Raw genomic sequence first — 84,215 nt, 5'->3', positions numbered from 1 at the left:
AAGCTTGCTGATGACGACGCGGGGCAGAGACTGATGGGCATTCCGGGGATCGGACCAATCACTGCGAGTGTGCTTGCCTCTGAGATCGGCGGCACACAGTTCAGATGCGGTGGAGACTTTGCAGCTTCGCTTGGTCTTGTGCCCCGTCAGTACAGTACCGGCGGAAAATCCAACCTTCTCGGGGTCAGTCGACGTGGCGATAGCCATATCCGAAGTCTTCTTGTGCAGTGCGCCCGGGCATACATGCGCTTTCTGGACAGGCGAACCGGGCCCCTCGCGGAATGGGCCCGCGTGCTGGCCAGCCGGCGTCATTCGAACGTCGTGGCGTGCGCGGTGGCCAACAAGCTGGCCCGAATCGCATGGGCGATAGTCGCCCGACACACGAGCTTTAACGCAGGACCTGTGGCCTTGCCGGCCTGAACCTTTCTAGGAGACCCATCAACACCTCGGCTTTTGCGACGCCTGACACTGATGACCGGAACGGCACACCGGCCTGCGGAAAAACCCGGGAAGTAATGAGGCTTAGAAAGCCGCACGACTTTATGGGAGCTGCAGGCGCGAACTTCATCATGGCGCGGGGCTCAGCCCTAACCAAGGACGCCGGATAGATTTGAGCAAGCCAACCTGTCCTCACGCACAAGGGGTTGCAAATCTGGGGCGGACCATAGATTTACTTCGAGGTGACGAATTTACTTCGCTCTACGTTGCCGCAGCCTGTGAATTCCGCATTGGCACGATCTTACGGTAGCGTGCGCGGCCAAAAAGACGTCATCAACAAGCTAAATTATGATTGAGGTCTTTCAGAGTCTTGCTATCAAACGGACAGACATCAATGAAAGAGAGGGCAACCGTTTTGTGTGTCCGAGACAACCGTATCCTGCTGGTTGCCAGGCTGAGATCGCGATGGGCACTTCCGGGCGGCCGAATCCATCGGGGAGAAGCGCCGCACGAAGCCGCACTGCGCGAACTGGAGGAGGAAACGACACTCACCGCGACCGGACTGACTTACCTTTTTCAGTTCAGCGGATTCAACACGCTGCACTATGTATTCTTCGCCGAGGTGGCGTATCAATCGATTGCACAGCCGAGCAACGAAATCGCCAGATGCAAATGGTTCGCGCCCGTCAAGATCGGGACGCTTTCCACGAGTGTACCGACCCGGGAAATCGTTGAGCTTTTCTTCCGGCACATGGCCATTGTCGAACACGACGGTTCGGGGCCGATGCCGAAGCAAGTCGTAGATGTGGCGCCATGAACTGCACATACCAATATCAGGGATTCGACATCGAAATCGCCGTTGAGGCAGACTTCGATTGGAGTCGCGGGTGCACCGCTACGGAAGGATTTGGATATGTAGCGGTGGTGAGGATCTGCAAGGCTGATGTCGCAGTAGCCGTTTTCTCCCCTCTGCGTTTTGGCGAATCACAAGGCAAGCCATTTCCCAGTGAAGCAGATGCGCTCATGGGCGGTCATAGCGCGGGGCGGCGGATCGTCGATGATCTGTTCCATTCATAGTCGGCCGATCAGCGGATAAAACCAAACAGAGCCTCGGGGGTTTGAATCAAAAGTTTCTTCAAAGTCGAATGGCTGTTGTGAGCCTATGACCTGCCATTTTGCTTCGCCTCGCGACTGTCGGTTCATGGGCCGGCCACTGCCTGTTGTCGATCGGTGGCGCCCGATTCGATCCGGCTACCATGCCGAGGATTGCAAGCTGAAAAATCGAAATGACCATGCCGGCGCGAGAACGACATGAAAAATCGCTTGCCACTTACCGTCTGTTTGCCGCTCGGGTCGTTCATTGCCGCCTGCCTGCTGCCCTTCCCACTTCCGTGGCTACTGTTGTCTGGATGACGATCAGCGTGATGGCGCCCGGACCCGCACCCTTGAGAGCTTCCCGTGAACCGGTATCCGCCCGGAGTGGATCCGGGCGTATCGCGCAGCGTTCGTGTGGTTCTACCACCTGGCGTGGTGGCGCTGGTACATGCGCTCGTGTCTATCCGGGACATTGCCGGTCAGATGGGAGCGGCGCTGCGGCGAGCGAAGAAATCGCGGGGTAAAGGGGCGGATAGCCCGTCTGACCTTCATTCGATGCTGTGCTGTGGGCACTGGGCGTGATTTCTTCGGCACGCGCCGGATTGACCCGATAATAACGGGGTACTGCATGTGACCGGTCGACTGGAATGTAAAGATTTTATTGTCCAGATAGCTTTTGCTGTCAACTGGACAGCGCCCATCGATTGATTCTTGTGTTCCTGCCGAGCCGTTTTTGCTCGCTACATGACGGTTGGTCGTCGTCCTATTTCTTCGCCGCGCTACCGCGCGACACGCTCTTGCGACGTGTCCGATTCGAAACGGGCGGCTTCAGTCCCGCCAGGTCATGAGCGCCCATCGCTACCTCCAACGCTTTCTGGTCGATCCCGAGTTGCATCCGCATCTGACGTAGAAACTGCCTGGCGTTCTCGGCCAGCGGCGTGCCGGGCCTGAACACGAGTACGCCTGTGAACACCGCTTCGACGTCGATCGGCTTGACGACCAGACCACGTTCGACAAAGTCCAGTGCAACGATCGGATGCGCGATGCCGATTCCCACACCAGCGAGCGCGAGTTCGCAGACCGTATGGGAGTACGGCGTCTCGACCAGCGGTTTTAGCGCAATGCCCAGGCTGGTCAGTTGCGTTTCCAGCCGCAAGCGCGTGCTGTCTTCGGGATTGAGCGCGATAAAAGGTGTATCCACCAACTCTGCCGCCTTGATAGAAGGGCGCCCCGCGAGCGGGTGTCGCGCACTCATCACCGCCACACCGGGCATTCTGACGAATGCGGAATGCTCGAGACCGGCCATGGACATCTCATCCGACATCAGACCGAAATCCACCTGCCCCGCCGAGACTTTCTCGTGAACCTCGCGCGAGCTCATCACCTGTAGCGAGATCTGCACGTCGCGCGCGGCGGCGTCGAACGCTGCAATGACTCGCGGCAAAAATCCCGTGCCCAACGCGGGTAACGAGGCGATCGCAAGCCGTCCCAAACCATACGAGCGAAGACTTCGAATGCGGTGCTCGATGACTTCAAAGCCAAGAAAATACCGGTCGACATCGCGCATCAACGCGACGGCTTCCTGGGTCGGCACAAGCCGGCTGCGCACACGCTCGAACAGTTTGAAGTCCGCCATTGTTTCCAGTCGCCGGATCGCCTGACTGACGGCTGGCTGCGAAATCTCGAGCAGACCCGCTGCCTTGCTCGTGCTGCCGGCCGTCATGACAGCCCGGAACACTTCGATATCGCGTATCCCCATATAACCCCTGCTTATCGACCTAATTATTTCTGATGTTGAGTCAAACCTGCAGGTAAGTAAACTTCATTTCATCAATTTCGCTTCCCAAGGACTTCAAGACAGCTATGAAAGACATCCACCAGAACCCGCCCGCTCATCAGCCGTTTCGCAGCCTCTCGCCCGCAGTCATGCGCGCCTCGACCGTCGTGTTCGATTCGCTGGCCGACTTCGCGCGCCGCAAGGAGCGGCAACCGGACGGTTTCAGTTACGGCATTACCGGTACGCCGACCGCGCGTGGACTGGAGCGGCGGATCGCGGCACTCGAGGGTGGCGCTCACTGCGTGGTCACGCCGTCGGGCCAGTCCGCGTTGATGACGACGGTGATGGGCTTCGTTCGAGGCGGCGACCATCTGCTCGTCTCAGCGGCCTGTTACGGTGCGCTGAAGACGTTCGCACAGAACTGGCTGGCCCGCTTCAGCGTCGACGTGGAACTCTATCCGCCGGCGATCGGCGCCGACATCGAAAAGTATCTCAAGCCGAACACGAAGTTGATCTGCATGGAGTCGCCCGGCACGGTCACGATGGAAATGCCGGACATTCCGGCAATCGTGGCAGTGGCGAGGCGTCATGGTGTGATGACGATGATGGACAACACCTGGGCCAGCCCGCTCGCTTTCCGGCCGCTCGATCATGGCGTCGACTTCAGTGTCGAGGCGGCTACCAAGCTGTTCGGAGGCCACTCCGATTTGTTGCTGGGTTCGATCAGCATGAACGACACGGGCTATTACGCGACGCTGCGCGAAACGCAAAGCATTCTGGGGCAGCAAACGAGCCCTGACGACTGTTTTCTGGTACTGCGCGGACTTGAGACGTTACAGGTGCGGTTTGCCGCGCAGAGTCGCACCGCCCTGGAGATCGCCGAAGCCTTGGAGCGGCAGCCGCTGGTCGACAAGGTGTTGTTTCCCGCGCTGGCGTCGGACACAGGCCACGACTTGTGGAAGCGGGACTTCAACGGCAATGGTTGTCTCTTTTCGCTGATTCTCAAGCCCGCACCGGAGCAAGCTTTCACCGCCTTTTTTGACGCATTGCAGCACTTCGCCATCGGTGCAAGCTGGGGCGGTGTGCACAGTCTCGCGGCTTTCTACCCGGCGCCGTTGCAGGCGGACCGACCGTTCCCGCTAACCGATCAGCCCATCATCCGGCTGTCGATCGGACTGGAACCTCCGGGGTTGCTGTTGCAGGACTTGCAGGCGGCGCTCGATGCGTTCAGGCGCGTGGCAGACGGAGCGGGCGCATGACCACCGAATATTCAAACCACACTTTGGAGGAGAGCAAGATGAACCGATTTACAAATTGGATGCGCCATACCCGATTCGCCGCCTGGCTCGTACTCGGCTTTCTGGCCGGTGCGGTTACCCAGGCTCAGGCGACCGATCTCCTCGCGAGCGCAAAATCAACCGGCGTGCTTCGCGTGGCGAATACGCAAAGCAGTCCGCCCTGGAGCCTGCTCGACAACAGTAACCAGCCTGCCGGATACGACGTCGAAATGGCCAAGGAGTTAGCGAAGCGGATCGGCGTGCCGAAGGTCGTCTTCGTCGCCGACTCGTTCAAGAATTTCGTCGAAGGGCTGAAGTCCGGCAAGTATGACATCGTGATGAACGACCTCACCCCGACACCCGAGCGCAGCAAGGAGGTTGACTTTGGTCTTCCGTACGGCGTCGAGGATTTCCGCATCTTCGTGCGGGTGGACAACACGGACATCAAGGGCCAGCCCGACCTGAAGGGTAAGCGCATCGGGGTCACCACCGGCTCGAGCAACGAGACCTGGGCGCGGACGCATCTCAAGGACTCGGATATCCGTAGCTACGACAATGGCGGCCTCGTGTTTAGCGATCTTGGTACGGGGAGAATCGACGCGGTGATCATTTCGCACTTCGGTGGCATGAAGTACGCGAACGTGAACCATCTGCCAGTGAAAGAAGTAGGCGAGCCGCTTATCTATCAGTTGTCCGCGCCGGCGCTCGCGAAAAACCAGCCCGCGCTTCTGGCGGCGGTGAATAAAGCTATCGATAACATGATGGCTGATGGAACGGTCGAGCGCCTGGCAAAAAAATGGGTCGGGCCGAACTACGACATGGTCGGCACGATCGCGAAAGCCAAAGAGCAGAAGGAGTAGTCGATGCTGGAACTGTTCGTTCGCTCGCTTCCTTTGCTCAAGAGCGCGGTGCTGATGACCGTTTTTCTGGGACTGAGCTCCTTTGTATTGGGGTCGACACTCGGTCTGCTTGTGGCATTGGCGCGCATCTCCCGTTTTGCCACGCTGCGCGCTCTGGCCTTTGCTTATGTTTCCGTATTCCGCGGCACGCCGCTGCTGGTACAGATTCTATTGCTGTACTTCGGCTTGCCGCGCTACGGGATCGTGCTTGACCCCGTGCCTGCCGCGCTGCTTGCCCTGACGCTGTTTTCGGCGGCCTATCTGAGCGAAAACTTCCGCTCCGGTATCAACGCGGTGGACCGCGGCCAATGGGAAGCGGCGATGTCGCTCGGCATGGGTTACTGGAAAGCGATGTCGCGGGTCATTCTGCCGCAAGGATTGCGCATCGCCATCCCGCCGGTCGGCAGCCGGATGATTGCGCTGATCAAGGACACGTCGCTCGCCTCGACGATCACTGTGGTCGAGTTGACGCGTGTGGCTGATCAGGTCGGTGCCTCGACGTTCCGCTACATGGAGATGTTCCTGATGGTCGGTTTCATCTATTGGCTTATCAACCAGATCCTGACGATTGTGCAAACGATCCTTGAGAACCGCGTGTCGAGGCGCTTCCAGTGAATAGAGATATCAATACGATTACCGTACGCGGGCTCGCCAAATCGTTCGGCACGAACAAGGTACTGCAAGGTGTGGATTTCAGCGTCAGGCAGGGCGAGGTAGTTGTCATCATGGGCCCTTCGGGTTCCGGCAAAACAACCCTCCTGCGGTCGCTGAATTTCCTGGAGATGCCGGACGTGGGGTCAATCACGGTGTGCGGCATTGAAGTCGTGCGTGACGGCACTCCGAAAATTTCGCGGGAGGATCAGAAGAAGATCAAGGCAATCCGCCAGCGTACCGCGATGGTTTTTCAATCCTTCAATCTGTTCCCGCATCGCACTGCGCTGGAAAACGTGACGGAAGGACTGGTCAGCGTCAAGCGCATGAAAAAAAGCGAAGCCGTCGAGCGTGGCATGCGCCTGCTCGACCGGGTGGGTCTCGCGGCGAAGGCGCACGAGTACCCAGCGCGTCTTTCCGGCGGGCAGAAGCAGCGCGTCGCGATTGCTCGGGGGCTGGCGATGGGGCCGGAAGTCATTCTCTTCGACGAACCGACCTCCGCACTCGATCCGGCGCTTCGCGAGGACGTGCTCGTGGTGATGCGCGAGCTCGCCAAAGAAGGGATGACGATGCTCGTCGTCACTCATGAAGTGCGCTTTGCGCAGGACGTCGCCGACCGGGTTGTGTTCATGGACGGCGGGGTGGTCGTCGAGGATACGACACCCGAAGCTTTCTTTGGCGGCTCGGGCAGTCCCCGGGTGCGCCAGTTCCTGAATCTCATCGAGATTTAGCGGCCACTTCCGCGGATGCGTCGTCGCGGCCCGAGCGGCTGACGGCGCGCGGGAAAAAACTGACTACTGGAGAACGACGCGCCGTCCGGCGCGGTGGTTCGTCACGCCCCGCGAAATCGAGTTCAAGCGGTACCTCGAGCAATAGCCCACGCAACACCATAAACAGCAATACGACTCCTGGAGAATCGAAGATGAAACGTACAGTCACATCGCTGATCGCGGTCGGCTCAATGTCGGCCGCGGCCACGGCCCATGCACAGAGCAGTGTCACCCTCTACGGGATCGTCGACGCCGGCATCGCCTACGTGCACAACGCAGCGGGAACGAGTGGCGCGAACCGGAGCACGTTGGTGAAATTCTCCAGCGGCACGATGTCGGGCGGGCGTTGGGGGCTGCGCGGGACCGAGGACCTGGGCAATAGTCTGCTCGCGCTGTTTCAGCTCGAAAACGGCTTCAATGCGGGGACCGGCGTGCTGAATCAGGGCGGACGTGAGTTCGGCCGCAAGGCGGTGGTCGGGCTGAGCGGCGCGAACTGGGGCACGGTTACGCTCGGCCGGCAATACGATCCGGTCGTGGATGTGGTTCAGCCTCTGACCGGCGATTCGTACTTCGGCGGCACCTTTGCGACGCCGGGCGACGCGGACAACTACGACAACAGCCTGCGTGTCAGTAACTCGGTCAAGTACGTCAGTCCGACTTATCGTGGTTTGAGTTTTGAGGCTTTGTACGCGTTCGGCGGAGCGGCTGGCAGCGTGGCAGAGGGGCAGACCTACAGCGCGGGCGCCAGCTATACGCAAGGACCGTTTGCGCTGGCGGCCGGCTATTTCTATGCGAATGGCGGCCGTACCGCGACCAACGGTGTGCGCACGTGGACCAGCTCGTCCGATTCGCTGTTCAGCACCGTGGTGAATCAGGGCTATTCATCGGCCAGGTCGATCCAGATTGCGCGAGTTGGTGCGCGATACGTGCTGGGCGCGCTGACCCTGGGCCTGTCATACAGCAATATGCAGTACGGTCGCGACAGCCTGTCGACGTTCGGCGAGACCGAAAAATTCAACTCGGGCGCAGTGCTGGCCGCGTACCAGTTCACGCCGGCTTCACGCGCGGCGTTCGGGTACAACTATACCAAATCGGATGGCGCTGCTTCGGCGAGTTATAACCAGTTCAATATCGGCTACGACTACGCATTGTCAAAACGCACCGAGCTGTATGCGTTAGCGGGCTACCAGAAGTCCAGCGGGACAACGCTGAATAGCGCAGGCCGTGTGATCGCGGCTAATGCATCGATCGGATCGTACGGCGTCAATTCCGGCTCGGATACGCAGGCACTGGCCGCGGTTGGGATCCGCCACAAGTTCTGACGGAAGTGTACTGACGAGGTTCGTGCTACGGCCGCGCCGTCCTTCGAGGGGCAAGGTCGTTCGAACTCGTCCCTCGCCTGGATCGTCAATTCGTCGTGTGGGACATCAGCTTTGCATTGTGCCTCTGGCACCACCGAAGTGTGCCGGTGACAAAAAGCAAAGGCAGCGCGAAGCCGGTCATGATCACGGGGATACGTCGCTCCAGCCAGTTCTTAACCGCTACGCAGCGGATTTAGCCCTCGAAGTATCCTGTCCGCGCCGGAGTCGTTCGCTATATCTTTTACGCCTGCAACGGCACCCAAATAGGGGTTGAGTTCTAGCGACCAGACGTGGTTCGCCTGGACCGCGGAGCGGTCCGGCCCGAGCAAGATTAAAAGCGGTAGTTCAGCAGTAACGCGAGCCGCCGGTCGTTAACCCTGGACGGTAGCGGTGACGCTGAACTCGACTAGCAGTTCTGGCAAGCCGAGTGTCGCCTGCACCGTACAACGCGCCGGTAGGTGATCGGGATCGACCCAGCGCTGCCATGCCGCATTCATGCGATCGAAGTCGCTCATGTCCTTCAGATAGATCGTCACAGACAGGAGATTTCGCTTGTCGCTGTTCGCCTGCTCCAGCAGCGCGTCGATCCGGCTGAACGCTTCCAGACACTGCTCCTCGATCGACTGTGCCTGCGCTTGCCCGGACGACGTTTGTCCGGCCAGGAACAGGAGGTTTCCAAAGCGCACCATTTTGCTCATGCGCGCATTGCCGGAACTTCTCAGTACAGGCGCATCACTCATTTCGGGACCCATTCGGTTGGTTTCGCTGCGTTTTCATCGGGGATATAGGAGACCGCCAGATCTCCCAGACTCACTGGCTTGATAGGAGGGCGGATGTTGTAGTAGCCCGTCTCGTCCATTCGCTGACCGTTATGCTCGGCGAGCAACTCCGATACGGTCAGACCACAGAGACGGCCCTGACATGGACCCATCCCGCAGCGGGAAAAGGATTTGGTCTGATTAGGGCCGACGCAGCCGAGGCGTGCCATCTCACGGATCTGACTGGCCGTCACCTCTTCGCAGCGGCAGACGATTGTCTGGTCCGATGGACGACGAAAAGGTGGGCTCGGGCGATACAACGTGTCGAGAAACGGGCGGACGCGGCTGTGTCGACCGCGTTGACGGCCCAGCGGCACCGCGTGTTCACTCAACGATTCAGTGCTCAACGCCCCAAGGCGATGCGCGATGGCGAGCGCGACCATCTCGCCGCTGATCCGTGCTCCGATCGCACCGCCGATACCGGCGCCATCTCCCGCCGTGAAGACGTTCGGCACGGATGTCTCGCCCCAGCTGTCAGTGCGCGGACGCCAGCAGAGTTGCGCTTCGTCCCAGTCGTGAGTGCAGCCGATCGAGCGCGTCAGTTGCACGTTTGGCACCACGCCCTGATGCAACAGGACGAGCTCCGCTGCGATCGTGGCCGATTGTCCTCCTGACCGATAGCTGATGCGCTCCACTCGCTCGGCGCCTTCGATAGCGAGTTCGCTGATATTGCGAATGTGGGCGACGCGCGCTCTCCTGATCGCGCGTAGCAGCTTCATGCCTTTCAGCAGATAGTCCGCACTGCGTAAAGCGGCGGGCAGATGCTTCAGCGCATGACGGTAATTGGCGGCTGGCGCGGTTTCCAGTATCGCGGCGGGCGGGCGGCCTGCCTGAATCAGTTGCCAGGCGAACAGGTAGAGCAGCGGCCCGCTGCCTGCCAGCACCGTCGGCCCGTTGGGCAACAGGCCGGCCGATTTGACGAGTGTCTGAGCCGCACCGACGCCCATGACGCCGGGCAGCGTCCACCCTGGCACTGGAAAGGGGCGCTCGTAGGCGCCATTGGCGATGACGAGTGCATTGGCGTGTATCTGGCCGCTTGCCGCCGTTTCGTTTCGACGTGTAAAGCTGATGTCCAGCGACCGGCCCACTTGCCATACCAGCGTGTCCGGCCAGTACGACACGGAGGAGGCTCTGAACTGCTTCACCAGCTCGGCGCCGTCTGTGTAATCCGCACCTAGTCGCGCCGGGTCGGGCAGCGGCGAACGGCTGACGTTGCGGTAGATCTGCCCGCCCGGCAACGCGTTTTCGTCCATCACCAGAACTTTCAGACCGAGGGAATTGGCTCGAAGCGCGCATGCCATGCCAGCGGGCCCAGCACCGATCACGACGAGGTCGACTGATTCGATCGTCATTGAATGTCCCTCGCGCCGTTCATGAAGCTCACACGCATACCTTCCATGACCTTGACCATGCAGGACTGCTGGTTGGGCAGATCGTCAATCTGCACGAGGCAGTCGAAGCACACGCCCATCATGCAGAACGGTGCTCGCGGCGCATTGCCGGCCGGCGTTCGCCGGAAGGTGTGAACGCCGGCATACAGCAGCGCGGCGGCCACTGTCAGCGAATCCGGTACGTCGACATGCCTGCCGTCGATCTCGATCCGGACCAGCTTCGGTATGCTCCCTTCTAGGAGGCTAAACATGGAATCGCTTTGCATGGAAATAATCGAGAATGGGGGGGCGTTGACCGCCCAATAGCCACGGCACCAGCAGTTCGCAGTGAGCCGCGGCGAGCGTGACGCCGCTGTGGCAGGTCGTGAGAAATGCACCGGGACACTCAAGTGATTCGTCGTAAATCGGCATGCTGTCCGGCGTCATTACGCGCAGTGCGCCCCACGCTCGCACCACGTTCACGCTCTGCAGCAAGGGGAACTGCCTGATGGCTTTACGGGCGATGTGCGCGACGATATCCGCGGTCACGCCAGCATCCATGCCCACATCCTCCGCGGATTCCCCGAGCAGCACCGAGCCTTCAGCAGTTTGCCTCACCGACAGGGTGGGGTAATGAAGGAACGGCTGGACGCGCTCGGTCACCAGGATCTGGCCGCGCAGCGGAACCACGGGGGCGTCGAGGCCGACCATCGGAGCGAGATCGCGATTCCCGAGCCCGGCGCACAACACGAGCTTTGCACTGCGAAACGTTCCCAATTCCGTGTCGATACGGAATCCGTCGCCGTGCCGTTCAATCGTGCTGACCGTCGCCTTCGGCATGTAGTCGCCGCCCGCTCTTTCGAATGCCGCGAACAGGGCACGTAGCGTGTAAAGCGGGCTGACATGGCCGTCGTTCTCCGAATAGACCGCACCGACGACATCGCCGGCGATGTCGGGTACCAACGCTTTCAGCATGCGATGATCTAGCACGTCGTAGGTGAGCCGGGCATCCTGGCGATACAGGTAATCGACGTTCTCGACGCTTGCCGCGAGCGATTGCTCGGTCAAGGCGATGTTCAATCCGCCCGGTCGTGAATAGCCGAGGCTCAGGCCCGACGCTTCTTCCAGTTCCCTGGCGAACGCAGGCCACAGCCGCGACGACTCGAGCGACCAGCGCCCATAATCGGGCTTCTTTCGGCCCTTGCCCGAGACCCAGACCAGCCCGAAGTTGCCGCGAGCGGCGCGAAAGCTCGCATCTTCGCCGTCCAGTACGACGACGGTCTGGCCGCGCTTCGCCAGACCATAAGCGATCGCCATACCGACCAGTCCGCCGCCGACCACGGCGAAATCATAGGTGTTCTTCATTCAGGGCTTCCATGGTTGCCTGGAGATTGCTGGCGGGAAACATTCGGTATCCAGAATGATGGTTCCGATCGCATCGGCCGACATGCCTCAGCGCGGCGTCAGATCAGTTTTCATGTACTGCAGGGAAAGCCGCGACAGCGTGCCGTCCGCCTTGACTGACGCGATCGCCTTGTCGAATGCGTCGCGCAACGCAGTGTCGGATTTTCGCAGCCCCATACCGACGCCTTCGCCCCAGATCTTCCCGCCAATGACCGGCCCAATCAGCGACAGATCGCTCCCTGTGTTATTGAGGAGATAGACGGTGTTCTCGACCGACGCATCGATCCGCCCGCTCTTCAGATCGAGATCGCGATCCTTTGAACTGCGGTATTCGCGGATTTCGCCGATATCGGCGAAGTTCGAGCGAACGAACGGCACGTAGGTGGTGGCTGCCTGCACGCCGATCACCTTGCCCTTGAGGGCGGTGCGCAGCGTGGCGAGCGCGGTTTTCGCGTCGGCCTCGGAATTGATCGTCACGAGTCCGCTCCCCAGCTTTCCGAAGTAAGCGGCACGGCCCTTGGCGGCGACGAAACTCGACGTAACGGTGGCGTAGGGAATGCTGAAATCGATCGCTTGCCTGCGTGCGTTCGTGATGGCCATGCCGTCCATGATTGCGTCGAATTTGCCGGTGTTCAGTGCCGGGATCATGCTGTCCCAGTCGGCGGCGATCTGCTTGCAGCTGAGATGGGCGCGCTCACACAGCACCTTGGCCAGCGCCGGCTCGAATCCGCCGAGCGTGCCGTCCGGGTTCGAGGAATTCCAGGGCGTATAGCTGCCCTCAAACGCGATCAGGACATCCTTCGCTTCAGCCAGCTGAACGGTGGCCAGCGCGCAGAGGCTGCCGATCAGACACACAGCGCGTTTCAATATCCTGTTGTTCATCATTTCCGGTTCCGTGGAGTCTCGACGTGGGTTGGCGGGCTGATGCCAGGCGCTGCCTCGTGCAGCGTTGAACCATTGTCGGATCGGCCGGGCGGTGGGCTCAATTGCCGCAAAATTTGTTGGTCATTCCAAAAAGGTATGAATTGGGAAGCTGTATCTGGCATTGGCGAGTGGACGGCGCTCACGTCCCGAGCCGGGCGCAGTCACGCAACGACAGATGCGGCGGAAACGCTAGAGCGGCGCCACGACCTGTGGGCTGGGGCCGGCGTCTTCTTTGCTTTATCTCGAAAGGTTATGATCGGATCGACCGACGTATGCGCCGGCAGGCGCCGACGACGGTGCCGGATTGGCGGGCATGAAAAACCGCGGACTTTGAGGAGTGTGATTTGAGCGATTTTACGTTGCGCGAGCTGGAGGTTTTCGCGGCAATCATGCAGCACGGCACGGTCACAAAAGCTGCGGATTTTCTCGATATCGCTCAGCCCGGCGTCAGCAAACTACTCGCGCGCCTGGAAGCCAAAGTGGGATATAGCCTGTTCAACCGGCAACGGCAGCGCCTGATTCCGACGGCCGAGGCGATGTCGCTCTATGCCGAGGTGGAGCGATCGTTCATCTCGGCGAGAGAAATCATGAGATTGGCGAGGGATCTGGGCGATCTGCGAGCCGGTCGCCTGAAAATCGGCATTCTTCCCGCGCTGGGAAGTGGCTTGATGCCTGCCATCATCCACAAGTTCCAGGCCGACCATCCCGGCGTCAGGATCACGGTCAATATCCGCTCCACCCAGACGCTCGTGGAGTGGGCAGGGCGCAATCAACTCGATCTCGCGATCGGCGTGACGACCAGCATCGAGCATCCAGCGGTCGTCCGGCGCACGCTTCCCGCAGTGCCAGTGGTGTGCGTGGTGCCGGAAGGCCATGCCCTGGCGGATGTCGACGTAGTCACGCTTGAGCATCTGGAAAACGCTACCCTGATCTCGTTGCTCGCGTCCGATCCGCTCGTGGCGCAGATCGAGCGGCACGCCGCGCTGGCGAATCTGAGAATCCCGAACGCGATCGAGACGAATCTTGCCGCAACGGCCATCGCGTTCTGTCAGGCCGGGGCAGGGGTAACCGTCGTGGATTATCTGTCCGCCAGCGCTACGGCGGCGAAAGGGGTGGTCATCAAGAAATTCGAACCGGCGCTGTCGATCAACTACAGCATATATCGGCAAAAAGGGAGCAAGGCATCCGCGCTGACGGATGCCTTGATCGAACGGGTCATCGACGAACTGACCCGGGAGATTGCAGGATTCGAGGCCGCAACGGGCGCGCGGCCGGCGTTCAGAACCGGTAGGACACGGTGAGCTGTGCCGTCAACGGTGGGCTTGGCATCAGCGTGTAATCGAAAGTCGCCGCCGAGCCGCCAGTGTAGTACTTGCGATTGAACAGGTTGTAGATATTCAACTGCGTTTTCCATGACCCTCGCTGGTACGAGGCCATCGCATCGGTGCGCAGATAACCACCGAGCTTGAACGTGTTGGGTAAGGTCGCTTCCCGCGAGCCTACGTAGTAAAGGCCGGCCCCGAGCTGCAGCTCCGGGATCGACTGCAACTGATAAACCGTCCACAGGCTTGCGCTGTGCCGTGGGACATTGCTCGGAAGGTCGCCTACGGGATACGTCGAATCGCTGGTGACCTTTGCGAGTGTGTAGGCATAGGTGAAGATAGCTTTCCACTGCGGCGTGATGTTGCCGGCGATGTCGAGCTCCACGCCTTGGCTGCGCTGCTTGCCCGTGAGCACTTCCAGTAAAGGGTTGGTTGGGTCGGTGGTCAGGATGTGATTGCGGTTCAGGCTGAACAGGGCAAGGTTGGCGCTGAGCCGGTTCCTGATCAGGTCCTGTTTGACGCCGATCTCCAACTGCTCGGCGACCTCCGCTGCGTAGGTCACGTTGCTGCCGCTATGACCGACGTTCGGCGAATAGCTGCGGCTCCAGTCGGCGAATAGCGACGTGCCGTCTGTCGGCTGCCAGACTACGCCGACGCGCGGCGAGAACGCCGTCTGCTGGCCTCGCCCCGTCTCTTCGCCGCTTTCGTTGGCGCGATTGATAAACCGGTCCACCCGCAATCCGGCCTGCACCTTGATCTGCTGCGTCAGCGCGATCATGTCCTGCAGATAGGCGCCGTAGTCTGCGCCGCTCGCTTGATGGCCTGGCAACGGATCGGCCGGGGTCAGCCCGGACAGGTAATTGGGGTTGAACAGATCCAGCGTCATGCTGGAAACGTTCGATCCGCCGCTGCTGACTTTGAGGTAGCCGTAGTCCACACCGGCGAGCAGCGAGTGCTTCAGGCTGCCGGTGAAAAAACCTCCGGCCACCTCGGCCCGGGCCGCGTACTGGCGCGATACCTCGTTCGCGCCGCTGTAGACGGAGTAATCGAGCAGATTGCCCGTGGCGGTCGTGCTGTCGGGAAATGACTGTGTCGAGAGCTGACGTGCATATGCGTACTGTCCGGACAGGCGCAGTTTCCAGTTGTCCGACAGCGCATGCTCGAGCAACAAGGTTTCGGACACCGTATCGTTCCTCCCGTAGTCGCCATCGACCCCGGGATACATGCCGTCGCGAAGACCGTAGTAACGCGTGCGGGACAAATCCTGATAATTGACGACCGCCGGCACCCCGAAGTCGAACCCGTCCCGGTTCAGGTGGTTGAACTCACTCAGCAGCGTCACAGACGTGCCGTGGTGATTATCCCAGCTGATGGCCGGTGCGATTGACCACGAACGGGAGCCGGCGTTGTCGCGGAACGTCGAGTCGGTCTCGGCAGTTGCGTTCAGCCGGACGCTCAGGTCTTCGTTTAGCGCGCGGTTCAGGTCCAGTGTGGTGCGGGCCAGACCGTCGGTTCCCGCGGTCACATCGACTTCGCCGAAGTTGTCGCGCTCGGGGCGCTTCGAGACGGTGTCGATATAGCCGCCCACGGCGCCGATGCCTCCATACAGCGCGCCTGCAGGGCCCTTGAACACCTCGACGCGGTCGATGTTCTGCACGTCGCGAAACGCGTAGTAGCCGTAGTTACGGAAGCCGTCGCGCAGGCCGTTGCTTTCGCTGAATCCGCGGATATTGAAGAAGGTAGCGCCGTTGCCGCCGTAACTCGCCTCGGCGTGTACGCCGCTCACGTTATCCGCTATCTGGTCGATGCGCGTCACGGCCCGATCCTGCAGCACCTCGGCGGGCACGACCTGAATCGATGCGGGGTAATCCTTGAGCGGCGTGTCGGTCCGCGTCGTGCTGACCGACGTTTCGGCACCATAGGTGAGGCCTGGCGCGGCGCTCACGGTGATGGCCGGTAAGGTCACTGACGACGCGGCTGCTCCGGAGGACGGCGTGTTCTGCACGCTGTCCGTTGTCGTGTCGGCGCGCGCATAGGGCGTCGCGGCGATTGCAAGGGCCGCGACGGCAGAGATCGCGCCGCGCAATGGAGCGCGGCCGGTGGGAATACGTGCCGTATCGTTCTGCCTTGCGTGGGCGGAATGTCGGAAGGTGGCAGCCGTCGCAGCGGCGATCTTGCTCTTTGTGTACATGTCGATCTGTGTAATTGTTGTTACGCTGTCATGCAGCCGGAGTGCCATGGGCCTGAGTCGCGGCGAGCGTTTCGGCCTGCCTGGTGAAGCCGGCCAGTAGTTCCTCCATCGCCTTCCTCACGGCCGGCGGGGCCGTCTTCAGCGAGCCGGCATTGAACGGCGGCTCGGGATCGTATTCGCTGACGAGCTGCGTGCATTCGGCATAGGTCCGGTCGCGCAACTCGGCGAGCATCATCAAACCGAAATCGAGCCCGGCCGTCACGCCGGCGCCGGTGACCCGGTTGCGATCGCGCACCACGCGCGCTTCGATCGGGATCGCGCCGTATTCGGCCAGGACGTGACGCACCGACCAGTGGGAGGTTGCCTTGTAGCCCGCCAGCAATCCCGCGGCGCCGAGGATCAGCGAGCCTGAGCAGACGCTGGTGACGTATTTCGCGCGCCCACCGCGGTCCCGCATGAACGCGAGCGTGGCCGGATCGCTGGCCGCCGCAAGTGTGCCGTCGGTGCCACCCGGCGTGAACAGCACCGTGAGATCGCGCGGGCAGGTGTCGAAGGTGGCAGTCGGCACAATGGTCACACCGGCATCGCTCGTGACCGGCTCGAGTGTCTTTGCGACAAGGTGAATTTTCGCGCCCATCAGCGCACCGAACATACTTTGCGGCCCGATCAGATCCATCACGGTCATGCCCGGGTACATCAGCATGGCGATCTGTTCGTTACCCTCCCAATGCACGTTGTTCATCTCGGGGCCCATGTCGGGCATGGTCATGGTGCTCGCGGGTTGCGGCGCCTGCGCGGCGGCGCTCATCGCGAACGGCGCGAGCAGCGCCAGCAGGACCGCGTTGCGACGGTTCATGTCGGTCATTCTGGATCTCCTAGATTGCAGCCTTCAGCGTCAGGTAGACGGAGCGCGGTTGAACCGGCATTACCACCGGGAAGGAAAGATACTGGTAGGGCGCATAGACATGGCGATTGGCCAGGTTCACGGCCGACAGACCGATCGTGTAACGGCCGAAGCTGTATTCGGCCTGCGCGTCGAACAGCGCGTAACCGGGTACCGCAACGGTGTTCGGCAGCGTAACCTCGCGTGCGCTGAATGCCGTCATGCCGGCGCCGAACGACAGGCCGTGGGCGGGGCCGTTCAGCACGCGATAACGCAGCGCGATGCGCCCGCTGTGTGTCGGCACGCGCGCGAGCGTGTCGCCGACCGGAATCGAGTTGTCCTCGGTCACCGTGGCGCGCGTATAGGCGTAGTTCATCAGCACGGAGAGCGCCGGCGTCGGCTCCCACACCAGATCGGTCTCGACTCCGCGTGCGCGCTGCTGGCCTGTCTGGATCGAATAGAGCGGGTTGTTCGGGTCGGGCGTAGCCACGTTGTCACGTGTCTGCTGGAATACGGCGAGGGTGCCGGACAGGCCGATGTCGGTCAGCGCCAGCTTCAGGCCCGCCTCGACGTTGCGCGAGGTCTCCGGCTTTGGCGATCCGAGGCCCACATAACCGAATGCGGCGCGAAAGGCGGTCGCGTACGCAGCGTATACGGCCACGCCCGGCATCAGGTCGAAACTGGCGCCCACCCGCGGCGAAACGTGATGATAGGTGGCGTCAGTGCCTTGCTCCGCCTCGCGGAAATTGAGCTGTGTGAATCGCAGCGAACCGCTCAGGTGCAGCCGCCCGTAGGTCGCCTGATCCTGCACGTAGGCGGCAATTGTCTGGTAGCGATCGGTCTGCGTGAGCGTCAGTGGTGCGAGCGAGCCGAACGCGAGATTGTAGGCAGGCTGCGCGAGGTCCTGTGTACCGACGGGCACGCCGGTAAACCCCATGCCGGAGAAGAAATCGGTGTGATCGTAGTCGATTCCGGCGAGCAACTCGTGATGGCCGCCCAACGCGTTGACCGTCGCCAGGATGTTAGCGTCGAAGGTGGCCTCGTTGGTGCTGGTCTGCATGTTAAGCGGCAAGATCGGATACGTGGTTGGCGTGGCCGGATCGGGCGGATAGAGGCCCGGGTAGACGAAGCTGCCGTACTCGGGAATGCTGCTGTGGTAGTAGCGCCCGCTGAGCGTCAGCCGAAGGTTGTCGTTGAAATCGTGCTGCAACTGGACCGTCGCGAGCTGACTGTCGAACGAGGTGCGCGGCTGGCCGACCGGCGCGCCCGGGAACGCATACCGGTCGAGCTGGCCGGCCAGCGCCTGGGCAGCGGGCAGCCCCGAGTATTCGAGCTGACTGCTGTGGTTGAACTGCCCCTGCACGAGCAGCGTAGTGCGGGGACCGAGCTTGAACGACACGCTCGGCTTCACTGACCATTTGTCGCTCCTGACCTGATCGATCCAGCTTCCGGCGTGCTCGTACTCGCCAGCGATGCGCGCGTTGATCGAAGAAGTCAGCGCGCCGGTCAGGTCAAAGTACGGGTTGACGGTGCCGTAACTGCCCGTGCGCATCGCTACGTAACCGCCCCGCCCGGCTTCTGGCAGCTCGGACTGGATATTGATCAGGCCACCGAGCGGCGCACCCAGGCCGCCGCCGTACAACGTCGAGGCCGGCCCCTTGAGCACGTCGATCTGCTCGATGCCGACGAGGCTCGCTGGACTGTTGGCCGCGCTCATGCCGTACATCGGCAAGCCGTCCGTGTAAATTTCGGCCGGGAAGCCGCGCACAATGTTGGCGACAAAACCGTTCTCCGCGGGCTGACTCGGCATCACGCCCGACACGTTGACCAGCGCATCGGCCAGCGTGCGCGCGTCCTGCTCCTCGATCAGCTTGCGCGGCACGACCTGGACCGACTGTGGCACTTCGATCAGGGGCGTGTCGGTACGTGTCGCCGACCGGCTGTCGAGCACAGTGTCGGTCGCGATGAAGCGGTAGCGATGGCCCGTGATACGGATGGCAGGCAGCGCGGTGTCCGCCGTTGTGCCGGTTTGCGTGTCGGCGCCGGGTATCGGTTGAGAGCCCGGGGCCGACGTGCCGGTCGCGACGGACTGCGCGTGACCGGCGAGCGAGAAGGCAGTCAGCAAGGCGGCCGCGGCCAGTTTCAGAGTAAGCATGAGGTGAAGTTGTGCGTGAGGCTAAGCGATCGCGCGTGCGGCGCCGGCAGTCGCAGCGAAGTCGATTGCCATGAACGCGCGAAGGTCTGGCGCTCGCTGGGCGGCGCCCGGTAATGAACGGAATATGGCGAGCAGACCCCATTCGCGCTCCGCCGTGGACGCAAAATCCTAGACACGGTCGAGCGAAGGCGCGGGCGAGACGCTACAGAACGTTCACGGTTCGAAGGATCCGACTAATAGAGCGTGGCTAGTGCACCTGACGCATGCAGCAGATCGGTCCGGTTCCCGAAGCGGGGATATCGATTTCGCCTGGACGTGTCATCCATGCAATCCAGGCTGCCCAAAGGGCGACCGCGAGGAAGGCACCGATATTCAGATGGGTCTTGTAGCGAAGGATGAGTTCCAGAATCGAACGACGTTCTCGTTTCATATGCGCTCTCGATCGAGTGCCGGTCCGGACCTGGGCGAATCACGCGTACGCGGCTCACCACGACGCCCGGCCGAGTTTCGGTGTCGGGCCCCGGGAGGGGACCCTTGCTCTCTTCGGTTGCTACTGTCGATTGCGCCTTGGCCACGTCACCAGAACAGCTGGACGAATGAAGTCCAGCACCGCTCTTACGAGAGCGAAACTTCAGGTGTCAAATGTCAGGAAGCAACCGGAATGTGCGGACGACAAGCGCGTTTTCGCACTGCCGGTGGCACATCGGTTCAGGCGAACAGTGGGGGAGCGCGAGCGCTGTGTGACGAGCGGAAAAGCCGCTGAATGAAGATGAACGTCTGCCGACGATACCGCGCAACGATCAGCGCGGCGAAATGGCAGAAGGCCAGGATGATGGCAATCGCAGTCAGCGCGAGCACGAAGGCGGCGCTGAAAGGACAGATTTCGTTGGATGCCGTGTTGCCAGTGTGGGCAGGATCGGGCGAGGCCGGGGTGCTGTGCGCACCGCTGGATAGCGAGGCCGCACGCTTGAAAGTGCTGGTCGCCTGGCTATCGGGTGTGAAGTCTGCGTTGCTGTCGACGAACGCGGCGGGCAGCACGAGCGGGCCGTGCCCACTGCAAATCACCAGGCCCGGGTTGTCACCCTCTGTGCTCGTGTCGAGCATCAGTCCTGTAGGTAGGAGCAGGCGCAACGCGAGCGCGAGCAGGACGAGATACGAAATCCAGCGTCCCACCGAGTGCTGCGCCTGCAGGTGGCGTAGTCGGGTCATGGCTCCGCATTTTAACCAGGTTTACGATTATTTCAGTGAATAGATGAGTGCTTCGAGCCGCACGCAGAGACGCTTGACGTGTCTGCGTACGGCTCACTCCTATCGGCTGATCTCCAGATCGTCGAATTTTTTCGCGCGATAGATCAGTACCGATGCGATCCAGCTCAACACAAAAATACCGATGATCAGATAACCAAGCGTGCCGAAGTTATCGTTTAGCGCGCCGATCGCATCCCACACCGGGCCTTGCAGTTTCAGCTTGTCCGAAATCAGGCCCAGCGCTTCGATGCTGCCAATCACGATGGCCACGACGACCGACACCAGCGTGATGGTCATGTTGTAGTAGATCTTGCGGATCGGCTTCAGATAGGCCCAGCCGTAGGCGCCCAGCATCAGGTGTCCATCGAGCGTGTCGATCAGCGACATACCGGCGCTGAACAGCACCGGAAACACCATGATTGCCCATGGCGACAGGCCTTGAGACGCCTGGGCGGCGGCGATGCCGAGCAGGGCGATTTCTGTGGCCGTGTCGAAACCCAGGCCGAAAAGAAAGCCGAGTGGGTACATGTGCCAGCTGCGCGTGATCATACGGAACAGCGGCCTGAATAGCCGCGCGAAGAAGCCCCGGTTGGCCAGCAGCAGATCGAAATCGTCGTCGACGTAACGGCCGCCGTTTTTTACGTTACGCCAGGCCCGATAGATCGACTTCAGGATGATCAGATTCATCAGCGCAATCGCGAACAGGAACAGTGAAGAGACCATCGTGCCGATCACACCGCCAATCTCCTTGTAGTGGTCGAAGCGCCCCTGCATGGCGGACGTGGTGACCGCGACTGCAAGTGAGGCCAGCACCACCACAGTCGAATGACCGAGTGAAAAGAAAAAGCCGACGGTCACCGGCCGCTTCTTCTCCTGCATCAGCTTGCGGGTGACATTGTCGATCGCTGCGATATGGTCCGCGTCGACTGCATGACGCAAGCCGAAGCCATACGCCAGCAGCGCCGTGCCGAGCAAGACAGGATGATGGCGAAACGCCACGAGCGCCCAGATCCAGGCGATTACGTTGGTGGCGATCAACACGCCGTAAATGCCGAAAAGCCGCGTCCGGACGCCGGAGTTCGAATCGCTGAAAATCTGTCCTAGCTGCGAAATCATTAACTGTTCCCTGGGATGACGCGTCCCGAAAGAGATTGAATGATGGCGAAGCGAGGTCTGACTTCCTGCCTGGACTCAAGTTGACGTTCAGACCGAATACAGTGGCGCGACCGCGCCGGATTCTCACCGGCTTCCCGCTTCACCTTGTGAGGCGATGCCTGAACAGCTTATACACGCGCGCATTCGCGTTGTCGATGTGTTCCAGAAGCCGTCGGAGCGGGAACCTTGGTGGGCGCTTCACTGCATTGGCGTGAGACTGGGTTCAGGGCTCGGCGCATCGTGCGCAAGACCTGTAAAAGCCGACGCCTCGACCCATGCTCGCCACTGCGCGGTGAAATCGAATCCGGCATCGACCGCAAATGCCGCGTCGAGCGCCGCATTGAGTGTGGCTCCGCGCTGCAACGCGCCGAACGCCGCTTGGGCGGCCACGCCTTGAACGCGTATCTGCGGTTGCCACATGGGACGCACAACTAGCGCATAGGTCGGCGAATCGAGATCGGCCGGAAAGCATCCGCCCGGCTGATGTGCGCACCACACCTCGGCAACCGCGTAGGGCGACGAGACGAGCGCGCATGCCGGGTGCACGGCAAGTTTCGCGTCGAGCAGATCCTCGGGGCGGATGGCGGCCCACTCGTCACGCGTCAGCGCTTCGACGTCCGCTGCAAAGTAGGCCAGATGCAACGACCATTCGAGGCGTGCGAGGTCCGCGAAATAGCGAAAACGTGGGTCCGGTTCGTAGGCTTCGATGAACGCAGGCAACGACGCGCCGAAGCGATTGAGGTCGCCGCTGCGCGACGGGTGCGCTCGAGCGTAATCCAGACACAGGTGATCGAAGTAGGTGTCGCCGACCAGCGCTAGCAGGGTCGGATAAGCGCTGGCCAACGCCTTTCGCCGATTCCCGCGAATGCTGCTCTGATAAAGATCGACGCGCTGGCTCAGTTTGTCTTCCAGGTCGGCACGGCTGTCGCGCATCACCTGTTTATCGGCTACCGTATCGCTGATCGAGCATGGTTGGGCATGATCGAATCCGCGCGGCGCGCCTTGCAATCGCATGAGGATAGATCGTTCTTCAGTCTCCAGCGACTCGGCAAATATTCGCTGCAATGACTCAAGCGGTGTAGACATCACCGACGCCACTGTTGATGAAGGGTGGGGCGCACCGGGCAAGTGGCGTGGACTGCGGCTTGAATCTCACGGGCGCGTCCGGCCTCGTCGAGCAGAACGTCCAGCGCGGGTATATCAGTATCCCACTCGATAAGTGTCGGCACCGTGCCGAATTGCTGGAGCGCGTATTTGTACAGCGCCCAGACCTCTCCGGCGACACGTGAGCCGTGGTCGTCGATGACGGCGACGTCAGTCACCCGGTGACCTGCAAGATGGACCTCGCCGACCGTGCCCGCAACCAGGGCATTCATCGCAGCAATGGCGTCCTCGCCATGGTTGCATTGGTTGACATAGAGGTTGTTTACGTCGAGGAGTACGCCGCAACCCGTACGCGACGCGAGCTCGGTCAGGAACGCAGTCTCGCCATACTGATCGTCGCGGAACCGAACGTAGGTGGAGACGTTTTCAAGGAGAACCGAGCGGCCCAATGCGTCCTGCAACTCGTTGATACGCGAAGAGAGCAGTGCGAGCGCCGCATCAGTCAGCGGAATTGGCAAAAGATCGTTTAGATGGCCATCGGACGTCGCGCCCCAGCACAGATGTTCGGAGACGACCGTCGGCTCAACTCGCGCAATCAGACGTTTCAGCTTGCCAACGCGAACGGGGTCCAGCGGGGTTGCCGAACCGAGGCCGAGGCCCACGCCATGCAAACTGACGGGCAGGTCGCGGCGCACAGTGTCGAGCACGTGCAGGTCGAAGCCGCCATCGCCGAAGTAGTTTTCACTGTGCACCTCAATCCAGTCGATCGCCGGTATGGCGTCGAGGAAGTCACGGTAATGTGCGTGGCGCAACCCTATACCGGCGCCTTGCAGGGGGCAGACAGATGAGACGGCAGGCTTCATGTGAGGCACAGTTTGAAAAGCAGCGCAGTGGCAGCTTAGGAATGCTGGTCGTCGATCGTGCCGCCCAGCTTCTTGCAGGTTCCTTTCGGGACCGTTTTAAAGTCGCCTTTATCGTTGTCGATTTTTGCTTCACCAGCGCAGCCGTGCACGCCAGTCCTGCTCGCACAGTCGTTCTGACCGGCTTTGGCGATGCCGAAACACTGAACCTTCTGTTCAGCTTGCGCCGAGTTGACGCCAGCCACTGCGAGGCCTGCTAGTGCGGCGGCGACCAGGGCGGCCCGGTTGACCTTCGGGTTCATGTTGCTTCTCCTGAATGAGCGACTTCCAGCTCAACGATGTGCGATAAGCTGAGCTTGCATTTTCCTGACGACTCAAGCACCACAACTATGCTTGAGATCCAGATTTTCGCACGCCGGACGGATTTAACGCATGGCATAATTCGCGGCTGACGCAGCGGCTTCCTTATTCCTTTTCATCGCATGATTCGCCTCCGCCTCCAGAAGATCGGCAGCTTATTAGGATTGCTGGCAATCCTGATGAGTACGCTTGCGCCGACCATATCGCAGGCAATGGCGGCTCACTACCGGCTTGGCGAGGCGCTCGCAACATTCTGCTCTGCGTATGCTGGGAACGGGACGCTCGCAAGCCATCACAAATCGACTGACTCTTCTGCGTTGCACGGGCAGGCATGCGGCTATTGCAGTCTGTTTGCCCACGCTCCTGTCGTTCCGACGACCGAGGCTACGCTTCCGCCGGCTTCCCGGGTATCGGACAGCAGAGAGGTAATTGCACCCGTGCACACCCGTGTGCAGCTTGCCTACACAGCTTCCCAGCCGCGCGCTCCTCCTCTTTTTTCCTGATTCGTTTCGTATGGACACCTACAACCGCGCTGAAACGGCAAGCGCGGCGGCTCGCCGTGTTCGGATACGGCGGGGCTCAACGACGATCGGAGAAGAAAGAACATGCGTACATTTTCACAGCGCCAGGTGGCGCCGGCACGCGCGGCTTTGCTGGTCGCCGCTGCCATGGTCAGTATGGCCAGTTCGTCAGCCGCATTTGCTCACGCAGTCGCGGGAGACCGCGTATTTCCCTCGACCATGGCTGTTGACGACCCGGGCGTTGGGGACGAAGCGAACCTTGAATACGGACATCAAAGGGTGCCGGGTGACAGCGGCGATCAAAGCATCAATAGTTTTGATTTTGAGTATGACAAACTGATCACGCCCAGGTTGGCCGCGTCAGTCGGTGGCACCTATGTCATGCAGAATAATCCAACGTCACGTGGTTTCGACAATTTCGGCGTGGGTCTGAAATATCTCCTGTATGTAAACGACGCGCACGAGTTCATGACGTCGGTCGGTGTCAATGCAGAACTCGGCGGGACCGGGAGCCGCGCGATCGCCTCGAACTTCTCGACGATCTCTCCGACGGTTTACGCAGGCAAGGGCATGGGTGACCTACCCGACTCGCTCGCCTATCTGCGGCCAATTGGGATCACGGGAGAAGCAGGACCGGCATTGACCACCGGCGCGGGGCAGCCGAATGCATTCAATTACGGCTTCACGTTCCAGTACAGCTTGCCCTATCTGCAGCAGCACGTGCACGATCTCGGCTTGCCGCAACCTTTGTCGAACCTGATCCCGCTGGTCGAAATCCCGCTGTCGAGAAGCCAGGGGCAGACGACGGGTACCGTCAATCCCGGCTTCATCTGGATCAACCGGTACGGGCAGTTCGGCGTCGAAGCCCAGGTTCCAATTAACCGGGCCAGCGGCTCGCATGTGGGCATTCTGGTTCAGGCCCACATATTCTTCGACGATGTTGCGCCGACGACGATCGGTAAGCCGCTGTTCCAGTAATCGATGGGATCAGAGACGCTCAGTGAATGTCGCGTCAGGCGGCATCTCGCTGAAGACTCTTTTTCCGTGGTGCGCAGAGCCTGCGGCTACCCTCTCGCTGCATGGCTCCACCACCCTATTGCTACATGAACCGTGTTATTTTTCCTGAGATCGCCTCAGGTAAGGTTGCAGTCAACCATGAAACATATTCTGAATGCCCGTTTATTGCGCGTCCTTTCGGCGGTCCTCGCGTTGGCGACGGCGCCACTGGCGTATGCGCACGCCTATCCAATTCGCCAGGCACCCTCTGCCGGTTCGACTGCCGCAGCGTCGCAAAAGGATGTGGCGATCGACTTTGATGATGAACTGGAGCCAGCGTTCAGTTCCATTTCCGTCACGGATGCGCAAGGTAAGTCGGTCGTACGCGACAAGGCTGTTGTGGACCCGACTAATGCGAAGCACATGTCAGTTGCACTGAACCCATTGTCGCCGGGCGTGTATGCCGTCTCCTGGGTGGCTGTGGCCGCTGATGGCCATCGCACTCAGGGCCACTACTCGTTCACCGTTAAATAATCACGGACCCGCTTGTCGCCGCACAGATCGCGGTCGCCGCCGTGCAGGATATCCTGTTTGCGATTGCTGTGGGAACGCTGGCGTGCGACTATTCAGGCGACCTGGCACCGGCATGCGTTAGGAACGCTAGACCGGCGGCGCCGTTTTTCCGACGCCTGAGGTTCCGCCTGCTGCTACGCCCGGTCCACCTCCGGCCCCATCGTTACAAGTACGCTGCAACTGACTCTGTCGAGCAGCAGACCGTCTGTCCTGCCGCCCCACCACCGAGCTAGTCCGGTCGTTCGATGATGCCCCACGACGATCAGATCGACGTTCAGGTCTTTAGCGAAGAATGGAATCTGATCCAGCGGATCACCGATCGCGAAGTGCCCGATCGCATTGACTCCCCGCGCTGCGAGTTTCTTCAAGCCTTCGTCGAGCACACTTTTCACAGAGTCGCTGACAAGGTCGGCCGGCACCGCGGACGTGATATCCGTCCCCTGCATCCAGGCGGAATTGTTGACGACGGAAAGCACATGTACTTGCGCCCGTAGTTCCTGCGCCAAACGGGCGCCGTCTGCGAGCGCGTGTTGTCCTTCGCGGGTTCCGTCATAACAGAGCAGAATGCGATTGAAGGCTGGCATGTCGCTCTCCCTGCGTTCGTTGCGCGTCTATACGGCAATTGCGATGGATACATCGCAATAGATCGAGCCGTCGCAAATCCAGTATATGTCACTTGTGATGCACGCCAGAGAGCCACTGCGGCTGCGGCTCGTGTCTGCTAAACGGCGAATTCCACATACATCACAACGTGATATACTCCATAAAAACGACCTTATCGGATACTCCGCCGGTTCCGATCGCTCTTTGCAGAGGAGGATCAAATGATCATTGGCAACGATTTTGAAATCGGCTTTCTGCTGGTCGCCTTTGCGCTGCTAGGCATCATTCTGATCGGCACTCTGCTGGATACGTTGCACCTGCAGAAGCTGCACCCGCGGCTTATAGGCGCAACGGTCGGAGCGCTTGTCGGCTTCGCGCTGATCGAAGCCGTGCCGCTGTTCACCTGAGCGGCGAAGACGGCGAGCAAATTGCGCGCGCAATGATTCTGGAGACGCGTCATGATGGATCTCCTCGTGCAGCTAGCAGTCGCCGGCGCGATACTCGTGCTGGTCGTGCTTTTCATGGTCACACAAGAGGGCCGCGACGATCTGCGCGAACGGCTTCGTCGCGCCGGGGCGCGCAGGCGTTGGTGGAATAAGCCCCGAAACGGGCATTGACTGCTTGCGCCTGCTACGACTGCGGCCAGAGAAAGAAAACGTGTGCACGGTCCGATTTTGGATGAACCGGCGTGATTGCCCCGCTGTGCCCTATGTGCCATCTGTGACTTCGCGAGCAGCAGCCGTTTGGCCACCTCACTAGCAATATCGGGCCCCCAGCGAGCATATCGAGCATGGTTCCGCCGTACACGCCGGTCACTGTCATTGGAATGTCGGCGAAGTACGGCGACGGCGCGGCTCGCGCATCGCTCATGCGATCTGCCCGTTGAATCGCAATGCCGGCGTCCGTAACGTAACGGTCATTCGCTTGCGCAATCGCGGGCCAAAACATCAACGCGGCGACACCTGTCGCGAGCATGGCCGCCAAGCACCGCCTCGACGCAAATCGTTCCATCGTCTCTACTTTCGTCGCACTGCAACCGGCGCAATGCAGCCGCAGTGACAGAGGCCTAAAGACCCCAGATGATGTCCGCACCGCGCTTGCTCGCTGCCCGCATCATGTCCAGAAACGGCCATGCGCGCTGCGAAAGCCCATTGCTTGATTTCCGCCGATTGCCCGGCGAACAATGCAACGCTTCTAGCGCGACTTCTGCCGTGGCGTCTTCCGTGATCGCGGATTCGAGCCGATTGATCGCGCCCTGCAGTTCGTCGTGCATGATGACGCCCCGCTCGCCCAGACGCTTGCCGATCAAACCCAGTAAGTAATGGGCAAGGTCCCGAAGCATCACGACATCTGGCGATGCGGTGGATTGAAAAGTGATCAGCATGATGGCTCCTTTTCGAATATGCAGCACGACTGCCGCTGCGCAACGATGACCGTCTCGCCTCGCCGTGCCGCTCCTTGTGGTCAATTATATCACAATGTGATTTAATTGACCACAAGGAGCAGTTGCGTGCTTTGCAGAGTGAGCCTTTCCACTCGCTTTTCGGCGGCCAGTCTTCTCGCATATTCCCTTGAGCGATGGCGCAGCCGGCGTTTTAGTACTCGCCTTACTAGGGCTTCCCGGCTGTGTCTCGTTGCCACTCACCGGACGAATCGTTGTTCAGGCAAAACAATCGCTCAGAAAGCAGCAGACGGATTCTGTGTGAGACCGGTGAACACCCAGATCCTGATTGCGGAAAGGCATCAGGGGCGCGGCATCCTGGGAGTGGTGGAGGGTTCCCGCCGGTTGGCGTGAAAAAGGAGGAAAACGTTCAATGGCGCAAAGATTTGTTGCGCGCCATCGTTACAAGGTTTACCGGGGCTGTATCCGCTCTGCAGGCATAAACGCCTTTTTGCATTCAGGTCACTTCTGATCGCCGCCGGAACCGCCGCCGCCAAGTGCTTCGAGCAATGGCCGCAGGGTATCAGTTCTGCTCCGAAGCCGCTCCAGTCTCCTGCCTTCAGTCGCTCGATGGCGCGGTCATAATGGGCTAGCGCCTCGCGTGCGCGCGCGTTCGCTGTGCCCCCCACTGGCGATGCCGCTTGGGAGGTGTTCTTGAAAAGCGCCGCCAGTGCTTCACCCAGCGTGTCCTCCATCACCACACGGTCACCATAGGCGGCAATCACCCAGGAAGCCGTTAAAAAGGCCGGGAGACGAGCGCACCGCGGGGTATCGTATCTCTATGACGAGGCCCAGGAGCCGCCATGCGATGCACGATCGTTCTTGAGTTTGATAACGGCGACGGGAGTGTGGTAAAGCGGGTTGAGGTCATGCGGTTGCACAGGCCCATCGACGACCAGACGCACGGAGACGTGGGGCTGTCACACGGTGAAGGCAAGTCTTTGCTCAATTGTGTGCAGCAGGAGTTCGTTGTCGAGCAAATCGAACGCTTTTGCGCCCCGCGTAGATCCTGTGTGGATTGCGGCGCCCAGCGTCGCCTGCATGATAATCATTGCTCGGAGCTGAAGACCGCGCTAGGAAAGGTTTATTGTTGCCGCGAACGATGGAAGGCCTGCGATTGCGGTGCTGACGGCTCAAGATATGTTTCTCCGCTCAAGGACTACCTGACAGAGGCAAGTACTGGTGAACTGAGATGGCTGCACGCGGAGTTGGGCGCCACCGTGCCCTATCGGCAGGCCAAGGCAGTCATGGACCTTCTGCTACCTACCTCAGGTCGCGACAATCATGTAACCATCCGCAACCACACCGTGGCCGTCGGAACAACGATACAGCACGCACGGCCGGTGCGTCGGTGGTGCGAGACAGAAAAACCGGTTGCGGAGCTTGGCATTGACGTCGGCTAGGTCCGTCGCGCAAGTTGCAATCGTAAGGGTTCGGGCAAGGAAAATCGCGCAGAAGCCGGGAACCGGTCGTCGTCGGTCGCAGTCGTCGTTGCTGCTCTGGGCCAAGCCGGTAAGCAGCCACGAGCGCGAATCGAACGCGGCGCTCGCAGCGGCGAGGCGGCCAAACGCAGCGACGTCATCGTCGTCGGTTTCGACGGCAGCAACGAACGTGCGCGATGCGATCATGCGCAACGACATCCGCGCGACCGTTCTGCAACCGGCGGCGCTGGCCGCGACGGAAGCGGTCGAGCAAGCCGATAAATACATGAAGACCGGTTCGACCGGCAAGCCCGAAAAGCAGTTAATCAACTGCTCGCTGATTACCAAGGCGAACGCCGGCAAGCTCGATGTTCGCCCTGCGCTAAAGCCTGTCGCCCGGGGCGGCACGTCCCCGGGTTTTCCTCCTTTACGTCGGCTGAGGCTCGCACGAAGATTCAGTGGGTCAACAGTCGCTCGAACCATCGAGCGGCGCGGAATTGGCTGTCTTGTGCGAGTCCGTTTCGCTCAAGCGATGATTCGCTCGCTCACGAAAAAAGCCGAGCGTCGCGGGTCGGTTCTAATGGTCCTGTCGAATGCGGGAGCAGCCAGCAACGAACGCGCTGAACGGTTCGCTGATTGTCGATGAGCGGAGCGGTCGCGGCCACGATCGAATCGTCGCATCGATATGTACGCGTGGACTAACCGGGCGGCGAGGATCGGTGCGGCTGTGCGATTCGGCGAAGGTAGAAATGACGAACCGCGATCTACGCGGGAAACACCGGCTCGCCCAAACTCAGCATCAGCCGGTTTGCCCATGCGAAGATCGCGACCGCATGACTCAGGTCGAGAATCTGCGTATCGTCGAGTCCGGCATGGCGAAGCGCATTGAGCGAAGCCGGGCTGATCGCTTCGGGAGCCAGCGTGAGATCGATCGCGTAGCGGACGATGGCGCGCTCACGTTCCGTCGTGCCCGCGGTTTGTGGGTCCGAAAAGATCTGCTGGATCACCTCGTCGCGTTTGGCGAGTTGCTGAAAACGCTGCGCATGCACCGACGCGCAGTACACGCAGCCATTAACCCGCGAGACGACGGTGCTCGCGAGTTCGCGCTCGGCGCGTGACAGGCCGCCGGTCGCATACATAATGCTGTTGAACGCGCCGGAACGCTGCCGGAGAATTTCCGCTTCGTGCACGAGCAGCAGGTAGTAGTCGGAAGTCTTCGCTTGCGGGTGACTCGTTTCGAGCACCGCGGTCTGCACGGGCGATGCCTGCGCGAGCGGCACCGTATCGAGCCATGCGCTCCAGCCGAGAGTCTGCGAGGTGAAGCCGTGGTCCGTGCTCATGCTCGTGCCTCCAGTGCGCGCAATGCGGCAATGACCCGTACCTGATAGGTGACGAATGCGACCAGCTGCGCGAGCGCGACGATCGCACCTGTCGTCAGGCCGGCCGCCTGTAACGCGGCGAGGGCGGACTTGCCTGTCTCCGCGGGGTGAAGCACCAGGGCTTCGGTATGAACGAGAATCGCCGCGAGTCGCTGGTCAGTCTTAACGACCGTCTCAACCGTCGTCGCCGGCCCGGTGCGATGTCGAGCGATCGCATCGAGCGCGGCGCTCGTTGCGTCCGCACCGGCTTCAGTCTCCGCTCCGAGCGCCAGCAAACGCTCGCGATACGCTTGCGCGGTCCGCTCGCAGCGCGAGAGCAGCGCCGCATACCAGGCTGCGTGGAGCCGCTCGCGCAGCGTCAGATCCGCGACATCATTCGAAAACAGCGCGTCATGGCTGCCTTGCGTATAGCGGGTCGCCTCTGCGCGGAAAGCGCGCAGCGCCGCGACGGGGCCATCGGGCGCGAGTCCGGCCAACGCGGCAACGAAGTCATCCGTTGCGGCAGCCGATGGGGGTTCGGTCAATGCAGACATGAGATAGAGGTCCGTCCAGAAAAGAGTCAGGCTGTGGTGTCGATGGTGCGAACGTCGGCGGCGGCGTCGGCCCATTCGTCGCCGGCAAGCTCGGCGGTGTCGAACGCCTGCAGCGCGGCGTAGTGCGCCTCGCGATCGGCGTCGAACAGCATCGCGGCGATCGCGCGTGCCAGACGTTGCGCGCCGTCGCTGATCGCCGGAATGTCGCCGGCGACCTTGCCGTGCGTCAGACTCGCACCGTGATTGAAGCTGTGAATGCGCGAAAGCGCGGGACAGGTGCCCACAATCCGTTCCTGCAACGCAAAGTTGCGGTCGAGGTCCGGCGAACTGCCGAGGTCGTCGCTCGACAGTTCGGGCGCGGGTTCGAAGCGGTCGCGCCAGCGGCGCACATGCGGCGCGATCAGCGCAAACTCATCGCGCGTGTCGATCTCCGAGTGAAAACCCGTCGCGAAGATCAGGTAGTCGAGCGCGTAGCGGCCCCTGGGCGTATCGACGAACACCGTGTCGCCTTCGTGGCCCACGCGCGTGAGCGGACTCGACAGATGCAGTTTCGCGTAAGGAAATCGCGCGACGCGCAGCACGCTATCGCGCGGCGGCGGCGCCTGCGTCAAAGCGGAGTAGTGCAGCAAGCGCCACTTCCATTCGTCCGGCAGGTTGGCGAAACCGTGCACGAGGCCGGGACTGCCGATGCCCGTCAGCTTGTTGATGCGAGGCAAAGCATCGCGGCGCACGAACAGATTGACTCCCGCCGCGCCGGCTTCGAGCGCGGTCGCTGCATTGTCGAACGCCGATGCGCTTGCGCCCACTACGCCGACGCGCTTGCCGCGCAGCGCGTCGAAGTCGATCGTATCCGACGAGTGCGCGCGCAGGTGCAGCGGAAGATCGCGCGCCACCGCCGGAATGAACGGGCCGCCAAGGCCTTCGCGTCCGGTTGCCAGCACGACATGTCGTGCCAGCGCGGTCTCGCGCCGCGCGCGGCCGCCGTGGTTCGCCGGCTCGTGAACGAGATCGAGTTCGATCACGCCGTCCCTTCGCGGGCGCAGTATGTCGACGCGCGTATCGTTGCGCACGGGCAGATCGAGCACGCGGCGATACCAGCGCAAATACTCCATCCATTGCGTGCGCGGAATCTTGTAGAGCGCGTCCCATTGCTTGCGACTGAACTGGGCTTCGTACCACGCGCGGAACGTCAACGCCGGCAGGCGCAGCGCGGGGCCGGTCAGTTGCTTAGGCGAACGCAAGGTCTGCATCCGTGCGTAAGTGACCCACGGGCCTTCCTGGCCCTCAGGCGCCTGGTCGAAGAGCCGCTGATTGTCGATGCCGAGCAGCCGCAACTCCGCGCTCGCCGCGAGTCCGGCCATGCCGGCGCCGATAATGGCGACGTCGAGCACGCGTTGCCCGTCGACGTTGTGCGCGGGCACCCAGGACGGCGCGGGAAGTTCGAGCCAGTCGAGGTCTTCGCGAAGCCGGGCTTCGAGCACGGCCAGTCCGTCGACGGCGGGCAGAGGATTCAATGCAGTCATGCCGAAACTCCGGTGCCGCGGTGAGCGGAGGAAGAGGAGGTGGAAGTGGAGTCGCCGGTACTGTCTGCGCTATCTGCACTGTCCGCGCGATCGTGCGCCACCAGTGCGCCATGCTGTGACGCCGCGTGCCGCACGGCGCCCGGCAGTAGCGTGTGCGAGACGTCCACGAGCGTCTCGATCAGCACGTCCACTGCGCCGGTGCGCGGCCGGCCCGACAGCGTGACGACGCCATACAGAAACGGAATCGACACGTCGAGCGGACGCACTTCGAGATCGGCAAGGCGCAGGCCAAACGCGGTCACGGGATCGACAATGGCGACGCCCAGTCTTTGCTGCGCGGCCATCATCGCGTTGAGCGACGCGTTGGTTTCCAGTGTGACGTGAAGCGCAATGCCGGCCTGACCGAATGCGCGATCGATCCGGTTACGCAGCCGATACCGGTTGGCAAGCGTCGCGACCGGCTGTCCGGCCAGACGCGCAAGCGGCAATACAGCGTGTTGCGCGAGCGGGTCGTCGCGATGCAGCACAGCGACGCAGGGCGCGTCGATGATGTAGTGCACGTCGAGGGCCGCATGATCGAGTGGAAGCGTCGCGATGCCGACATCGGCGGCACGCGAGAGCAGCGCCCGCACGGCTTGCTCGGTCGAGACGCTGCGCAGTTGCGTGTCGCCGCGAGTGTGTTCGTGGCCGGGCGTTTGCGCGAGCTTCGCGATAGCCCGCGGCGCCAGCGCGGCGGCGAGCGCGGGCGTCGCGACGATACGCAATGGCATGGGCTCATCGCGTCCGATGGCGCGCGCACTGGCACGGATCGCATCGAGGCCGATCAGCGAACGTTCGACTTCGTCGTAGAGCAAAAACGCGCGAGTCGTCGGCGAGACGCGCGGCCCTTTCCGGTCGAACAGCGCGTAGCCGATCTCCTGTTCGAGGTCCTGGATCGTTCTCGTCACACCTGGCTGTGAACGGCGCAGCAGGCGAGCCGCACCGGTCATGCTGCCCGTCGACATGACGGCTGAGAACGCTTCGAGTTGATGCAACTCCATGCGATGCCTCGTCCATGTGATGTGCGCATTCTAGAGGCCGCTGCATGCCCGATTCTTATAATAAATTCGGCTATGTATCTGACGAAACTTGCGATCCTTGTGCTCGTGAGCGTGTGCACGACGATAACCAGCCGCGCAGCGCACGCTCAAAAAAGCCGTAGCAGAAGGGAGTTTTCGAAAAAACCACGATATCGCCCGAGTACGGCCCACGGTGTAATCGCCGTCGCTCATAAGTTTTGCGGACAGGCGGGAATAAGCTTTGACACTTATCTTCGTTGGCCGGCTTCCAGGCGACATGATTAGATCAGCTCACTCTATTTCTGGCGTGAGACAAGCATGTCGATTCTGTGGAAGAACAAGCGCGGTGCAGGGCGAGCACTGCTTGAACTGGCCGGCGCACTGACCATTGCCTTCGGCGGCGCAATGTCTGCTGCAAACGCGGCGGACCCTTACTGGATCGGCGTGACCGGACCGCTGAGCGGACAGGACGCGCAATACGGCGAGCAGTGGAAGCGCGGCTTCGATCTGGCGCTCGAACAGATCAACGGCAAGGGTGGCATCAACGGCCATCCGCTCAGCTACGACTTCGAGGACAGCCGCAGCGATCCGCGCCAGGCCGTCGCCATCGCGCAGAAATTCGTCGACGACAAACGCATTCTTCTCGAACTGGGCGATCTGTCTAGCGGCGCGTCGATGGCCGCGTCGCCGGTTTACCAGCGCGCCGGCCTCGTGCAGTTCGGTTTCACCAACTCGCATCCCGACTTCACGAAAGGCGGCGATTACATGTGGAGCACGGCGATCAGCCAGGCCGAAGAACAGCCGATGCTCGCGCATTACGTCACTAAAGGGCTCGGCTTCAAAAAGATCGCGGTGCTGTACCTGAACACCGACTGGGGCCGCACAAGCAAAGACATCTTCGCGAAGGCCGTCGCCTCGAACGGCGCGCAGGTCGTCGCGGCCGAAGCCTATCAGCCGAACGAGAAGGATTTTCGCGCGACACTCACACGCGTGCGCAGCGCGGAGCCGGACTCACTCGTACTGATTTCCTACTACTCGGACGGTGCGCAGATCGTTCGCCAGGCGCGGGCGGCCGGCGTGCACACGCCGATCGCGGCGGTCGGCTCGGTCTACTCGCCGAAGTTTCTCGATCTCGGCGGGCCCGCGGTGAACGGTGTCTATACCGAATCGAACTTTTTCCCCGGCGACCCGCGCCCGGAGGTGCAGAGTTTCGTGCAGCGCTACCGCGCCAAGTACGGAGCCGAGCCGGACACGTTTGCCGCGCGTGCCTACGACGCGATGATCCTCGCGAGCGAAGTGATCCGCCGCTACGGCGCGGACCGCACGGCCGTGCATGACGGATTCGTGAAGATCAACGACGTGCCGAGCGTGATCTTCGGCAAGTTCAAGTTCGATCCGCAGACGCGCCGCGTGGCCGGCGCGAAGAACCTGGATCTGGTGGTCAAGGACGGCAAATTCGCGTTATGGGACGGCGTGAGCGCCGTGCGCCCGCAATGATCGAAGGCACGATAAACGCGGGCGACAGGACTCACACGCCATGACTGCCTGGTTCGACTACACGATCAACGGACTGATCGTCGGCAACATCTATGCGTTGCTGGCGGTCGGCCTCGCGCTGATCTTCGGCGTCTCGCATCTGATCAATTTCGCGCACGGCTCCGTGTATATGGTCGGCGGCTTCATCGGCTGGCTATGCCTGACGCGGCTCGGCTTGCCACTGCCGGTGGCGCTCGTCGCGACCGTCGCGGGTTGCGCGCTGCTCGGCGTCATCATCGAACGGATCGGCTTGAGGCCGCTGCAGGGCGCCGCGCGCATCGCGCCGCTGCTCGCCACCATCGGCATCAGCTTCGTGCTCGATCAGCTCGCGCAAATCGTCTTCGGACCCGATCCGCGTCCGGTGCCGGGTTCGTTGCCGGACTGGACGCTCTCGCTCGGCGGGGCGACCGTCGGCTCGCTCGATGTGCTGATCGCGGCGACCGGCATCGGCGCCGCCGCCGTGCTGTACGTGTTCCTGCGCTTCACGCGGCTCGGCTGGGCCGTGCGCGCCACCGCGCAGGACCGCGACGCCGCGCAGCAGATGGGCGTCAACGTGAATGCCGTGAATCAGGCCGTGTTCGCGATCGCCTGCGGGCTCGGCGGCCTGAGCGGCTTGCTGGTGGGCATGTACTACAACAGCATCGATCCGGCGATGGGTTTCCAGGCCACGCTGAAGGGCGTCGTCGCGCTGCTGATCGGCGGACTGGGCAACGTGCCGGGCGCGATCGCGGGAAGCCTGCTGCTGGGGCTGGTCGAGAGTTATGGCGTCGCGCTGTTCGGCACGAGCTATCGCGACCTGTTCGCATTCGTGCTGCTGCTCGCGTTTCTCGTCTGGCGGCCGAACGGGTTATTCAGTTCGAATCGCCGGCTGCCGCCCGAGCCGCTTACCGGCACCTTCCTGTCCAACCGGAAGGCGGTCGCAATTCCGCGTCGCGTGATCGTCGCGGTGGTGGCGCTCGCCTTCGTCGTGCCGTTCGCAACGCCGTCGGCGTACGTGCTGCAGACGCTCACCAACGGTTGGATCTATGGACTGCTCGCACTCAGCCTGACACTGGTCGCGGGCACCGTCGGGCAAATTTCGCTCGGCCACGCGGCACTGCTGCTGATCGGCGCTTATGCGTCGGCGCTGCTGTCGGTGAATCTGGGCTGGTCGCCCGCGCTGACGATTCCGCTCGCCGGACTCATCACCGCGGCCATCGGCACGCTGCTGGTGTATCCGTCGTTCCGGCTGCGCGGCCATTACGTGTCGATTGCGACGCTCGGTATCGGCGAGATCGTCGGCCTCGTGGTGTTGAACTGGGACAGCCTGACGCGCGGGCCGGTCGGTGTCACCGGCATTCCGCCATTGTCGCTGTTCGGCTGGCAATTGACCGGCGTGCGCGCGGTGTACTGGTTCACGCTCGCGGTGCTCGTGCTGCTCGCGCTGCTGCAAGTGCGGCTGCTGCGCTCGCACCTTGGCCGCACATGGCGAGCGATCCGCGAGGACGACGTCGCGGCGCGCGCGTACGGCGTGCGGCCCAACCGCTACAAGGCCATCGCATTCGCCTGTGGCGGACTGGCGGCCGGCATCGGCGGCGGCATCGCGGCGCATCTGTACAGCTACATCAACTATCAGACTTTCGATTCGCAAGTGTCGATTCTCGCGCTGACGATGGTGATTCTCGGTGGCTTAGGCAGCGTGGTCGGCGCGGTGGCGGGCGCGATCGCCCTCATCAGCCTGCCCGAACTGTTCCGCTTCGCCGCTGATTACCGCATGCTGATCTACGGCGTGATTCTCCTTCTGCTGGTGCGCTTCCGGCCGCAGGGCCTGTTCGGCGCGATATGACGGAGACGGCCATGACTTGTTCTTCCGGCGGCGATGCGGACATTCTGTTCGACGCGCGGCGCGTCACGCGCCGCTTCGGCGGCCTTGTCGCCGTCGACGATGTGAACCTCTCGGTCGCGCGCGGCGAGTGCGTGAGCGTGATTGGACCGAACGGCGCGGGGAAATCCACACTGTTCAATCTGCTGACCGGCATCGATACCCCCGACTCGGGCTCGGTGCGCTTCGGCGGCGAAGACGTGACCGGCATGGCGCCGGAACGGCTGGCCGCGCGCGGGATCGCCCGGACGTTTCAGCATGGGCGCGTGTTCGGCAACCTGAGCGTGCTGGATAACGTGCTGATCGGCGCGCACGCGCGCCTTGCAATGACGCGGCGCGGCTGGCCCGTGGTCGGCGCGTTCGCCGAAGTGCTGCGCGCGCTGATTGCGCCCGCCGCGGTGCGCCGCGAGGAAGCCGCGCTGCGCGACGAAGTGCAGGCGCTGCTCGCGCGGTTCGGCACACGCCTCGCGCCTCGCATCGACGAGCCGGCGCACAGTCTTTCATACGCGAACCGCCGGCGTGTCGAGATTGCACGCGCGCTCGCACTGCGTCCGCGCATTCTGCTGCTCGACGAGCCGACTGCCGGCATGAACGAGTCCGAGACCGCGGAAATGCTCGAGTTGATTCTCGAACTGAAACGCGACGGACTCACCATTCTGCTGATCGAGCATAAGCTCGATCTCGTGATGCGTCTGTCCGACCGCGTGCTAGTACTCGACGACGGCCGCAAGATCGCGTCGGGGCTGCCGGACGAGGTGCGCAACGATCCCGCCGTGATCGAGGCCTACCTTGGACATCGACACGTCGGCGCACAGGTCGGACGCAACGAAACGGCCGCCGCATGAGCACGTCGAGCCTGCGCATCGTGTCGTCGAACGATTTACCCTCCGTACGATTTGCCATGACTGAGCCGTTGCTGAAACTCGAGCGGATCGACACCTTCTATGGGCAGATCCAGGTCCACTTCGGCCTGAATCTCGGCATCGGACGCGGGGAGATCGTGAGCCTGCTGGGCGGCAACGCCAGCGGCAAGTCGACGGCGATGAAAGTGATCCTCGGCCTGCACAAACCGCGAGCCGGCACCATCAGCTTCGACGGCAAACCGTTGAACGGACTGCCGACCTCGCAGATCGTGCGGCGCGGTCTCGCTTCAGTACCCGAAGCACGGCGGCTCTTTGGCGACATGACGGTGCGCGAAAACCTGTTGATGGGTGCGTTCACGCGCAACGACCGCGCCGGCATCGCAGAGGAATACGAGCGCATGCTCGAACTTTTCCCTCGCGTGAAAGAGCGGCTGACGCAACGGGCCGGCACGCTCTCGGGCGGCGAGCAGCAGATGCTCGCGATGGCGCGCGCGCTGATGAGCCGCCCGGCGCTCGTCTGCATGGACGAACCGACGATGGGCCTGTCGCCGCTTTATGTCGACAAGGTGCTCGAGCTGATCCAGACCGTCAACCGGCAAGGCATCACGTTCTTCATGGTCGAGCAGAACGCGAGCCTTGCGTTGCAGATCGCGCATCGCGGCTATGTGCTGCAGACCGGCCGCGTGGTGTTGTCGGGCACCGCAAGCGAACTGCTCGGCGATCAACGGATTCGCGATGCTTATCTTGGCGGATCGCTTGCGGCGGAAACGGCGTCGTGAGCGCAATGGATTGTCGATTGCCTTGGTGCGTTGCATGGATAGACGACAGGTTCCGCGCGGACAGCCGCACTGAAAACGCGAACACCCGACCCCGCCCCCGCGCCCCAACCATTATCAGCAACGCTGCTTAGCACCTGAAAATTGCTTGGTTTGTGCTGTCCGCGAGCGTTGCTAGAGTCCACTTCTTACGCTAAGGCACGCGCTATTCGACCTCGCGCGCGGCCCATCAAAACAACAGGAAACCACCGCTATGAATCTCAGAGTGCTTGGCGCAGTGATCGCCGGAAGTCTGCTTGTCATGTCCGCGGCCGCGCACGCGGATCGCCTCGACGACATCAGGAAGGCGGGCGTATTGCGCGTGGCCGCGTTCGACAGCAATCCGCCGTTCGGCTTCGTCGATCCGAAGAGCAATCAGATCGTCGGACTCGACGTCGATTATGCGCGAGCGCTCGCTACGCGCCTCGGCGTCAAGCTCGAGATCCAGCCGACCAATCCGGCGAACCGCATCGCGTTCCTGAAGTCGGGCAAGGTGGATCTCGTGTTCGCCAACTTTACGATTACCGACGACCGCAAGAAGGAAGTGGATTTCAGCACGCCGTATTTTGCGTCGGGGACGCAATTCATCGCGAAGAAGGGCACGCTTACTTCGCCGCAGCAGTTGAACGGTTTGCGGATCGGCGCCGACAAAGGCACGACCAATGAGCAGCAGGTGCGTGCGCAATTCCCGAGCGCGACGATCATCGCTTACGACGACACGCCGTTCGCATTCGCCGCGCTTCGCACGGGCAATGTGCAGGCGATCACGCAGGACGGGCCGAAGCTCGTCGCGTTGCTGGCGAAGGTGCCGGATAAGGCGAACTACGAGATCCCGCCGTTCACGATCTCCAACGACTACGAAGGCGTGGGCGTGCCGAAGGGCGAGACGCGCCTGCTGAATGTCGTCAACGACACGCTGAAGGATCTCGAAGCCAAAGGTACGGCTGGCACGATCTACGATACCTGGTTCGGCCCGAAGAGCACCGCGCCGCTGCCGCGTCTGTTCAGGATCGGCGATCCGCAGAAGAGCTGACGCCCCTCGCTTGACAGCCGCCTCTACATGGCCCGATCACGAAACCCGTGACCGGGCCTTGTTGCTGATACAGGACCGCGTTTTCTCTGAATGCATTTGATGAACTTCTGGCTGGACCCGCGCTATCTCGGCTGGCTCGCCCACGGCTTTCTGATCACGCTGGTCCTTTCGGCGTGCGTGAGCTTGTGTGCGACCCTGCTTGGATTCGCGCTGGCAATGGGCCGCATCGCGCAACATCGCGCGGTCGCCGCGGCGGCGAAGCTCTACGTCCTCGTGTTTCGCAATTCTCCGCTCCTGGTCCAATTGTTGTTCTGGTACTTCGGCGCGGCCACGCTGCTGCCTTCCGCGTGGATGACATGGCTGAACACGCCGCATGTCTTGAGCGCCGGGCCGTTTGCGCTGCACTGGCCGAGCTTCGAACTGTTCGCCGGCTGGCTCGGGCTGACGTGCTACAGCACTGCGTTTATCGCCGAGGAGTTTCGCGCCGGAATCCGCGGCGTGGGCATCGCGCAATATCAAGCGAGCGCGGCATTGGGCATGACGCGTTATGCGACCTTGCGGCACGTGGTGTTGCCGCAAGCGTTGTGGATCGCCACGCCGCCGCTCGCGGGGCAATACATGAATATCGTGAAGAACTCCTCGCTGACGATGGCGATCGGCGTCGCCGAGTTGTCTTATGCGTCCCGTCAGGTCGACACGGAAAGCTTCCGGACTTTTCAGGCGTTCGGCACCGCAACACTGCTGTATGTCGGCACCATCGCGCTAATCGAAACGGCTCTCGTGATCTGGCAGCACACGGGCGTACGCGCGCTGCAACGGGGGCGAACATGACCGCGCTCGAGTCGCTGCCGACGCTGCGCTATCTGCTGCTCGGTGCGTTTCCCAACGGGCCGCTGGGCGGCGCGGCGCTGACGGTCGTGCTCTCGGTGGTGTCGGCGTTGCTGTCCGCCGTCGTGGGGTTGGCGGGCGGCGTGGCGCTCTCGCTGACACGCGGCGGCGCACATCTGCTGCTGCTCGGAATCGTCGCGTTTTTCCGCGCAATTCCGGTGCTGATGCTCATCTTTTGGACCTTCTTCCTGATGCCGATGCTGCTGCATATCGACGTGCCGGGTCTCGTCGCGGTGGTCTGCGCGCTGTCGCTGATCGGCGGCGCGTATCTGTCGCATGCGGTGCATGCGGGGATCGTGTCGGTCGGCGGGGGCCAGCAGCAGGCGGCGCTGTCGCTCGGGCTCACGCGCTGGCAGGCATTGCGTCACGTGGTGCTGCCGCAGGCGGTGCGCATCATGCTGCCGTCATTCGTGAATCAGTGGGTGTCGCTGGTCAAGGACACGTCGCTCGCGTATATCGTCGGCGTGCCGGAATTCACGTTTCTCGCCAATCAGGTCAACAGCCGCCTGATGATTTATCCCGCGCAGATCTTCGCATTCGTCGGGATCGTGTATCTGGTTTTGTGCTCCGCGCTGCAATGGATCGCGTCTTGCGTGTTGTTGCGTGAACGGCGGGCTCACGCTACGGGCGTCGATAGGGAAAAGGAAACGGAAGCCGAAACCGGTACGGTGCGCGGTAAAAAACGTGGCGTGGCGGTGCCTTGATGCTATGAGTTTGCGCATCGGCATCGGCTACGCGCAGTCGATACGACGCCAGCCCCCGCACGCAGAGCTTACTGCTGCCCGACGGTCCCATTCAATCCGTCCAGCAAATCCGCTCGCATTTCTGCCAACGACAGGTCGCGCCGGTCGCGCGGTCTTGGCGCATCGATGACGACCTCGCGCATCACGCGGCCGGCCGCTGCGTCATGCGGCGGCGCAAGCAGCACGACGCGGTCCGACAGGTAGAACGCTTCATCGAGGTCGTGCGTGACGAGTAGCGCCGCGGTGCCGTGTGAACGTGTGAGCGTCAGCAGTAGGTCCTGCAGACGCATGCGGGTCATCGCATCGACAGCGCTGAACGGCTCGTCCAGCAACAGCAGGTCGGGTCTGGAAAAAAGCCCGCGGACCAGCGCCACGCGCTGTGCCATGCCGCCGGATAGCTGTTTGGGCAATGCGTTTCGCACGTTGGCGAGGCCGACCTCGCCGAGCAGTTCGGCGACCCGCGGATCGCCGCCGCGTCGCGGTCCGGCTGCGAACGCGACGTTGTCCGCGACTGACAGCCAGGGTAGAAGACGAGGCTCCTGAAAGACCACGCCCAGCCGCGCCGACGGACCGTGTTGCGCTACGCCATCGAGCTGTATTTCGCCGCCGAAGTCCCGGTCGAGACCCGCGATCACGCGCAATAGCGAGCTCTTTCCACAGCCGCTTGGACCGACGAGGCTGACGATCTCGCCGCGGCCGATTTCGAAACGCACGCGGTCGAGCACCGCGCGGCCGTGGTAGTGTTTGCTGACAGCGCGGACGTCGAGAAGAGGGCGCGAAAGAGAGACGGAAACGGTCGACATGGGCGCGTGCTACACCATTTTCCGGGAGGCCTGACGTTCGGCCGCGGAGTCGCGCCACGACAGCGCATGCGTCTCGATCGACTTGACGACGCTGTCGCTCAACTTGCCAAGCAACGCGAGCAGCAGGATCGCGCCGAACACAATGTCGGGGCGTCCCGTTTCGCGACCGTCGCTAAGCAGATAGCCAAGGCCGCGAGTCGCCGCGATCAGTTCGGCCGCTACCATGAACATCCACGCAAGACTGAGTCCGGTGCGCAAGCCCGTGAAGATTTGCGGCAGCGACGCGGGCAAAAGAATGCGAGTGAACAGTGCGCGCTGATTGAGCCGATTGACCTCACCGAGTTCGATCAGCTCGCGGTCGACGTCGTGAATCCCAGCGACCACACTCAATTGCACCGGAAAAAAGGCGCCAATCGCGATTAGCGTGATTTTCGGCGCTTCGTCGATGCCCATCCACAACAGCAGGATCGGCACCCACGCAAGCGACGGAATTGCGCGCAACGCCTGACATGCCGGATCGAGCAATGCATCGATGCGCCGGCTCAGTCCCATCGCCGCGCCGATCAACAGCGCGAGCGCGGAGCCGATCCCGAAGCCAGAGAACACGCGCAGGCAACTCGCGCCGATGTGCCGGCCAAGCCGCGCGCCGCCCATCTGCCACAGCGTTTGCGCGATCGAGCTGGGTGCGGGCACGAGATGCGCGGGCAATATCGACAAACCGACCAGTCCTTCGACTATCAGCAGAAAAACCAGCGGCAGTGCAAGTCCCGCCACGCGCCATCCCTTCAGCGAATCGCGTCGTGGCGGCGCTACGCCATGCGGTCGAGCGGTCGATGCCGAGCCGTCGAGCAACAGTGAATCGTCGGTGGCCATTGGGGGCTTGTCGGCTTACTTGCTTGCGTCGGCCGCTATGATGGGTTGCGCGGGCCTGGCATCGATCAACGCGTCGATGATCTGGTTCAGGTTCTTGTCCTGTTTGACCAGTTGCTCCTGCGCGAGAATCGGTGCGGCGGCCTTGAGCGCGGCGAGTTGTTTCGCGCCCGGTTGCGGCTGGCTGAAGTCATTGCGGCTCAACTGCAATTTCGCCACGGGCAGCGACACTTTCGACTCCTCGGCGATGATTTTCGCGGTCTCTTCAGGATGCGCCGCGATCCACAAGCGCGCCTTTTCGTAAACCTTCAGGACGTGCGCAAGCGTATCCGGATGCGCGCTGATGAAATCTTCGCGCGCGTCGAGCAGGCCCCACGTGTTGAAGTCGACGTTTCGATAGAGCAGGCGTGCGCCGTCGTCGATTTGCGCGGCGGCCATGTGTGGATCGAGACCGGCCCATGCATCCACCTGGGCGTTGGCGAGTGCGACACGTCCATCGGGATGTTGGAGATTCACGATCTCGACGTCGTCGCGCGACAGTCCGGCGGTGTGCAGCGCGCGCAGAGTGAACAGAAAGGGATCGGTGCCTTTGGTGGCGGCGATCTTTTTACCCTTCAGGTCGGCGACTGTCCGGATCGGCGAATCCTTGCGGACGACGAGCGCGGTCCATTCGGGACGCGAGAAAACATAGACGGCGCGAATCGGATTGCCGTTGGCCTTGCCGAGCACGGCGGCAAGACCCGCTGTCGAGCCGATGTCGATCGCGCCGCTATTCAGATATTCGAGCGCACGGTTGCTGCCGAGACTCAGCACCCATTTCACTTGCGTATGATCCGCCGCCAGTTCCTGTTCAAGCCAGCCATTGCGCTTGATCACCAGACTTTCCGGCGAATAGTACGCATAGTCGAGCCTCAGTTCGGCGGGCGGTGCGGCGTGTGCCACGCCCGGCGCGAGGCTCGTCAGCGCAGAAGCAGCAACGGCCGCGGCCAGCACAAGACTGCGCACGGCAGCCCGCGCGCGGCTCGGCGCCTGGATGATCGACACTGGTGCTGCGCCCCGAAGAAATGGCATGACAGGTCCTTTGCGGTGTTCCGTTATGACCGTTGAATGTACCCAGGTCGCGGTAGCAAACGAACCAATAAAAGCTCACAACCAAAGCACGTCGCGCGCAATGGCGGCGATGACGTCGTGATGACGGCGCGGCGCGGTGTTGCAACGTGGCGCCGTGAGAGCGGGAGAGAGCGGGCGATAGCGGGCGATAGCGGAAAAGGCACGGGCCGGCTCGCGATAAAGCGAATACCGGCCCGTGTCGCTTGCGTTTAACCGCGCGCAATGCAAGCGCGCGATGCCTTGCGGCAGACGGTACGGGTACCTAGAAATCGAGTCCCGGCCCGCCCGCGCCAGGACCGCCCGGCTGTCCCGCTGCTGGGGCATCCTTCGGTGCTTCATGGACGGTGGCGTCGGTGGTGAGCAGCAGTCCCGCGACCGATGCCGCGTTTTGCAGCGCCGTGCGCGTCACCTTGGTCGGATCGAGCACGCCCGATTCCACGAGATCGCCGTACTCGCCGGTCTGCGCGTTGTAGCCGAAATTGCCCGTGCCTTCCGCGACTTTCGCGACGACCACGCTGGCCTCTTCGCCGGCATTCGTCACGATCTGCCGCAGCGGTTCTTCGAGCGCGCGCAGCACGATCTTGATGCCCGCATCCTGATCGGCATTCACGCCCTTGAGCGCACTGATAGCCTGCTTCACGCGAATCAAGGCGACGCCGCCGCCCGGCACGATGCCTTCCTCGACAGCGGCACGCGTCGCATGCAGCGCGTCGTCGACACGGTCTTTCTTTTCCTTGACCTCGATCTCGGTCGCGCCGCCCACCTTGATGACGGCCACGCCGCCCGCCAGTTTGGCGACTCGTTCCTGCAGTTTCTCGCGGTCGTAGTCCGAGCTGGCTTCCTCGATCTGCGTGCGAATCTGCTTCACGCGTGCTTCGATATTCTTGCTGTCGCCCGCGCCGTCGATCACGGTGGTGTTTTCCTTCCCGACCTCGATCCGCTTGGCCTGACCGAGTTCCGCGAGCGTCGCCTTCTCTAGCGACAGTCCCGTTTCTTCGGCGATCACCTGGCCGCCGGTCAGAATCGCGATGTCTTCGAGCAGCGCCTTGCGGCGATCGCCGAAGCCAGGCGCCTTGACCGCGACCGTTTTCAGAATGCCGCGAATGTTGTTCACCACGAGCGTGGCGAGCGCTTCGCCTTCGACATCTTCCGCGATGATCAGAAGCGGGCGGCCGGCTTTCGCGACCTGTTCCAGGACCGGCAGCAGATCGCGGATGTTCGACACCTTCTTGTCGTGCAGCAGCACGAACGGGTTATCGAGCACGGCGACCTGTTTGTCCTGATCGTTGATGAAATACGGCGACAGGTAGCCACGATCGAATTGCAGACCTTCCACCACGTCGAGCTCATCGTCGAGCGACTTGCCGTCTTCCACGGTGATCACGCCTTCCTTGCCGACGCGGTCGATCGCTTCGGCAATCCGCTGGCCGATCGACTCTTCGCCGTTGGCCGAGATCGTCGCGACCTGAGCGATTTCCTTGCTGGTGGTGGTCGGCCTGCTGATCTTCTTCAGCTCGTCGATTGCGGCGATCACGGCCTTGTCGATACCGCGCTTCAGGTCCAGTGGATTGAGGCCCGCCGCCACGTACTTCTGTCCTTCACGCACGATGGCTTGCGCGAGCACGGTCGCGGTGGTGGTGCCGTCGCCGGCGGCGTCGCTGGTGCGCGAGGCAACTTCCTTCACGAGCTGCGCGCCGATGTTCTGCACGCGGTCCGGCAATTCGATTTCCTTGGCGACCGAGACGCCGTCCTTGGTTACGATGGGCGAACCGAAGCTGCGCTCCAGCACAACATTGCGGCCCTTCGGACCGAGCGTGACCTTGACCGCGTTGGCCAGAATGTTGACGCCTTCGACGAGTTTCGAGCGGGCGACGTCGCTGAAAATGATTTCTTTTGCTGCCATGGTTTGACGCTCCGTTTCTTATTGATTGACCACTGCCACAACATCTTCTTCGCGCAGCACGAGCAGTTCGTTGCCGTCGACTTTGACCGACTGTCCCGCATATTTGCCGAACAGCACGCGCTCGCCGACTTTGAGATCAGGTTCGACGCGCTTGCCGTCGCTATCGCGCTTGCCCGGACCAATGGCGATCACTTCGCCCTGATCGGGTTTTTCGGCGGCGCTTTCGGGAATCACGATGCCCGAAGCGGTTTTGGTTTCCTGGTCGAGACGCTTGACGATCAGGCGGTCATGCAAAGGACGTAGGCTCATGGTTCGATATCCGCGTGTGAGTTTTGGCACTCGTCGTTGGTGAGTGCTGACCGGAATCGAGTATAGAAAGAAGAGCGCGCGTTGCTCCAATAAGCGATTCATCGAAGGTTATGCGCGTTTGGCATTTGGCTGTAGGCGGCGCAACCTCCCAATATAGGAAAGGGTGCGTATGGTCGTAAATGAGCTTTTCAACGAAGCTACGCATGCAGACGCTGGACTGTGTGTGCAAATTCGTTCGTTGTCTGCCGTGAACCATTGATGCTTTGATGTCCGTCACTCGACAACCGATGACGGAGAACGTTATGAGCACTGTTCTGGACCATCCGCAATCTCAGGCTGACACGCATCAGGATCTGCACGTACGCCGCTACAAGCCGCTGAACGGCGCAGTGATCGACAACGTGGATCTGTCGCAACCGTTGAGCGAGACGAACCGGCAGACGCTGCGTCAGGCGCTTGTCGATCACGGTGTGATCTTTTTTCGTGAATAGACGCTCACGCCGCAGCAGCATGTTTCGCTTGCGCGCATTTTCGGCAATCCCGTGCGCAAGAACATCTATCTGCCTGCGGTGGCGGGGTTTCCGGAAATCGAAGTCATCGCTCATAGCGACAAGACGCGCTCTGGCGGCACGGACAACTGGCACGTCGACGTATCGTGGCAGCATCAGCCGCCCAAGGCCACTGTCCTCCATGCGCAGGAGATCCCGGAAGGGGGGCGGAGGCGACACGATCTGGTCCTCGTCGGCGGCAGTCTACGACTTGCTGGATCCCGATCTGGCACGCTACTTCGAAAAACTGACGGCCGTGGATACGTTCGTTGCGTCGCCAAAAAAGAGCGCGCTGTCCGAACTGCTAAGCGGCTATGACATTCCAGAGGGCACGCAGGAAGACAGCGTCGAAGCAGGGCTCGCGCGCGTGCGCGATGCGGCGCAGAAGTATCCGCCTATCGAAGTGCCCGTCATCAAGACGCATCCTGAGAACGGCCGCAAGCTCGTGTTCGTCAACGAAGGGCATACGAGTCATCTGCTCGGCGTGTCGAAGACCGCGAGCCAGAGCCTGCTCAACTATCTCTACGATCTGATCAAGACACCCGAAGTGCAGGCGCGTTTTGAGTGGCGCGCCGGCGATGCCGCGATCTGGGATAACCGGCAGGTGCAGCACTATGCGGCGCGCGACTATGGCTCGGCGAGCCGGCGCATTCACCGCATCACGCTGGAACACGATGGCGTGTTTTGAGCGCGATACGTTGCGCAAAGGACTTCTCGCACTCTTCACCAGGAAACCTCTTCAATGAAGCGTCGTGTCTTTGATGCCGGACGCCGAATAGCGCCGTTTATCGCTGCAACTGTGATCGCAGTTGCAGCGACCATTCCCGCACGCGCGCAGACGCCGGAGAAGCTGGAGCTGCGCTATCAGGGCTGGGCCAGCAAGGTGCTGTATCCCGAGCTTGCCGAGGATCTCGGTTATCTCGCACCGATCAGGCTCAAGTGGGTCGGCAACACCATCAGCGGTCCGCAGGACATTCAGGCGGCCGTCACGGGCGATGTCGATTTCGGCGGCGCGTTCAATGGCTCGATCGTCAAGCTCGTGGCCGCACATGCGCCAGTGAAGGCGGTGATCTCTTACGTCGGAACGGACAAGGAGACGAACGGCGGGCTGTTCGTCTTGCAGGACAGTCCCGTAAAAGGTGCCCGTGATCTGGTCGGACGCAAGATCGGCGTCAACACACCGGGCGCGTACGCGCAATATCTGGTGACCGCGTACCTGCAGAAGTCGGGTCTGTCGAAGGAGGAAGTCGAGAAAGTCGTATTCGTCGCCGCGCCGCCTGTGAATCTTGCGCAGTTGCTCAGGCAGAAGCAGCTCGATGCCGTGTTCCTCGAAGACATCATCAAGGACAAGCTGCTCGCCGAGGGCGGCGCAAGACTGCTCACCACCGACTATCAGTTGCTCGGCTCCCTCGGCTATGCGAGCTACCTGTTCACGGACAGGTTCATCGCGCAGAACCAGAATACCGTGCGCAAGTTCGTCGACGGCACGTCGCGCGCGATCGAATGGGCGCGCAATACGCCGCGCGCCGAGGTGGTTGCGAGACTCAAAAAGATCGTCGAAGGGCGGCATCGCAACGAGGATACGTCGATCGTCAACTACTGGAAGTCGGCGGGCGTGGGCGGCAAAGGCGGTCTGATCTCGGCCGAAGACTTCACGACATACATCGACTGGTACGTCGGCGATGGCGTGCTGAAGCCCGGGGCAGGTGAAGCCGGCTGCCGTCTATTCGAACGAATTCAACCCGTTCAACCAGTCGGTGGCCAGCAAGTGAGCCGCCGGCCAGCCAACGCGAGGCAAGCAGGATGAGTGCGTCAATCAGCGTGCGCAACGTCGGCAAGGGTTTCCATCTGAACCGGCGTGGTCATTTCGTGGTGCTCGACGACGTGTCTTTCGACGTCGAGCCAGGCGAGTTCATCGCACTGGTTCGTTCGAACCGATGACGTTGCTGCCCGCGCTCGCAGCAGTCACCGAAAAGATCGGTCTCGTGGCCACCGCATCGACCACCTTCGACGCGCCTTACCACGTGGCGCGGCGTTTCGCGTCGCTCGATCACATCAGCGGCGGTCGGGCAGGGTGGAACATCGTGACCACGTCCAATCCGGATGCCGCGCTGAACTTTGGTTTCGACGAGCACGTCGAGCATGACGAACGCTATCGGCGCGCACGCGAGTTCTTCGACGTGGTGACGGGCTTGTGGGACGGCTGGGCCGACGACGCCTTCGTACACGATACGCAAAGCGGCATCTATTTCTATCCCGGCAAGCTCCATGTGCTCGATTACAGGAGCGACAACTTTTCGGTGCGTGGACCCTTGAACATCGCGCGGCCGGTGCAGGGCTGGCCGGTGACCGTGCAGGCGGGATCGTCGGAAGCAGGGAAACAGCTCGCGGCGGAAACGGCTGAGGTTGTGTTCACCGCGCAGAAGACGCTCGCCGACGGCCAGCGCTTCTATGCGGACCTGAAGGGGCGCATGGAGAAGCTCGGCCGCGCGCGGGAGCATCTGCTGGTGCTGCCAGCCGCGTTCGTCGTGGTCGGCGACGCGATGGGCGAAGCGCGCGAGATCCCCGCGCGGCTCGACACGTACGTCCACTACGAAAGCGGAATTGCATCGTTGTCGATCGCGCTGGGGTACGACGTGTCGGGCTTCGATCCGGACGGGCCGCTGCCCGAGATTCCCGAGACCAACGCGAGCCGCACCGCACGGCAGCGTGTGGTGGAACTGGCCGAGCGCGAAGGGCTGACCATCCGCCAGTTGGCGCAGCGTCTCGGCGGTTACTCGGGGCTGGAGATGGTCGGCACTGCGTCCGCGATTGCCGATCAGATGGAACAATGGCTCGTGGAAGAAGGCTCGGACGGATTCAACGTCATGTTCCCGTATCTGCCGGGCGGACTCGACGACTTCGTCGACAAAGTCATCCCCGAGTTGCAGCGACGCGGGCTGTTTCGGCGCGAGTACGAAGGCTCGACGCTACGCGAGCATCTCGGTTTGCCGCGGCCGGGCAATCGCTTTTTTGCGCGCTGATCCTGCGGTCGTGGCGAACGGCTGCCTCGAATAGGCCGTCACGGACGAGCGCAACACGAGACAGTCAGCGCAATGCAGGCCATTTCAGAATCGCGCATATTCATAGCTTCATTCGCTGGTTCTGCGTCGAAAGCCGCATGCCTATACTGCTGCGTCGGCGTCACACATACGGCGTGATTTCGCCGACGATGGCGGCACGGCTTTCCGCCGTGGCCGCTTCCATAGGTGTGCCGTAGAAAAGGGAAAATCAGCGTATGCAGGCGTCCAGGGAGACCATTACACGCTCGAAGCTCGACAGTGCGCTCGCCGCATTGCCCGCGCTCGCGCAGGCGATCGGAGAAGACGCTGCGGAGCGCGAACTGCGGCGCGAATTGCCGCTGGACCGCTTTGCACTATTTCGCGCATCGGGGCTGGGTGTACTGCGGTTTCCTGTCGAGTGGGGCGGCCTTGGCGGATCGCTCGAAGATCTCTTCCATGTCGTAAGTACGTTGGCTGCGCACGAGTCGAATGTCGCGCATGCTATACGAATTCACTACGATCAGACCGAGCAGCTTTTGCTGTCGCCACGTTCGTCGTTCAACGACACGCAGATCGAACGCATAAAAGACGGCGCGATTTTTGGCGGCGCATCGACCGAACTGGGTACATCGCGGCCCGGCGAAATTGTCACGAAGCTCGTGCGCGACGGCGAGCATTTTCGCGTGTCGGGCAAGAAGTATTACTCGACGGGCACCGCCTTCGCGGACTACGCGCGCATCAACGTGCAGGACGACAAGGGCGAGAACGTGTCGTTCATTGTGCCGGTATCGCGTGAAGGCCTTCACGTGGTCGACGATTGGGATGGCATGGGCCAGCGTATGACGGCGAGCGGCAGTCTTCTGCTCCGCAATGTGCAGGTCTTCGCGCACGAAATCTCCGCTCGCGGTTACGGGACGCTTGCGGGCCGGCACGGCGGTGCATTGCGGCAGTTGCATCTGGTTGCCGTCGCTGCGGGCATCGTGCGCAATGTTCTCGCCGACGCGCGGCGCTATGTGGTGCAGCATGGCCGTCCGGTGCTTCACAGTCCCGCTCCGTCATCCCGCGAAGACGGCTTCGTGCAGCAGGTGGTAGGCGACATTGCGGCGCACAGCCACTCGATCGACGCGCTCGTGCAGCAGAATGCGCGCACGCTCGACCGCTCGGCGAACGCGATCCGCAACGGCGCGGCGAACGCCGAAGAACTGGTGCTGGAAGGCGCGCTTGCAACCGCGAAGACGCAACTCGTCGTCAGCAAACTCGCGCTGCATGCGGCTGAGCGACTGTTCGAAATGGGTGGTGCGTCGGCCACTGCGCGCTCGCACAACTTCGATCGCCACTGGCGCAATCTGCGCACCATCTTCAGTCACAACCCGCTGCTTCACAAAGCGAGAGTGATCGGCGACTACGAATTGAATGGCGTGACAACGCATCTCACCGAAGGTCGCGTGTTCTAGCGCGGCCGTGCATCGTTTTCTAACACCCTCACGGAACATCATGAGCCGACGAGACTTGCTGCTATTGCTGGAACCGGGATTCACCGACCCGAAGTACCCGGGCGAGCGCTTCATCTGTCCGGCGGGCGCGCCCATTGAAGGATTGCTCGCAAGCGACACATCGCGCAACGCGCGCCTCGACATTCGCAGGCTGGCGTTCGAGCGTCCGCGCGCTGAAGTTGTCGCGGCGCTCGACGCTGACCACCAGGGACTGCCTGTGCTGATTTTCGGCGACGAACAACCCGCGCCCGCCGATGCGCAGGTGCTGGGCGGCAAGCGCTTCGTGACCGATACGCGGCGTATTCTTGACCTGCTCGCCGAGCGTCACGGTTTCCCTAAGGTGCATTGAATACAACGGCTGGGGAAGGCGGGCGCGAAAGGCGGACGCAAAATGCGGGCGCGGATGATCGGGTGATCGCCGCGCCCGCTTTGCATTGTGCGGTCGAGTAAAAGCAGCCTTGCGGCTCCCTGGCGTCAGAACAGATGCTTGATGCCCGCCGACACTGCCAGCTGGTTACTGGTTGCGGAAGGCGTCAGATAACCGATCGCCGCGACCGCCGGACGCCCCAGCGAATCCGTGCCGCTCGCATGCTGATATGCGCCGGTTATGTACAGGTCAGTCGCCTTGGAGAGCGAATAGGCGGAGCCCAGATTAACCTGCTCGTACTTCGCACCGCTCTTGCTGCCAACACTGCCGCCCTGTGTGTAATCGAAAGAAGCACCGAAGCGGAGAAACGCCGTCGCCTGAAAGCGCACGCTCGCGCCCACGGTGCTCAGTGTCGTCGAACCGCTGTAGTTGAACGGATTGAGCGTGGCGTTCGAACCCAGTCCGCGGAACTGCGTGTTCGAATAGACCACGCCGAACACAGCACGGCCAGCGGTATAGGTGCTGGCCACCGAAACAGTCTGCTGCGTGTGTGCCGACGCGTAGCCTGCAATCGCGGGGTTGGACTCGGCCGCCGTCGCCGATCCGGCCGAGCCGAGGTTGTTGCCGGTGGCGCTCGCATTGGCATTCGTTCCGTACAGCGAGGTATTGGGATTGCGTGCATTGATGATGGCAGCCGCAAACGTGAATGCGCCACCCGTGTAAGTCAGCCCCGCCGACCAGAACTGATTCTGCGTGACATTGCCGGCCACACCGCCGATGCTGTACAAGCCGCCGAAGCGGAACCCGTAGAACTTGTCGGACACGTACTTCACCGTGTTGTTAATGCGATGCGTGAAGTTCAGGTTGTCGTAGTCGGCGGGATGAATCGCCAGATTGCCCCAATACCAGCCGTACACCAGCGGGGAAACGAATTCGACTGCCGCGTCGGCCTGACGTCCGAGGGTGAATGTGCCGTAGCGGTCGGAAGTCGCGCCTACCCAGGCCTGCCGGCCGAACAGCGTGCCGCCCTGGCCCATCGCACCGTTGTTCACACTGAGGCCGCCTTCCAGCTGAAAGATTGCCTTGACCCCGCCGCCCAGGTCTTCGGTGCCTCTCAATCCCCAACGGCTCGATGCCAGACCGGAAGAACCGCTGTCGAGTTCCGCGACTTGCGCACCGCCTTTCGGCCGGCCGCCATTCGACGTTGCGGAGCTCTGCGCATTGTTCACATAGGTGACGTTGCCGGTGACGATCCCATACAAGGTCACCGAGCTTTGAGCGTGTGCGGTCACGGTGAGAAGAGGCGAAAGGCCCAGGACGTAGATGATTTTTTTCATGTCTTATCGAATCGGCTTATCTGATTTTGGAAGGAACGTGAGCCATGGAGAAGTAAAGCGGGGTAACGATAAGCAACCCGAAGTTATCGAACAAACAACAAGATTCGATATGTATAGCGGCCATTCGAACGATTGGTCGTTGCATTACTGATCCGGGAACGATAGCGACACAAGCCGCTGTTCAGATGAGAAAAGTCCCCGAGGCGCGCGCGGTTCTATCGTCCGTGTCGTGCTTTGCTTATGCGCAACCGTTGGTTCTTTTGGCGCCGCAGCGGCTTTATCGTGTGCGTTGCTGCATTACCGGCGATGGAATAGGCCCTCGAACCGGAAGCAGCGCATCGACAAAATGGAACTGCATCACATGGCGGGACTTAACCGACGCGAGTTTTTGGTCTCGACGGCCGCAACGTTGTCTGCGGGCATGCCCGCGTGGGCACGCGCGCAGAGCGGCGACGCCGCGCCGAAACGGGGCGGCACGCTGAACATGCTGCTCAATCCCGAGCCGCCGGTCCTCGTTTCGATCTTTCAAACGACCGGTCCCGCGCTCGTTGCCAGTTCCAAGGTGCTCGAAGGTCTGCTGGCCTACGACTTCGATCTGCGGCCCAAGCCGCAACTTGCAACTGCGTGGACGGTCAGCCGCGATGGACTGCAATACAGCTTCACGTTGCGTCAGAACGTGAAGTGGCATGACGGTCAGCCTTTTACGTCGGCAGACGTTGCGTTTTCGATCGAGTTGCTGAAGGCGGTGCACCCACGCGGTCGCAGCACGTTCGCCAACGTCACGCGTGTCGTCACGCCCGATGCGCGCACCGCGATCATCGAATTGTCGAAGCCCGCGCCGTTCCTGCTGAAGGCGCTGTCCGCAGGCGAATCTCCCATCGTGCCCAAGCATCTGTACGCGAGCGGCGATCCGCTGACGAACCCGCACAACAGCGCGCCGATCGGCACAGGGCCATTCCGCTTCAAGTCATGGACGCGCGGCGCCAGCATTGTGTATGAACGCAATCCGGACTACTGGGATGCGGGCAAGCCGTACATCGACGCACTGGTGTTCAAGGTGATTCCAGACGCGGCGGCGCGTTCGGCCGCTTTCGAAACTGGCGCACTCGACCTGGGCGGCGAAAATCCCGTGCCGCTGACCGATTTGCCGCGCCTCTCGCAACTGCCCCAGTTGGCCACGGAGACGCGCGGCTACCGGTTTCTCGAACCGTTGTCGGAGATCGACTTCAATCTCGATCATCCCATCCTCAAGGACCTGAAAGTTCGCCAGGCCATTGCGCACGCGATCAATCCGCAAGTCGTGCAGCGCACGATCGCCTACGGCTACGCGGATATTTCGCCGACACCGATCACACCCGGATCGCCCTATCACGACGCGAAGCTCTCGCCCTATGCGTTCGACATTGCGAACGCCGAGCAACTGCTCGACGCGGCGGGCTATCCGCGTAAGGACGGCGTGCGCTTCCGGCTGACACACGACTACTTGCCCTATGGCGATATGTATCGGCGTCAGGCCGAGTACGTGAAGTCGGCACTCTCGCGCGTCGGAATCGACGTGACGGTGCGCTCACAAGATCTGCCCGCGTTCCTCAAACGCGTCTATGCAGACCGCCAGTTCGATTTCACGAGTATCGGCGTGAATACGCTGTTCGATCCGAGCGTGGGCGTGCAGCGTCTGTACTGGTCGAAGAACATACGCCCGGGCGTGCCGTTCTCCAATGCGCCGCACTACAGCAACGCCGAGGTGGACCGGCTGCTCGAAAGCGCATCCGTGGAGACGGACGAAGGCAAGCGCGTCGCGCTCTATCAACAGTTTCAGCAGATCGTGTATCGCGATCTGCCGATTCTCAACCTCGTCGCGCCGCGCATGATCACGCTGGCGAACCGGCGCGTGCACAACCACACCGTTTCCGCGCAGGGCCTAGAAGGCAATCTTGCGGACGTCTATCTCAGCGCCTGACAGGAGAGCCAGCATGAGCCGAAGTGTGCGTTTCGGAGCGATCGCGCGGCGGACAGCGTGGCAGGTGTTGCCGACTGTGGTGGGCATCGTCATTTTCAACTTCTTTTTGCTGAAGCTGATGCCCGGCGATGCCGCCGATGTGCTCGCCGGCGAATCCGGCTCCGCCACAGTAGAGACAATGCAGGTTCTGCGTGCGAAGTTCGGGCTCGACCAGCCTGTGCTGCATCAGCTTTGGTCGTATCTAAATCATCTTGCGCACTTCAGCCTCGGCTATTCGCCGCGTTATGACGCGCCCGTCATGCAGTTGATCCTGTCGCGCCTGCCCAACACGTTGCTGCTGATGGGCGTGGCGTTGACGTTCGCCATTGCGGTCGGCGTCACACTCGGCGCCGTCATGGCGCATTGGGTGGGCAGGTGGCCCGACCGTGTGCTTTCGGTGCTGGCATTGCTGTTCTATTCCACGCCCGGATTCTGGATCGGACTGCTCGCAATCGTGCTGTTTTCGGTGCACCTCGGCTGGCTGCCGAGCGGCGGGAACGTGACGCTCGGCGTCCAGTTGCATGGCTTCGCCTGGTTCGCCGATGCCGCAAAACATGTGTTGCTTCCGGCCGCGACGCTGTCCACATTCTTCATTGCCATCTATGCGCGGCTCACGCGCGCGGCGATGCTCGAAGTACAGCGCCAGGATTTCGTCCGCACCGCAGAGGCGAAGGGACTGCACCCATGGCGCGTGACGGTGCGTCACGTGCTCCGCAATGCGCTGATGCCGCTGACGACCATCGTCGGCATTCACTTCGGCACATTGCTCGGTGGCGCGGCGGTCACTGAGACCGTCTTCAGTTGGCCAGGTCTTGGCCGTCTCGCACTCGATGCGGTGATGGCCCGCGATTTCAGCGTGCTGCTTGGCGTATAGCTGCTGTCGTCGCTGCTGGTGATCGTCGCTAACGTGGTGGTGGATCTGCTGCAGGCCCGGCTCGATCCGCGAATCGCCTGAGCGGTTTCGTCTTTCAATTTCTGCGCTGTCGCACACCCGTTACTCACCTGAGAGACGCAATGGCTTCCGAATCCTCCAATATCATTTCGACGCCGCAGGACCAGGCGGTCGAACCGTCTTCATGGCGGCGTCAGCTGGCCGGCGCGCTGTTCGGCCAGCGCGCTCGCGAGGGCGCGGCTGCCGGATTGTCGCGACGCAGTGGACGCGGCGTGTTGCGCTCGCTCGTCGGCAATCCGTCGGCGTTGAGCGGACTGATGCTTCTCGTTGCTTTCATCGTGCTGGCGCTCGCCGCACCTCGTCTGTTTCCCGGCGATCCGCTCGACATGGTCGCCGCGCCATTCGAATGGCCGGGCAGCGATCCGCAATACTGGCTAGGCACCGATTCCTTGGGTCGCGACGTGGCGGCGGGTATTGCTCACGGCACGCGCGTATCGCTTCTGATCGGAGCGTCGGCGGCCGGCATCGGGCTGGTGATCGGTACGCTGGTGGGCGCGGTGGGCGGCTTCTTCGGCGGCCTGGTCGATAACCTGCTCGTTCGCGTGACCGAACTGTTCCAGACCATCCCTTCGTTTTTGCTGGTGGTCGTGATCGTGGCAATTGGCCGGCCGAGCGTGACGGTGATCGCGCTCGCTATCGGCGTCGCCTCGTGGCCGACGGTCGCGCGAATCGTCCGCGCCGAATTTCGCACACTGCGCGAGGCCGACTTCGTACTGGCCGCGCGCAGTCAGGGCTTCAGCAATGCGCGCATCATCTTCGGCGAGATATTGCCCAATGCGCTTCCGCCGGTGATCGTGACTGCTTCGGTGATGGTGGCGAGCGCGATCCTGACCGAGTCGTCGCTGTCGTTTCTCGGCATGGGCGATCCGAACGTCGTGAGCTGGGGCGCCATGATCGGCGCGGGGCGCGATTCGTTGCGAACGGCGTGGTACCTGACGGCGGTTCCGGGTACCGCGATCGTGGTTGCGGTATTGGCGTTGAACCTGCTCGGCGACGGCCTGAACGACGCATTGAATCCGCGTTTGCGGGAGCGCACCTGACCGTGAACGCAAAAACGCAAGACATGAGCAAAGAAGACAATCTACTGGAAGTGCGCGATTTGCGCGTCAGCTTCGGCGCGCACGAAGCGGTGCGTGGCATCGGTTTCGACGTCGCTCGGGGCGAGACGCTCGCGCTGGTAGGTGAGTCGGGTTGCGGCAAGTCGGCCACCGCGCTATCGCTGATGCGCCTTGTGCCGAGTCCGGGGCGCGTTAGCGGCAGCGTGCGTTTCGATGGCCGCGACCTGCTCGATCTGTCCGCCCGCGATATACGCGCTGTGCGCGGTCAGCAGATCTCCATGATCTTTCAGGAGCCGATGACATCGCTCAATCCGGTGCTGTCGATCGGCGCGCAGATTGTCGAAACACTGCGTCAGCACGAGAATCTGTCTAAAACCGCAGCCTGGAACAGGGCAGTGGAACTGCTCGACCTCGTGCGCATTCCCGAACCGCAACGGCGTGCGTTCGACTATCCGCACGAACTTTCCGGCGGCCAGCGGCAACGCGTGATGATCGCCATCGCCGTGGCATGCCGACCGCGCCTGCTGATCGCGGACGAACCGACTACCGCACTCGACGTGACGATCCAGGCGCGCATTCTCGAACTGCTGGACGGCCTGAAGCGCGAACTGTCCATGTCATTGCTGCTGATCACGCACGATCTCGGCGTGGTCGCTCAACACGCCGATCGCGTCGCCGTCATGCTGGCGGGTCAGGTGGTAGAGCAGGCCGCCACGCCGCAGCTCTTCGCGCGGCCCGAACATGCCTACACGCGCGGGCTGCTTGGTGCGTCGTTGAATCTCGTCGACGATCTGCACTATCGCGGCTGGAAACTGCCGGAGATCCGTCACGCCAGTTCGGATGACGGCAACGCGGCGTTTTCGGTGAGCCCGCGCTCGCCGCGCTCGAACGAAGACGACGCGCGGCAGAAAGCGGACAACACCGCAAACGCCGCCGCGCCGTTGCTCGCGCTGCACGACGTCCGGATCGACTATCCGCAGCGTCATGGCAAGACGACGCTGCGAGCGGTAGACGGCGTGTCTCTCCACATCGCGCCCGGCGAAACGGTGGGCCTGGTCGGCGAGTCGGGCTGTGGAAAATCGACGCTCTCGAAAGCCATTCTGCGGCTCGTTCCGGCCTCCGGCGGCCAGATCCGGCTACGGGGCACCGACCTCGTGCCGCTTCGCGAGCGTGAGTTGCGGCCTTTGCGCCGCCACGTGCAGATGGTGTTTCAGGACCCGTATGCGTCGCTCAATCCGCGGCGTACTGTCGGCGAGATTCTCGACACCGTTCTGGTGGTCAACGGTGTGAGCGATGCACAGCTTCGCCGCACGCGCATTACAGCGATACTCGACCGGGTGGGTTTGCCGGGCGCGGCGCAGCAACGCTTTCCGCATGAGTTTTCCGGCGGCCAGCGGCAACGCATCGGCATTGCACGCGCGCTCGTGCTGGAGCCCGATCTGCTGATCTGCGACGAACCCGTGTCTGCGCTCGACGTGTCGATTCAGGCGCAGATTCTGAACCTTCTCGTCGACCTCAAACGCGATCTCGGACTCGCGTATCTGTTCATCTCGCACGATCTGTCGGTGGTGCGCTACATCGCCGATCGGGTCCATGTGATGCAGGCCGGACGAATTGTCGAAAGCGGCGACCATCGCGAAATCTGGCGTGTGCCGCAGCATCCGTACACGCGCACGTTGCTCGACGCGGTACCGGGCCGCACGTTCGCGGACGCGCGGGCCGCCTAAGGCGCGCGCGGTTAGTTACTCGCTCGCATGTTTGTGACGCGCGAAAACTGATCAGCGAAGACGGCGCGTTGGCTACCCCACGCGCGCCGTCTTCGACACTCGCCCTTACTCGCTACCGAAATAGGCTGGCAACCGGAATCCGTCGTAGAAGTGATTGCCACGGATCGCCTGCTGGAACTCCGCCGACTGATACGCCTCGACAATATCCTGCGTCGGCTTCGCGCTTCGATTCGCGGCCTTCACGACCACCTGGTTGATATACGGCGGCGTCATCTGTTCGAGCGCGAGCGCATCGGTCAGCTTGTGACCGCTGAAAATCGCGAAATTGCCCTGAATCGCAGCATAGTCCACGTCGTCGAGTGCGCGCGGCGCCTGCGCCGACTCCAGCGGAACCAGCTTGATGCCGGCCGGATTAGCGATGACGTCGCGCTCGGTTACGTCCACCGGATTCGAATTCGGTTTGATTTTGATCCATCCTATCCGTTGCAGAATCTTGAGCGCGCGTTCGAGATTCACCGGATCGTTAGGCACCGCGACACGCGCGCCCGGCTTCACCTCGGCTAGCGAACGATGGCGCGTCGAATAGAGTCCCATTGGCGGCGTTGGCACTTGCACCACACCGACCAGGTCGGTCCCGTTGCGGTCGTTATATGACTTCAGGTAGACCTCGTGTTGCATCACATCCGCGACGATTTCGCCACGATAGACGGCCTGGTTCGCCTCGAGCCCGGTGCTGAACTCGATGTATCGGATCGTGTAGCCCCTCCTGCGCAGTTGCGGCTCGACGCCCGCCTTGAATTCGTCCGCATAGGGTCCGGGAACGAAGCCGACGCGCAGTTCGCGCGCTACGGTCTTGTTGTCGGCACTCGTGGCGGCAAGCACAGGCGCGTCGATGGAACCGGCCAGCAGCAGCGCGACGAGCGCAGCGCCGACCATCTTGCGGTGGATAGGTTGTAAAGCAATGCGTTTGTGCATGACGGTGGATTGCGAAAGAGTGAATGGAGCTAGCTGCGTTGGAGCGGAGCGTTGCCGTCCTGCGTTGTGTCGCCATGACGAACAGGACGCCCGAAGAACGGATGCCCCGGATCGTTGAAACCCGGCGTTGATGGATGGCCCGTGGTAACGAGCGAATCGACGAATGCTTCGTCTTCCGCGCTCAAGCGGTAGCGGAGCGCCGGCAGATAGTCCTGCCACTGCGCCTCGGTGCGCGGACCGGCAATGGTCGAGCTGATGTAGCGGCTATTGAGCACCCACGCGAGCGCGAATTGACCCGCCGACAGTCCGCGTGCCCGCGCGTGCTCATGCACTCGCCGTGCCAGTTCGATCGATTCGGGCCGCCACTCGGTCTGATGCAGACGCCTGTCGCTGCGGCCCGCGCGCGTGTCCGCATGAGGCGTCGCGCCGGGCTCGTATTTGCCAGTCAACACGCCGCGTGCGAGGGGACTGTACGAGATCACGCCGAGACCGTAGCGATACGCCGCCGTCAACTGTTCGGCTTCGGCCTGACGGTTTGCGATGTTGTAGAGCGGCTGACTTGCGACCGGCGCGTCGAGTCCGAGGGTCTGCGCCGTATGCGCAAATTCGGCGATCTTCCACGCCCGATGATTCGACAGGCCGTAGTAGCGCAGCTTGCCAGCGCGAATCAGGTCGTTCAGCGCGCGCACGGTTTCTTCCACAGGCGTCTGATGATCTTCGCGATGCAGGTACAGCACGTCGATATAGTCGGTGCCGAGGCGCGTGAGGCTCGCTTCGACCGCGCATGTGATGTGTTTGCGCGACGCGCCTCGCGCGTTCACATCGCGCTCGTCGAGCGGGTTGGCGAATTTTGTCGCGAGTACCCAGCGTTCGCGCTGCGCGGCAATCGCGCGGCCCACTACGCGTTCCGATTCGCCTTTGCCGTAGACATCCGCGGTGTCGATCGAATTGACGCCTTGCTCCAGCGCCTGGTCGATGATGCGCGCGGAGGTGGTTTCGTCGGTCAGGCCGCCGAACATCATCGTGCCGAGCGTGAGTGCGGAAACCTTGATGCCGCTGCGGCCGAGTTGTCTGTATTCCATATGAGTGCAGTTCCGTCAGAGTGAGTCGAGGTCGTTTCAACGTTGCAGCCAGACGTCGGCGAAGCTCGCCGATACGCCGTCCGGGCCAGTCGTATGGTTGTGAACCGCGCGCGAGTACACGGTCAGGTATTGCGGCGCGACGAGGTTCAGATCGGGCAGGTCGCGCTCCAGAATCTGCTGGATCTGCGAGAAAAGCTGCTTGCGCTTCGCCTCGTCCGTCTCCTCGGCTACCTGTGCGAACAGTTGGTCGATCTGCGGATTGCTGTAGTGCGAGCCGTTCGTGAACGGCACGCCGCGCCGGAAGTTGTCGGTTGTGTAGAGGCGCGCGACGCCGACCACGGGATCGAACAGATTGCTCATCCCGTTGATCGAAAAATCGAAGTCGCGGTCGGTGTAGATCCGCTTCAGATACGCGGGCAGGTCCTGGCTGCGCACGGTGACCGCAATGCCGACCCGGGCGAGCGCCGACTTCACATAGGCGGCGGTGCGAGTGGGCAACTCGCCGATCGGCAACGGATCGACCGTCAGCGCGAAACGTGTGCCGTCGGCCTTGCGCGGAAAACCGGCCGCATCCAGAAGTGCGTTGGCATGTTCCACGTTGTACGGATACGGCGTGGGCGCTGGGTCGTAATAGGGGTTCGTCGGAATGATCGGGCTGGCGAGCGGCGTTGGGTAGCCGTAGAAAATCACTTTGCGAATCACTTCTCGATCGATCGCCGATGCAATCGCCTGGCGAACCTGCAGATTCTTCAATACTGGATTGTCGAGGTTGAATTCGATGCGGGTGACGCCGGCCTGAAACTCGTAGCCGCGCGAGTCGAGTGCGAGCTTCGGGCTATTCTTCAGCCGCGCGAGGTCGGACAGCGGCACCGGCGTGTCGCCGCTCAGATCGATCGAGCCGTCTTCGAAGGCGACGGTACGCGCCGCAGGATCGGTAATGATCTTGACGACGATCTTGTCCAGGTACGGCTTGGCTTTGTCCCAGTAGTCGTCGTTGCGCGCGTATTCGACGTAGCTGCCGCGCACCCATTTGACGAAGCGGAACGGACCCGTGCCGATCGGCGCGTTGTTGGCCGGGTTGGTCAGCGGGTCGGTGCCTTCGTACAGATGCCTCGGCACAATCGGCGTCTCGGACGAAGAAAACGCCTTGATCAGATATGGCGCGGGCTTCGACAGCGCGATGACCACCGTGTACGGATCGGGCGTCGTAATGGCGGTCACATTCGCGAAGGTGGTTTTGGCGCGGGGATGCACCTGCCTGAGCGTCTGGAGCGAATAGGCGACAATGGCGGAGGTGAACGGCTGGCCGTCGTGCCATTTTACGCCGTGTCGCAGATGGAACACGTACTTTCGGCTGTCGTCGCTAATCTCCCACGAGGTGGCTAGCGACGGCTTCGGCTGAAGCCGGAAGTCGTATTCGAGCAGTCCTTCGACAACTTTCGGGCTCACCTTCAGCACGTTGGTCGCGGTCGTGGCGAGATCCACCAGCGCGGTCGGTTCAGGTGTGACGACGAAGTTCAGCGTGCCGCCGCGAACAGGCGTCTGCGCGCTGGCGGATGAGGACGACAGCGAGACCAGCAGGGCGGTGCCGAGTCCGAGCGCGCTGCGAAACAACGAGGTGGCACGGCGACGCCGCGCCGCCTGCGAGATGAGAGCAAGCATCTTACGGTTCGATAGAAAGAGAAAAGAAATGGCAGCGCCTCAGACGGAAGCCGATGCCGATGCCGTTGCATCACGTCGCGCCCGCGCACCGCGCAATGGCTCGGGGTCGATCCACGCGTCGAAGTCGAAGTCGGTTGGAATGAAGCCGGACGTGAACAGGAACTGCTTGAAGTCGGAGAGCGCCGAGAGTGCCTGAGGATCGAGACCGATCTGCAACTGTCGATGCAATCCGCCGGGATAGGCACGCTGAACCCAGTGTTCGGCGCTGCGCGTTTCGCGAGCCACATAGTGCGAGACTTCGTTTGCGTGGCCTTGCGCCCACTCGCCCGTATCGAGCGTGCGCGCGAGTACCCGTTCGACCAGGTCGGGGCGCTCACGCAGCAATTGCGCGTCCACGGTCAGCGGGCGCGGCGTGCCGTTGTTCGCGTGTAGCAGCCGGTTCGGTTGTGCGCTGATATCCACGAGGATCTTTGCATTCAGCAGGTTGGCGATATCGAGTCCGGTCGCCCCTTTCACGAACACGACATCGGCTTCGCCGCGCAGCAACGCTTCGGCTTCGCGCGCGAATTCGTGCGAGCGCTGCGCGTCGAGCCAGGTCGCGAGCGGCGCGTCGATGGGTGGTTTGGCGTCTTCGAGCCCGCGCGGCGTATGCGGCAAATCGACGAGCTGGACGTCCGCGACCGTTGCACCAATCGCCCCGAGCAGCGAGCCGAAGCCGCGTAGCGCGGTCGCGCGGTCGAAATCGACGACGCTTGCGCGCGTATTACGCGGCAGGCCGAAGCGGCGACCCGCGAGCGCGTCGGCGCTTGCATGCAGTTGACGGTCGAGCGTGATCAGCGCCTGGAATTCGTCGACCCACGTCAGGCCGATCAACCGCGTATCGCTGCCTTGCGAGCGCGCCCACAGGGCGGGGATGTTGCCGCCCTGGCGAAACGACCACGGCTGCGTATGCGTGAAATGCGAGCGGCGAATAGCGGGGTCGTCGGCGTCTTGCAGCGCCTTGACGTCGATGCCATCGGCGGCGAATTCTTCGTCGAGCCAGCCCTTTTGTACGGCAATGCCGAACGGCGTGGGGGCGGGGCAGCGGGTGTACCAGAGTCGGCTCATGCGTCTCACCATGAAGTAAGGAGAAAGCGGGGAACGGGTTTCCAGATCAATGGCGCAGACCGGCTTCGCGCAATAACGGCAGCACGCGTGCGCCGAAGAATTCGAGGTCCGGCTCGAAATCGAAGAAGCTCAATTGCACGCCGTCGATGCCCGCTCGATGAAGCCGCACAATGTAGTCGGCGATCTGCTGCGGCGAACCGACAATCGAAATGTTGCCGCCCACCGCCCGCGCGGCCGCCTGATTGCGCTGTTCGGCGTTGCCGCGCCAGGCGTGCGCGTCGCTCTCGAAGCGATGGAAGCTGCCTTCGTCGCCGTGCGCGATGATCGCGTCGCGATAGGCCAGCGCTTCGGCCGCCGTTTCGCGGCAAATCACCATGGGATTGATGAGCGTGCGGATCGTGCGGCCGTACTTCGCGGCGGTGGCCTTCACCCGCGCCGTGTGTGCGGGCAACGCGGCGAGCGCGGCTTCGATTTCCGAGCCCGCCGGACTCGTGATGAACACCACGTCGGAATAGCGGGCGGCGAAGTCGATGCCCGCATCGGAGCCCGTCGCATTGACGAGCAACGGTCGGCCGAATTGCGGCTTCGGCGTGACGAACGCCTTGTCGAGCCGCCAGTTCGACAGCGGCGGTGCGAAGCTGAAGTTATCGGGCTGCGCCCACAGCTGTTGCACGGCGTCGAGGAACTCGCTTGCCAGTTCATAGCGGCGATCGTGCTCAATGCGATGCCAGCCGAACATCTCGTGTTCGACGGCACGATGCCCCGTGACCACATTGATGCCCCAACGTCCCTTCGAAATGTGATCGAGCGTCGCGCAGAACTTCGCGAAATGCAGCGGATGCCACGGTCCGTACAGCACATGGCTCGTCGCAACCAGGATGATTTTTTCGGTGCGCGCGGTCATGGCTGCGAGCGACATGAAGGAGTCGAGCGCCTGGCCGTTGAACACGCCGCCGTAGCCGCCTTTGGGCAGCCACTGCGAGAGTGCGAACACCAGATCGAAACCGAGGCTTTCGGCTTTCTGCACGAGCGCCAGGTTGTAGTCGAAGTTCCAGTCGGTGGTGCGCGGCAGCGTCGATGCGCTCCAGCCGCCCGCCTGAATCGGCAGGAATAGCCCGAGCAGCAGCGGCTGTTCGAGTGCGCGCGCAACAGGACTGTCAGGGAACCCGGCAGGCGAGCGCACCGGCACGAAAGGTGTGGCGTCCGGCGCTTGTCCTGATGCTTGCGGTGCGGCGGCGAGAATGGTGTCGGTCATTGCGGTCATTGCGGTCATCGGTATAAAAACGTGGCAGTTCGGCTCGGGCGTTGCGCGTGTCAGGTCTCACCCTTCCACACGATGTCGCGCACATTCACCTTCTTTGGAATCAGGCCGAGCGCGAACAGCCGGTCCGCCGTGTTCTGCTGCGCATCGAGCAGCGGAGCGTCGAGTGCCGTCACGTCGAAGCTCGCATTGCGGTTCACCAGCGCCATGACGTCGGGCGCGATGCCGGTCGCGCTGGCGAGCGCGGCGGTGACCTCGGCGGGATGCGCTTTCGCCCACGCGGCAGCCTCTTTTGAGCCATCCACATAATCTCGGACCAGTTCAGGATGAGCGGCGGCGAAGCTGCTGTTCGCGAGCAGGAAGCCGGAAGTGGGCTTGATGTCGCCGGTATAGGCGAGCACGCGCGACGGCGTGCTTTGCTGCGCGATCGTGAAGTAGGGGTCCCAAACCACCCACGCGTCGACGTGGCCGCTGTGATAGGCGAACGCGGCGTCGGCGGCGCTCAGCGAAATGCTGTCGATATCCGTGAGCCGCACGCCATTCTGTTCGAGCGCTGCGGCAATGAGATCGTGCGAACTGGAGCCCTTCGCGTAAGCGACTTTCTTGCCGCGCAAGTCGGCGAGCTTGCGAATGCCGGAGCGTTCGTTCACGAGGATGCCCTCGCTTTTCGGCCCGGATGGCTGCGCGGCGATGTAGTCGATGCGTCCGCCTGCTGCCTGCTGGAAAATGCAGCCGACGTTGCCGGAGTTGCCGAATGCGATCTGTCCCATGTCGAGTGCCTGCAACAGCACGAGGCCGGATGGAAACTCCAGCCAGTTCACCTTGACCCCGCGCGGCTCGAAACGCTTTTCGAAGACCTTCAACTGGCGCGCGACGAGCGGTATGCCCGTCTTCTGAAAACCGAGCGTGATCGTGTCCGGGGACGTGGCCGTGGCGAATGCCGGGCGGATCGGTGCAATCAATGAAGATGCGGCCAGCGCGGCGCCGGCGGCAAGAAAGTGACGACGTCCCGGCATGCGGGTTTCTCCAGGGCAATGAGTGAGGCAGATGAAAGACGGCTCGCGCGCCGCTCGCGGACATTCGCCAGGCGCATGGTGCTGCCGCCGAACGTCAGGTCTTGCCGGTGGCCGGCGGCCGCACACCGTTCAGATAGAAGTCGCCGATTGCGGCGTACTTCCAGCGCACCGGGTCATGCACCGTATGTACGCGGGCATTTCGCCAATGCCGATCGAGGTTGAAGGACGGATGCGTCGAACGAGTGCCGGCCAGTTCAAAGAGTCTCGTGCTGGCTTCGAGCGCAATTTCGGTGGTCAATGCTTTCGCTTGCGCGACCGCGATTGAAGCCGCAGCGATGGAGTCCGGAGTGGTATCGGCGAGGCAGCGGTCGATCTCGCGGCCCGCGCGCTCCATCAGCGCTTCTGCCGCGTGCAGTCGCGTGACCAGTTCGCCGATCTGGTGAATCACATACGGATCGCCGCCGAGCGCGGCGCTTGCAATCGGCGAGGCGCCGGATGGCGAGCCCGACGCCGCGTCGCGTTCGCGAATGAACGCGATGGTCGCGTCGATTGCGGCGCGCGCAATGCCCGCATCGATTCCGACGTGGCTGATCTGGGTCACCGCGTTTTGCGGCCAAAGCGCGTAGCTCTGGTGAATGGGCAGTACGTTGAGCGCGGGCAACCAGACGCGGTCGAGGATCACCGTCCCGCTGGCGGTGGTCTTCTGACCGAAGCTCTGCCAGTCGTCGATGATCTTCATGCCAGGGTATCCGGCTGGCACGACGGCAACAATGCGACGGCTTTGCTCGTCCAGGCCGATCGTCGATACATAGTCGGCAAACAGGGCGCCGGTCGAATACAGTTTCTGACCGGACAGAGTGAAACCGTCGCGCACCGGCAAGATGGTCATAGCAGAAGCGCTCGATTCAAGACCGCCCGCATAGACGTTGGCATCCACGTTCGCATTGCCGAAGCGCGCGCCGCGCAGAATTTCGCCGAGAAAGAACGAGCGCTGTTGCGCATTGCCCGTCTTCCAGATCCAGAACACCGCACTGTTATGGTTCTGCTGGATCTGGGCAATCGACGGGTCGGCGGCGGCCAGAATCGCAAACACCTGGGCGACTGTCGCGTAGGAAACTTGCGCGCCGCCATACTCCCGCGGCACCGTCATCGCCCACAAGCCGGCTTGCGAACACGCGTCGAGTTCCTTGACGGGCAAGATGCGTTCGCTGTCGCGGCGGGCGGCATCCACCGCAAAACGTTCGGCGAGTACCTGCGCGGTGTGAAGTGCTTCGTCGTCAGAGCGCAGCACGTGTGCTATCGAGTCGCCACGCGGCTTTGCACGAGCAATGTCATGCGGCGCATTCTCCAAAGCGTGAGCGGTCAAGGCCGACTCCGGCAAGAACCCTTCACAAACCCGGTCGCTGCGGACGGTGTTCTGTCGGGCGAGCAGCCACGCGAGCGCCCTGTGTCGTGAATAAGCGCCCATGGCGCGAAAAAGCCGGTCGTAGCGGACATATCCGATGCTGTGACATACGAAGTTGAGGGTCGGGCGTCGCATTCGGCCGAGCGCACCGGAGCCATCAAAACTTACCGGCAAGTCAACTGATCGGACAACGAACAATAATTTCTATCCTTATCTACTTGCGAGACTTTGCCGCGCCGGAAATAACGCAAAAGCGTAAGCAAAGAAGAATCGCTTGGTTCGCGCATACAGAGTGGCTGGCTATGCTGTGCAGCGTATTCGCCCTGTCCAGTCACCGATTCATTCAACCACTCATACATGACGACGCTCAACGAGTACCTCGTGCAGAAGCGCGCCGCCTGGCTTGCGAAACGCGAAGCCGCGCGCAACGATCCGAACCTCAAGTCGAACCGGCTCAAGGCTAGCGTGCGTGCCTTGGGACGCAGCGGCGTGCGCGAAATCCGCATCCGCGATTTTCAGGTAATCAGCGACAGTCCCGCCGATTTCGCCGGCTACAACCTCGGGCCCGCTTCGCCGGAATTGCAACTCGGTGTGCTGGGAAGTTGCCTGACGCATATCACGCTTATCCAGGCTGCGGAGCGCGGCCTGCGGATCGATTCCGTCGATGTGGAAGTGACGGGCGAGCAGCATCCGCTTGCGCAACAACCGGGCTTCGAGCACGTGCCGATCTTCCCTCATAACATCCGCTATACGCTCGATATCGTCTCGCCCGAGCCAGCGGACGCGATTCGCGCGCTGCACGAGGCGGTGGAGGCCGTGTGTCCCATCTACAACCTGCTGACGCAGCCGCAGGTGATCGTCGGTGAATTGCGACACGCCAGCGTGACACCAGAGTCGGAATCAGCAGCGCCGCAGCATGCCGCCACGTCAGCTCTATAAAAGGACAACAATGAAATCGACACACGGGGCACGCGCGATCCGGCTCGTCGCGCTACTGGCGAGCGCATTGATCGGCATCGTGCCCGCGGGCGCGAGCGCCGCGCCCGACCATGGTGGAACGCTAACCTGGCTCGTTACGCCGGAGCCGGCGTCCATTGTTCCTCTCACTACCACGGCTGGCGGCAACGCGGAGATCGGTCCCAAGGTAGTAGAGGGGCTTCTGACCTATGACCTGAACCTGAACCCGAAGCCGCTGCTTGCCACTTCCTGGGTGGTCAGCCCGGACGGACTGCAGTACCGGTTCAATTTGCGTCGCGGTGTGAAGTGGCATGACGGCAAGCCGTTCACTTCCGCCGACGTCGCCTTCTCGATCCTGACGCTGAAGCAGGTGCATCCGCGCGGGCGAAGCACCTTTGCCAACGTGACCGACGTGAAAACGCCAGACCCTTACACCGCAATCATCGAGCTTTCCAGGCCCGCACCGTTTCTGTTGACGGCGCTCGCGGGCACCGAGTCGCCGATCATTCCAAAGCACCTATACGTGGGCACTGACATCGCGGCAAGCCCGTACAACAGCGCGCCGGTCGGCACGGGTCCGTTCGTATTCAAGTCATTCGCGCACGGCAGCAGCATCGTGCTCGAACGTAATCCGGAGTATTGGGACAAGCCGAAGCCTTACATCGACAGGATTGTCGTGCGGTTCTTGCCGGACGGCGCAGCGCGCGCAGCCGCGTTGGAGTCGGGCGCTGCCAACCTCGGCGATCAGGCCATTCCGCTATCGGACGTGAAGCGCTTTAGCGCATTGCCGAACTTCAATGTCGATACAACGAACTGGGCGTACAACAACAATCATCAGCAGTTAATCTTCAACCTCGACACACCCGTTCTGAAGGACAAGGCGGTCCGCAAGGCGATCTCGCAGGCGCTCGACGTCAACGCGCTGAACCGTGTGGTCTGGTATGGCTATGGTCAGGTGTCGGCCGCCGCGATCGGTACGGCGAACACGAAGTATCACAACGCCGACATTCACTACTTTCCATACGACGTCGCACAGGCGAACACGGCACTCGACGCAGCGGGCTATAAGCGCGGGCCGGATGGCAAGCGCTTCAAACTGCGCCTGTTGTACAACCCGTTCCAAGACCCGCGCGCGGCGGATTTCGTCAGGCAGTCGCTGGCGCGAATCGGAATCGACGGCGAGATCGAAAGCTACGATTTTGCCACTTATGTGAAGCGCGCCTATACCGATCGCGCATTCGACATCACGCTCGAAGCGCTTTCCAATACGTTCGATCCGACCGTCGGTGTGCAGCGCGTGTTCTGGTCGAAGAACTTCAAGATCGGTCTGCCGTTCTCGAACGCCGCACACTACTCGAATCCGGAGGTAGACCGGGTGCTCGAGGCGGCCTCCGTCGCCACCGACGATGCCCAGCGCCGTCAACTCTTCATGCAGTTCCAGCAGATCGTGCACGACGATATTCCGTCGATCGAATTCGGCGCCAATCCGAGCATCACGATTTCGTCCAGGAAAGTGCAGAGCTACGCGCCGGGCGGCGAGGGCATACGCGGCAGCTTTGCCGACTTGTACATCGAACGCTGAATCGCCTGTCTGCCTGCCTGTCGATGCAAACCGAACGGGCGGTGGATGTCGGGCTCGCGCATCGCGCCGAAGTGCAAGCTGGCGCGCGCAGCCGACAGCATCGCCCGCCCGTCATCCGAAGCACACTTCGCACACACCATGAGCCAACGAAAAGGACAGCTGCACCTCGGCGCGTTTCTCTATCCGACCGGGCATCACATCGCCGCGTGGCGTCATCCGGGCAGTCACGCGGATGCGGGACGCGACTTTCGGCACTACGTCCGGCTTGCGCAAGCCGCTGAAGCAGCAAGGTTCGATCTGGTCTTCCTCGCGGACGGCTCGGGAACGCGTGGCGACAACGTCGACTTCCTGAGCCGCACAGCACACAGCTATGTCGCGCAGTTCGAGCCGCTCACCCTGCTCTCGGCATTGGCTGCCGTCACCGAGCGAATCGGCCTTGTCGGCACGGCGTCGACGACCTTCAACGAGCCGTATCACATTGCACGCAAGTTTGCGTCGCTCAATCACATTAGCGGCGGGCGAGCGGGCTGGAACCTCGTCGCGTCGTCGAATGCACACGAAGCGAAGAACTTTGGCTTCGACGAACATCTCGCTCACGCGCGCCGCTACGAGCGCGCGGTGGAATTTGCGGAAGTGGTCGAGGGGCTGTGGGACAGCTGGGATGAAGGCGCGTTCGCGCGAGACAAAGCGGCCGGCCGTTATTTCGATCCGGCAAAGCGTCATGTGCTCGATCATCGCGGCGAATTCTTCAACGTGCGCGGGCCGCTGAATGTCGAACGCTCGCCGCAGGGCAGGCCGGTCGTCGTGCAGGCGGGCTCTTCGGAAGCAGGCAAGGCGCTCGCGGCGCGTACCGCCGAAGTGATCTTCACCGCGCAGCAAACTCTGGACGACACCGTTGCGTTCTACGCGGACGTGAAGGGCCGCCTCGCGCAGTACGGACGCGACGCGGACGATCTGAAGATCATGCCCGGCGTGATGCCGATTGTCGGCGCGACCGAGCAGGAAGCGCAGGACAAGTCCGCCGCGCTACAGGCGCTGATCGACCCGGCGGTCGGACTTGCATTGGTGTCCGGGCTTGCGGGCGGCTTTGATCTGTCGGGTTATCCGCTCGACGGGCCGATTCCGGAAATGCCTGAAACTAACGCAAGCAAGAGCCGGCAGTCGTTGACGCTCGAACTGGCGCGGCGCGAGAACCTGACCATCCGCGATCTGTATCTCCGCGTGGCGGGCGCGCGGGCATTGGCAACTGGTCGGCACGCCGCAGCACATCGCCGATGCGCTCGAGGAACGCTTCGTCAACTTCGGTGCGGACGGCTTCAACGTGATGCCGGCGCTGTTGCCTGACGGCCTCGACGACTTTATCAGGCTAGTGTTGCCGGAATTGCGGCGTAGAGGACTCTTCCGTTCGGAATACGAAGGTACGACGCTTCGCGAGAACCTGGGCTTGCGGCGGCCGGTATCGCGTTATCAGCGGGATCAGCGGAAGACTGCTGACGTTTGATGCTTCGCCGTGCTTGTTGGGCACCGTGCGCCAGGAGACGGCTCAGGGAGGGTAGGGAGCGCGGCGCGGGCGTCCTGAAAGAGCTCACTATTCAAACCGCCGTGTTCCGTCACGCAAGCCGGGAATACATCCTGGCCGGCCCATAGGTCCGCCAGGGTGGTTTTCACGCAGGGCGGCGAGTCCGGCTTCGAAGTCCAGGCGGAGTTGCCAAGTTAGCAATCGTGACCGCACAGGTCATTGCGGCGTATGTACGGCATCGACGCCGCTGCCAACAGACAAGCGTCCTCTATGTCACTTCACAAAGCGACCGCGCGTCAGGACTTGCAGCATGCCGGAATACCCGAATTTGGCCGGGCAGTTCAGATATCTATGAAGTCCGAAAAGGACACTGCCTAGGTCGAGCGATCCCACGGCACGCTCGACCACGTGCGCGGTACAGACGAAGCCGTCGCCGACCTCCGCCACGGAGCGGCGTCCGTTGCTGAACAACGGCTCACAAGTGTAGTGGTCCAGTTTCCTCGGACAGGTTGATAGGCGGACAATCCAAATCGACGAGGAAAAGAGCAAGATGACAAGAAAGCGCCGACAATTTGACGCCGGCATCAAGCTGGAAGTAGTACGGGATGGTGCGAGACCGAAGGCTATCGGTCAGCGAAGTACGCAGGTCGATGGACCTTGTTTAGACAACCGTGCGCCGCTGGGTGGCGGAGTGTGATGCGGAGGGTGGCGGCGGCCCCTACGAGGGCACGCCCGCGGCGCGCCACGGTCATGTGCGATTCGTCACGGGGGCCGAAGGGCAGATAATTGTCGCGGGCAGCAGCTCGACGGTATGTGGCACAGCATCGCGCGGCTCGTCGAGTGACTCATCCATCCTTTCCGATCAATCTCGTCCACGGTCGGCGGAGTCTGCGAGTACTGCACCGGACTTGGCAGCGACGTCTACTGGAACACCGAAACGACCGGACAGACGAAAAGCGCCGGGAATCTACCCGCGTCGAACGGCCTGACCACCGCGCAGATGAGTGACCCGACGAGTTTCGTCGGCTGGAACTTCGGCAGCGACGGCGCCTGGGAGATGCCGGCAGGCGCGACCCATCCGGTGTTGCGCTGGCAGGTCGAGCATTGAGCGGTGACGGATGCCCGGCTTCGTGCGCGGATCACGAAGCCGGCCAACACCGCCATCGCATGCATCGTGCATACGTCATGACACGCCGCTGACTTTGCAAAGCACAAACGCTTGTTAGGCGGCGCGCCGCTTTGGTGATCAACTGTCGTCCCCGGACTTGTCCGCACGTCACGAATCGCCCTTGGCATGTCATCACTACCCGCTTCTCCGTCCGCGCAAAACAATACGGCGCGCGTCGCATTCGCCGCATTCGTCGGCACCACCATCGAGTGGTACGACTTTTACATTTACAGCACGGCGTCCGCGCTGATCTTCAGTCACACGTTCTTCCCCCCCGCAACGAATCCGCTCTGCGGCATTCTCGGGTCGTTTGCCGCGTACGGCGTCGGCTTCTTCGCGCGCCCGCTCGGCGCGGTGTTTGCCGGTCATTTCGGCGACCGCATCGGCCGCAAGCGGGTGCTCGTGTTCTCGCTCGTGTTGATGGGTGTCGCCACGCTACTCACCGGTTTATTGCCCACTTACGCGTCGGTCGGTCTGCTCGCCACCGCGCTGCTCGTCGTGCTGCGTCTGTTGCAAGGCGTCGCGACCGGCGCCGAATGGGGCGGCGCCTCGCTGCTGTCGGTGGAACATGCGAAGCCGCGCACGCGGGGGCTGCTCGGCTCGTTCACCCAGGCGGGATCGGCGGCGGGCATGCTGCTCGCGTCGGGCACCTTCCTCGCGGTGCGCTCGTCGCTGTCCGCGGACGCCTTCAACGACTGGGGCTGGCGCCTGCCGTTCCTGTTCAGCGTGGTGCTGGTGGCGGTCGGCGTGTTCGTCCGCTCACGGATCGAGGAGCCCGCGCCGTTCGTCGCCGCGCAAGCGGAAGGCCGCATCCGGCGCGCGCCGGTCGCCGACGTGCTGCGCCATCATCGCCGCGCGCTGTTCGTCACGATCGGCTTGCGGCTGCTGCAACCGGCGATGTACGCCATCGTCACGACCTACGCGATCAGCTATCTGAATCTCAAGCGCGGCGGCGCGTCGTTTGCGTTGAGCGCGGTGATCGTCGGCTCGGCGTTCGCGGTCATTGCCACGCCGCTGTGGGCTGCGCTCTCCGATCGCATCGGTCGTCGCCGTCCGGCGATCTGGGCAGTGGTCGGCATCAGCCTGCTGGTCTGGCCGTTCTTCTGGTTCCTCGATCACGGCGATCTGCGCTATCTGCCGCTGGTCTTTGCCATCGAACTCGCCGTTTTCGATGCCGCGATCTACGCGCCCGGCGCGGCGTGGTTCGCCGAGCAGTTTCCCGTCGAAGTGCGCTACAGCGGCATTTCGCTCGGCTACCAGATCGGCACGTTGCTCTCGGGCGGCCTGACGCCGTTCGTCGCGGCCGCGCTGCTGGCGGCCGGCGGCAACGCGCCGTGGCTGATCTGCGCGTACATTAGTTCGCTCGGCGCGCTAAGCCTAATCGCCGTGCTGGCCGCCGCCGATCCTGCGCGCCGCGCGAATCGGCGTGCCCAAGCCGGGCAAGCGGAGCAAGCCACGCTGCCCGCTGAGACGGCCGTCGCGGAGTCGCGTTGAGCGCCGTCGTCAATTACAGGAGAATCATCTTGAGTCACAGCCGATCCCACGCCGAAGAAGCGCGCATTCTCGCCGCGCTGGAGCGTCAGTACGCCGGGCCAAAAGCGTTTCGCGCACTGTCCGCGCCCGTCTGGAAAGCGGGTGCGCTGAGTGAGAAGGACAAACATCTGGCCGCCGTCGCGATTGCGCAGATCACGCGGTGCGCGTTCTGCATCGAGCATCACGCGGAACTAGCGCGGCGCGGCGGAGCGAGCGTGGCCGAAGCGCTCGCCGTCAGTTATCTGAGCGCCGCGCTGGAATCGCTCGGCGATGCGAACGTGTCAGTCGAAGCGGACAAGCTCGTGATCGCGGATGACGCGAGCGTCGGTCAGGCAATCGCCGCAGCGCGGTCAACTTTCGTTCAACAGGTGTTCGACATCGACGCGTTGACCCCCGCATTCGTATGGATCACGGCGGCGGCTGCGGCGTACACACAATCGAGCGACGCGCGCCGCCGGGTATTCCACGAGCAGGCGCTGCGTCAGGGCGCATCGGCCGAAGCGCTCGACGAGGCGTACGCGATAGCCGTCGTGCTGCGAGCAGGCGCTGTGTACGCGCACACGCTGCATGTGGTCGATGCGTTCGGTGATAGTTGAGGTTGAGAGCGGAGGTCAGCAGATTCGCCCCAGCCGATGAAGCTAAACGCAACTTGCCGATTGCAACCTCGAACTCAACCTCAGCCTCAACCTCAACTCCAAAGAACCGAGACCGGCCTACGCTAATGACGAGGTCGGCCGTTCACAATCAAGCGCGTCTCTGTCCCGACGCTGCCGCCCACCCTTCGTCACGTTCAATCGCGTAACGGTTCGCAGGACGGCGCAGACCGAGATTCTCGCGCAGCGTCGCGCCTTCGTATTCAGTGCGGAACAGCCCGCGCCGTTGCAGTTCTGGCACGACCCGGTCCGCGAACTCGACAAGCCCGCCCGGCAGCCACGGCGACATGATGTTGAAGCCGTCGGCGGCCTCTTCCTCGAACCACTGCTGCAACTGATCCGCAATGCTTTCCGGCGTGCCCACCACTTGCCGATGTCCGCGCGCACCGGCGATCCGCAAATACAGATCGCGAATCGTCAGATTCTCGCGGCGCGCGAGATCGAGCAGCAGCTGCTGACGGCTCTTGCCGCCATTCGTCTCCGGCAACTCCGGCACGGGGCCATCGATGGGATACGGCGAAAGATCGACGCCGCCTGCCATTTTCGACAGCAGCGACACGCCCACCACCGGATGAATCAGTGCCTGCAACGCGGCGAACTTCTCTTCCGCCTCTTCCTGCGTGCGGCCGATCACCGGAAAAATGCCCGGCATGATTTTCAGATCGTCGGGATGACGGCCGTAACGCGCAAGACGTCCCTTCACGTCGCGATAAAACGACTGCGCCTCGTCGAGCGTCTGATGCGCGACAAAAATCACCTCGGCGGTTTGCGCGGCGAGATCGCGTCCCGCTTCCGACGCCCCCGCCTGCACGACGACGGGCCAGCCTTGCGGCGTGCGCGCGACATTCAGCGGCCCTTTCACCTTGAAGTGCGCGCCGCGATGATTCAGCGCGTGCAGCTTGTCCGGATCGAAGTAGACACCGCTTTCCTTGTCGCGCAAAAACGCGTCGTCTTCCCAGCTGTCCCAGAGGCCTGTCACGATGTCGTAGAACTCCCGCGCGCGCTCGTAGCGCACCGCGTGATCGAAATGATGATCGAGGCTGAAGTTGTGCGCTTCCGCTTCGCTGCTCGACGTGACAAGGTTCCAGCCGGCGCGTCCGCCACTCAGATGATCGAGCGACGCGAACTTGCGCGCGACGTTATACGGCTCGTTGAAGCTCGTGGACACCGTCGCCGTCAAACCGATGTGCTTCGTCACGGCCGACAGTGCGGACAGCAACGTGATTGGCTCGAAGTGATCGGCACGCGCGGTGCGCGAGAGCGAAGCGAGATCCGTGTCGCGCACGCCGACACTATCGGCGAAAAATATCGTGTCGAATTTTGCGCGCTCGGCAATCTGCGCCAGCTCCGCGTGGTGCGCGAAATCGAGTCCACCGGCGGCGTGCGTGTCCGGATGACGCCACGCGGCGATATGGTGGCCCGTCTCCATCAGGAACGCGCCCAGCTTGATCTGACGTTGGCTCATAGTTGTTCAGGCGTAAGTGTCGGTTTCTCGCCGAAACCGGCGAGCAGTTCGTCGCGCAGCGCGACGCAACGAGGATCGGCGCGATCGCGCGGACGCGGCAGGTTCACATCGGCAATGCGCTTGATGCGTCCTGGTCGCGGCGCCATCGTCACGACACGATCGCCGAGATAGATCGCTTCGTCCACGTCGTGCGTGACGAGCACCATCGTGATGCGCTCGTGTTCCCAGATGTGTTGCAACTCGTTTTGCAAGCGCGCACGCGTCAGCGCGTCGAGCGCACCGAACGGCTCGTCGAGCAGCAACACGCGCGGCCGGTTCACGAGCCCACGCGCGATTGCCACGCGTTGCGCCATGCCGCCCGACAACTGATGCGGGTACGCGTTCTCGAAGCCTTCGAGCCCGACGAGCGCAATATGCTCGGCGACCGCCTTGCGCTTTTCGTGCAGCGACAGCGGCGCATTGCGCAACGCCGCGAGCACGTTCTGCGAAGCGGTCAGCCACGGAAACAGCCGATGATCCTGAAACACGATTCCCCGTTGCAGCGACGTGTCGCGCACGCGATCGCCCGCCACGCGAATCTCGCCGCTGTAGTCGGTGTCGAGTCCGGCCATGAGGCGCAGCAACGTCGACTTGCCGCAACCGCTCGACCCGAGCACGCTGACGAATTCTCCCGCGCCGATTCGCAGCGAGATGTCGTCGAGCACGGGCAGCGTCGCGTAATGCTTGCTGACGTGATTGATCTCCACGCCTTCGAATACTGCAGTCGTCATCAAACGTTCTCCTTCAGAAGTGCACCACCGCCGCGACGCTTCAACACCGCGCGTTCGGCCGAGCGGGCAAGCGCGCTCAGCAACGAGCCGACCACGCCCACTACGACGATCCCGAACAGCACCAGGTCCATGCGGAAATTCTCGCTGCCGTCGATCAGCGTATTGCCGATCCCGCTGCCCGCCACGAGCAGATATTCTGCGCCGAGCGTGGCGAGCCACGAATAGATCAGCGCGAGATAGAGGCCTGTGAAAATCGACGGCAACGCGGCTGGCAGAATGATGTGCCAGACAAGTTGGGCACGCGAATAGCGAAACACGCGCGCCGCTTCGACATAAGCGCGCGGCACGGCATGAATGCCGTCGCATGTATGCGCGGCGACCGGGAGCAAGGCAGCGAGCGACAGGAACACGACCTTCGCCGCATCGCCGAGACCGAACCACACCGAGATCAGCGGAATCCACGCGAACAGGGAAATCTGCTTGAACGTGTCGAAGCTCGGACCGATCACGCGCGTGGCGACACGCGACAGTCCTAAAGCGATGCCAAGCGCGAGTCCGAGCAGCGTGCCGATCGAAAAACCGCTCGCCTCGCGCGCAAGCGAGGCGCCGAGCGCCTTCGCGATTGCGCCGCTCGTCACCTGTTGCAACGTCGTGTGCCAGACTTCGGCGGGCGTAACGAGCAAGCCGCTCTCACCTGTATGCAATGCGCTGACCGCCCACCAGATCGCAAACGCAGCCGTCGGCAAGACGAGGCCACGCAGATCGGGCAGACGCTGCAAGCGCTTTCTGAGCCGTTGCAGCGTGGGCCACTCAACCGCTTCGCAACTGCATTTTGGCGGCGTGTTGCGCGGCAGGAAGATGTCAGCGAATCGGGTCATCGTCGTGGTCTCCAATCTTTTAGCGGAACGCCGACGGCACGCCGCGCCGCAACCGCCGTTCAAGCGCATCGAGCGCGCAGTTAATGGCGAAGCCAATTGCGCCGACCATCACCACCGCCGCCATTACCAGATCGAGCTGGAACAGTTGCCGGCCGTAGACGATCAGATAGCCGAGCCCTTCCGACGACGCCACCAGTTCCACGACCACCAGCGCGAGCCACGATTTGGTGAACGCGAGCCGCACGCCGGTTGCGAGCGTCGGCACGGCGGACGGCAGCACCACATGGACGATGCGTTGCCAGCGCGTATAGCCGAACACGCGCGCCGCTTCGTCGAGCGTGACGGGCGCGCCGCGAAAGCCCTGCAAGGTGCTGAGCGTGACCGGCACCAGTGCGGCATGCGCGATCAGGATGTACTTCAACGGCTCGCCGACGCCGACCAGCAACAGCAGAAACGGCAGCCAGCCCAGCACCGGAATCTGCACGATCGCGTTGAAACTCGGCAGCACGTAGGCCTCGAACGTACGCGACAAACCGAGCGCCGCGCCGAGCGCGAAACCGGCCAGCGCCCCCGCAAGGAAGCCGCACAGCACGCGTTGCAGGCTGATCAGTGTGTTGCTCAGCAGATCGCCGCTTTGCACGAGATCGGCGAACGTGGCGTACACGCGTGCGGGCGGCGGCAGGATCTGCGGTGCGATCCAGCCTCGCTCGCAGCCGATCCACCACAGCGCAAACAGCGCGGCGGGCAATGCCCACGGCGCGAGCGTCCAGCCGAGCGCGCGCCAGCGCCGCGCCGGTGTGGGAGTGGAAGTTGATGCACTCGCCGTGTCGAATTCGAGGGTGACGGTGTCGCTCATCGGCGCTCTCCGGTTAGCCGAGCGGCTTGCCTGCCGCGTCGTATTGCGTCCATTCGTGTTCGAGCTTCAGCGTGCGCAGCGCCGTGTCGAGGTAACGCGTTTCGAACCAGCCGTCGACCTGCACCGGCTGACGGATCAGCTTCAGTTTCAGCGCGTCCTGCGCCACCGACTTGTAGCGCGCGACGATGAACGGATCGACGAGCGGCGAGTTGCGCGACTTCAGCGTGCCGGGCGGGAACTCGGCGTTCCACGAGGTTTCGCTGACGCCGCTCCGCGACCACGCCTTGAACAGCGCCTGCCGATTGGCTTCATCCGACGACCATTGCGCGCCTTTGACGAAGGTCGTGACCACCCGCTGCACGATGTCGGGATGCGCGCGCTCGAAGTCTTCTGTGACGAGCAGATGTGCCTGACGCGTGAACTGCGGGCCGTCGTTCTGCGATTCGTAGATGATCTTCGCGAGGCCCTGATCGCGCAGCTTGTAGAGGCGATAGTCGCCGACACTCGCGTCGATTCCTTTCGAGGCGAGCGCAGCCAACGCGCTCGCCGTGTCGAGGTTGATCACGCGCAGTTCGCGTTCGTCCAGCCCGTTTTTCGCCAACGCGTTGTCGGCCACTGTTTGCAGATTCGTACCGCGAAACAGCGCGACACGCTTGCCTTTGAGGTCCTTGATCGAACGCACCTCGGAGTCGGCCGGCACGCCGATCTTCACGCCGACGCGCACCCCCGATTCGAGCAGAATCCGCGTCTTGAGTCCATTGGCGCGCCCGAGAACGGCCGGCAAATCGCCCTGAAACGCGAAGTCCACGGACTTGTCGGCAATCGCTTCGTTGACCGCCGGGCCCGCGCCTTTGAAGAAGAGCCACTCGACCTTGATGCCGTCGGCGGCAAATTCCTTTTCGAGCAAATATTGCTGCTGAACAGTCGCTGCCGACGACCCGCCGAACGTCGGCGGATCGCCGTTGCCTTGCTGGGCGACGGCGATGCGGATGGTCGAGGGTTTGTCGGCGAACGCGGCGTTCGCCACAAGAGCGAACGCGCAAGCGAACACGACGCTTCTGAAAAGACGCGAAGGAGTCATCGAGAAAAGAATCGGAGCGAAAAGAAAGCGCAGCGAGCGCCGTTATTGAAGCAAGGCCGCCGTTTTGAGCGGCACGCTGCGCCTGCCGTCGATCCCGACCGGCACGTCGCCTTGCACGGTCGCGCGGCGCACCACGCGACGTGCATCGCCGTAGTCGTTAATCGCGTAATGCTGCGTCGCGCGGTTGTCCCAGATCGCGACGTCGCCTTCCGCCCATTGCCAGCGAACCGTGTTTTCGAGGCGCGTAATGTGTTCGTGGAAGATTTGCAGCAAACTCGCGGAGTCCTGCGTGGACAGGTCCTTGAAGCGCTGCACGAAGTGGCCGAGCACGAGCGTGCGCTCGCCCGTCACCGGATGCACGCGCACCACCGGATGTTCGGTCTCGTACACCTTCGAGGTGAATACTTCGTGATAACGCTTGAGCTGCGCTTCATCTGCATCGACATGCGACGACGCGTAGTCGTAAGCGTTCGTATGGATCGCGCGTGCGTGGTCCGCGAACGCGCGCAGCGGCTCCGGCAAGCGCTCGTACGCGGCGGCCGTATTGGCCCAGACGGTATCGCCCCCCACCGGCGGGATCGTGATCGCGCGCAGGATCGACACTTTGGGATAGGCGTCGACGAACGTGACGTCCGTATGCCACGAATTAGCGCGTGCGCCGCGGATGGAGTCGAGGTCGAGCAGGTCCGAGCTGCCCGCATGCGAGGGAATGGTCGGGTGCGCGACCGTGTCGCCAAAGCGTCGCGCGAAGCCCTGTTGCGCCGCGTCGTCGAGATGCTGCTGCCCGCGAAAGAACAGAACCTTGTGCGTGTGCAGCGCGGCTTCGATTGCGTCGAAGGTCGGCTGGTCGAGTGTCGGAGAGAGCGTGACGCCATCGATTTGTGCGCCGATGCGGCCCGCAACGCGACGCAGTTTCAACGCTGCTTTAGCTGCATTTTTGACGCTGGCGGAAACTTCCTGATGCGCGGACTGAACCTCAGACATCGACTTTCTCCCAAGGGCATGATGAAGGTCTTATTGAAGCAGCGCGGCACGTAAAGTTGAACTGACGATTTGTGCGTCGTTAAGCTGGAGAAGTGGAATAAGCTAAGAAGCGGATGTTCGCCGCTGTAAAGCCACGCATGGCGCATGCATCGTGCATCAGTGAGCGGGGGCGGGGGCGGAACGACACCAGGAGTTTCCGTTGGCAAACGGCATTGTGCCAATCCTATGCATTCTTGTCTTATAGGCTAGGGATTTGCTCCGACGCACGCACCATTGCCTAGACAACGGTGTAGTCCCTGCGTTCGTAGTCGGGGCCGGCTGTGCTGCGATGAGCCGCACGTTCATGACTGAGCCGCGCCAGCTTGCGGGCCTAGTGACGTGGTCTGCCACAGGCCGACATGACGACACGGCTCGTAGGCCGGTTGGCGAAGAACGGTATGAGCTGGACGCGTTTAAGTGCCTTGCTGTGAATTGCGCCGGTCTCAGGTTCTGATAGTGAATCTGGAAAACGCGCTTGGCAGGATGGCAATGGTCATGGGTCCCATCTGGTTCTCCTTGACGGCAGGACTGCCGAACCCCAATGTGGCACGTTCCGGAACGCGAGGCTGCGGCGCCGGGCTGGCCGTTAAGGCGGGAGGTGACCATTCCGTCTAAATAGCCACACTCGAGAATTCGCTACTTTCACTAGGTTAAATACATAGAATATCTAACGATGTCAAAGCGATAGCAGGAAGATGATGGGAGTAGACGTTGTCAATGAGGCTCATCTTCGCTGCTATCGAGCCAACTCGAAATCTCACGCTTGCCGTAGAGCATGGGCCAGGCCAGACTCCCACTTGAGCCTCGCCCTCAATATAGAAAGTGATGTTCGGACAGCGGTGGACCCACGGCCGCAGGCTCGAAATATCAGGCTCGTATGCGTGACGGGGGCGATGTTTTGGGTGAATGCAATGGGGCCTATACGCCCGCTCGAACGCTGAGATGAATCCAACGGCGGCCTGCTTCGAGCCTTCGTCTACCAGGTAGTGTCACCTCGTCCTCTACGCCCTGCCTGGCCAGAATTGTCGGTATAACGGGCTTAGCCGTCATCCGCAATCACTACGCACCCGAGCGCGCAGCAACTCAAAGTAGTCCGCGTCAGCAGGGTGGGTGAGGGGCCGGGCGTAGCCCCTTGCATGATCATTGTGCGTAGACGCTGGCGATTCTGGTCTTTGCTTATCAGTTCGCGAATGGATTGGCTACTCGTGCCGTAGCGACGCTCGCCGACCAGTATAGCGACGTAGGGTTCTGTCGCTGTAAGGAAAGCGGGTCAAGCGAAAGTGATATGCGAAGGACAGCTTACGAAACCAACGAGGAAAATTGCTGGGCGGCAGACAGCGAAGTTCTGCCCGAAATTTCACCCGTCCTTTCTTGATCATGTGCATCAATTCGATGCCACTCAGAATGACCCGCGCGCAGTTAAAATCCTTGAACCCGAGCATCGGTCGGGTTTGGCGTTTGATCGCTCGATGGTCCTACTCCACGATGTTGTTCAAATACTTGATCTGACGAACCTTGATTAATGAATCAAACCCGCGCGAGTCGAAGCAGTGACATGGCCACCGCACCGGCACTCCTAGAGCGACATCTCAGCGCCGCAATAAAATTCTGCGAAGAACGGGAACAGATTAATGCAAACCAACGTCGTTAACATCCGATAGCTAGGACATCTTATCGCGATAGCCGCATTTTCTAGCCAACCCGCGTTCACTGCTAGCGCCGATGTAAAAATGAACCCGGTGGGGGTGCGGCCAGCGCGGTCTCGGCACCGCTTCTGCATGCTGACAGGTGAGCGTTTGCGGGAAGCCAACGCACCCCAATTCCTCGGGCCACGGCCATGCCGCTCCCCCATATCAGGATCAGACTATTACTTCCTCTCAGAGCAAGACAATCTTTTGCAGAAGGTCGAGCGCTTTCATTTCGTCCAGCCGTCCACTACGTGCTTTTCCGGCGAGCGTCTTGATCAGTGCTTCTGCGATCGGCGCAATGCCGATCAGATCGTCTAGGCTGGTCAAAGGAGCGGAACGACGCGGCTCCGTAACGACCTCGGTAAAGGAAGCCGACACGGGCAATTGTTGAGAAGCGGGCGTCGGGATTTCGCTGTCGGCTGGCTGCCTGATCGCGAGATCGGAGGGAGGCGGTGCCGGGTCCGGTTGCGCCACCGCTTCCTTCGTTTTAGCGACGATGTTGTTCTGCTTTGCCTTAGACGATTGAACGTGTCCATCGCGCCTGGTTTTTGCCGGCTTGTCCGTGGATTTGCCAGCCACCGCCGTCTCCGGCTTCGCGGCAGCGGGTAGCGTCTGCGGATTGGATGCGGGTCGACGCGATTGTGGATTGAGCAGAGCCGACACCGACTCAGGAATGTCCGTTACCACGCGCGGAATGTCGAGCCAGCCAGGTGGCAGTCCAAGAGCCTGGATAAAACGCGCGGTTTCAGTGTCATCCATGCGCTTCTGGCCATACAGACGATTGTCCAGATTAGACGCGCTGATACCGATTACCGTGGCGAGTCGCACCTTCGATCCCTTGCGGGAGGTGAGTACATGCAGGTTGGCGCGACGGATGTTCTGCAGGGCCGCCTCGTCGTTCAGCGGCAGGGATTGCTGGGCTCCCCGTTTCATAGGCGCCTTAGCTTTCGCCGCTTTCGATGAAGGCGCTGTGCCAGACTTGCCGCCGGCAGGGGTGTTTTTCGCGGTTGTGGTGCAATTCCGGCGCGTCGGTCTATTACTCTTGAGCTTTTGACGACTACGAGCCAATGAGCAAGCTGAAAGATCTCGAACGGTTGTTCAACGGGCGTCATTTCGACCGCGAAGTCATCGTCCTTTGCGTGCGTTGGTATCTGCGCTACAAGCTCAG

At 62.2% G+C, this 84,215-nt stretch carries 77 protein-coding genes, 10 pseudogenes and 1 riboswitch; of the genes and pseudogenes, 42 read left to right on the top strand and 45 right to left on the bottom strand.

The genetic code is table 11. The annotated features are described in order from the left end of the window. The 3 genes from BCA01S_RS37515 to BCA01S_RS30005 form a co-directional block, all read left to right on the top strand. A partial coding sequence (locus tag BCA01S_RS37515) for an IS110 family transposase (RefSeq protein WP_027780070.1) occupies positions 1 to 420 on the top strand: 420 nt, incomplete at its 5' end. A gap of 412 nt (positions 421 to 832) precedes the next feature. Next, the gene (locus BCA01S_RS30010; RefSeq protein WP_027780069.1) at positions 833 to 1,255 is read left to right on the top strand and encodes an NUDIX hydrolase; all 423 of its coding nucleotides are present in this window, start codon (positions 833 to 835) and stop codon (positions 1,253 to 1,255) included. Next, entirely contained in the window at positions 1,252 to 1,515 is a 264-nt protein-coding gene (locus BCA01S_RS30005) for a hypothetical protein (protein WP_027780068.1), read from the top strand. Before BCA01S_RS30010 ends, BCA01S_RS30005 begins: the two co-directional genes overlap by 4 nt. A 122-nt stretch (positions 1,516 to 1,637) precedes the next feature. Here BCA01S_RS30005 and BCA01S_RS38195 read toward each other — a convergent pair whose 3' ends face one another. After that, complete coding sequence (locus BCA01S_RS38195; RefSeq protein WP_156955112.1) at positions 1,638 to 1,799, bottom strand: hypothetical protein; 162 nt, start codon at positions 1,797 to 1,799, stop codon at positions 1,638 to 1,640. A 497-nt stretch (positions 1,800 to 2,296) separates the two neighbouring features. Beyond that, the gene (locus BCA01S_RS35600; protein WP_084166999.1) at positions 2,297 to 3,292 is read right to left on the bottom strand and encodes a LysR substrate-binding domain-containing protein; all 996 of its coding nucleotides are present in this window, start codon (positions 3,290 to 3,292) and stop codon (positions 2,297 to 2,299) included. A 104-nt stretch (positions 3,293 to 3,396) separates the two neighbouring features. Between BCA01S_RS35600 and metC the strand changes: the two genes are divergently transcribed. From metC to BCA01S_RS29975, 5 genes are all read left to right on the top strand, one after another. Then, on the top strand, positions 3,397 to 4,569 hold the full coding sequence (metC, locus tag BCA01S_RS29995; RefSeq protein WP_027780067.1) for a cystathionine beta-lyase: 1,173 nt from the start codon (positions 3,397 to 3,399) through the stop codon (positions 4,567 to 4,569). Continuing rightward, a complete protein-coding gene (locus BCA01S_RS29990) occupies positions 4,566 to 5,447 on the top strand; it encodes an ABC transporter substrate-binding protein (protein WP_244146072.1) in 882 nt (293 codons plus the stop codon). Before metC ends, BCA01S_RS29990 begins: the two co-directional genes overlap by 4 nt. Positions 5,448 to 5,450: 3 nt before the next feature. Next, complete coding sequence (locus tag BCA01S_RS29985) at positions 5,451 to 6,101, top strand: amino acid ABC transporter permease (protein ID WP_027780065.1); 651 nt, start codon at positions 5,451 to 5,453, stop codon at positions 6,099 to 6,101. Between the two features lie 8 nt (positions 6,102 to 6,109). Continuing rightward, the gene (locus BCA01S_RS29980) at positions 6,110 to 6,868 is read left to right on the top strand and encodes an amino acid ABC transporter ATP-binding protein (protein ID WP_027780064.1); all 759 of its coding nucleotides are present in this window, start codon (positions 6,110 to 6,112) and stop codon (positions 6,866 to 6,868) included. A 191-nt stretch (positions 6,869 to 7,059) separates the two neighbouring features. Next, a complete protein-coding gene (locus tag BCA01S_RS29975; protein WP_027780063.1) occupies positions 7,060 to 8,229 on the top strand; it encodes a porin in 1,170 nt (389 codons plus the stop codon). 410 nt (positions 8,230 to 8,639) lie between these two features. Here the strand turns inward: BCA01S_RS29975 and BCA01S_RS29970 are convergent, their stop codons facing one another. From BCA01S_RS29970 to BCA01S_RS29950, 5 genes are all read right to left on the bottom strand, one after another. Further along, the gene (locus BCA01S_RS29970) at positions 8,640 to 8,966 is read right to left on the bottom strand and encodes a RidA family protein (RefSeq protein ID WP_244146071.1); all 327 of its coding nucleotides are present in this window, start codon (positions 8,964 to 8,966) and stop codon (positions 8,640 to 8,642) included. A gap of 38 nt (positions 8,967 to 9,004) precedes the next feature. Next, positions 9,005 to 10,438, bottom strand: coding sequence for an NAD(P)/FAD-dependent oxidoreductase (locus BCA01S_RS29965; RefSeq protein WP_027780061.1), 1,434 nt, complete (start codon positions 10,436 to 10,438; stop codon positions 9,005 to 9,007). Then, positions 10,435 to 10,728: a 2Fe-2S iron-sulfur cluster-binding protein gene (locus BCA01S_RS29960; protein WP_027780060.1), complete on the bottom strand. Its 294-nt coding sequence runs from the start codon at positions 10,726 to 10,728 to the stop codon at positions 10,435 to 10,437. The genes BCA01S_RS29965 and BCA01S_RS29960 overlap by 4 nt, the downstream gene beginning before the upstream one ends. Then, complete coding sequence (locus BCA01S_RS29955; protein ID WP_027780059.1) at positions 10,721 to 11,821, bottom strand: NAD(P)/FAD-dependent oxidoreductase; 1,101 nt, start codon at positions 11,819 to 11,821, stop codon at positions 10,721 to 10,723. The genes BCA01S_RS29960 and BCA01S_RS29955 overlap by 8 nt, the downstream gene beginning before the upstream one ends. Before the next feature lie 87 nt (positions 11,822 to 11,908). After that, a complete protein-coding gene (locus BCA01S_RS29950; RefSeq protein WP_027780058.1) occupies positions 11,909 to 12,745 on the bottom strand; it encodes a transporter substrate-binding domain-containing protein in 837 nt (278 codons plus the stop codon). A gap of 383 nt (positions 12,746 to 13,128) precedes the next feature. Between BCA01S_RS29950 and BCA01S_RS29945 the strand changes: the two genes are divergently transcribed. Further along, positions 13,129 to 14,085 carry a LysR substrate-binding domain-containing protein gene (locus tag BCA01S_RS29945; protein WP_027780057.1) on the top strand — a complete coding sequence of 319 codons (957 nt, stop codon included), beginning with the start codon at positions 13,129 to 13,131 and terminating at the stop codon, positions 14,083 to 14,085. Here BCA01S_RS29945 and BCA01S_RS29940 read toward each other — a convergent pair. The 9 genes from BCA01S_RS29940 to BCA01S_RS29900 all read right to left on the bottom strand — a co-directional run bounded on the left by BCA01S_RS29940 (position 14,063) and on the right by BCA01S_RS29900 (position 24,004). Further along, positions 14,063 to 16,345: a TonB-dependent siderophore receptor gene (locus BCA01S_RS29940; RefSeq protein ID WP_027780056.1), complete on the bottom strand. Its 2,283-nt coding sequence runs from the start codon at positions 16,343 to 16,345 to the stop codon at positions 14,063 to 14,065. The two genes, BCA01S_RS29945 and BCA01S_RS29940, sit on opposite strands and share 23 nt — an antisense overlap. Next, the gene (locus BCA01S_RS29935) at positions 16,326 to 17,162 is read right to left on the bottom strand and encodes a DJ-1/PfpI family protein (protein WP_027780055.1); all 837 of its coding nucleotides are present in this window, start codon (positions 17,160 to 17,162) and stop codon (positions 16,326 to 16,328) included. The genes BCA01S_RS29940 and BCA01S_RS29935 overlap by 20 nt, the downstream gene beginning before the upstream one ends. Positions 17,163 to 17,172: 10 nt before the next feature. Beyond that, the gene (locus BCA01S_RS35595) at positions 17,173 to 19,335 is read right to left on the bottom strand and encodes a TonB-dependent siderophore receptor (protein WP_052369534.1); all 2,163 of its coding nucleotides are present in this window, start codon (positions 19,333 to 19,335) and stop codon (positions 17,173 to 17,175) included. Between the two features lie 247 nt (positions 19,336 to 19,582). Then, positions 19,583 to 19,765 (bottom strand): hypothetical protein, encoded by a 183-nt coding sequence (locus tag BCA01S_RS29925; RefSeq protein WP_027780054.1) that lies wholly within the window; start codon positions 19,763 to 19,765, stop codon positions 19,583 to 19,585. Positions 19,766 to 20,043: 278 nt separating this feature from the next. After that, the gene (locus BCA01S_RS36610) at positions 20,044 to 20,544 is read right to left on the bottom strand and encodes a DUF2946 family protein (protein WP_027780053.1); all 501 of its coding nucleotides are present in this window, start codon (positions 20,542 to 20,544) and stop codon (positions 20,044 to 20,046) included. Between the two features lie 99 nt (positions 20,545 to 20,643). Next, complete coding sequence (locus BCA01S_RS29915; protein WP_027780052.1) at positions 20,644 to 21,699, bottom strand: HoxN/HupN/NixA family nickel/cobalt transporter; 1,056 nt, start codon at positions 21,697 to 21,699, stop codon at positions 20,644 to 20,646. Positions 21,700 to 21,737: 38 nt separating this feature from the next. Further along, positions 21,738 to 21,870, bottom strand: a riboswitch (cobalamin riboswitch). A 66-nt stretch (positions 21,871 to 21,936) separates the two neighbouring features. Beyond that, entirely contained in the window at positions 21,937 to 22,752 is an 816-nt protein-coding gene (locus BCA01S_RS35585; RefSeq protein WP_052369532.1) for an HvfC/BufC N-terminal domain-containing protein, read from the bottom strand. Positions 22,753 to 22,823: 71 nt separating this feature from the next. Continuing rightward, complete coding sequence (bufB, locus tag BCA01S_RS35580) at positions 22,824 to 23,705, bottom strand: MNIO family bufferin maturase (RefSeq protein ID WP_042319881.1); 882 nt, start codon at positions 23,703 to 23,705, stop codon at positions 22,824 to 22,826. Between the two features lie 35 nt (positions 23,706 to 23,740). After that, positions 23,741 to 24,004, bottom strand: a complete 264-nt coding sequence (locus BCA01S_RS29900) for a BufA1 family periplasmic bufferin-type metallophore (protein ID WP_027780051.1) — start codon at positions 24,002 to 24,004, stop codon at positions 23,741 to 23,743. A gap of 180 nt (positions 24,005 to 24,184) precedes the next feature. Here BCA01S_RS29900 and BCA01S_RS39560 point away from each other — a divergent pair, with 180 nt between their 5' ends. The 3 genes from BCA01S_RS39560 (at position 24,185) to BCA01S_RS29890 (ending at position 26,113) form a co-directional block, all read left to right on the top strand. Further along, positions 24,185 to 24,565: a DUF2946 domain-containing protein gene (locus BCA01S_RS39560; RefSeq protein WP_084166997.1), complete on the top strand. Its 381-nt coding sequence runs from the start codon at positions 24,185 to 24,187 to the stop codon at positions 24,563 to 24,565. Positions 24,566 to 24,667: 102 nt separating this feature from the next. Continuing rightward, the gene (locus BCA01S_RS29895) at positions 24,668 to 25,561 is read left to right on the top strand and encodes a hypothetical protein (RefSeq protein WP_027780050.1); all 894 of its coding nucleotides are present in this window, start codon (positions 24,668 to 24,670) and stop codon (positions 25,559 to 25,561) included. Between the two features lie 177 nt (positions 25,562 to 25,738). Beyond that, entirely contained in the window at positions 25,739 to 26,113 is a 375-nt protein-coding gene (locus tag BCA01S_RS29890) for a copper resistance CopC family protein (protein WP_027780049.1), read from the top strand. Positions 26,114 to 26,286: 173 nt separating this feature from the next. On the opposite strand, the gene BCA01S_RS35575 is transcribed toward BCA01S_RS29890, so the two are convergent. Continuing rightward, entirely contained in the window at positions 26,287 to 26,736 is a 450-nt protein-coding gene (locus BCA01S_RS35575) for a universal stress protein (RefSeq protein WP_042319879.1), read from the bottom strand. A 240-nt stretch (positions 26,737 to 26,976) separates the two neighbouring features. Between BCA01S_RS35575 and BCA01S_RS29880 the strand changes: the two genes are divergently transcribed. After that, positions 26,977 to 27,162 carry a hypothetical protein gene (locus tag BCA01S_RS29880; protein WP_027780048.1) on the top strand — a complete coding sequence of 62 codons (186 nt, stop codon included), beginning with the start codon at positions 26,977 to 26,979 and terminating at the stop codon, positions 27,160 to 27,162. Between the two features lie 51 nt (positions 27,163 to 27,213). After that, positions 27,214 to 27,372, top strand: a complete 159-nt coding sequence (locus tag BCA01S_RS38190) for a hypothetical protein (protein ID WP_156955110.1) — start codon at positions 27,214 to 27,216, stop codon at positions 27,370 to 27,372. 449 nt (positions 27,373 to 27,821) lie between these two features. Here BCA01S_RS38190 and BCA01S_RS29865 read toward each other — a convergent pair whose 3' ends face one another. Both BCA01S_RS29865 and BCA01S_RS37505 read right to left on the bottom strand, forming a co-directional pair. Beyond that, the gene (locus BCA01S_RS29865; protein WP_027780047.1) at positions 27,822 to 28,139 is read right to left on the bottom strand and encodes a DUF1840 domain-containing protein; all 318 of its coding nucleotides are present in this window, start codon (positions 28,137 to 28,139) and stop codon (positions 27,822 to 27,824) included. A gap of 519 nt (positions 28,140 to 28,658) precedes the next feature. Then, positions 28,659 to 28,921: pseudogene (locus tag BCA01S_RS37505) on the bottom strand (hypothetical protein); the annotation flags it as partial. A 78-nt stretch (positions 28,922 to 28,999) separates the two neighbouring features. Between BCA01S_RS37505 and BCA01S_RS37500 the strand changes: the two are divergent. Both BCA01S_RS37500 and BCA01S_RS38185 read left to right on the top strand, forming a co-directional pair. Next, a pseudogene (locus BCA01S_RS37500) lies at positions 29,000 to 29,722 on the top strand (ISKra4-like element ISBusp5 family transposase); the annotation flags it as partial. Positions 29,723 to 29,822: 100 nt separating this feature from the next. Beyond that, positions 29,823 to 30,263 carry a hypothetical protein gene (locus tag BCA01S_RS38185; RefSeq protein WP_156955108.1) on the top strand — a complete coding sequence of 147 codons (441 nt, stop codon included), beginning with the start codon at positions 29,823 to 29,825 and terminating at the stop codon, positions 30,261 to 30,263. A gap of 118 nt (positions 30,264 to 30,381) precedes the next feature. On the opposite strand, the gene BCA01S_RS29850 is transcribed toward BCA01S_RS38185, so the two are convergent. The 4 genes from BCA01S_RS29850 to BCA01S_RS29835 are packed head-to-tail and all read right to left on the bottom strand — an operon-like array spanning position 30,382 to position 34,092. Continuing rightward, positions 30,382 to 30,957: a peroxidase-related enzyme gene (locus BCA01S_RS29850; RefSeq protein WP_027780045.1), complete on the bottom strand. Its 576-nt coding sequence runs from the start codon at positions 30,955 to 30,957 to the stop codon at positions 30,382 to 30,384. Then, positions 30,954 to 31,529: a CMD domain protein gene (locus tag BCA01S_RS29845; RefSeq protein WP_062860194.1), complete on the bottom strand. Its 576-nt coding sequence runs from the start codon at positions 31,527 to 31,529 to the stop codon at positions 30,954 to 30,956. The genes BCA01S_RS29850 and BCA01S_RS29845 overlap by 4 nt, the downstream gene beginning before the upstream one ends. A 26-nt stretch (positions 31,530 to 31,555) precedes the next feature. Beyond that, positions 31,556 to 33,052 carry an NAD(P)-binding domain-containing protein gene (locus BCA01S_RS29840; RefSeq protein ID WP_042319875.1) on the bottom strand — a complete coding sequence of 499 codons (1,497 nt, stop codon included), beginning with the start codon at positions 33,050 to 33,052 and terminating at the stop codon, positions 31,556 to 31,558. Beyond that, on the bottom strand, positions 33,049 to 34,092 hold the full coding sequence (locus BCA01S_RS29835) for a LysR family transcriptional regulator (RefSeq protein ID WP_027780042.1): 1,044 nt from the start codon (positions 34,090 to 34,092) through the stop codon (positions 33,049 to 33,051). The genes BCA01S_RS29840 and BCA01S_RS29835 overlap by 4 nt, the downstream gene beginning before the upstream one ends. A gap of 336 nt (positions 34,093 to 34,428) precedes the next feature. Here BCA01S_RS29835 and BCA01S_RS29830 point away from each other — a divergent pair, with 336 nt between their 5' ends. From BCA01S_RS29830 to BCA01S_RS29800, 7 genes are all read left to right on the top strand, one after another. Then, positions 34,429 to 35,607 (top strand): ABC transporter substrate-binding protein, encoded by a 1,179-nt coding sequence (locus BCA01S_RS29830; protein ID WP_027780041.1) that lies wholly within the window; start codon positions 34,429 to 34,431, stop codon positions 35,605 to 35,607. Positions 35,608 to 35,647: 40 nt separating this feature from the next. Then, a complete protein-coding gene (locus tag BCA01S_RS29825) occupies positions 35,648 to 37,471 on the top strand; it encodes an ABC transporter permease (protein WP_027780040.1) in 1,824 nt (607 codons plus the stop codon). 11 nt (positions 37,472 to 37,482) lie between these two features. After that, complete coding sequence (locus BCA01S_RS29820) at positions 37,483 to 38,352, top strand: ABC transporter ATP-binding protein (RefSeq protein ID WP_027780039.1); 870 nt, start codon at positions 37,483 to 37,485, stop codon at positions 38,350 to 38,352. 56 nt (positions 38,353 to 38,408) lie between these two features. Then, positions 38,409 to 39,149, top strand: a complete 741-nt coding sequence (locus tag BCA01S_RS29815; protein WP_027780038.1) for an ABC transporter ATP-binding protein — start codon at positions 38,409 to 38,411, stop codon at positions 39,147 to 39,149. A 250-nt stretch (positions 39,150 to 39,399) separates the two neighbouring features. After that, positions 39,400 to 40,218 carry an ABC transporter substrate-binding protein gene (locus BCA01S_RS29810; protein ID WP_027780037.1) on the top strand — a complete coding sequence of 273 codons (819 nt, stop codon included), beginning with the start codon at positions 39,400 to 39,402 and terminating at the stop codon, positions 40,216 to 40,218. Between the two features lie 90 nt (positions 40,219 to 40,308). Beyond that, the gene (locus tag BCA01S_RS29805; protein WP_174447100.1) at positions 40,309 to 41,049 is read left to right on the top strand and encodes an amino acid ABC transporter permease; all 741 of its coding nucleotides are present in this window, start codon (positions 40,309 to 40,311) and stop codon (positions 41,047 to 41,049) included. Further along, on the top strand, positions 41,046 to 41,810 hold the full coding sequence (locus BCA01S_RS29800; RefSeq protein WP_027780035.1) for an amino acid ABC transporter permease: 765 nt from the start codon (positions 41,046 to 41,048) through the stop codon (positions 41,808 to 41,810). The genes BCA01S_RS29805 and BCA01S_RS29800 overlap by 4 nt, the downstream gene beginning before the upstream one ends. A 68-nt stretch (positions 41,811 to 41,878) precedes the next feature. On the opposite strand, the gene BCA01S_RS29795 is transcribed toward BCA01S_RS29800, so the two are convergent. The 5 genes from BCA01S_RS29795 to BCA01S_RS29770 all read right to left on the bottom strand — a co-directional run bounded on the left by BCA01S_RS29795 (position 41,879) and on the right by BCA01S_RS29770 (position 46,844). Continuing rightward, positions 41,879 to 42,652, bottom strand: a complete 774-nt coding sequence (locus BCA01S_RS29795) for an ABC transporter ATP-binding protein (RefSeq protein ID WP_027780034.1) — start codon at positions 42,650 to 42,652, stop codon at positions 41,879 to 41,881. A 9-nt stretch (positions 42,653 to 42,661) separates the two neighbouring features. Beyond that, a complete protein-coding gene (locus tag BCA01S_RS29790) occupies positions 42,662 to 43,525 on the bottom strand; it encodes an ABC transporter permease (RefSeq protein WP_027780033.1) in 864 nt (287 codons plus the stop codon). Positions 43,526 to 43,540: 15 nt separating this feature from the next. Further along, positions 43,541 to 44,593 carry an aliphatic sulfonate ABC transporter substrate-binding protein gene (locus BCA01S_RS29785; protein WP_027780032.1) on the bottom strand — a complete coding sequence of 351 codons (1,053 nt, stop codon included), beginning with the start codon at positions 44,591 to 44,593 and terminating at the stop codon, positions 43,541 to 43,543. Between the two features lie 301 nt (positions 44,594 to 44,894). After that, entirely contained in the window at positions 44,895 to 46,535 is a 1,641-nt protein-coding gene (gene groL / locus BCA01S_RS29775; RefSeq protein WP_006052636.1) for a chaperonin GroEL, read from the bottom strand. An 18-nt stretch (positions 46,536 to 46,553) separates the two neighbouring features. After that, positions 46,554 to 46,844, bottom strand: coding sequence for a co-chaperone GroES (locus BCA01S_RS29770; RefSeq protein WP_027780030.1), 291 nt, complete (start codon positions 46,842 to 46,844; stop codon positions 46,554 to 46,556). Between the two features lie 302 nt (positions 46,845 to 47,146). Between BCA01S_RS29770 and BCA01S_RS39255 the strand changes: the two genes are divergently transcribed. The 8 genes and pseudogenes from BCA01S_RS39255 to BCA01S_RS29740 all read left to right on the top strand — a co-directional run bounded on the left by BCA01S_RS39255 (position 47,147) and on the right by BCA01S_RS29740 (position 52,275). Then, positions 47,147 to 47,335 (top strand): hypothetical protein, encoded by a 189-nt coding sequence (locus BCA01S_RS39255; protein WP_244146070.1) that lies wholly within the window; start codon positions 47,147 to 47,149, stop codon positions 47,333 to 47,335. 51 nt (positions 47,336 to 47,386) lie between these two features. Then, a pseudogene (locus BCA01S_RS39250) lies at positions 47,387 to 47,500 on the top strand (TauD/TfdA dioxygenase family protein); the annotation flags it as partial. Positions 47,501 to 47,534: 34 nt separating this feature from the next. Further along, the gene (locus BCA01S_RS39245) at positions 47,535 to 48,080 is read left to right on the top strand and encodes a TauD/TfdA dioxygenase family protein (RefSeq protein WP_244146069.1); all 546 of its coding nucleotides are present in this window, start codon (positions 47,535 to 47,537) and stop codon (positions 48,078 to 48,080) included. A gap of 54 nt (positions 48,081 to 48,134) precedes the next feature. Beyond that, positions 48,135 to 49,199 carry an ABC transporter substrate-binding protein gene (locus tag BCA01S_RS35560; RefSeq protein WP_244146068.1) on the top strand — a complete coding sequence of 355 codons (1,065 nt, stop codon included), beginning with the start codon at positions 48,135 to 48,137 and terminating at the stop codon, positions 49,197 to 49,199. Beyond that, positions 49,196 to 49,333, top strand: a complete 138-nt coding sequence (locus BCA01S_RS38180; RefSeq protein WP_244146067.1) for a hypothetical protein — start codon at positions 49,196 to 49,198, stop codon at positions 49,331 to 49,333. Before BCA01S_RS35560 ends, BCA01S_RS38180 begins: the two co-directional genes overlap by 4 nt. Next, positions 49,306 to 50,415 (top strand): annotated as a pseudogene (locus BCA01S_RS35555) (LLM class flavin-dependent oxidoreductase); the annotation flags it as partial. The gene BCA01S_RS38180 and the pseudogene BCA01S_RS35555, both read left to right, overlap by 28 nt. A gap of 254 nt (positions 50,416 to 50,669) precedes the next feature. Then, positions 50,670 to 51,887: an acyl-CoA dehydrogenase family protein gene (locus BCA01S_RS29745; RefSeq protein ID WP_042319871.1), complete on the top strand. Its 1,218-nt coding sequence runs from the start codon at positions 50,670 to 50,672 to the stop codon at positions 51,885 to 51,887. Positions 51,888 to 51,927: 40 nt separating this feature from the next. Then, positions 51,928 to 52,275, top strand: coding sequence for a DUF3088 domain-containing protein (locus tag BCA01S_RS29740; protein ID WP_027780028.1), 348 nt, complete (start codon positions 51,928 to 51,930; stop codon positions 52,273 to 52,275). Between the two features lie 125 nt (positions 52,276 to 52,400). Here the strand turns inward: BCA01S_RS29740 and BCA01S_RS29735 are convergent, their stop codons facing one another. Beyond that, a complete protein-coding gene (locus BCA01S_RS29735) occupies positions 52,401 to 53,630 on the bottom strand; it encodes a porin (RefSeq protein ID WP_027780027.1) in 1,230 nt (409 codons plus the stop codon). A gap of 361 nt (positions 53,631 to 53,991) precedes the next feature. Between BCA01S_RS29735 and BCA01S_RS29730 the strand changes: the two genes are divergently transcribed. The 4 genes and pseudogenes from BCA01S_RS29730 (at position 53,992) to BCA01S_RS29715 (ending at position 59,366) form a co-directional block, all read left to right on the top strand. Then, positions 53,992 to 55,590, top strand: a complete 1,599-nt coding sequence (locus BCA01S_RS29730; RefSeq protein ID WP_027780026.1) for an ABC transporter substrate-binding protein — start codon at positions 53,992 to 53,994, stop codon at positions 55,588 to 55,590. A 13-nt stretch (positions 55,591 to 55,603) separates the two neighbouring features. Next, positions 55,604 to 56,584: pseudogene (locus BCA01S_RS35550) on the top strand (ABC transporter permease). A gap of 59 nt (positions 56,585 to 56,643) precedes the next feature. Continuing rightward, entirely contained in the window at positions 56,644 to 57,621 is a 978-nt protein-coding gene (locus BCA01S_RS29720) for an ABC transporter permease (protein WP_027780025.1), read from the top strand. Between the two features lie 23 nt (positions 57,622 to 57,644). Further along, positions 57,645 to 59,366 carry an ABC transporter ATP-binding protein gene (locus BCA01S_RS29715; RefSeq protein ID WP_027780024.1) on the top strand — a complete coding sequence of 574 codons (1,722 nt, stop codon included), beginning with the start codon at positions 57,645 to 57,647 and terminating at the stop codon, positions 59,364 to 59,366. Between the two features lie 105 nt (positions 59,367 to 59,471). Here BCA01S_RS29715 and BCA01S_RS29710 read toward each other — a convergent pair whose 3' ends face one another. The 7 genes from BCA01S_RS29710 to BCA01S_RS29680 form a co-directional block, all read right to left on the bottom strand. Then, entirely contained in the window at positions 59,472 to 60,341 is an 870-nt protein-coding gene (locus BCA01S_RS29710; protein ID WP_027780023.1) for a MetQ/NlpA family ABC transporter substrate-binding protein, read from the bottom strand. Positions 60,342 to 60,370: 29 nt separating this feature from the next. After that, complete coding sequence (locus tag BCA01S_RS29705) at positions 60,371 to 61,423, bottom strand: aldo/keto reductase (RefSeq protein ID WP_027780022.1); 1,053 nt, start codon at positions 61,421 to 61,423, stop codon at positions 60,371 to 60,373. A 36-nt stretch (positions 61,424 to 61,459) separates the two neighbouring features. Further along, positions 61,460 to 63,085 (bottom strand): ABC transporter substrate-binding protein, encoded by a 1,626-nt coding sequence (locus tag BCA01S_RS29700; RefSeq protein ID WP_027780021.1) that lies wholly within the window; start codon positions 63,083 to 63,085, stop codon positions 61,460 to 61,462. Positions 63,086 to 63,124: 39 nt separating this feature from the next. After that, positions 63,125 to 64,192, bottom strand: a complete 1,068-nt coding sequence (locus tag BCA01S_RS35545; RefSeq protein ID WP_042319892.1) for an ABC transporter substrate-binding protein — start codon at positions 64,190 to 64,192, stop codon at positions 63,125 to 63,127. A gap of 46 nt (positions 64,193 to 64,238) precedes the next feature. Next, positions 64,239 to 65,447, bottom strand: coding sequence for an LLM class flavin-dependent oxidoreductase (locus tag BCA01S_RS29690; protein WP_027780020.1), 1,209 nt, complete (start codon positions 65,445 to 65,447; stop codon positions 64,239 to 64,241). 59 nt (positions 65,448 to 65,506) lie between these two features. Next, the gene (locus BCA01S_RS29685) at positions 65,507 to 66,469 is read right to left on the bottom strand and encodes an aliphatic sulfonate ABC transporter substrate-binding protein (protein WP_027780019.1); all 963 of its coding nucleotides are present in this window, start codon (positions 66,467 to 66,469) and stop codon (positions 65,507 to 65,509) included. A 94-nt stretch (positions 66,470 to 66,563) separates the two neighbouring features. Further along, positions 66,564 to 67,820, bottom strand: coding sequence for an SfnB family sulfur acquisition oxidoreductase (locus tag BCA01S_RS29680; protein ID WP_341807759.1), 1,257 nt, complete (start codon positions 67,818 to 67,820; stop codon positions 66,564 to 66,566). A gap of 411 nt (positions 67,821 to 68,231) precedes the next feature. Between BCA01S_RS29680 and BCA01S_RS29675 the strand changes: the two genes are divergently transcribed. The 6 genes and pseudogenes from BCA01S_RS29675 (at position 68,232) to BCA01S_RS36600 (ending at position 75,229) form a co-directional block, all read left to right on the top strand. After that, on the top strand, positions 68,232 to 68,813 hold the full coding sequence (locus BCA01S_RS29675; RefSeq protein ID WP_027780017.1) for an OsmC family protein: 582 nt from the start codon (positions 68,232 to 68,234) through the stop codon (positions 68,811 to 68,813). Between the two features lie 10 nt (positions 68,814 to 68,823). Next, a complete protein-coding gene (locus BCA01S_RS29670; RefSeq protein ID WP_042319866.1) occupies positions 68,824 to 70,413 on the top strand; it encodes an ABC transporter substrate-binding protein in 1,590 nt (529 codons plus the stop codon). Positions 70,414 to 70,551: 138 nt separating this feature from the next. After that, positions 70,552 to 71,914: pseudogene (locus BCA01S_RS35540) on the top strand (LLM class flavin-dependent oxidoreductase). Between the two features lie 895 nt (positions 71,915 to 72,809). After that, positions 72,810 to 73,040 (top strand): annotated as a pseudogene (locus BCA01S_RS37495) (filamentous hemagglutinin); the annotation flags it as partial. 186 nt (positions 73,041 to 73,226) lie between these two features. Further along, complete coding sequence (locus BCA01S_RS29650) at positions 73,227 to 74,594, top strand: MFS transporter (protein WP_027780013.1); 1,368 nt, start codon at positions 73,227 to 73,229, stop codon at positions 74,592 to 74,594. Positions 74,595 to 74,623: 29 nt separating this feature from the next. After that, the gene (locus BCA01S_RS36600; protein WP_052369527.1) at positions 74,624 to 75,229 is read left to right on the top strand and encodes a carboxymuconolactone decarboxylase family protein; all 606 of its coding nucleotides are present in this window, start codon (positions 74,624 to 74,626) and stop codon (positions 75,227 to 75,229) included. Positions 75,230 to 75,377: 148 nt separating this feature from the next. Here the strand turns inward: BCA01S_RS36600 and BCA01S_RS29640 are convergent, their stop codons facing one another. The 9 genes and pseudogenes from BCA01S_RS29640 to BCA01S_RS29610 form a co-directional block, all read right to left on the bottom strand. Continuing rightward, entirely contained in the window at positions 75,378 to 76,751 is a 1,374-nt protein-coding gene (locus BCA01S_RS29640) for an LLM class flavin-dependent oxidoreductase (RefSeq protein ID WP_027780012.1), read from the bottom strand. Further along, positions 76,748 to 77,521: an ABC transporter ATP-binding protein gene (locus BCA01S_RS29635; RefSeq protein WP_027780011.1), complete on the bottom strand. Its 774-nt coding sequence runs from the start codon at positions 77,519 to 77,521 to the stop codon at positions 76,748 to 76,750. The genes BCA01S_RS29640 and BCA01S_RS29635 overlap by 4 nt, the downstream gene beginning before the upstream one ends. Further along, complete coding sequence (locus BCA01S_RS29630; protein WP_027780010.1) at positions 77,521 to 78,399, bottom strand: ABC transporter permease; 879 nt, start codon at positions 78,397 to 78,399, stop codon at positions 77,521 to 77,523. Before BCA01S_RS29630 ends, BCA01S_RS29635 begins: the two co-directional genes overlap by 1 nt. Before the next feature lie 19 nt (positions 78,400 to 78,418). Then, a complete protein-coding gene (locus tag BCA01S_RS29625) occupies positions 78,419 to 79,255 on the bottom strand; it encodes an ABC transporter permease (protein ID WP_027780009.1) in 837 nt (278 codons plus the stop codon). A 13-nt stretch (positions 79,256 to 79,268) separates the two neighbouring features. Beyond that, positions 79,269 to 80,336 carry an ABC transporter substrate-binding protein gene (locus tag BCA01S_RS29620; protein ID WP_027780008.1) on the bottom strand — a complete coding sequence of 356 codons (1,068 nt, stop codon included), beginning with the start codon at positions 80,334 to 80,336 and terminating at the stop codon, positions 79,269 to 79,271. A 42-nt stretch (positions 80,337 to 80,378) separates the two neighbouring features. Then, positions 80,379 to 81,320: a TauD/TfdA dioxygenase family protein gene (locus tag BCA01S_RS29615; protein WP_027780007.1), complete on the bottom strand. Its 942-nt coding sequence runs from the start codon at positions 81,318 to 81,320 to the stop codon at positions 80,379 to 80,381. Positions 81,321 to 81,693: 373 nt separating this feature from the next. Further along, positions 81,694 to 81,821, bottom strand: a pseudogene (locus tag BCA01S_RS39655) (IS110 family transposase); the annotation flags it as partial. An 837-nt stretch (positions 81,822 to 82,658) separates the two neighbouring features. After that, a pseudogene (locus BCA01S_RS38745) lies at positions 82,659 to 82,879 on the bottom strand (DDE-type integrase/transposase/recombinase); the annotation flags it as partial. Between the two features lie 357 nt (positions 82,880 to 83,236). Next, a complete protein-coding gene (locus tag BCA01S_RS29610) occupies positions 83,237 to 84,115 on the bottom strand; it encodes a hypothetical protein (RefSeq protein WP_156955106.1) in 879 nt (292 codons plus the stop codon). Between BCA01S_RS29610 and BCA01S_RS39240 the strand changes: the two are divergent. Beyond that, positions 84,115 to 84,215 (top strand): annotated as a pseudogene (locus BCA01S_RS39240) (IS6 family transposase); the annotation flags it as partial. The gene BCA01S_RS29610 and the pseudogene BCA01S_RS39240 overlap by 1 nt on opposite strands.

It is taken from the genome of Paraburkholderia caledonica NBRC 102488 (assembly GCF_000685095.1).
Classification (GTDB): Bacteria; Pseudomonadota; Gammaproteobacteria; order Burkholderiales; family Burkholderiaceae; genus Paraburkholderia; species Paraburkholderia caledonica.
Note: the sequence above shows the minus strand (reverse complement) of the source record. Positions and strands in the feature narration are given on the sequence as shown.

Coding starts and splice junctions, on each gene's coding strand:
- BCA01S_RS29835 (WP_027780042.1), bottom strand. CDS start 34,092: ATGGAGTTGCATCAACTCGAAGCGTTCTCAGCCGTCATGTCGACGGGC.
- BCA01S_RS29705 (WP_027780022.1), bottom strand. CDS start 61,423: ATGGAATACAGACAACTCGGCCGCAGCGGCATCAAGGTTTCCGCACTC.
- BCA01S_RS29950 (WP_027780058.1), bottom strand. CDS start 12,745: ATGATGAACAACAGGATATTGAAACGCGCTGTGTGTCTGATCGGCAGC.
- BCA01S_RS29710 (WP_027780023.1), bottom strand. CDS start 60,341: ATGCACAAACGCATTGCTTTACAACCTATCCACCGCAAGATGGTCGGC.
- metC (WP_027780067.1), top strand. CDS start 3,397: ATGAAAGACATCCACCAGAACCCGCCCGCTCATCAGCCGTTTCGCAGC.
- BCA01S_RS38195 (WP_156955112.1), bottom strand. CDS start 1,799: ATGAACGACCCGAGCGGCAAACAGACGGTAAGTGGCAAGCGATTTTTC.
- BCA01S_RS29970 (WP_244146071.1), bottom strand. CDS start 8,966: ATGAGCAAAATGGTGCGCTTTGGAAACCTCCTGTTCCTGGCCGGACAA.
- BCA01S_RS29615 (WP_027780007.1), bottom strand. CDS start 81,320: ATGTCTGAGGTTCAGTCCGCGCATCAGGAAGTTTCCGCCAGCGTCAAA.
- BCA01S_RS29830 (WP_027780041.1), top strand. CDS start 34,429: ATGTCGATTCTGTGGAAGAACAAGCGCGGTGCAGGGCGAGCACTGCTT.
- BCA01S_RS29890 (WP_027780049.1), top strand. CDS start 25,739: ATGAAACATATTCTGAATGCCCGTTTATTGCGCGTCCTTTCGGCGGTC.
- BCA01S_RS36610 (WP_027780053.1), bottom strand. CDS start 20,544: ATGACCCGACTACGCCACCTGCAGGCGCAGCACTCGGTGGGACGCTGG.
- BCA01S_RS29675 (WP_027780017.1), top strand. CDS start 68,232: ATGACGACGCTCAACGAGTACCTCGTGCAGAAGCGCGCCGCCTGGCTT.
- BCA01S_RS29640 (WP_027780012.1), bottom strand. CDS start 76,751: ATGAGCCAACGTCAGATCAAGCTGGGCGCGTTCCTGATGGAGACGGGC.
- BCA01S_RS29630 (WP_027780010.1), bottom strand. CDS start 78,399: ATGACCCGATTCGCTGACATCTTCCTGCCGCGCAACACGCCGCCAAAA.
- BCA01S_RS29715 (WP_027780024.1), top strand. CDS start 57,645: ATGAGCAAAGAAGACAATCTACTGGAAGTGCGCGATTTGCGCGTCAGC.
- BCA01S_RS30005 (WP_027780068.1), top strand. CDS start 1,252: ATGAACTGCACATACCAATATCAGGGATTCGACATCGAAATCGCCGTT.
- BCA01S_RS39245 (WP_244146069.1), top strand. CDS start 47,535: ATGCGCAGGAGATCCCGGAAGGGGGGCGGAGGCGACACGATCTGGTCC.
- BCA01S_RS39255 (WP_244146070.1), top strand. CDS start 47,147: ATGAGCACTGTTCTGGACCATCCGCAATCTCAGGCTGACACGCATCAG.
- BCA01S_RS39560 (WP_084166997.1), top strand. CDS start 24,185: ATGATTCGCCTCCGCCTCCAGAAGATCGGCAGCTTATTAGGATTGCTG.
- BCA01S_RS38185 (WP_156955108.1), top strand. CDS start 29,823: ATGCGCAACGACATCCGCGCGACCGTTCTGCAACCGGCGGCGCTGGCC.
- BCA01S_RS29975 (WP_027780063.1), top strand. CDS start 7,060: ATGAAACGTACAGTCACATCGCTGATCGCGGTCGGCTCAATGTCGGCC.
- BCA01S_RS29955 (WP_027780059.1), bottom strand. CDS start 11,821: ATGAAGAACACCTATGATTTCGCCGTGGTCGGCGGCGGACTGGTCGGT.
- BCA01S_RS29820 (WP_027780039.1), top strand. CDS start 37,483: ATGACTTGTTCTTCCGGCGGCGATGCGGACATTCTGTTCGACGCGCGG.
- BCA01S_RS29800 (WP_027780035.1), top strand. CDS start 41,046: ATGACCGCGCTCGAGTCGCTGCCGACGCTGCGCTATCTGCTGCTCGGT.
- bufB (WP_042319881.1), bottom strand. CDS start 23,705: ATGAAGCCTGCCGTCTCATCTGTCTGCCCCCTGCAAGGCGCCGGTATA.
- BCA01S_RS29810 (WP_027780037.1), top strand. CDS start 39,400: ATGAATCTCAGAGTGCTTGGCGCAGTGATCGCCGGAAGTCTGCTTGTC.
- BCA01S_RS29965 (WP_027780061.1), bottom strand. CDS start 10,438: ATGACGATCGAATCAGTCGACCTCGTCGTGATCGGTGCTGGGCCCGCT.
- BCA01S_RS35585 (WP_052369532.1), bottom strand. CDS start 22,752: ATGCGATTGCAAGGCGCGCCGCGCGGATTCGATCATGCCCAACCATGC.
- BCA01S_RS29865 (WP_027780047.1), bottom strand. CDS start 28,139: ATGCTGATCACTTTTCAATCCACCGCATCGCCAGATGTCGTGATGCTT.
- BCA01S_RS29620 (WP_027780008.1), bottom strand. CDS start 80,336: ATGACTCCTTCGCGTCTTTTCAGAAGCGTCGTGTTCGCTTGCGCGTTC.
- BCA01S_RS38180 (WP_244146067.1), top strand. CDS start 49,196: ATGAGTGCGTCAATCAGCGTGCGCAACGTCGGCAAGGGTTTCCATCTG.
- BCA01S_RS29915 (WP_027780052.1), bottom strand. CDS start 21,699: ATGATTTCGCAGCTAGGACAGATTTTCAGCGATTCGAACTCCGGCGTC.
- BCA01S_RS29795 (WP_027780034.1), bottom strand. CDS start 42,652: ATGTCGACCGTTTCCGTCTCTCTTTCGCGCCCTCTTCTCGACGTCCGC.
- BCA01S_RS29735 (WP_027780027.1), bottom strand. CDS start 53,630: ATGAAAAAAATCATCTACGTCCTGGGCCTTTCGCCTCTTCTCACCGTG.
- BCA01S_RS29940 (WP_027780056.1), bottom strand. CDS start 16,345: ATGGCACTCCGGCTGCATGACAGCGTAACAACAATTACACAGATCGAC.
- BCA01S_RS29790 (WP_027780033.1), bottom strand. CDS start 43,525: ATGGCCACCGACGATTCACTGTTGCTCGACGGCTCGGCATCGACCGCT.
- BCA01S_RS35600 (WP_084166999.1), bottom strand. CDS start 3,292: ATGGGGATACGCGATATCGAAGTGTTCCGGGCTGTCATGACGGCCGGC.
- BCA01S_RS29635 (WP_027780011.1), bottom strand. CDS start 77,521: ATGACGACTGCAGTATTCGAAGGCGTGGAGATCAATCACGTCAGCAAG.
- BCA01S_RS35575 (WP_042319879.1), bottom strand. CDS start 26,736: ATGCCAGCCTTCAATCGCATTCTGCTCTGTTATGACGGAACCCGCGAA.
- BCA01S_RS29685 (WP_027780019.1), bottom strand. CDS start 66,469: ATGCCGGGACGTCGTCACTTTCTTGCCGCCGGCGCCGCGCTGGCCGCA.
- BCA01S_RS35560 (WP_244146068.1), top strand. CDS start 48,135: ATGAAGCGTCGTGTCTTTGATGCCGGACGCCGAATAGCGCCGTTTATC.
- BCA01S_RS29785 (WP_027780032.1), bottom strand. CDS start 44,593: ATGCCATTTCTTCGGGGCGCAGCACCAGTGTCGATCATCCAGGCGCCG.
- BCA01S_RS30010 (WP_027780069.1), top strand. CDS start 833: ATGAAAGAGAGGGCAACCGTTTTGTGTGTCCGAGACAACCGTATCCTG.
- BCA01S_RS29745 (WP_042319871.1), top strand. CDS start 50,670: ATGCAGGCGTCCAGGGAGACCATTACACGCTCGAAGCTCGACAGTGCG.
- BCA01S_RS29895 (WP_027780050.1), top strand. CDS start 24,668: ATGCGTACATTTTCACAGCGCCAGGTGGCGCCGGCACGCGCGGCTTTG.
- BCA01S_RS29670 (WP_042319866.1), top strand. CDS start 68,824: ATGAAATCGACACACGGGGCACGCGCGATCCGGCTCGTCGCGCTACTG.
- BCA01S_RS35595 (WP_052369534.1), bottom strand. CDS start 19,335: ATGCTTACTCTGAAACTGGCCGCGGCCGCCTTGCTGACTGCCTTCTCG.
- BCA01S_RS29850 (WP_027780045.1), bottom strand. CDS start 30,957: ATGAGCACGGACCACGGCTTCACCTCGCAGACTCTCGGCTGGAGCGCA.
- BCA01S_RS29845 (WP_062860194.1), bottom strand. CDS start 31,529: ATGTCTGCATTGACCGAACCCCCATCGGCTGCCGCAACGGATGACTTC.
- BCA01S_RS29825 (WP_027780040.1), top strand. CDS start 35,648: ATGACTGCCTGGTTCGACTACACGATCAACGGACTGATCGTCGGCAAC.
- BCA01S_RS29770 (WP_027780030.1), bottom strand. CDS start 46,844: ATGAGCCTACGTCCTTTGCATGACCGCCTGATCGTCAAGCGTCTCGAC.
- BCA01S_RS29650 (WP_027780013.1), top strand. CDS start 73,227: ATGTCATCACTACCCGCTTCTCCGTCCGCGCAAAACAATACGGCGCGC.
- BCA01S_RS29960 (WP_027780060.1), bottom strand. CDS start 10,728: ATGTTTAGCCTCCTAGAAGGGAGCATACCGAAGCTGGTCCGGATCGAG.
- BCA01S_RS29720 (WP_027780025.1), top strand. CDS start 56,644: ATGGCTTCCGAATCCTCCAATATCATTTCGACGCCGCAGGACCAGGCG.
- groL (WP_006052636.1), bottom strand. CDS start 46,535: ATGGCAGCAAAAGAAATCATTTTCAGCGACGTCGCCCGCTCGAAACTC.
- BCA01S_RS29730 (WP_027780026.1), top strand. CDS start 53,992: ATGGCGGGACTTAACCGACGCGAGTTTTTGGTCTCGACGGCCGCAACG.
- BCA01S_RS29805 (WP_174447100.1), top strand. CDS start 40,309: ATGCATTTGATGAACTTCTGGCTGGACCCGCGCTATCTCGGCTGGCTC.
- BCA01S_RS29840 (WP_042319875.1), bottom strand. CDS start 33,052: ATGACTGCATTGAATCCTCTGCCCGCCGTCGACGGACTGGCCGTGCTC.
- BCA01S_RS38190 (WP_156955110.1), top strand. CDS start 27,214: ATGATGGATCTCCTCGTGCAGCTAGCAGTCGCCGGCGCGATACTCGTG.
- BCA01S_RS29880 (WP_027780048.1), top strand. CDS start 26,977: ATGATCATTGGCAACGATTTTGAAATCGGCTTTCTGCTGGTCGCCTTT.
- BCA01S_RS29700 (WP_027780021.1), bottom strand. CDS start 63,085: ATGCTTGCTCTCATCTCGCAGGCGGCGCGGCGTCGCCGTGCCACCTCG.
- BCA01S_RS29625 (WP_027780009.1), bottom strand. CDS start 79,255: ATGAGCGACACCGTCACCCTCGAATTCGACACGGCGAGTGCATCAACT.
- BCA01S_RS35545 (WP_042319892.1), bottom strand. CDS start 64,192: ATGAGCCGACTCTGGTACACCCGCTGCCCCGCCCCCACGCCGTTCGGC.
- BCA01S_RS29935 (WP_027780055.1), bottom strand. CDS start 17,162: ATGACCGACATGAACCGTCGCAACGCGGTCCTGCTGGCGCTGCTCGCG.
- BCA01S_RS29815 (WP_027780038.1), top strand. CDS start 38,409: ATGACTGAGCCGTTGCTGAAACTCGAGCGGATCGACACCTTCTATGGG.
- BCA01S_RS29985 (WP_027780065.1), top strand. CDS start 5,451: ATGCTGGAACTGTTCGTTCGCTCGCTTCCTTTGCTCAAGAGCGCGGTG.
- BCA01S_RS29690 (WP_027780020.1), bottom strand. CDS start 65,447: ATGACCGACACCATTCTCGCCGCCGCACCGCAAGCATCAGGACAAGCG.
- BCA01S_RS29900 (WP_027780051.1), bottom strand. CDS start 24,004: ATGAACCCGAAGGTCAACCGGGCCGCCCTGGTCGCCGCCGCACTAGCA.
- BCA01S_RS29990 (WP_244146072.1), top strand. CDS start 4,566: ATGACCACCGAATATTCAAACCACACTTTGGAGGAGAGCAAGATGAAC.
- BCA01S_RS29925 (WP_027780054.1), bottom strand. CDS start 19,765: ATGAAACGAGAACGTCGTTCGATTCTGGAACTCATCCTTCGCTACAAG.
- BCA01S_RS29740 (WP_027780028.1), top strand. CDS start 51,928: ATGAGCCGACGAGACTTGCTGCTATTGCTGGAACCGGGATTCACCGAC.